A 115,343-nucleotide genomic window follows, 5' to 3' on the forward strand; every position below is an offset into this window, starting at 1 on the left:
CGCAGCACCACCTTCGCCACGTCAATGGACAAGTCGCCCATCCGCTCCAGGTCATTCGAGATGCGGAAGGCGACGAGGATGTGGCGCAAATCTTTCGCAACCGGCTGCTGCGTCAGTATCAGCCTTGAACCGAGGTCAATAATTTTCTCTTCGAGCCGGTTCAGTTCCGCATCTTCGGATATGATGCGCTTGGCGCGCTCCGCATCCATCGTCTTCAACGACTCAATCGACTCGGATAAGGCGCGTTCGACACGCTGTCCCATCTCTTCGAGCAGCCTGCCGAGCTCATCCAAAGCCAAGTCAAATTCCTTGCGCTTAATCATGCTTCATCCACTCCTTTTCATACATGTTCAAAAATCATCCTTTTCGATGCTAAGTGACATCTTGAGATGCTTCGTGATCAAAAGGAGGATTTTTGAACTGCCTCTTTTTATCCGAAACGTCCCGTAATGTAATCCTCCGTCCGCTTATCACTCGGATTGGAGAACAGGGTTTCCGTATTGTCGAATTCCACCACTTCACCGTTCAAGAAAAATACCGTCTGGTCAGACACGCGCGCAGCTTGGTGCATGTTGTGCGTAACCATGACAATCGTATAGCGATGTTTCAATTCTTGGACAAGCTCCTCGATTTTAAGCGTAGATATCGGATCGAGCGCGGATGTTGCTTCATCCATCAACAGGATGTCAGGATTCACCGCCAGGGCGCGCGCAATGCAGAGACGCTGCTGCTGGCCGCCGGATAAGCTGAACGCCGAGCGCTTCAAGTAATCCTTCACTTCGTCCCAAAGAACAGCCTGCTTCAAGCTTTGCTCCACAATTTCATCCAGCTGCGCTTTGCTGCGGGTGCCATGCAGACGCGGGCCATATGCGATATTATCGTAAATCGACTTTGGGAACGGATTCGGCTGCTGAAATACCATGCCGACCTTTTTGCGCAATGTTTCTACGTCCACCTCATTGCTGTATATATCCGTGCCTGAGATTTCGACCTTACCTTCGATGCGCGTGCCAATAATCATGTCATTCATGCGGTTCAGCGTGCGCAGAAGCGTTGATTTCCCGCAGCCCGAAGGCCCGATGAACGCCGTCACCGCTTTTTCCGGAATCGTCATCGATACTTTCTTCAAAGCATGGTAAGTGCCGTAATACAGATCTAAGTCGCGGATGTCGATTAATGTTTTCAAGGCAGTCGCTGTGCTCATGCGATCGTCTCCTTACACGTTTTTCTGATATTTATTGCGAAGCAGCACCGCTGAAATGTTCATAATGATTAGCAGCGCCAACAGAACGATAATGCCCGCAGCCGCCAATTCGTGGAATGCCAATTGCGGTCTCGACACCCAGTTGAAAATTTGAATCGGCATGACCGTGAACTGGTCCATGATGCTTTCCGGAAGGAAAGCGACGAACGTGAGCGCGCCTATCATAACGAGCGGCGCAGTCTCCCCGATAGCCCGCGAGAGCGCCAGGATGACACCGGTTAAGATGCTTGAGATCGCGGACGGCAGCACCGAGCGCGATACCGTCTGCCACTTCGTGGCGCCAAGCGCGAAGGATGCGTCTCTGCGCGCTTTCGGCACGGCTCGAATCGCCTCTTGCGCGGATACGATAATAATCGGCAGCACGAGCAGCGTCATCGTCAGCGCACCGGACAACAAGCTGCGCTCCAGAGCCAGCCCGCGCACGAAGATCGTCAATCCGAGAATCCCGTACACAATCGATGGCACGCCGGCCAATGTGCTGATATTCAATTGAATCAAGCGCGTGAACGCGCTCTTCTTCGCATATTCCTCCAGATAGATCGCCGCTCCTACGCCGAGTATGAAGGAGATGGGCGCCATAATGAGCACCATATAAATGGAACCGACAATGGCCGATTTCATCCCGGCTTTGGCAGCCATCCGGGACGGGTAATTGCTGAACAGATCCAGATTAAGACGGGATAAGCCGTCCATCATAATTTGAATGAGCAAGGCCATCAAAGCGATAATTCCGATGGATGTCGCAATGAGAAATAGGATATGAAGCGTCATATCGACTTTACGGCGGCTGCCGATTTGCTTGCGGTTGGCATCTTGTAAAATAGTCATCCGTTTAGTACTCCTCCCTGAACCGTCTTGCAACCCACTGAGCGATAATATTCAGCAAGAACGTAATGACAAAGAGCGTCATCCCGACGGCGAAGATCGTACCGTATTCTATCGAACCGTGCGGCGTGTCGCCCATGCTGACCTGAACAATGTAGGCCGTCATCGTCTGTATGCTCTCGAGCGGGTTGAGCGTCAATTGCGGCGTAGCCCCGGCTGCTACCGTCACAATCATCGTCTCCCCGATGGCACGGGAGAAGGCCAATACGGAAGAGGACACGATTCCGGAGAACGCGGCCGGAACGACAATTTTGAGCGCCACTTCAAACCGCGTCGCACCCAGTGCGTAGGCGCCATGACGCAAGCTCCGCGGCACCGCCATCATCGCATCCTCGGACAGCGACGACACCATCGGAATGATCATGATTCCGACGACAATCCCCGCACTTAATGCGTTGAACACGCCCACATCCGGGAAGATGCTCTTAATTAACGGCGTGACGAACGACAAGGCGAAGTATCCGTACACAATCGTCGGAATACCGGCCAGCACCTCGAGCACCGGCTTGACGATTTTGCGAACTCGCGCCGGCGCATATTCGCTTAAATAAATCGCACTCGCAAGGCCGATTGGAATAGCAACGAGGCAGGCGATGACCGTCACCATCAGCGTGCCGCCCAGCAGCGGCAAAATACCGAACGATTTCGGTTCAATAAGCGGACTCCACTTCGTGCCGAACAGGAATTCCGATATATTCACATTCCTAAAGAAAGAGAACGTTTCAGAAAAGAGGGTATAAACGATCCCGATCGTGGTCAGCACCGACAAGGCTGCACACATAAACAGCACTATCGGAACGATTTTATCCGATATGTGCGCTCTTTTGTTTTTAAAGGACATCGTTGTTTCATGTTGCGGGAGATTAACTTGCATTGTCTTAACCTCTCTTTGCATCTTTTACAATTCGTTAACATTATCTTCGCGAAAATGTGATGCCCCTAACCTTCCGTATGGAGAGACATCACATTTTGCTGCAGGTTGTATGATGCTGGTCTTACGTGTTTCCACATCCATTCAGATGATGAATCCAATTATTTCAGTTGGCTCAGTTGCTCGTCGTATTTCTCTTGCGGAAGCGCTACGTAACCGACTTCTTTGGCGATATTGCCTACATTCTGCAAGTAATATTCAACGAAAGCTTTCACTTCTGGCTTCTCCATATGATTCTTGTTCACGTAGATGAGCAATGGACGGGACAATGGCGAATAGCTGCCGTCTTTAATGGTGTCTTGGGAAGGCGCTACGGTCGCAGTCCCATTGTCAACCGGGATAAGCTTCAGCTTGTCTTGGTTCTCTTCGAAGTAGGAATATCCGAAATAACCGATAGAGTTCTTGTCGCCTGCGACCCCTTGCACAATGGCGTTCGTGTCAGCGCTGAACGTCACTTGCTTGTCATTGCGGCTTTCTTGCGCTTTGCCATTGATTTCTTCTGTAAAGTAGTCGAATGTTCCGTGGTTCGCATCCGGCGAGTAAATTTTAATTTCCTCATTCGGCCAGCCTGCGCGCACATCCGCCCACGTCTTCACTTTGGAGCTCGGTTCGTAAATTTTCTTTAATTCATCAATCGTAATTTTGTCGACCCAATCGTTGTCTTTATTGGCGACAATCGACAAACCGTCGTAAGCAACGGTCAATTCCAAGTACTCGATGCCTTTTTCCTTCGCAGATGCCGCTTCTTTATCCTTAATCGGACGGGAAGCGTTGCTGATAGCCGTTTCGCCATTGATGAAGCGCTTGAAGCCGCCGCCTGTGCCCGACGTTCCGACTGACACGCGCACTTCCCCATGCTCCTTGCCGAATTCCTCGGCCATTGCTTCCGTAATTGGATATACCGTGCTGGAGCCGTCTATATCAATCGTTCCGGACAACTTCTCGGGACTAGCCGTTTCCGAGGTCGAACCGTTCGCCGTATTTTCCGTTGCTGTCGTGTTGCTGCCAGAGTTGGCGCTCGTATCTTCTTTTTTGCCGCCGCATGCCGCCAGCACAACGGTTAACGCTGCAACAAGCGTTAGCAGCATGATTTGTTTTCCCCATTTTTTCAAGTGTACCCTCTCCTTTTGATTGGATTGCTTTTTAATCATTTCGATTTTTCGTTTTCGTCTTACACTTTGTATCTTAAAGCTTGTTTGTTAAGCCTGTTTTTGTATTTTGTAAACGCAGTGTAAAATATTATGGACTGTCTGACATTATCGTTAATTGGGTATGCGCATCGCGTGCGGCGGTCACCATGCGCTTCGCATACGCATCCACTTGCTCCAATCTGTTGCGGTTGTCCACGATAGCCCGGGACAGCTGCTCAAATTGCTTGACTGCGGTCGTAAGGCCCGACAGGGTCGTTTGCACTTCCGCATTCGTATAATCACTGGCCTGTAACGTTAGATTGATAGCGTCCGTCATCTGATTGAGCGTAGCTTCTATTTGTCCGGTCGCTGACTTCGTTAGCGCCGCCAGCTTTCGCACTTCCCCAGCCACCACTTGAAACCCTCTTCCGTGCTCACCGGCACGCGCCGCTTCTATAGAAGCATTTAACGCGAGCATATGGCAGGAATCAGACCAGCTCCGGATGACGCCGACCGCCTGGGCCACCGCTTCGGTATGCTCCTTCAGCAGCTTCGTCTGTTGAGCTTGTCCTTCCACCTCTACGACGACCTGATGAAAGGAAGCAGATACACTATCAAGCACTGTTTTTCCCGTCGTCGTTTCCTCTATCATCCGGTCGGCATGCCGATTCCCGTCTCCCGCCGCTTCCCGAACGCGTTCCGCCTCATGGCGGATTGCATCAAGCGCTTCAAGCGTCGAAGAGACCACTTCCTTTTCTTTGCGTTTGGAATTCATTCGGACTCGGCTGGATAATAGCGATAACTGCTTCGAGGACAGAATGCCGATATATTCTTGATGGCGGGTAACGACAATGCTGTCGTACATTCGTTCTTCCGGCCGCGCCGCTGCAAGATCCAACAATTCTCCCGTATCCATCCCCCACTCCACGATCACAGCATCGCCGTCCATAAGCCGCGTAATCGGCTTCTCATGGAATAGTGCCGGCGAGAAACGCTTGCTCATGATTTCATGGAATCGTTCGCGCATGACGATGCCGATCGGCTGCTTCCTTCCATTTCCTACGATGAGACACGCAAGAAAAGGATCGCGGCGAAACCGCCGCTCCGCTTCTTCAATCGTCGTGTCTGCCTGAATCATGGGCGCCGCTTGTATGAGATCGTCGTATACTCCTGTTATGAGCCGGTGCTGCGGTTCCTCTTGGTTTCGCCGGGTCGTGCCAACCTTCGTTATCATGAAGCTCACCCCTACTATAGTCCTGAAATCCGCCCTAAGTCCCAATTTAGCACGTAATTGTAAATGTTCTGTTTTGCAAAAGTTAAGTTATTGTAATAACGAAGACCAACTATAAAACGGCAACAGCCCTCGCGAAGATAATTCGCGAGGGCTGTATTATTATGAGGCTTCTATAGCTCCTGTTCAAGCGTTTCCTGCTGCCGCAAATGATGGCGGAGATGCATTTCAGTCAGCTGAAACCATTCCGGCGCGTTTAAATAGCCAAGCCTTGGATGCATGACTTTCCGAGTTCCGGGGATCTCGTGCAACTTAGTCGCCCACGATTGCGTCTTCTCCCATACCTCGTTCAATCCTTTTGCCAGTTGTTCCTTGCTCTCCGGCTGGGGCGGCGTATGCTGCGGCGAATCCGGAACTTTGATTTTGATTGGCGGAAAAGCGCCCATTTGAAAGATGCGCTGCCCATGTTCACTCATTCCTTCTGCAGTCTCCGTCGATTCTTCTTCAGCACACTTCGCTATCGCGCCAAGCTGCATGAACAGCGTCGAGCGAATGAGATGATTATACATTTGTCCGAGCGACCACTCATCATCCTTCGACTTATAACACAGCTGCTCGATCGTATATCGATCAAGGTTTTTTTGATAATGTTCCACGAGCGCTCCGATTTTCTCTAAATTTTCAAGCCATTTCTGATTTTCCTTCATGACGAATTCCCTCTTTCTTTTGGTTATATAGCCATCATAAGAGATCGCTCCTGACAACCTTATGTCAGGAGCTCGGAAGCCATGTATACTTTTTGGAGCGCGGCTATTTCCTCTTCGATTCGCTGCACCAAAGACGCCGGTTCCAGCACCTTCGCCCGATACCCCCAGCCAAGAATCCAGCTCAGCGCCTCATCCTCGCGGCGGACAAGCAAGTTCACGAGGAGCCTGTCTGCCTGCTCTTCATACGAATCGATATAGAAACATCGGGAAGCTCTCACCTGGGACGCAATATCAGGCGTAAAGCACACCTGAACCTTAACGGTTCGATCATTGTCCTTCTTATATGCGGGCAGAGAAAAGTCCGGATCTCGCAGAAACGTCTCTTTCGTCGGCTGCAGAGCTTCAATGCGGTCGAGACGAAAATGACGCATCGCCTGCCGAAGCTCGCAATACGCAACGAGCATCCATCTGCCTCCAACATGTATAAGCCCATACGGATGAATCTTCCTTCGGGTCGGTGACGAATCGCCTTCGCTGCCGTTATGCAGCCCATAGTATTCGATGTGCAGCACACAGTTCTCCTGAATGCCTTCACGAATCATACCGAACAGGCGCGTATCCATCTCTAAATCTTGATCGCGCAATGCCGAAGACTCTGCGTACGGGACAGGCAAAATCCGTACCTGTTGCCGCAGCTCGTCCACCTGCTCCCGCTGACTGCTGCTCAGCAGAGCCTCGATTTTGCGATGGGCAGAGCGGGCGTGCTCCTTCCATGGAGAATAGAAGATCGACTCCATCAGTTCCCCCCCGCAAAGCAATAGAATCGCTTCCTCGGGCAGCAACGACAACGGCGGCAAAAAATAGCCTTCCATCAAGGAGTAGCCTTGTCCCGGCACCGCGCATATCGGAATCCCCGCTTCCGACAGCGCCAGCATATCCCGATACACCGTTCTTACGCTAATTTCAAACTGCTCCGCCAAATCCTCCGCCCGGCACAGCTTCCTGCTGCGCAGTTCGAGAAGGATGGCAAGCAACCGATCCGTCCGATTCATCGGAATCACCTTTTTGCATCTGATATATTTTTATGATAACCTTTATCTTCTTAAAGTTCCAGCTTGTGGAATCACCCTCTTGCTCCATTCTCCCTTTCCATCAGAAAGCAGAAATTGGCCCCAAGGACGATTATAGTTCACTCACTAGCATGCAATTATACGCTTCAATACATCGATCTGTACGAGTTTGCATCATAAGCAAAAAAGGCTCCCTCGCAAAAGGGAGCCCGTTACTATTAACCTAAGCCATCAATAGACCTGACATTTTTACTTTTACACCGTCTGCTTCTTCTGGACCACCAGCTTGTAGCCAACTCCGCGTATCGAATCAATCTGCACGGATTGCTGATTCATTTCCAGCTTCTTGCGCAAAGAGCTGACATGCACATCCACCGTTCGCTGTCCGCCAATATAGTCAAATCCCCACACGGCATTCATCAAGTCATCCCGTGTGACGACCGTTCCTGGACGCTGGACAAGGTACAGCAGCACTTCGAATTCTTTCGGGCGCAGAGGAATCAAATCACGATGCAGCGTCACCTCGTATTTCTCCGGATAGATGCGCAAATCGCCGAGCACGATGACTTTATCATCGCCCTCTTCATCCATCGTATTGGCTGGAGCATCGTTAGAGGTGCGGCGGAGCACGGCTCCCACGCGCGCAAGCAGCTCGGCCACTCCAAACGGCTTCGTAATGTAGTCATCCGCTCCGTGCTTGAGTCCTTGCACCACTTCTTCCTCCGCATTGCGCGCGGTCAAAATGATAACCGGTGTGCGAACCCCTGCTTGTCTTGCCTTGGACAATACTTCAAAGCCGTTCATGCCGGGAAGCATAATGTCCAATATAATAAGATCGAATTTGCGGTGAAGCGCCATTTGCAATCCTTGCGTGCCATGGTCTACCACAGTCGTCTCATAGCCTTCCAATGTTAAGTTGTACGACAGCAGCCGTGCAAGCGTTGGTTCATCTTCAACGACTAATACTTTAAGCTCAGACATCACTATTCCTCCGAAAGTCGATTCACTTCATCGTTCTCGTCTTTCTTCATCGTATCTCAACATTATCCTAACATATTTTTAACGATGCCGACCAGTTTTTTATCCGGCTAATTCATCGGATTGGAAGACGGCATATCCTGCAGCACCGGAAGCTCGATCGTGAACGTCGTGCCTACGCCCAATTCGCTTTCTACGGAAATAGCCCCATGGTGTGAATCTACTAAGTGCTTCACGATGGACAAACCCAATCCCGTCCCCCCTGAACTGCGGGAGCGCGCTTTATCCACCCGGTAGAACCGTTCGAAGATGCGCGGCACATCTTTTTTAGGTATTCCGATTCCCGTATCGGCAATCGTGATCTGGATGCGTTCCGCTTCCCCCAGCTCGTTATTCTGGATAGAGGCTGCGGTTACCTTAACGTGCCCGCCTTCCGGGGTATAATTTATCGCATTGGACAGCAGATTGAGCACGATCTGGCGGAAACGGTCCTCATCCGCTTCCACGTACAGGTCTTGTTCTGCCTGCAGGTGAATATCAATCCGTTTCTTCTCCGCTTCCTTCTGCAGCATCTCCACAGTCTGCTCCAAGAAGCTGTCGACCTGCACCGGCGAGAACTGCAGCGGCACCCGCTTCGATTCAATCTTGGACAATTCCAGAATGTCTCCGATAAGACGGTTTAACCGTTCACTCTCATCATGAATGATCTGCAAAAATGTTTTCGCAATTTCGGGATCGTTCATTGCCCCGTTCAGCAACGTTTCCGCAAAGCCCTTCACTGCCGCAATCGGTGTCTTCAACTCGTGAGATACGTTGGCGACGAACTCGCTCCGCATTCGCTCCAAGCGGCGAATTTCGGATAAGTCCTGCATGACGAGAAGAATCCCCGCCCACTCGCCATCCGTGAAATGCACAGGCACAACGCTGACATCGAGCAGCCGCTCCTCGGGATAGTATATCGTAATTTCATCATGCCGCAGGAGCTTTCGCTCCAGCACTTCGGCCGTCATATTCAGCAGCTCGTGCGGCGCGCGCACGTCCTGGAACGAACGCCCCAGCCATTCGCTGCTCTTGACGCCGAGAATATGCTCTGCTTTCCGGTTCAACAGGGCGACTTGGCCTTCCGCATCCACCATGACGATGCCGTTGATCATATGCTCCATCACCGTTTGCAGCCGGCTTTCCTTTTCGCGAATTTGCGTCATCTGAATCTGAAGGCTGTCTGCCATTGCATTGATGGCGGATCCGAGCTGGCCGATCTCGTCTTTGCCGACGGCCTGAGCCCGGGCTTTATAGTCCATATGGGCGAAACGTAGGGCGACCCGCGTCATGTTCTCAATCGGACGCGTCAAATTATAAGCAATGCGATAGCTGACAAGCGCGGCGACGACGAATAAGGCAGCCAATCCGAGCGCTAAATAAGCCCACAGCTCACGAACGCTCTTCTCGACATCTTCAAGGCTCATCGCCAATCTAATATAGCCTTCGAAATTGGGCGTGTGCACCGGACTGGCCACATACAGCATGTTCTGCTTCAGTGTGTCGCTATAGCGTATTTTTGAACCCAAGCCTTCTTGGCGTGCAGCGGCGATCTCTTCACGGGTCAGATGGTTATCCATGTTGGCTGCCTTATGATCCGAATCTCCCACGACCGTTCCATCCGCCCAGATGAAGGTGACGCGGGCATCGGCGCTTTCGTGCAGCTTACGAGCCCAACCGCTGTAATATTCAACCACGTCGGCGGCGCCATTCCCGCGCTGCCATACAAGCGTCTGTTCAATGAGCTTAATTTCCCGGGACATATTTTGCTCCAATTGCCGGATATGGCTTTCTTTAAAGGAAGACGCCATATATATGCCCGCCGTCAATACGGAAATGCCGATTAGCAGCACAAAAATAAGGGTCAAACGCGTGCGAAAGCGTGACATGCTCATCTCTCCACTCCATCTGTCTAAGATTCTCATCTACCTATTCATCGTACTTATAGCGCTTCGGTTTGGCTAGACGGCAGTTTGTTAAGCTTTTGTAAAAGAGCATAATACACCGTGGCCCAGGCTGCTGAATGGGGATGGCCAGCACAACGGCAACCGCCGTTCCAGGTCCCAAATATTGCAGCGCCAACACCAGTCCAAGCGAAATATTGCGCATCCCCGATCCAAAGCCAAGCCTCCTCTTTCAGAGCATCTCCCCGCTTGCCAAATATATAACTGGCAGCCCAGCCAAGGTATGAGCCAGATGAAGGAGATCAGCATATCACTAAAAAGAACCCCCAGCACAAGACTGCCGGGGATAAGAATGAATATATAGCGTTCGAACCAATCATTTATTTGCAATCCAAGCGGGGTGCTGCGCTCATACGAATACAGGCTCCTTCAATTGAGCCAGCTTCTCGAAAGAACCGCGATCAACGTCCGCATGCAAGCTGTTGCCGTGCGCATCCATCGTTACGATCGCTGCGAAGCCTTCGACCTGCAAATGCCACATCGCTTCCGGTATGCCGAATTCCATGAAGTCCACGCCATTTACCTTCTTGATGCACTCCGCATAATATTGCGCCGCACCGCCAATCGCATTCAAATATACCGCGCCGTGTTCGCCGAGCGCAGCCAACGTCTTTGCGCCCATGCCGCCTTTGCCGATGACCGCGCGGATGCCGAACTTCTTGATGATGTCGCCTTGATAAGGCTCCTCCCGGATGCTGGTCGTCGGGCCAGCCGCTTTGACATGCCAGCCTTCCTCATCCTTAAGCATGACCGGACCGCAGTGATATATGACCGCTCCGTTCAAGTCCACCGGAGCATCGTGATCCATTAAGTGCTTGTGCAGCGCGTCGCGTCCGGTATGCATCTCGCCGTTAATAATTACGACGTCACCGACACGGAGCGAACGAATCGCCTCTTCCGTGATTGGCGTCGTCAGCACGATTTGCCGGCTTTCATTGCCTGTGTCAGCTGCCTTGGCTTGTCCGTTCACATCTGCAGCAGCCGGTTCCTGCATTTCTACTTCCGTGCCGCGCTCATACACCCATTCTTGAATCTCGCCGGTCGTGCTGTCGATGAGGACGCCTTGACGGCGGAATGCCCAGCAGTTATATGCTACCGATACGAAGAAGCTGGCCGGCAGCCGGTTCATGACGCCAATCTTGCAGCCCAGCAGCGTTACTTCACCACCGAAGCCCATCGTCCCAATGCCTAGCTGATTCGCTTTATCCATCACATAATCTTCCAAATTCTGCAATTCTGGAATCGGATTCGTATCCTCAACCTTGCGGAACAGTTGCTGCTTCGCCAATTCGTAGCCAGTCGTACGGTCGCCGCCGATGCCGACGCCGACAAACCCGGCGCTGCAGCCTTGGCCTTGCGCTTGATATACCGCATGCATGATGCATTTGCGGATGCCGTCCAAGTCGCGTCCGGCTTTGCCCAGCCCCTCCAGCTCCGCGGGAAGGCTATATTGGATATTTTTATTTTCGCAGCCGCCGCCCTTTAAGACAAGCCGCACCTCAATCATATCTTTGTCCCATTGCTCGAAATGGATGACCGGCGTTCCCGGTCCCAGGTTATCCCCGCTGTTCGACCCCGTAAGCGAATCTACCGAATTCGTGCGCAGCTTGCCCTCCTTCGTCGCGCGGCTAATCGCCTCGCGGATTTGCTCCTTCATCACGAGTTGGTTCGCGCCGACTGGCGTATGCACGATAAAGGTAGGCATGCCCGTATCTTGGCAGATAGGCGACACGTTGTTTTCCGCCATCTTAATGTTGCGCGCAATCGTGCTTAGCGACAGACCCGAACGGGTTGCGGCATCTTCACGCTCCTGCGCCCGTGCAATAGCCCGGCGAACATCCCCTGGCAGGTTCGTCGAAGTCTCTACAATCAGCTCATACACACTCTGTAAAAACGATTTCATAATTAGACGTAGCTCCTCTCATCGCATGTCATGTCCCGGAAAATGATTGATCATGATGCGAAGTCTGGTTGCGGCGGGAACGAAGCAATGCACGTATCATTTATCTATGACGCCAATCACATCTCAATAGTAATATAATAACATAAGAGCACAATTTCTTCGAAGCATTTCCAATCAGAGCGACCTTCGGCCCACTTTGGAGCACGTTATATTAGGTTGTTCAAGCACTTAATGAAAGGATGGAACTCAAATGCATCAATCAGACAACCAATCCGCGCTGCCCCATCACTTTTTTGCCTATATGTACCGGTTGAAGCATATCGAACGGTGGAGCCTGATGCGCAATACGAATAAAGAGAACGTCGCCGAGCATTCCTTTCACGTCGCGATGACGACACATATGCTCTGCACGATAGCCAATGAAGTATTCCATAAAGATATCGATACGGGCAAAGCGGTTACGTATGCGTTGTTCCATGACGCAACAGAAGTGTTCACCGGGGATATTCCAACGCCAGTGAAGCATCATAATGCCCGCATTTTGTCCAACTTCCGCGAGATCGAGCAGCTGGCAGCCGAACGGCTTATCCGCATGATTCCCGAGGAACTGCAATCCGTCTATGCCCCGCTCATCGATCCGAAGTCCGAACCTGATAAGGACGTGCGGTTATATGTCAAAGCGGCCGACTTATTGGATGCTTATTTCAAATGCGGCAGCGAGCTGGCTGCCGGAAACCGCGAATTTGAGGTAGCGAAACGGGAGACGGAAGAAAAGCTGAAGCAATTAGGTCTGTCCGAGGTCGATTACGTGCTGCAGAAGCTTGCCCCAAGCTTCGATATGACACTAGATGAAATGTCTCTTAAGGACTAATTCCGCGCATGCTTACCCGTCTATGGCTGTATCAATTGGGTTTCCCGAATCAATTCTGATAAAATAATGACAGTGCCATTCACAAAGGCAACAGCCATAAGTAAAAGAGTCATCACGAAAAGGAGAGCGATATGCCCATTTTCAACGTCACACTAGTTCACCGCATTTTTCGGGCTGCATGGGTCGCCATCGTTCTTGCAGCCGCCATCGCGCTATTCTATTACGGTTTTCCCATCATTTATCCATTTCTTGTCGCGTGGCTGCTCGCTTACATGATGAACCCGGTCGTCCGCTTTCTGGAGCGGAGCTGGAAGTTCCCGCGTTGGCTCGCCGTCACCGCGTCATTGCTGCTGTTTGCGGCCATCATTGCATGTGCGGTATTTGTGTTCGCTACGAAAATCATCGCGGAATCCTGGCATATTATGGGGATCGTGCAAGAACAAATTGTGGAGTGGAAAGATATGTTGATTGACTATTATCAATCCGCGGAATTTCAAAGCTTATTAATGGAGTTAAATAACACGCTCAGCTCGGTCGATATCCAGTCCTCGCTATCCAAATATACGAGTACGATTGCTGGCGCAGGGACGACGATCGTCACTTACTTATTCATGTTCTTGAAATCCACAATCTTGTTTTTGCCGAAATTCGCCGTTATTACTGTCATCATCATGGTTGCCACGTTCCTTATCAGCAAGCAATGGAACCAGATTGCGGCACGGGGCGCGGCAATCATTCCCGCGCAAGTGCATGCCTCGTTCGGCGTCGTCGTGCGCGATTTGCAGAACGCTATCTTTGGCTACATAAAGGGACATATTATTTTGTCAACCATTACCGCAATCGTGTTCTTTATCGGCCTGCTCATTCTGGGGGTCCAATATGCGTTCACCATTGCCATCATCGGCGGCATCGTCGATCTTATTCCGCTGATCGGCATCCCGGCTATCATCGTTCCTTGGGCGGTATTCGCTTATTTTGAAGGGAATATTTTCTTGGGTACGGGGCTGTTAATATTATGGCCGGTCATTCTCGTCACCCGGCATGCGTTCGAACCGAAAGTATACGGCTCCAGCATCGGATTGAATCCGCTCATGCTGCTCATCTTCCTGTTCGCGGGGCTGAAGCTGTTCGGCGTCATCGGTATATTCGTCGGCATCATCGCGCTCGTCGTCCTGACCGCGCTTCAGAAGGCGAACGTATTTCGTGATGTGTGGCGCTATGTCATGACAGGTAAATTCCAAAGTGAGTAAGTAACAAAAAGAGCTGATTACGCGCACCTGAATGGCGTAAGTTCAGCTCTTCTTTATTTTTATGTTATCTAAAAAACGAAGCCGAGAATGTCCCATACCCAGCGGTTGCTGTCAACCTGTCCCTCGCCGCAATCAATGACGTCCACGTGATGCTCCGCTTTGTCACAGAGCGTATCGATGAGCCGTTCAGGAACGAATGGCACCTTCTTCTTCAATTGCTCCAATAATGGAATGGCCATCGCATGCCCGACAATTTCAGCGGCCAACGAATCCCTGCTAATGTTAAGTGCTCTGCGCTCTCTAAGACAATGTTCCTCCAACACGCGGTCGGCTATCGCTTTCCCGGCTTCCATTAGACTGCCGTAGGATTGCAGCAAATCCATAAGCTCATCATTATTTACGATGCGGACAACCCGAGGCTCAGTCACCAGCAACACATTGCGGTTATTGATGTTGATCGTAACATGAGACATAAGAGCACCATTCCTTTGCATCTTGTGCTTGCGACAGTTCAGTCTTGCATGCCTCCATATCCCCTCGCAACGGTTCAATATACATACTGAATGGCCGCTCACCTGGAAGAAGCGTCTGGCTTGACTGTATAAGTCGAATGAATTTTTTTGTTCAACTTATATAACTTATGTCTTGATTGTACAAGGCTGGCGCTTCCGCAGCCATTCATCTCTCTTACAGTTCCAAGCCGCAAGCTTACACTATCGTAAGTGTTCGTGAGTACGCAGCAAAAATAGTCCTCAAGAGTTTACCTTCGTAATTCTTAAGATTTACTGATACTCTCTCTTAACTTTTCCTTTATCTTGTTGAAGAGTCCGGGAACGGCCGATATACTTGCTTTTTGAAACGAAAAGGAGGAGAACGGATTGAGAAAGAAATGGAAGGTTGCCATACTGCTGCTTACGGTAATCTCTTTGCTGGGAGGCTGCTTTGCCGAGAAGCCGGTGCTCGAAGATCTGGATCCGGAGGGCAAGGTGAAAATGAAAGTGCTCTATTATGACGAGGACAGTTTTTTTAAGGAATATGGCAACCCATTTAATTTGAAGTACCCCAATATTGAGTTGGAGGTTGTGAGCACCGCTCCAATTCGCCGGGAAATGCAGGCGAACGGCACGACCTACGAGGAAGAATATGTAAAATTTACGGAAAAACATAAGCCGGATGTCATTATTACCGACTCCGACAGCTTCGAGAAGCTGGCACAGGAAGGCAAACTGTATAATTTGGAGGCGATTATCGAACAGGAGAAGTTCGATCTTGGCGGATATTTGCCTGGGTTCGTCGATTTGCTGCGGGAACGCGGGGGCGGCTCGCTATATGGCCTGACACCGCACTTTACGACCAAGGTCATCTTCTATAACGCCGATCTGTTCCGGGAGCAGCATATTGAACTGCCGCGCAACAAGATGAGCTGGAAAGAACTGCTCGAATTGTCGAGCCGTTTTGCGGAATCCGGTTCCGAAGACGATCCAATCTACGGTTTGGTTGGTCAATACGGCCGAGCCGACAACATTTTTTTTGATGTGGCCGGCAGCTTGTCGTTGCGGCTGTTTGATGCGAAGGGGGAGAAGATCGCGTTCAATACGGACGGTTGGAAGGAAGCGATGGAGCTGACAGCCAACGCGATTCGCGGCAAAGCGGTTTTTTCGACGCTGTTGGAACCGCGATCCCGCTATGGTGAGGTTGATGTTGAACAGAGCGAGAATTTCTTCAAAGGCAAGGTCGCGATGGTTCTCGGATCGCCCATGTTCTTGCATGGGCTAAGAGAGTATCCGAAATATGATAAGGAAGCAAAGCCAATCGACTGGGGCATCGTGACCGCGCCTGTCGATCCGGCGAATCCGGATGAATCAAATTATGTGTTTCTTAGCAGTCAATTCGCGATCTTGGCCGATTCCCCGAATAAGCGGGCCGCCTGGGAATTCGTGAAGTACGTGAACGGTCCGGACAGGGCGAAGGCCGCTTCCCGTTCCTTGCAGGGCTTGTTCGACGAGCTGCCGACAAGGGGGGAGTACATGAAGGAGCTGGACGGCAAAAGCCTGGAGCCTCTCTTTATGCTGAGACCGAAGGCGTCGAGCGGGAATGTATGGGGCGGACCGAACGTGAAGATCCCGCCGGGATTCTACTGGCCCTTCGCGAACCTGATTAAGCAGGAATTGAGGGAAATGATCGAGAACAATAAACCGGCCGAAGCCGCCGTTGCCAAGATCGAGACCGAAGGCAACGTTATCCTCAAGCAAGAGCGGGAGAGAGAGAAGACCGAGGCAGAGAAGGCGCGGGAGAAGGCGCGGGAGAAGGCGCAGGAGAACGCCGCGAAGAAGTGAAGATGGAGAAGGCTGGATCCGAGGCCGCTGACACAAGTCGGCGGTCTTTTTTTCGGCAGATAGAGACACCCCAAGGGAGCGCTGGAATGAGTGGGATTTCTTAATATTCTTAACATTCACTTATCTATTCGCTTAACTTTTCCTTTATCTGGTTGAAGAGTCCGGGAACGGCCGATATACTTGCTTTTTTAAACGAAAAGGAGGAGAACGGATTGAGAAAGAAATGGAAGGTTGCCATTCTGCTGCTAACGGTAATCTCTTTGCTGGGAGGTTGCTTTGCCGAGAAGCCGGTGCTCGAAGAGCTGGATCCGGAGGGCAAGGTGAAAATTAAAGTAATGTACCACAACGAGGAAAGCTTTTACAGGGATTATGGCAATGGCTTTGATGCGAACTTTAATGACAAATATCCCAACATTGAGTTCGAAGTCATCAGCCTCATTAAAATGTACCGGGATATCGAGAAGAATGGGACGAGCTATGAGGAAGAGTATCTCAAGCTGATTGAGAACAACAAACCGGATATCCTGTTTGCCACCGAAACCGACCTGTTCGAGAAGCTGGCGCAGGAAGGCAAGCTGTACAATCTGGACCCGATCATCACACAGGAGAAATTCGATGTTGACAGTTACATGCCCGGACTTATCGATATGATGCGGGATTATGGGGACGGCTCGCTATACGGCTTGGCTCCGTCCTTTTATACGAGTAACCTTTACTATAACGCCGAGCTGTTCCGGGAATATCAGATTGATCCGCCGCGCAATCAGATGAGCTGGAAAGAGGTGTTGGAGTTATCGAAACGCTTCGCCGGCTTGGGTTCCGAGGATAAGCCCATTTATGGGCTGACGGAGGATTTCGGCCGGGTGGAAGAGCTTCTGTTCGGGATAGCGGCGACCTCGTCGCTGCGCGCGCTCGACGCGAAGGGAGAGAAGCTGGCATTTAACACGGAGGGCTGGAAGGAAGCGATGGAGCTGGTGGCCGATGCGGTTCGCAGCAGAGCGGTATTTGCGCCATTGGAAGAAGACGTGAGATATTTGCAGACTGAGCCGTTCCTCAGGGGCGAAGTCGCGATGGTGTTCGGATCAGGTATGTTCCGGGGTCAACTTTTGCAAGGTCCGATGCAGAATGATGGACAGGAGATGGAGTGGAACATGGTCACTGTTCCCGTCGATCCGGCATCACCGGACGAATCGCCATTCGTGGAATTGAACGGCATCTATGCAATTGCGGCTGATTCCGCGAACAAGCGGGCGGCGTGGGAATTCATGAAGTACGTGAACAGCCCGGAAATAGCGAAGGCCGTGTCCCGCTCTCCGCATGCAGGCCTGCAGACAAGATCCGGCTTCACCAAAGAAATCGCGGGCAAAAGCACGGAAAGCTTCTACCTGCTGCGGCCGAAGGCCGGGGGCGGTTCCATCTGGGGAGGCTCGAACGTGAACCGACCGGATGAGTTCAGATTTGGCTTCCCGAATCTGGTGGAAAAGCAATTGTACGAAATGATCGAGAACGGGAAGGCTGCCGAAGCGGCCGCGGCCGCCATTGAGAACGAGGGCAACGCGCTCCTCGAGCAGGCGCGGGCGGCACAGAAGACGAAGGCGAAGGCCGGCAAGAAGTAGCACACAGAAGCGCGGAGAGCCTGATTACAATGGTAGTCGTCAGTTGGATAAGGGTTCCCGTTGAACACAGAGTCTGCGGCCGCCGACGCAAGTTGTCGGCCGTTGCTTGCAGAGAGTCATTGCAAAGGGGAGTGGCCGATATACTTGCTCTGGAATGAAAGGGAGGAGAAGGAATTGAGACAGAAATGGAAAGCAGCCATTCTGCTGCTGATTGTGATTACTTTGCTCGGGGGCTGCTTTAGCGAGAAGCCCGCGCTTGAAGATCTGGGGCCGGAGGGCAAAGGGAAAATTACAGTGCTCTATTATGACGAGGGCAACTTTTATAGCGATTATGGAAACAACTTCAATGCGAAGTATCCCAATATTGAATTCGAGGTCATCAACACGGGCCAAATATCCGAGTATATGCAAGAAAACGGGACGACCTATGCGGAAGAATATCTCAAATTTGTGGAGAAACATAAGCCGGATATCATTATGACCGGTTCGGACAGCTTCGAGAAGCTGGCGCAGGAAGGCAAGCTGTACAATCTGGATCCGGTGATCGAACAGGAGAAGTTCGATCTTGACGGATATTTGCCCGGGCTCATCGATATGCTTCGGGAACGCGGCGGCGGCTCGCTATACGGCTTGGCTCCGAACTTTAATACCTCGGTCGTCTACTATAACGCCGATCTGTTCCGAGAGTATCATATTGAACCGCCGCGCAATAAGATGAGCTGGGACGAATTGCTCGAATTGTCGAGCCGCTTCGCGGGCATCGGTTCCGGGGACGATCGGATTTATGGTTTCTCAGATGCATACGGCTTTGCCGACGACTTGTTTTTTAAGTTGGCAGGCAGCTCATCGTTACGATTGCTGGACGCGAAGAGGGAGAAGATCATCTTCAATACGGAGAGCTGGAAGGAAGCGATGGAGATGACAGCCAACGCGATTCGTGGCAAAGCGGTCTATACGGCTCCTCTGGAGCCGGTCGCCTCAGGCACGATCATTCATTCGCAGACCGAGCAGTTCTTCCAAGGCAAACTGGCGATGATGATTGGATCGTCCTGGCTCATAGGCGATCTCCGGAATCAATCTAAGGATAAAAATGGAAAAGGAATCAACTGGGGCTTCGTTACGGCGCCCGTCGATCCGGCTGCGCCGGAGGAATCCGCTTTTACGGACGTGTACGATATTTATGCGATCGCGTCCGATTCTCCGAACAAGCGGGCGGCCTGGGAATTCGTGAAGTACATGAACGGTCCGGAAATGGCGAAGGCCAAGTCCCGCTCCTTCCGGGGCGAACTGCCGACAAGGGTAGACTACATGAAAGAGGTGGACGGCAGAAGCATGGAGCCTTTCTATATGCTGCGGCCGCAGGCTTTGAGCGGGTCCCTATGGTGGGGGCTCGAGCGCGAATTCCAGTACGGCTTCCGCATGGAATTCTCGAACCTGCTCCTTAAGGAATTGAAGGAGATGGTCGAGAACGGGAAGTCTGCGAAGGAAGCCGCGGCCGCTATCGAGAGCGAGGGCAACGCGATCCTCAAGCAGGCGCGGGAAGCGGAAAAGGCAGAGAAGGCGAAGACCGGGAAGAAGTAGGAACGATCAAGAACGGAGCGGAACGCTTCCAGGTTTCTTAATAGTTCTTAACATCCCCTATCGATTTAATTAAGATTCCCTTTATTTGGTTGAATGATGGGGGAACCGCCGATATACTTGCTTCTTGTAACGAAAAGGAGGAGAACGGAATGAAAAAGAAATGGAAGGTTTCCATACTGCTGCTTGCTGTGATTTCCTTGTTGGGGGGCTGCTTCGGAGGGAAGCCCGCGCTTGAAGAGCTGGGTCAAGAGGGCAAGGGGAAAATTAAAGTGCTCTATTATGACGAGGGCAGCTTTTATAGCGATTATGGAAACAATTTCAACGTGAAGTTTCCCGATATTGAATTCGAGGTCATCAATACGGATCAAATATACCAAGATATGCAAGAAAACGGAACGACCTATGAGGAAGAATATCTCAAATTTATTGGGAAACACAAGCCGGATGTCATTATGACCGGTTCGGACAGCTTCGAGAAGCTGGCGCAGGAAGGGAAGCTGTACAATCTGGATCCGGTGATCGAACAGGAGAAATTCGATCTTGACGGATATATGCCCGGGCTCATCGATATGCTTCGGGAACGCGGCGGCGGCTCGCTATACGGCTTGGCTCCGTACTTTAATGCCTCGGTCGTCTATTATAACGCCGATCTGTTCCGAGAACATCAGATTGAACCGCCGCGCAATAAGATGAGCTGGGCAGAACTGCTCGAATTGTCGAGCCGATTCTCGGGCCTCGGTTCCGGGGACGATCAGATTTATGGTTTGTCTGATGAACTCGGCCAAGCCGACGGCATGCTTTTTAATGTGGCAAGCAGCTCGTCGTTGCGAATGTTGGACGCGAAGGGGGAGAAGGTCACATTCAATACGGATGGTTGGAAGGATGCGATGGAGCTGACAGCCAACGCGATTCGCGGCAAAGCGGTCTATACGGCTTCTCTGGAGCCGCAAGGCGAAGGTTCGATGTATTTTTTGCAGAGCGAGCAGTTCTTCAAAGGCAAAGTCGCGATGATGTTCGGATCGGCCTGGCTCATGAGCGATCTTCGGAACCGGCCGAAGTATGATAGTGACATCAAAGAAATCAATTGGGAATTCGTTACGGCTCCCGTCGATACGGCTGCGCCGGAGGAATCTTCCTTTACGGTTTTGGACTCCATCTATGCGATCGCGGCCGATTCTCAGAACAAACGGGCGGCCTGGGAATTCGTGAAGTTCGTGAACGGTCCGGAAATGGCGAAGGCCACTTCCCGTTCCTTCCGGGGCCAACTGCCGACAAGGGTTGACTACATGAAAGAGGTGGACGGCAAAAGCATGGAGCCCTTCTATATGCTGCGGCCGAAGGCTTCGGGCGGGTCCATATGGGGCGGCACGAACGTGAACGTCCCGAACGGCTTCCGTATGGCCTTCTCCAACCTGCTCATTAAGGAATTGAAGGCGATGGTCGAGAACGGGAAGTCTGCGGAGGAAGCCGTTGCCGCCATCGAGACCGAAGGCAATGCGGCCCTCCAGCAGGCGCGCGAGGCGGCAAAAGCGAAGCAGCAGGCCGGGAAGAAATAAGCTGCCGATGGGCAGATGGTGAATGACAGAAGAGAGATGGCAAAGTGGCAAAAAAGTGGACGTCCGTCCTGCTGCTTGCGGTGATGGCTATGCGGGGACTGATTCTTGGCGGCACCGTTACGACCGCAGGAATGTATGTCATCGCCATCGTATCTGCTGCAATCAGCGTGTTGCTCCTTAGTGCCAGCCTTGCCGGGAAATCAGAAAGCTGAACGGCACTAGAACGTAAAGAGCCTTGCTCAGGCACATTCACCTGAACAAGGCTCTTATACAATTCGTTGTTATTTCGCAATAAATTGATAGCTGAATACCATCAGTAAAATCATGACAATGAACAGCACGAAAATCAAGAAGCTAAAGCTGCTGATCTTGCCGGCTGCCGCTTGATTCGCCTGTCCGGATTTTACCGCTTGAAGCGCTGCTTTCAACTGCTTGCCCATAATTCCGCTGAACGCCGCAATCGCCAAGAAGATGACTGTCGTCAGCACCATCCATAGCACATTATAGCTTCCCTTGCTCATCAAATAACCGCCGGTAATGAACTGAACGATCAAGAAATATTGCGCGATGCGGTTCGCCGTCACAATTCCGACAAGCAATCCTTCCTGTCCAGGTCCCGATACAGTCTTCATCTTGCCAACGATAAACGGGACGATCGCATAGAAGCCCATAAAGACGGCGCCTAAAATGTGTAATAGGTTAAAGGCACTGTACATAAGTATACATTCCCTCCATAGTCATGTTATGTATCTTATCGTTCTCTATTATACTAAATCCCCCCTCCAAAAACAAAGAAGAGATGCCCGCAAAAATGGCATCTCTTCGAACTTTGCAATGATATATATCACACATTATAAAAAATTATCCAGATACAACTTGAATGACATTGCGAACCGACTCAGCCGATCTATCCAGTGCAGTCTTCTCGTCCGCCGTCAAATCCACTTCAATAACCTTTTCGATTCCGTCTCCGCCGAGCACGGCCAACACGCCCATGAACAGCCGATCATAGCCGTATTCGCCTTCAAGGTATGCAATGACTGGCAGAATGCGCTTCTTATCCTTCAAGATGGCTTCCGCCATCTGCACGAGCGATGCCGCAGGCGCGTAATAGGCGCTGCCATTGCCGAGCAGATTGACGATCTCGCCGCCGCCGACACGCGTGCGCTGCACAATCGCTTCGATGCGCTCTTGCGGAATCAGCTTCTCAATCGGCACGCCGCCGACATTGCTATAGCGAACGAGAGGCACCATATCATCGCCATGACCGCCCAAGACGACTCCGCGCACGTCTTCGACGGATACGTTCAGCTCTTGCGCAATAAACGTGCAGTAACGAGCAGTATCCAGCACCCCGGATTGGCCAATGACGCGGTTTTTAGGGAAACCGAGCGTTTGGAAAGCCGCATACGTCATGGCATCAACTGGGTTGCTCAAAATAATCACATAGGCATTCGGGCAATATTTCTTTACATTCTCGCATACCGACTTCACAATGCCGGCATTGGTGTTCACCAAGTCATCCCGGCTCATGCCCGGCTTGCGCGCAACTCCTGCGGTAATAATGACAATATCGGAATCTTGCGTATCTTCATAGTTAGACGTCCCGGTAATGTGGCTGTCGAAGCCTTGAACCGGACTTGCCTCGAGCATGTCGAGCGCTTTCCCCTTCGTCGGATTCTCCAACTGGGGTATGTCAACTAATACGACATCACCAAGTTCTTTCTGAGCCAGCATTAATGCGGTTGTGGCGCCTGTGAAGCCCGCACCCACGACTGTAATCTTATTGCGTCGAATGGCCATTGTGATTCGACCCCCTAATTCATATGATTTATAATTTGGTCAGCAAATTGAGAGCATTTCACTTCAGTCGCATCTTCCATGAGTCGCGCGAAATCATAAGTTACAGTCTTGTTGTTGATGGCGGTTTCCATTCCTTTGTAAATCAGGTCGGCTGCTTCATTCCAGCCAAGATGTTCAAGCAGCATAACGCCGGACAAAATGACCGAACCCGGGTTAACGACATCCAGGTCGGCATATTTCGGTGCCGTGCCATGCGTCGCTTCGAAAATCGCATGGCCGGTTACGTAGTTGATATTGGCGCCCGGTGCGATACCGATGCCCCCTACTTGGGCAGCCAGCGCATCGGACAAGTAGTCGCCGTTCAAGTTCAGCGTCGCGATGACGTCGAAGTCCTTAGGACGCGTCAATACTTGCTGCAGCGCGATGTCGGCGATTGCATCTTTGATGATGATTTTGCCAGCCGCTTCCGCTTCGGCTTGCGCTTTGTTGGCTGCCTCTACGCCTTCCGCTTCCTTGATGCGGTCATATTGCCCCCAAGTGAACGTTTGCTCAGGGAATTCCTGCTCCGCAACTTCGTAGCCCCAATTTTTGAACGCGCCTTCGGTATACTTCATAATGTTGCCCTTGTGAACGAGCGTCACGCTCTTGCGCTTGTGTTGGATGGCATACTCGATCGCGGCGCGCGCCAAACGCTTGGAACCGTCGGACGACACCGGCTTGATGCCGATACCGGAAGTTTCCGGGAAGCGGATTTTCTTCACGCCCATTTCCTGCTGCAGGAAATCTATGACCTTCTTCACTTCTTCCGATCCGGACGCATATTCGATGCCCGCATAGATATCTTCCGTATTCTCGCGGAAAATGACCATATCAACCAGCTCCGGGCGCTTAACCGGCGAAGGCACGCCGTCGAAATAACGAACCGGACGCAAGCATACGTACAAATCAAGCTCTTGACGCAATGCGACGTTAAGCGAACGGATGCCGCCGCCTATCGGCGTAGTCAATGGACCTTTAATTGCAACAATATATTCGCGAATCGCCTCTAACGTATCATTAGGCAGCCATTCACCGTATTCATTGAACGCCTTCTCGCCGGCAAACACTTCATACCACGCGAGCTTGCGCTCACCTTTATACGCTTTTTCCACCGCCGCATCCAGGACGCGTTTGGAAGCGCGCCAGATGTCTCTTCCTGTTCCATCCCCTTCAATGAACGGGATAATGGGATGGTTGGGAACTTGAAGCTTGTCTCCCTGAATCGTAATTTTTTCGCCCTCGGTCGGCAATGCGAATTTCTCCAATTGAAGCATGGACGTTCCTCCTTAAATTGCGTGTTCAAAAAGTGAACTCGATGTTGAATTTGCTTGCGGTCACATTACGTGATCAAAAGGGCACTTTTTGAACATCCTCTTAAAGTTAATTCCCATAAGCCTAATATCAATAGACATGACGGGAGCTACAATTCTTATTGTAGCAACCCGCCTTTTCCAAAGACAACCTATTATCGCAATTGTTCATCTCATTCAAGGCTAAACAACCGCTTAACGCTCCTGAATCGGAATGAACAATTGGCTCGACGGCCCAGTATATTCGGCGCGCGGACGAATAATGCGGTTGTTCTCATACTGTTCCAATATGTGCGCCGTCCAGCCCGACACGCGGCTAATGGCAAAGATTGGCGTAAACAGATCGCGCGGAATACCCAACATGGTATATACCGACGCAGAGTAGAAATCTACGTTCGGCTTCAATCCTTTCTGTCCTGTTACCAATTCTTCAATGCGGGTGGACATTTCGTACAGTTCGAGGTTCCCCTTCATATTGCCGAGTTCGCGTGACATCTTCTGCAGGTGCTTCGCGCGCGGATCGCCATTCTTGTATACACGGTGTCCAAACCCCATAATTTTCTCTTTGTTGTCGAGCTTTTGCTGGATGTAGTCATCGACCCGGTTCAATGAGCCTATCTCTTCGAGCATGCGCATAACCGCCTCATTGGCTCCCCCATGCAGCGGCCCCTTGAGTGCGCCGACAGCCGATACGACGCCCGAATAAATGTCGGACAGCGTAGCCACCGTCACCCGCGCGGCGAATGTCGAAGCGTTCAGCTCATGATCGGCATGAAGCACAAGCGCTTTGTCCATGGCTACAACAGCGTTATTTTCCGGTTCCTCGCCGCTCAGCATGTACAAAAAATTGGAGGCGATGGAATATCCCGCCTTCGGTGAAATAGGCTCCTTCCCTTCACGGATACGCGCGAAGGCAGCGATGATTGTAGGGAGTTGAGCTTGCAACTTGATAGCTTTATCCACATTCGCTTCACGGCTCATGTCATTCGCCGTGCCGTCGTACAAAGCCAATGCGGAAATCGCAGAACGGAGAACAGCCATCGTATTGGCGTTCGATGGATACAACTTCATTTGTTCAATCACGGCAGAAGGTATCGCGGCAAATTCATCAATCCGCTCGCGCAACTCCGATAATTCGTCTTGATTCGGCAAATTTCCAAACCACAATAAATACACAACTTCTTCAAACGTTGCGTACTCGGCTAAATCGTCGATATTATAACCGCGATAGGTCAATACGCCATCGATAATCGAACTAATGGAAGAAGTCGTTGCAACTATGCCTTCCAAACCTTTCGTCGCTGTCATCTGTCCTCTCTCCTTTGCATATCTAACCTATAACATCCCAACTTTCTCTTTTCTCTGTCTTCACCTGGTGTATATTGTCTGCGCTGTAAATCGGCAGCTTATTCTTCCTCGATCATAAAGGATATTGTCGGAATTGTGAACGGTTTCAGTGCAAAATTTGGATAGAAATGCTTTATCACTGTCATAAAAAATACTGGTCAGTAATTAAATCGAGATACATAAACTGCATAATATGGATAATATAAAGATTTTATTTATTCATTACACTTCAGATATGCAGTATATCGCAAGTGTTAACATCCTCTATTAATACTTCTTTCTATATCTTGGTTATTACCGATAAATAAAAGACTAATTCTTAATTTAATCTACTATGAACTTTTAATAAAAAATCAAAATAGATCATATGTAATGTCTCTCCGCCATAAGAAATGTTACAAACATCAGTTCCCCCCTCTTCATAATCGTTCGTCCTATCTCCACGTATGAAGAGAGATCTCAGTCATCTCCCCAATTTTTATAATCTCGTAAGTGCTTATTTAAAAAGATCAGACCCATTGGCAAGAACACTATGGGTATCAAAAGCATAAAGTAAGCTTTTTTGATAAGAAAAAAAATAGCAGCACAAATGACTAATACAATAAACAATATGTCTGAAATTATTCTTCTTTTAATAACCTGTTTCTTCATGCTGCCCCTCCTTTTACACCTTATTACGGTTCCACGATAGCAATAATCACCTAAAAAGTGAACGAATAATATTTTTTCAAAATGCTATTCTCCCTTCTATGATGCTAGTACACAGAGTATCCTCATTATTTTTAGAGTGGAAAAAAGAACAGTTTTTGTGACATTGCGCATAGCTATATATAAAGGGGTCGTCCAGACGCGCGAAGAGTCATAACAGAATAACCCGCAATCCGTTGCAGTTGCTTACGCATAAGGAGGTGGCTCGTGGATCAATTAATAATTAAACGAATATGGCGCGGCGGTTGGGTGCTGCTTGCCACGGCAGCCGTGTTGTTCGCAAGCTGGATGCTGGTTCCTTTGATTTATCCGTTTCTGATCGCATGGGCGATTGCGCTTGCGCTCAATCCCGTCGTGCAATGGATGTCTCTGCAGCTCAAGTTTCCCAGGTGGCTCAGCGTCACTGTATCATTAATGATATTCATTATGGCAATGCTGACGGTGGCGGCCGCGGTCATTACCCGAATCGTGAAGGAAATATACAATTTGTCAATGACATTGGAGTACTTTCTAAATGTATGGCGGGATTTATTCCTGCAGTTGGTTGAAAATGAGAACGTGCAGAAGTTCATTCACTCCATCAGCTCGCTCTATAAAGACAATCCGAATATACAAGGTTCGATTAACAACAATCTATCCAGCACCGCGCAGACGATTACGGCAGCGATCACGAATCTCATCACACTGTTCCTCGACGGCATCGTCCGCTTGTTGTCCAGCTTGCCGAACGTGGCGACCATCTCCATGGTCATTCTGCTCGCGGCCTTTTTTATCGGCAAAGATTGGACGAGGTGGACACTGACGTTCACCCGGATAGTGCCGGAACGGGTCCGCAGGCCGACCCGCAACGTGTGGCAGGATTTGAAGCACGCGCTGTTCGGGTATTTGCGCGCGCAGTTCCTCCTTATCTCCATTACGGCCGTGGTCGTCATTATCGGGCTGCTCGTGCTGCATGTCGAATATGCGGTCACGATTGGGCTGCTCATCGGGCTGGTCGATTTTCTTCCGTATTTGGGAGTCGGCGCGGTCATGGTTCCGTGGATTATTTACAGCTTTGCGGCAGGGAGCTCATCGCTTGGCATCGGTCTGGCCGTGTTGTATTCCATCGTGCTGGTCGCAAGGCAAATCATGGAGCCCAAGGTGCTCGCATCAAGCGTAGGCTTGGATCCCCTGATTACGCTTGTGGCCATGTTCGCAGGGTTGAAATTGTTCGGGGTGATGGGGCTTATCATTGGTCCAGTTACGCTGGTGCTGATATCCGCAATGAACCGCGCATACGTGTTTCGAGATTTACGCAATTACATATTGACCGGCAGACGCTGAATGCTGAACGTGTGGCTGCCCGATCCGAAAAACGCCGCTGCAGGCGACTCCAACGGCGTTTGGGCTGTTATTGCTGCTTCCAGTAGAAAAACGGCCACCCGCTCGATAATCGTCTGCTCCGTCGCAGTCAACGCATACGCGGACCACATCGATTCAGGCTTCTTCGCGCGGGATGGAGCCTGGAGAAGCTGAGCCAGCTTGCGCGCCACATCCGGATCCATCAGGACGACATCAGCGCCGAGCTCCGTGACGGCCCGCTCCGCTTCCTTGCCGTTTCCGCATGTCCCGATAACGTCGATATCGGGGTGCATGCGGACGATAAGCTTCAAGCTCTCCCGAATAAAAGCATCGTCATCTGCTATCAACACTGAAATCATTGCGAGCATCCTTTCTCCGCAGCTTCTATCTGCTCTCCATTTATGGCGCATGGCGCAGCCGCACATCAGCGTGACGAAGAGCGGCTGGCGTTCTTCGCCGCCGGAATGGCGGTGCGCACCGTGAAACGCGGCTCGGCTGTCCATTCCACGCGCCCGCCGATCATCTTCGTCCGCTCCTCCATTCCTCTCAGTCCGATGCCCCGTTGCAACGGTAGATCCGGCTTGGAGCCGTTGCTGCTCACTTCAAGCACGACTTCCTCCGGGTCGTAAGAAACATGAATATCGACTGCCGTCGCCCCTCCGTGCCGAAGCGCATTCGTAATCGATTCCTGCGCATTTTGATAGATGACGACTTCGATACCAACTTTGTCCTTGTGGTTCCAACCTGCATGATAGGCGGTTGTTACTAGCCGGTTGAATTCATGAACGACAGCATGCAAAAGATTTCGTACTTCGTGCCTCAGCGGTGGGTGCTGGATGCGATGGAACAGTTGGCTGCAGGCGGTTCTTGGTCAGCTATCGCGCTGCAAGTCATAGTGCTGCTCCTGTTCGGCGTCGTCCTGCTTGGCATTGGCTCCACTGTGCTTCAACCGGCCAAACGGGAAGCGTTATAATAAATTTATGGAATCCTCCTCCTTTCAATCCGCTGCCATGCGGCAGGAAGGAGGTTTTTTCATGTGCTTCCCCCGGATCCGCTGATCAACATCGGAATCACAAGCCTGTAAGCCGTCAGAGCGGCCAAATTTAAAATTTACTGTATATTTTCCATTTGGCTCGCCTTCTTAAATGTTTCATAATCCATTTCAAAACCTTTGTTCCAACTGATTAAATCGCATTCATGCCCTTTTGAACAAAAATTTGTAATACCAGTTGCAATATTTGTCGAAGGAGTTCACAATTAGACATGAAGATTTTGGGTTATAAATGGAGAATCAACCCATTTCTCGCATGAATCCGTTAGGAGGTCATATTGCATGTCGGCTGATGTTACTTACTCGGGAGGGGTTTGGAAGTCGTATTACGGCCCCAATCTGGGTTACATTCAAGAGCAGTATGAGCGCTATGCGGTGGATCCCTCTTCCGTAGACGCCCATTATCGCGACCTATTCGCTCGTTACGGTGCTCCGCCCGGCACGAGCGGCACTGCTGCCGGAACGGCAACGACGGTGGAACCTAGCTTGATTACGGATGTACAACGGCTCCAGCAAGCGGTATCCGCTGTACGAATGGCGGAGGGCATTCGCGCCTATGGACATCTGGCTGCGAATCTTGATCCGCTCGGAGTGAATGCGCAGCCTGACACCCGCCGGTTTGAACCGGAGAAGTTCGGATTAACTGCGGACGATTTGCGTTCCTTGCCGGCCTCCCTCGTCTGGGAAGAAGCGCCGGATGAAATAGAAAGTGCATGGGACGCAGTGCAGCGCTTGCGCGAGCTGTACACCCAATCGATCGCTTTTGAATTCAGCCATGTTCACGATCTGGGCGAGCGGCTGTGGCTCAGACAAAAGGTCAGCTCCGGCCTCGTTCCACCGCCGATGACCGACGAAGCGCGAATCGCTCTATTGAAGCGGCTGATTGAAGTAGAGCAGTTCGAGACCTTTCTCCACCGCACCTTTGTAGGCCAGAAGCGATTCTCCATCGAAGGCACGGACGTCCTCGTTCCGATGCTGGATGAGATCGTGCAAGTATTTGCGCGTGGAGGCGCAGCACATATTTTGATGGGCATGGCTCATCGCGGGCGCTTGAACGTGCTTGCCCATGTACTGGGCAAGCCGTATGGCAGCATTTTTTCGGAGTTCCACCATTCGCCGAACAAAGACCTCTTCCCTTCGGAAGGGTCGATGGGGATTAACTACGGCTGGACGGGGGACGTCAAATATCACCTTGGCGCCGATCGCGCGCTGGAGGACGGCGATCGCATCCGAACCACGATTACGCTCGCGAACAATCCGAGCCATCTGGAATTCGTGAATCCGGTCGTCGAAGGCTTTACACGCGCCGCACAGGACAACCGCAGCCAGCCGGGCTATCCGGAACAGGATACGGGCCGGGCAGCGGCCGTGCTGATACATGGAGATGCCGCCTTCCCGGGTGAAGGCATCGTGTCGGAGACGCTCAACTTCAATAAGCTTAGAGGATACCAAAACGGAGGAACGGTCCATATCATCGTGAACAACCGGATCGGATTCACGACGGACAGTCACGATTCCCGTTCAACGCTCTATGCGAGCGATCTGGCCAAAGGCTTTGAAATTCCGATCGTGCACGTGAATGCGGACGATCCTGAGGCGTGCCTTGCGGCGATCCGCATGGCAGCCGAATATCGGGAGCAGTTCAAGAAGGATTTCCTAATCGACCTGATCGGCTATCGCCGGCACGGGCACAACGAGATGGACGATCCATCCGCGACCCAGTCGCTCGTATATGAGAAAGTATCCAAACATCCGACCGTGGCGACGCTGTATGCCGAGACATTGCAGCGGGAAGGCGTGTTGGACGACAGCCGCATCGAAGCGATGAAGCGGGAAGTCGACGAGACGCTTCAGCAAGCTTATGACCGTATGAAAGCACTGACCGATCGGCCGTATCATTACCATTCCGATTCGTTCCCGCGTTCCGATGCGGCGCCTTCCAATGAGACGTCCGTGCCATTGAAAAGGCTGCAGGATGTCAATCGGCAGCTGCTGGAGGTTCCGGAAGGCTTCCACGTCTATCCGAAGCTGGAACGAATTCTGCAGCGCCGGGTCGATGCGCTGAATGACGATGGAACGGTTGATTGGGCTTTGGCGGAAGCGCTCGCCTTCGCCACCATACTGGAAGACGGCCAGCCTATCCGACTGAGCGGCCAGGACTCGGAGCGCGGAACGTTCGCGCATCGCCACCTCGTGCTGCATGATTACAAGACCGGGAACACGTTCTGTCCGCTGCACCGCTTGCCGCAAGCGAAGGCGTCGTTCGGTGTGTATAACAGCCCGCTCTCGGAAGCGTCCGTGCTTGGCTTCGAATATGGATACAATGTATTCGCTCCGGAGACGCTCGTTCTCTGGGAAGCGCAGTTCGGAGATTTCGCCAATTGTGCACAAGTTATTTTTGACCAATTCATCTCTGCGGGCTTAGCCAAGTGGCATCAATATTCCAATCTCGTCATGCTGCTGCCGCACGGTTACGAAGGTCAAGGGCCTGAACATTCAAGCGCCCGGCTGGAGCGTTACTTGCAGTCTTGCGCAGAGCGGAATTGGACGGTCGCGAATTTGAGCAGCGCCGCCCAATACTTCCATCTGCTCCGGCGCCAGGCGGCGATCGGCAGAACGACAGAAGCGCGGCCGTTAGTGCTCATGACGCCGAAGAGCTTGCTGCGCAATCCGCGCAGCGCGGCTCCGGCCTCATCCCTGGCGGAAGGCAGCTTCCGCCCTATACTGGAAGAGCCTCTGCTTGGCGGCAAGCCGAAGAAGACGAAACGCCTAATTCTGTGCAGCGGCAAAGTCACGCTCGACTTGCAGGCTGGAATCGAAGCAGAACCGGAACGCAGCTGGGATTGGCTGCACATCGTCCGCATCGAGCAGTTGTATCCATTCCCGGACGAGGACATCGCTGCCATCCTGCAGCGCCTTCCTGCCTTGAAGGAGATCGTCTGGGTTCAGGAAGAGCCGAAAAACATGGGTGCTTGGACATACATGGAGCCGCGGCTCCGCGAGTTGACCTCAGGAAATATACCGGTCCGTTATATCGGCCGCGCCGAGCGTTCGAGCACGGCAAGCGGATATGCGGACGTGCACAACATTGAACAGCGCAATCTGATTGCGAATGCATTGAAACTTATCGATACCCTATAAGAGGTTGTTCAAAATTCCAATGACCGTTTTGAACACGTACTATAATGCTGGTCAATACACGAATGCTCAGGGAGGTAGCGGTTGTGGCGGAAATTAAAGTACCCGAATTGGGAGAATCCATCACGGAAGGCACATTGCACAAGTGGCACGTTCAAGAAGGCGAGGCAGTTCGCTTCGGCGATGTTCTTGCAGAATTGGAAACAGACAAAGTAAATCTTGAAATCAGCGCGGAGGAAGACGGAATTGTGGAACGCATCGCGCGGCAAGCAGGCGAGAATGTAGCCGTTGGCGAGGTCATCGGCATCATCGGCGCCCAATCGTCAGCCGCACACGGCGGAAATCCGCCAGCCGCGGATGAGAAGCCGGGCGACGGCAAACCAGCCGATGCGAATGCGGACAGCGCGGCCGCGATGAACGGCAGCACGGCTGCTGTGCCTGCAGTTGCGATGGAAGCGAGCGAGGAACGGGGCGGCGACTTTCATGCGACGCCGTCCGCCCGCAAGCTGGCAAGAGAGCAAGGAATCGACTTGCGGAATATCCGTCCGCAGGATCCGGTCGGCCGTATCCGCGAGGAAGACGTGCAGGCGCATGCCGCTTCCGGCGAGACGGTGGCGAAGGAAGCGGGAGGCCAGCGTTCCCCTGCGCCAGCAGCGCCTAAAGCCGCAGCTCCGGCGGCGCCGCCGGTTGCCGGAATGCAGGATACGATGGCCAAGCCAGCCGAACGAGTCCGGATGTCCCGGCGCCGCCAGACCATTGCCAAGCGCCTTGTGGAAGCGCAGCAGACGGCAGCAATGCTAACGACCTTCAACGAAGTTGACATGACGGCCATTATGGATATCCGCAAACGGCGCAAAACGTCGTTCCGCGAGAAGCATGACGTAGGGCTTGGCTTTATGTCGTTCTTCACGAAAGCGGTCGTCGGCGCGCTCAAGGCGTATCCGCTGCTGAACGCCGAAATCGATGGTGAAGACATCATCATGAAAAAATATTATGACATCGGCATTGCCGTAGCCGCCAAAGAAGGCTTGGTCGTACCGGTTGTCCGGGACGCGGATCGGCTCGGCTTCGCTGCAATCGAGAAGCAGATTGGCAATCTGGCGGAGAAAGCCCGCACCAATTCGCTGACACTGTCCGAGCTGCAGGGCGGGACATTTACGATAACGAACGGCGGTGTGTTCGGCTCGTTGCTGTCCACGCCGATTCTGAATTCGCCGCAGGTCGGTATTCTCGGCATGCATACGATACAGCTGCGCCCAGTCGCCATTGATGAAGAACGGACCGTGAACCGGCCGATGATGTATATCGCCCTCTCCTACGACCACCGCATCGTCGACGGAGCAGAAGCCGTTAGCTTTTTAAGAACGGTGAAAGAATTGCTCGAGGATCCGGAAAAGCTGCTCCTGGAAGGGTAAAAATGAGAAAAATAGGAAAGCCGCCGATCCAATCGGCGGCTTTCTGAACCTATCGAGAAGCTTGCGGGATTTCCGCTCCCGCCGTTGCCGGCTGCAAGTCATGTCAGTTACAGATGCTTGTCCGTATCTGGCCGCTCGTCAGGAACGGTGTCCTCGTTCGAGGTGCCTGCCTGTTCCAGCTTTTCCGTTCGCAGTGTATGGAGAATCCTCATCAGTTCTGTAATTTCACTCTGATTTTTATTGTTTTTTTGCATTAGAGTCAGCTTCTGTTCCAATCTGTCTAACTTGCTGTTCATTTCTATCCTCCCGGCATCTTTCCTATCATAGGATTATATGCGTTGGAGGCCTATCTGTTTCTGTATGAACGAAGGAAATAATACCCACCCCAACGATTCCCGTATCGCCTAGGCGCTCTACGCTGTGTCCGAGTGATGCCCCTTCTGAACGAGAGGGAGAATGGAGAGAAGGACTTGACAGCGTTACATTACTGGCTGGAAATAGCCTTTCGTTCAAATTATATAGCATTACGCATGCGCCTTAAATAGCGCGTGAAGCGCAGAAGCATGCCTGTCCTTCGGGATGATTAGCGCCATATTCTCTGCGAAGTAAACGAAAAACCGCTTCCGGCTTTCTGCCACCTTATATACCTCGCTCCACGCATAGCTGCTCTCCGTTCCATCTGTCTGCAGACGAATGCCTTCATCGGAGAGTTGGACATCATACTGATGCGCAGCGGCGTCTTGGCCAAATGACTTACCCATTACAATCCGCATCAACATAAAGTACAGCGCCCCCATTGCACCGTTTACCACAATGATGACAGGCACCATCCACTTCCACTCGTCCAGCCCCGCCCGAAATCCAGTAATGACGAACAAGATGACGAGAAGTACGATGTTCAATAAGCTTGCCATCTTGAGCAATGGCTTCTTGATGAATTGAAACTGATAGTCCATAAAATCTTGAATGGTTAGCCGATATTTGAGCCGTATGGTGCTATCCATATGTATCTCCTCTCTGACCGGCACCGCAATCTGATGAAGCTGAAACAGCCTATTCACGATTGTGCATAGGCTGCTGTGCTTCAATTGCAATACCGTCTTCTAGAAGCGGCGAAAATAAATGAAATTGCCGTCCTTCATTTTTTTCTCGATCCATTTCAACAAATAGTACCTGTATAATGGCCGGGTTAGAGGGAAGACGAGCGTAAAGCCGAGGATATCCGTGAAGAACCCCGGGGTTAAGAGCAGAATGCCCCCCGCCATAATGCATAAGCCGTCAATGACTGCGCGCCCTGGTATTTGCTTGGATTGGAGCTGCCTCTGGGCTTCGCCCCACACTTGGGCCGCTTCATGGCGCGCTATAATCGCTCCGATTACACTCGTCAGCAAAATAAGCAAAAACGTGTTCCAGCCCCCCACCCAGCCGCTTACCAAGACGAAACCATACACTTCCAATGCGGGTATTAATGTAAGGATGATAAGTATCCATACGATTGGATTCATCCTGCGTTCCCTCCTTCCCATAATTAAGCTATTTTATCATGCCCACGGTTGTTAACAGCCATGTGTATAGGGGCATGCATGGCGTATGGCGTATCGTATGACTTCATAGTCAGTCGTGTGTAACGGATTCAAGCAGTGTCCAGATATCCTTCGCTTCCCGTTCAATACGTACCGGACGCCAATTCGAATTCAGCCAGGCAAGAGTTGTCGCCCCTTCTACCAGCCGCTCGCCAATGGGCTCTGCATGCCAGCCTTGCTGTGCCGTCCGGTCTGCTTCCGCTTCGCCTACGCGGCATACAACCGACGCAAAGGTCATGCGCAATGGCGAACGTTGCTCCAGCCGGGTATAAACCATAATCACATCGTCATACAATGCCGGTCGCTTGAAGGCAACCTGCAAATCAACGACCGGAAGCATCAGCCCCCGTGCCTCCAATTCACGGTAGCTCAAGCCTAGCGCGCGAATCCATTCCGTACGTCCAACTTCAAACCAAGTGATATAATTACCGTGAAAGACCACTTTCATACTATCCGTCTCTTGATAGCGGACGCGAAGCGGAAACCCGTACCAAGAGCAGGCCGCAGACGGAGACGATGTTGGAGACATTGCTACACCCCCTATTTTAATGTATACGTATCATCCTTACAAATGTAACAGACTTCATTTTGGTACTTCAAATATCATGTAACAGGCTTATCAAATAACAGAAGCAATGGCATACCGCCATTGCTTCTGTCGTCGTGCATTCTATTATATAATCGGCCTGGCCTTAGCAGCTTTTACCGATTTGGCTTACTTTTACGAGGTTCGTGGAACCCGCGCAGCTAGTCGGAACACCAGCCGTAATCACAACCAAGTCTCCCTCGGAAACGATGCCTGTATTTACGCCGCCGCAAACCGCAACGTCGAACATTTCGTCCGTGGAGGAAGCCTGTTCCACTTTCACCGGCACGACACCCCATGTCAGGGACAATCCGCGCATCACTTGCTCGGATGGAGTCGCAGCAATGATTGGCGCTTTTGGACGATATTTCGATACCATGCGCGCCGTATATCCGGTTTGCGTGGAGCTGATGATCGCCTTTGCATTCAAGTCAAGCGCCGTATTTGCTACAGCTTGGCTGATTGCATCCGTAACCGTCATTTGTTGCTTCAAGCTTTGTTTAATTAAAATTTCACGATATTCCAATGCGGATTCTGCTTTTTCCGCGATGCGGGACATCGTCAGAACGGATTCAACCGGATATTTCCCTGCAGCCGTTTCACCGGACAGCATGATTGCGTCCGTGCCGTCGAAGATAGCGTTCGCCACGTCACTTGCTTCTGCGCGTGTTGGGCGAGGGTTGCGCTGCATGGAATCGAGCATTTGCGTCGCTGTAATAACCGGCTTGCCTACGAGGTTGCACTTTTCAATCATTCTCTTCTGCACAAGCGGCACTTCTTCCGCAGGAATCTCGACACCGAGGTCACCGCGAGCAACCATCAAGCCGTCAGAAGCTTCCAAGATTTCATCCAAGTTGTCAACGCCTTCTTGGTTTTCAATCTTCGAAATGATTTGGATATGTTTAGCGTTATGCTTGTCCAACAAATTGCGGATTTCCATAACGTCGCTTGCTTTACGTACGAAAGAGGCAGCAATGAAATCAACCCCTTGTTCAATACCGAAGATGATGTCATTTGCATCCTTCTCCGTAATGCCCGGAAGCGAGATTTTAACGCCTGGCACGTTTACGCCTTTACGGCTCTTGATTGTGCCGCCGTTAACGATCTTGCACTTGATTTCCGTGCCTTGAATGTCGACAACCGTCAGTCCGATGAGACCGTCATCGATAAGAATGGTCGAACCGACTTCCACATCTTGCGGCAACTCCTTATATGTAACCGAGATGCGATCCTTGTCCCCAAGAATTTCTTCAGTCGTCAATGTTACGAATTCATCTTGCACGAGGTCAATTGGCTCCACTGCCAATTTTCCTGTGCGGATTTCCGGGCCTTTTGTATCAAGAAGAATCGCAACCGTCTTGTTTAAATCTTTGCAAGCTTGACGAATGTTCTTGATCCGGTTGCCGTGCTCGTCAAAGTCACCATGCGAAAAGTTAAGGCGAGCGACGTTCATGCCTGCCATAATCAACTTCTTCGTGTTCTCCAAGGACTCGCTGGAAGGACCGATAGTACAAACAATTTTGGTTTTACGCATATGGGCTTCCTCCAATTGTGGGCTCTCTAATATCTCTAGTTTGTATTTTTAAACAAGGCTCTCATCTATCTAATTTACTATACTCAACAAAATTTGTATATGAAGATTATCATATTTATAAGCTTTACCAATAAACACCTTTTTTATGATGAAAATAAATCATACTCGTTCGCGCGTTGCGAACTTGCCGATTTTACGGAATTTGCCATAGCGATCTTCGCGGAGCTCGTCCGCAGAGAACTGCATAAGCTCCGAGAGATGACGCCACACCGCGTCTTTCACATTCACGGCCGCCGCTTCGACATCCTTGTGCGCGCCGCCCTGAGGCTCGGGAATAATTTCCTCAATGACATCCATCTCTTTCAGATCGGCTGCGGTAATCTTCATCGCTTCCGCGGCCTGCTCTGCCCTCGAAGCATCCTTCCACAGGATAGAGGCCGCGCCATTCGGCGAGATGGCGGCATAGATGGCATTCTCCAGCATAAGCACGCGGTTCCCAACGCCAAGCGCCAACGCGCCTCCGCTGCCGCCTTCACCGATCACGACACAGATGACGGGCACGCCCAGCAGCGTCATATCACGCAAATTGCGGGCAATTGCTTCCGATTGTCCGCGCTCTTCCGCCGTATTCCCTGGGTAAGCGCCTTTGGTGTCGATGAACGTAATAATCGGACGCTTGAACTTGTCCGCTTGCTGCATGAGCCGCAACGCTTTGCGGAACCCTTCCGGGTGCGGGCTGCCGAAGAAGCGCGCAATATTTTCCTTCGTATCCTTGCCGCGCTGGTGGCCGATAACGGTTACCGGGATCCCGTTTAACCGCGCCAGGCCGCCGACGATGGCCATGTCGTCACCGAATAGCCGATCACCGTGCAGCTCAATGAAATCGGTAAAAATATGCTGAATGAAATCAAGCGTGGTTGGACGCTGATGATGTCTCGCCAAGTGCATCTTTTGCGATGGGGAGATGTTGGTATAAATCTCTTCAGCCAACTTGGCGTAACGCTCCTCCAACCGGGCGATTTCTTCGGTAAAGTCAATATTTTTCTCCTCTCCGAATCGTTTCAATTCGGCAATTTTCTGCTTCAACTCCACCAAAGGCTGCTCGAACGGAAGCTCACCCGCCATGCGTCACATCTCCTTTCACCGTATGCAATTCAATAAGCTTGATCAAGGTTTGGCGCATGTCCTTGCGCGGCACCACCAAATCAATCTGCCCATGCTTCATGTTGAACTCCGCCGTTTGGAACTCGTCAGGCAGCTTCTGCCGTATGGTCTGCTCGATGACGATGCGTCCCGCAAACCCGACCAGGGCTCCCGGTTCCGCAAGGTTGATATCGCCGAGCATGCCGAAGCTGGCGGACACGCCGCCCGTCGTCGGATCGGTAAATACCGAAATATACAATCCGCCTGCCTCGTGCAGCTTGGCCAAGGCAGCGCTCGTCTTCGCCATTTGCATGAGGCTCAATATGCTTTCCTGCATACGCGCCCCGCCCGATGTCGAGAAGATAATGAGCGGATATTGCTTCTGCATGGCAGTTTCGATAGCCCGCGTTATTTTTTCGCCGACGACCGATCCCATGCTTCCGGTAAAGAAATTAAAGCTCATGACGGCGACTACGACAGGAAATCCGCCGATCGTGCCCTCGCCTGTAATGACCGCTTCGTCCAATCCCGATTTGGCTTGCTGTTGCTTCAGCTTCTTCATATAGTCCGGGAAGCCGAGCGGATCCTCGGAGACGATATCCGTGTCGTATTCAAAGAAACGGCCTTCGTCCAAGGTCATTTCAATGCGCTCAAGCGCGTTCAGACGCAAATGATGCCCACAGTGCGAGCATACCTTAAGGTTTTTTTCCAACTCTTTGTGATATTGAATCGTGCCGCATTTCGGGCATTTGTTCATCAAACCTTCGGGTATCTCGCGTTTGGGGCGATCATCATGCACAGATGCGGATGGCACCGTTGCGTACTTTTTCTTTTGAAATAAGTCTTTAAACACCCGTTACACCTCTTTAGGCGTGATTTCTCCATGCTACCGAGACATACTTAGGTCCACAGCCGGAGATTGTCCTAACCGTAAACAACAAAAATCGGCTGTTTGAACAACGTGACGTTCGTCAATCAGCCGCATCATGCATGCAAAATCGAATTGAGCACTTCCTGAACTTCTTCGATTTCTCCGGAAGGCACTAAAATTTCAAACTGTTGTTTGGAAAGATGGATGGGACGGATCTGAACAAGAAACCCTTCCTCCGTCAATCTGGTCTGAATCTTGTCTGCTAATTTGGCAGTCGGTGCGATGTAGATAACGGTCCACATGCGCGTGAGACCCCCCTAACGTTCCAATACGGCTCATATAATGCCATAATGATAACATAATTGACATTTTCACCGCAACCAAATCCATGACAATCATGCTATGAACAAATGCACAAATGAATAGAATAAGCAAATACGACGTTAAATTACATCTTTCGACAGCCCCTAAATGAAGTACGTGAGCGAAAAGGAGTTGTTTGAACAAGCTTTATACGTTCGCATCATAACTTTTGTGCGCGATGCGTGCCGAAGCCGCAGCTGCCAATCCGGCCACGAGATCATCCAAGAAGACGTGAATTTGCTGCTCATTCGCATTCAAATGTTGAATCACGCCGATTTTCGCCTTATCCAAATAGCCGAAGCTCGTCAGCCCAATCATACCATACACGCTCGTAATGCCCAGCGCCAGCGTTTCATCCACCCCGTACAGCGGCTCATCCGCCTCCATTACCGCCTGCAGCGGTTCCGGCAGAAGCTTCTGCTCCGCTAACCAGTCAAGCGCAATTCCCGTCATTAACGTATACTGGACTTCACGTTTTTGAATGACGGCCTTGACGCTGTCCATGCAATCCGCAAGCGTTAAGGAAGCATTATAAGGCAACTGCAGCTGAAGGACGATCTCCGCAATCGATTCAAGCTCGACTCCGCGCCGTTCCAGCCACTGTACCGCAATATCGGACGTCAACGAAATCCCCTCCCTTTACCCCGTCTCTCCGTGACTTGTCTCTTCATGAACAGGGCGTATCTAAAATGTATGCAAGCGGGAGGGGAAACGTTCATGCCATTAATATTATTTAACACGAACGGTGCCATCGCCGAATATGGCTTCGATCTGTTTGAACAGCTCCGGGGAAGGCTTTAAAGCGTATGCCTCGTTCAGCGCGATCAACTGCTGCTCGCGCTCATAGAACAGCACGGTCGGCAGCGGTCCGGGGCGCGTCTTCAGGAGCTGCTTCAGCTCCTGCAAGAGCTCCGGCCGTTCGCGATCGGCCGTTATCTTGATGTACACGCGCTGAGCCCCCGAACGCGCGCTCGGCGTGCGGCGCTCCGCCGGCGGCCCGGCGTCTCTGCGCAGAGCAGCGGCGCCGCGCGGCGTCTCCGCACGCGCATTGCCTGCCGGGCTGGCATCGGAATGGGCCGGGCCCGGAGAGGCGACGCCCGTGCGCTCCGCAGCGCCTGCGGCGGCAAGCCCCGCACCCGCTGCCGCCCGTGGCTTAACGGCGGCTTGCTTCTCGTGCGGACTTGGCGCGCCGGGCCCGCCCTGCGGCCCGCGGCGGCGCATCGAGCCGCGCTTCACAAGCGCGGCGACGGCACGCTGCTCCAGCGGTACCGCTTCGTTCGCCAGCAGCTTGTAATCGTCATCCTGCTGCTGCACCTTGGCTCGAACCGCGAGCAGAGCTCCCTTATGAACAAGCGGCTCCGCCCTCCGCCATACTTCGGGGAACAGCACCACTTCCGCGCGATCGATGCGGTCCTCCAGCTCGATGAACGCCATCGGCTTGCCCTTCTTCGTCATGATCGAGCGGATGGATACGACCATCCCGGCGACGATGCACTCGCTGTCATCCGGGGCGTCGTGCAGATCGACCAGCCGATCCGTTTCCACCTCGCGCAACAAATCCGTATAATCGTCCAACGGGTGCCCTGACAGATATAGTCCGAGCAGCTCCCGTTCCAGTTCCAGCTGTTCAGCCATCGTTAAAGCCGGAACGTTCGGATAATCTATCGTCCAATTGCTTACCTCGACGAACCCGAACAGCTGGATTTGCAAATCTTCCCGTTCCTTGCGCCACTTTGCCGCGGTGTCCAGCGTCTCGTCCAGCATCGTAAGCAATTGGGCGCGGTGTCCAGGCAGCATATCGAAGGCCCCCGCCTGTATAAGCGATTCGATAACCCGGCGGTTGCATACGCGCAGGTCTACCCGCTGGCAGAAATCGAGCAAATCCGCGTAGGGCTTCTCCTTGCGCTCTTGAATGATGCTCTCGATCGCGGTCGTGCCCACATTTTTAATCGCGCCGAGACCGAAGCGAATCGCCCCTTCAAGCGGCGTGAAGTGAACCATGCTTTCGTTCACGTCGGGCGGAAGCAGCTCGATGTGCAATCTTCGGCAATCCTCGATATATTCCGCAATTTTCCGGTGGCTGCCCATATTCGCCGTCAGCATGGACGCCATGAATTCCATGGGGTAATGCGCCTTCAAATATGACGTCTGAAACGCCAGCACGCCGTATGCGGCCGCATGCGCGCGCGGGAAGCCATAGTCCGCAAACCGCACGATCATATCGTAGACCCGATTCGCCTCTTCCTCCGTATAGCCTTGACCCCGGCTGCCTTCGACAAAATGCTGGCGCTCTTTGTCGAGCACTTCGCGTTTCTTCTTGGATACGGCGCGGCGCAGCAGATCCGCTTCACCCAAGGAGAACCCCGCCATCTTGGAGGCGATGTGCATAATTTGCTCCTGATAGACGATAATGCCGTACGTATCACGCAAAATCGCTTCCAAATCCGGGTGCGGGTATTCCACCGGCTTCAGCCCATGCTTGCTCTGAATATAATTCGGAATAAATTCCATCGGACCCGGGCGATAAAGCGCCAGCACCGATACGATGTCCTCGAATACGGAAGGCTTAAGCTCCCGCAGCACGCGGCGCATTCCGGCCGATTCCAGCTGGAACAGCCCTGTCGTATCACCGCGGGTGAGCAGCGCGTAGGTCGCTGCATCCGAATCGTCGAGCGCGCTCAGATCAAGCGCGGAGCCCGTGCGGCTCTTCACCCATTCCAACGTGCGCTCAATGATGGAGAGCGTGCGCAAGCCGAGAAAATCCATCTTCAGCATGCCGATCGCTTCGAGATGCTCCATCGAATACTGCGTGAGCGCAATCTCCTCCGTGCCCGCCTGCAGCGGAACGTAATGGGTCAAGGGCTCCTCGCTGATGACGACGCCAGCCGCATGCGTGGAAGCATGGCGCGGCGTACGCTCCACCTTCGATGCCATCGCCAGCAGCTCGCCAATACGCGTCTCCCGCTCCGACCATTCCCGCAGCTCGCAGCTCGTGCGCAGCGCTTTGTCCAACGTCATGCCGACCTGATTCGGAATGAGCTTGGCCACCCGGTCTGTCTCGTTGTACGGCACATTCAGCACGCGGCCGACGTCTCGCACCGCCGCGCGGGCAGCCATCGTGCCGAACGTTATGATCTGCGCTACACGGTCATGGCCATACTTATCCGCCACATAGGCAATGACTTCATCCCGGCGCTCGTCGTTGAAATCGATATCGATATCCGGCATCGTAATCCGCTCTGGATTCAAAAACCGCTCGAACAACAGCTTATATTTCAATGGATCGACATTCGTAATGCGGAGGCTGTAGGCAACGAGACTGCCCGCTGAAGAACCCCGGCCAGGCCCGGTCATGATGCCTTGCTCGTGGGCAAAGCGAATGAAATCCCAGACGATTAAGAAATAATCGGAAAACCCCATCTTCTCAATCGTGTCCAATTCATATTGCAGCCGCTCCTGAGCGCTGCGGCGGAACGCCTCCTGAGACCACTCCGTCTGGCCTGCGTAACGGCTCTGCAAGCCTTCCTCGCACAGCTGGCGCAAATATTCCGCAGCCGTCATCCCGTCCGGGATCGGTTCAAAGGCCGGCAGCACCGACGTCTCAAAGTCCAGCTCGACACGGCACTGCTCTGCGATGCGCGCCGTATTGGCGATCGCCTCGGGCACATGCCGGAACAGCGGGCCCATCTCTGCTTGAGATTTGAAATAGAGCTGGTCGGTACCCATGCGCAAACGGCTCTCGTCTTCAATCGTCTTGCCGGTGCCGATGCAGATGAGCACGTCTTGCACCGCCGCATCCTCCTGCTTCATATAATGGACGTCATTGGTCGCGGCAAGCGGAATTCCCGTCGCCTCGCTCAAGGCGATAAGTCCAATGTTGACCTTCTTCTGTTCGGGCAAGCCATGATCCTGAAGCTCCAAGTAAAATCCGTCCTTGAAGATGTCGCGATATCGCTCTGCGGCTTGCCGTGCTTCCTCGCTCCGGCCATGCAGCACATGCTGCGAGACTTCTCCCCCCAGACAGGCGCTGAGGCCGATAATTCCCTCTGAATGAGCCCGCAATGTGTCCATATCGACGCGCGGCTTGTAATGAAATCCTTCCAGATGCCCGATCGAGCAAATTTTCATTAAATTGCGATAGCCCTGCCCGTTCTTGGCGAGCAGAATCAAATGGTAAATCGGCTGGTCCTTGCGCGAGCCCTTCTCGCGCAGAGAGCCGGTCGTCACGTAAGCTTCCATGCCGATAATAGGCTTAATGCCATGCGCAACACATGCTTTGTAGAAGGCAATGGTGCCATACATAACCCCATGATCCGTGAGGGCGAGCGCCTTCATTCCGCATGCGGCCGCTCGGGCGGCAAGCGCTTCGATACGCGCCGCGCCGTCGAGCAGGCTGTATTCACTATGCACGTGCAAATGCACGAACTGGTCCATGCCCTTCACTCCTCATCCCAATGCATCATGCGAACATATTTTCGTCTCTTATTGTATCATATTTCCGGGAACGGATTCTATACATGTACAAGGGGGCTCTTGTCCTTGGCTGGCAGCCCGATATCCATCTATTCGAAAGGAGCGGCCATAATGGGCTCATTCATGTCCAAAGCGTTGCTCGACTTCTTCATCGCCTTCGGCGTGGTGCTCGGGGGCTCGATGCTGGCCGGCATCGGTGCCGTGATTGCGCTGCAGTCGCCGGTCGATACGATGAAGTATATCGCCGAGCATTTAAAAATATGGGCGGTCGTTGCCGCGGTCGGCGGCACGATCGATCCGATACGCGTCATTGAAAGCAACTTCTGGCTCGGTAATTTATCTCCCGTGTTCAAACAGCTGCTCTACATTTTTGTCTCCTTTGTCGGAGCGCATCTCGGTACGGAACTCATTCAATGGATTTGCCGCGGACGGTCGTAAGAGCAGCCTCAAGCGTATGTTCAGAAAGCCGCTTTTCAGCGCCGGGAGGCACAAGTTTTCGCAAGAAAACGGCTTCGGAAGCATAACCTCTTCACTTTGAAAGGAGACGATGCAGCATGCGACCCAATACAGTGCCGAGATGGTTAAGCGACACGGCGCTCGTCATCGTCGGCATCGTGATAGGTGCAGCGGTATACCATGCCGTATATTTGCATCAGTTCAATCAGCTGATGATGATGAATATGGATTTGAAGGACCGTTTGGTCCAATATCAGGCAAAGACGGAAGATTTGCTGCGGTACAAAAACCACAAGACGATCATTCGCAGCATCGATCTGCATATTTACAAGTCAAGCAGCGATGCCGACATTCCGCAAGCGGATGAAACCGAGATCCGCCGGCGTTTGCTGAAGGATTTGGCTGGATTGAAAGGAAGAGACGCATTCCAAATCGACGAGTACAGCAAGCTGGTGGAAGGACTGCTCGCGCGCAAAATTTACCCGGATATCAATGCGAAGGATTACACGGTGCAGATGCGCACGATGCTGTTGACAGAAGGGGTGCTTCACGTCTGGGTCGATGTCAAAACGTATCTGCCGACAAATTTGTCATTCCAATAGGACAGCCTCCCGAATTATGGTACTATTAAGGAAAAATGAACCACAAACCTCAATGTTCAAAAAGCTATTTTTTGAACGACCTCTACAACGAAGGAGAGTTGCTTCCATGATGGAATGGATTCAATGGGCTCTGCTGCTGCTTATCTGCCTCACATCGGCACTGTCCGTAATTTACAGCTTTCGCTCGCGGCGCCAAGCGGAACCCGTGCTGCGCGGCTTATACGCGGCACGCATGAACGTGTGCATGGGGCTGATGCTTATATTCATCGCTTCGATTCAAATGTTCCTGTATACCGGCTCGACGGTCCGTGTCATCGTCGGCGCCGTGCTGCTCGTTATCGGGCTGTTCAATCTGTTTGCGGGACTCCGCAATCACGGCCATTTTCAGAGACTTGCGTCACCGCAGAAATAAATGCGCAGAAGGGACAGCGAGCCATTGCGCCGTCCCTTCCTATCTGCTCCCATCTTCACGGGCTTAATCATGATCGATCGATTGCGCGGTCATCATCGCCTTGGCGACGAGATGCTCGCCATGTCGAATCTCCAGTTCGAGCTTGCAAAATTTCCGGCTCATCTCGATAAATTCGGGATGAAGCGTCACCACATCCTCAATCTGAAGCGGCCGCACGAAATACGTCGTCATATTTTCCATCACGTGATCGTAGCTTCTCTCGTCTTTGACGGCCCGCAGCGCGGCCTGAGTTATAACCGTTGTCAATATGCCTTCAGATACGGAGCCGAAGGCGTTGACCATCTGTGGCGTAATGACCCCGCGGAAGAACAATCGGCCCTGATCGTCACGTTCTTCTTCAAATCCGTTCCAAATCAAGTCGTCGAACGTTTCTCCGAGCTGAGGTTCCTTCCGCGCATCCCGCATCGCCTGCAGCACCTGACGTCTTGTAACGACGGCGATGAGCTTCCGGTTCCGGTCCACGATCGGAAGCAGCTCCACGCCTTCCCACACCATCGTATGGGCTGCCGAAGCAAGCGTCGTCTGCAAAGTGGCGGTAATCGGATTGCGCGTGTACAGCTTGTCGATCGTCTGATCGGAAGCCGCACCCAATATATCTTTGTACGTAATCATGCCGATAACCCGGTACCATTCGTCGACGATTGGAAAGCGGCTATGTCCCGTCTCCTCGCGCAGCTCCTCGAAATCCTGCACCGTGCTCGCCGGCCGCAGCACATATACCTTGGCCTTCAACGCCACGACATCCTCGATAATCATAATCTTCTTTTTGATGAGCCGGTCGAACAATGCCCGGTTAATCATCGATCCGACCGTAAACGTATCATACTTCGATGAAATAATGGGCAGATCCAGAGCATCCGCAAGCAGCTTCACTTCCCGGCTCGTGCCGAACCCGCCTGTAATCAGAACGCCCGCTCCGTGCTGCAGCGCGAGCCGGTGCGCATCCTCCCGGTTCCCGACGATGAGCAGGCTGCCGGCATCGATATAACGCGCCATCGCGTCGAGCTTCATCGCACCAATGACATACTTATTGAGCGTCTTGCTGAGCCCCCTGCTGCCGCCAAGCACATGCCCGCCCAGTATATCCACCACTTCGCCGAACGTCAGCTGCTCGGACATATTGCGCGGCTTTTTCTCCACCCGCACCGTGCCAATGCGTTCCTTCGTAATGACGATGCCGATGCTTTCCGCCTCTTTTACGGCCCGGTAGGCCGTACCTTCGCTCACCAACATTTCCTTTGCCAATTTACGCACGGAAATCTTCGTACCCGGCTTCAGACTTTCAATATGATGAAGCAGCTGCTCGTGCTTCGTTAACGTCGCATCATGTCCATCCATCTGTTGCACCCCTAATAACCGAACTGTTGTAATCTGTCTTTATATTACCATATATTTAAAGCCGGTTGCAAAAAAGACAAGAGACGCTGGAAACCTTCCAGCATCATCTTGTCTTTTGAGATCGTATGCGTCATCTAATCATTAACCGGCTGCCACTGTTCCCGCTTCCGCTTGCTCTTTCTTCACCAGCTTGCGATGGCTGATTCTGAAGAAGACGAAGCTTCCGATTAGCGAAAGCACAAGGAAGATTGACAATTTGCTCAAATTCATCCATACATAGCCCATATCTTCAAGCGCAATGACACCGCGGAAAGCGCGGATCGTGTACGTCATCGGGAACCAAGGATGCAGCATTTGGAAAAACTCAGGCGCCATTTCGATTGGGAACGATCCTGCTGTCGATGACAATTGAAGCACCAGCAGCACAACGATAACAAAACGCCCCACGTTTCCAAATGACGTTATGAAAAATTGTACCATAGCAAAGAAAGTCAAGCTCGCCATCACGCAGACGACAAAGAACATCGTCACGTTCATGACTGGCAATCCGATCACGTTCAAAACAACAAGACCCGAAATGAGAACCTGAAGGGAGCTCTCTACCATCATAAATCCGTATTTGCTCATCATCCATGCAAAACCGGAAGGCGGTCGTCCACTCGTCTCATACAATGGATAAATCATTGAGAACATTAATGCTCCAACGAAGAAGCCCAGTGACAGGAAATAAGGGGCCATGCCTACACCGTACGTTGTTACATCATGATTTTCCTGCTTGCTGCTGCTCACAGGGGACGTAATAAATTGATACGTTTTGTCGGTCGTATCCTGTGTTGCCTTCTCCGCGCCTTCCCTCAGCTTGTCGCGCAGCTCGCCGCCGCCGGCCAGCAACTTCTGCTGACCATCCAACAGTTGGGCGAATCCGTCATTAATCGCGTCTTGCGCCTTCTCTACCTGATTCAGCATATCGCTCATTTTCTCAAAAATAAGCGTCTGCACTTTCTTGGCAGCTTCATCCAGCTTCATTTCCGCCATTTCATGCATCATATCGCGTGCCATCGGCTCGAGACCGTTCACCTTGTCATCGGCTGCCTGATGGATCTTCGCGATCACTTCCGGCATAACCCGATCCAGCTCATCATTCACTTTATGATGAACGTTGTTGACCACTTTGGGCTCATATTCCGTCCATTTATCGTCGACGAGCTTATGCAGCTTGTCAGTCAACAGCTTCGATTTCTCCTGATACGTATCTTCCGCGAACATGTGCGCCTTGGCAAGCAACTTCGGCGCGAGTTCATTTGTTTTGGAAGTCGCGACCTGTTGAGCCATTGAACGGACCTTCGGATAAATTTCGTCAAATTTCGTATCGGCTGTTTGATGCAGTTTGCCCAGAATTATCTTGCTGGCCTTGTTCATTTCATTGTCAACCATGTTAGTCAAATCTTGTTTGACTTTCTTTTTCAGCTGTTCCAGATTATCAGGAGTCAAGCTTGCTTCTATTTTCGCACGAACCGCATCCAGCTGCTTCTTCATATCTTGCCATTGCTGCTGCAGCTCCGGAGGAAGCTGCTCTTCGATAGGCTTCAGCTTCTCTTCCAATTGATCGAGCTGGGCCTGTATTTGTTCAAGCTGTTCCTTCCCTTTTTGAATCGCCTCGTCGAACAGCTTGTCGACCTTCTCGTCAATGTACTTATGAATAGAGGCCCGAATAGAATCCTCGATCCTGCCATATTCGCGATCAATGATGCTATGCATCTTCGCGCGAGCTACCGGCCCCATATCTGTAATCGATTTGTCGAGCTCGCGGCTGATTGTGCCCATTACCTTGTTTATATTTTTTTCATAGGCATTATCAATTTCAGCATGCAATTTCTTGCGAATTTCCTCCCCGTATTTGACCGATTGCTTATCAATTTGCTCATGCAGCTTCTCTTTCGTCGGCAGCGAGTATTCATTGACAAGCTCATCAATTTTGACATGGACGGTATCATGTACGATACCCGTATATTTGTCTGCTTCCGTGTCGATTTCCTCATGGATTTTATCAACGAGCTTCGGCTTGTTTTTATCCATCGCTTCGTCAATTTCCTGATGTATCAATTCGTCCAGCTTCTCCTGGTTCTCATCCAGCATTCTTTCAACCAACGTATTGGCTTCCGAAGTTTTGGAATTCACTTGAGAATTGAGCTCGTCGCGGAATTTCTGTAACCCTTCGCCCAACTGGCCCAGACCATCCTCAATCATTCCGGCCCCGTCACTTGCCGTACCGAGCCCTTCCGCAACCGTCCCAATCGCATTGAACATCTGCTCCACGTAAGTCTCCGTCACTTTTTGCGATAATTCCGACTTGATGTTTTGAACCACCTTGTCTGAAATTTGCCCGGACAAGAAGTTAAAGCTGCTGTTCTCTGTATAAATGAGATTCATCGGTTCGGGATTGGCGTCCAGAATCGTCGTCGCGTTGTGCGACATCTCCTCCGGGATACGAATTAAGAGGTAAAATTTATTCTCGCTTAATCCGCGCTCCCCTTCCTTGCGCGTTACAAAGTGAAATTGGACTGCATCATTATCGTGCAGCTTATCGATAAGCTCGCGACCGATGGCAATTTCCTTTCCTTCGAACATAACCGGCCGGTCCTCATTGACGACAGCGACAGGTATGTTTTTAACATTGCTGTATGGATCCCAGTTAGCTACCAAATATACACCACTGTACATAAGGGGGATAACCAGGAGTCCAAGAACTGGAATCAAGGCGTCCTTGGACCGAACTATTGCCATCAATTCCGACCAAAAAAACCGAAGAGTTTTCATACTGTCACCTCCTTTAATGACCAAATGACCAATTTGTTAAATTAGTTCTGATTTAACAGATGCCAGTTATTATACTCCTTCGTTCTGAAAATTTCAAATATCATTTTCAAGGAATGCTGCAGCTTTAGCACCTGAAAAAACGTTAAAATTTAAAGTATCCTTCCCCAAACGCACACTTAATCCATTATCCATAACATTTAATAAAGTGCAATTATATTTCGAACATACGAAAAACCCGCTCCTTCATTCTATAGGGAGCGGGTTCAACTGATTCCTATTCAATTGTATTCTACAGCAGCTCCTAACCGGCAGCGCTAACGCTTCCCCGGTTCGTAAGGCTGGCCCAGCGCAGCCGGAGAACTGCCCTTTCCAACTGTAAAGATGAGCGCGACAAGCGTCAATACATACGGGAGCATATAGAATACTTCCGTCGGGATGGCCCTTGCAAAATCATACAGCTGCACCTGATCCTTAAGCGCCTGGGCGAAGCCGAAGAACAGCGCGGCGCCCATAGCTCCGACCGGATGCCAGCGGCCGAATATAACGGCGGCCAGCGCGATATAGCCTTGCCCTGAAATCGTATTGAACGAAAAGCTGCTGTTCGCCGTCAGTGCGATTGTAGCGCCGCCGAGCGCCGCAATCGAACCGCCCACCATAACGCTCCATCCGCGCAGACGGTTCACGTTGACCCCGGCCGTATCTGCCGCTCCCGGGTGTTCCCCCACCGCCCGCATCCGAAGACCGAGCGGTGTCTTGAACATGACGAGGTAGACAACAATGACCAGAATAAAAGCAATGTACGTCGTCGGATAAGTCTGAAACAGCGCTTTGCCAAGGAACGGAATATCGCTTAACCACGGAATGCGAACCCGATGGAATACATTCGTAATGACCGGCGTGTCAGCCGCGCCGTCAAACAGCAGCTTTACCAAGAAGAAGGTAGAGCTTGCGGCCAGCATATTGACGACGATGCCGCTAATGACTTGATTGGCCTTGAAGCGGACCGATGCGATGACATGGATGCCGGAGAAGATAACGGTAAACACGAGCGCGGCCAAGCAACCAAGCCATGGCGCCGCCGCTCCGAATCCGGCTTGCTCCGCATAATGCGCAGTAACCGCGGAAGAGAAGGCGCCTGATACCATAAAGCCTTCCAGTCCCAAGTTAATGACACCCGTTCGTTCGGCGATAAGGCCGCCCAGCGCAGCGAAAATTAGAGCCGTTGCAAATACGAGAGTGCCGTTGATCAAAAACCCTAGTATTTCCATCTGCTATCCCTCCCGATTCGCCTGTTTGGAACGTTTCGTCTTATTGAGCAGCCAACGGATCATGCCGGGAGCCGCAGCGAAGAAAATGATGATGCTAATGACCATCTTGATTACCTCACCCGGAACATCTGCGCCGAAGCTCATGCCTTGGGCGCCGTACATCAACGACCCGAACAGCGCCGCAGCCAGCATTACGCCCAATGCCCCGTTCATGCCGAGCAGCGCAACCGCAATGCCGTCGAAGCCCAGCCCCGATGTCGCGGAGGCAATCGCCATATATTTGAAGACGCCGAGCACTTCGAATGTCCCGACCATACCACCCAGCATGCCGGACAGGAAGAACGTGCGAATGACGACTCGCGACACATTCATTCCCGCATATCGGGCTGCATGATTGTTGTTCCCTACAGCGCGTATCTCATATCCCCACTTTGTCCGGTTCATATAGAAGTGGTAAGCGATTAACGCGACCACGGCCAGCGCGAAGCCCCAATGAATGCGCGCCCCGTCCAGCAGTTCGCTTAACCAGTTGATCTGAATGCTGGCCGATTCCTGGATGTTCTGCGAACGGGATGTTCCTTCTTCCGCCATGAACGCTTTGATGACCATATGGCTAAGGTACAGTGCCGTCCAGTTCAGCATGATGCAGGATATAACTTCATTAATGCCCCGCTTGGTCTTCAATACGGCGACCAAAGCGCCCCATAATCCGCCAAGCAGCGTCCCAGCAATAACAGCTGCAATCGCATGGATGATTGGAGGCAAAGAGAGCATATTGCCGACCATGAGAGCGCCGAGCGACCCCATTACGATCTGGCCGTCTACCCCGATGTTGAACATCCCGGCGCGGAATACAATGGCTACGGCAAGCCCGGTGAAGATAAGCGGCACAATCGCGCGCAGCGCCTCGGCCATATCGTAGGGGTTGCCGAAAATTTTATCCAGCATGGACTGATAGGCAAGCAGCGGGTTATATCCTCCGGCAATCATGACGACAGCGCCAAGCAGCAGTCCCAAGACGATCGATAATAACGAGATTTTGACGGATTCTCCAGCTAACAGCGCTTTGAGCTTGTTCATTCCCGCTCCCCTCCTTGATGCTTGCCCGCCATCAGCAGACCGAGCTCTTGATCCGATGTCGTCTCTGGTGTCGTCTCGCCGACGATCCTGCCGTTGAACATAACCAGAATCCGATCGGAAACGTTAATGATTTCATCCAGCTCGAACGACACGAGCAGAACCGCCTTTCCCTTATCGCGCTCGGCAATCAATTGCTTGTGCACGAACTCAATCGCCCCTACATCGAGGCCCCGCGTCGGCTGGGCCGCGACGAGCAGCTTGGGCTCTCTGGCGATTTCCCGCGCGATAATCACCTTCTGCTGGTTGCCGCCTGACATGGAACGAACCGGTGTATGAATGCCTGGCGTTCGGATGTCGAATTGCTCGACATACCGCTCCGCAACCGACGCTATCGCCTGCCGATCCAGCAGCCCTTTGTGGTTGAAGCGATCTTCATAATAAGACTTCAGCACCGCATTTTCGCTAACGTCGAAATCGAGCACGAGGCCATGCTTGTGGCGATCCTGCGGAATATACGAAATGCCCGCTTCGGACGCCGCGCGCGGCGAACCGTGTGTGACATCACGACCCTCAAGCCGAATCGAGCCAGACTCAACCGGCCGCATGCCGGTAATCGCTTCGACCAGCTCCGCTTGACCATTGCCATCCACGCCGGCGATGCCTACAATCTCGCCTGCGCGGATGGACAGAGAAATCCCGTCGACCGCCCGCTGCCCGTTCTCGGCTGATACGACGAGATCCGCAATGTCAAGCAGCGCCTCTTGCGGATTCGCCGGCCCCTTGTCGGTCTTGAATTGCACGCGGTGCCCGACCATCTTCTCCGCCAGCGTCTCCTGATTCGAGTCCGCCACCGTCACGGTTTCTATCATTTTTCCGCGGCGGATAATCGTGCACCGGTCGGCGACATCCATAATTTCCTTCAATTTATGCGTAATGAGCAGAATCGATTTCCCTTCATTCACGAGCCGCTTCATAATTTGAAGCAGCTCGGTGATTTCCTGCGGGGTAAGCACCGCGGTCGGTTCGTCGAAGATAATGATTTCCGCGCCCCGGTACAGTGTCTTCATAATTTCGACCCGCTGTTGCATGCCTACGGATATCGATTCAATCTTCGCTTCCGGATTGACATTCAGCCCGTATTGCGCAGACAAAGCGGAAATCCGGCTGGCGGCGCCCTTCAGGTCCGTGCCGAAGCCTCGCTTCGGTTCCATGCCAAGGATGATATTCTCCGTCACGGTAAACGGAGGAACCAACTTGAAATGCTGATGCACCATGCCGATACCGCACTCGATCGCTTTGTTCGGGCCATTCATCACGATGGGTTGTCCACCCAGTTCAATTGTCCCTTCATCTGGCTGGTACAAGCCGAACACAATATTCATTAGCGTGGATTTCCCCGCGCCGTTCTCTCCAAGCAGAGCATGAATTTCGCCTTTTCTTAGCTGCAGGCTGATTTGGTCGTTAGCAACGATGCCGGGAAAACGCTTCGTGATCCCTTTGAGCTCCAGCACGATTTCTCCGTTATGCATGGCGTTCCCCTCCGTAACGAGTTTCCCCGCCGCATACTGCAGGCGGGGAAACAATAAAATGGTTGATTACGTCGTTGGCACTTGAATTTTGCCTTCAATAATCTGTTGACGATATTGTTCGACCTTGTCGAGAATGTCTTGCGGCACGTTTTTGCTTGAAGTCGGCGCCACGTCTACCCCTTTTTCCTTCAAGCCCATATAAGTGATTTTGCCGTCAGGGAATTTCCCGTCAGCCAAATCCTTCGAGATTTGATATACGGCTTCATCCACTTTCTTAATCATCGACGTCAGCGTAATTTCATCTCCGAATTCAAGCGATTGATCCTTGTCGACGCCGATGACCCAGACCTGTTCACCGCGGGCTGCGCGCTCTTTCGCTTCATTGAATACGCCGTTGCCCGTCAAGCCGGATGCGTGGAAGATAATATCGACGCCCTCGTTATAAAGCGTGGAAGCTGCTGATTTCCCCATATCGACCCGGACGAACTGCCCGGTGTACAGCGGTTTGAATGTCGCATCCGGATTTACAGCCTTGATCCCTTCCCGGAATCCTGCCTCGAAACGCTTGATGACCGGAATCTCCATGCCGCCAACAAATCCGATTTTATTGGATTTCGTCATCAATCCAGCAATAACGCCCACTAAGAAGGCACCTTCATTTTCTTTGAACAAAACCGACGCTACGTTTGGAACCTCCACCCCTGCGTCAATGATGCCTAGCTTCGCATCCGGATTCTCGGAAGCGATCTGCTTTATTGCCGCATCGAGCGTTTCGGCCGTCGCCCACGTTAAGTCATATTTGTTCTTCACGAATTGGTTCAAGCTCGGAATGACCTCCGCGTCGTTCTTCGGCTCTAAATATTTCACTTCGTAGCCAAAATCCTTCTTCAGCTTCTGCAGGCCTTCCCATGCGCTTTGGTTGAACGACTTGTCGTTGACGCTTCCCATGTCGGTGACCATGCCGACCTTTAGCTTCTTGCCTCCGCTCTCTCCGGATGGCGCATCGCCGGATTGCACACCGCCAGATTCGGAGCCGCCAGACTTGCTTCCGCAGCCAGCCAAAGCAAACGAAAACAGCAAAATAGCGGATAATACGAGCAGCATTGATTTTTTCATGACCTTTTCCCCCTTGAGTGTCATTAATGTGTTGCTCATTTCTAACCCCTTTTGGACACTTCACTTCTATAGATAGAGCGCGTCACCTTACCTTGAGCAGCGGCAGAAAGCTGCTCCCGTGACCCGTGCTCGGGACGCCGAAGTTATCGGCCAGCGTCGCAGCCAAATCGGCAAAGGTGGAACGGATGCCTATGGAAGCGCCGCACTGTGCGAACCGCGGATTGTATAATAAAATCGGCACGTATTCACGCGTATGATCGGTGCCCGAATGAACCGGATCGTTCCCGTGATCCGCCGTAATGATGAGCAGATCACGCTCCCCGATGCGCTGCATCAACCCGGGAAGCGACTGATCGAACTCCTCGAGACAGCTCGCATAACCTGCAGGATCGCGCCGATGCCCATATAACGAATCAAAATCGACTAGATTCGTGAACAGCAAGCCGCGAAAACGGCTATCCAACTGCGCCAGTGTCATCTCGATGCCATGAGCGTTGCTCTTTGTCGGATAGGACTGCGTAATGCCGCTGCCCGAGAAAATATCGTTAATCTTGCCCACTGAGAGGACGTCATAGCCGTGCTCGGACAGATGATTGAGCAGCGTCTTCCCCGGCGGTGCAAGCGCATAGTCATGCCTGTTCGGGGTCCGGGTGAACTGCCCGGGGCTCCCGACGTAGGGTCTCGCTATAATCCGCCCGACGGCATATGGAGCTTCGAGCGTGAGCTCTCTGGCGATACGACAGGCGGCATACAGCTCTTCCAGCGGAATGATGTCCTCATGAGCCGCGATTTGAAATACGCTGTCCGCCGAGGTGTACACAATCCATGCCCCTGTGCGCATCTGCTCTTCCCCGTATTCGTCCAATACAGCCGTGCCGGAAGCCGGACGGTTGCAGATTACCTTCCGCCCGGTACGCTCTTCAAACAGGCGGATGAGCGGCTCAGGGAAGCCGGAAGGATACACTTGAAAAGGGATCGCCACATGCAAGCCCATCAGCTCCCAATGTCCCGTCATCGTATCCTTGCCGACCGACGTCTCCGCCATCTTGCCGTAGCAAGCCGATGGGGAAGGCACCGCTTCCATATGCGGCAGCGGGGCGATATTGCCGAGCCCGAGCTTCTGCAGATTCGGCAAGCGCATGGAAGGCACCCGCTCCGCAATATGACCGAGCGTGTGCGCACCTCGGTCTCCGAAGGCTTCCGCATCGGGCAGCTCCCCGATTCCCACGCTGTCCATAACGATGACACTTACTCTTTCAAACATTTGTAACCACTCCTCATCCATGTCCTTTTCTTGATGTGGCCGTTCTTGCCAAGACGTTCTATTGGATTAACTCGCCTCCGTCATGTAATATGTGGATAGAAGATAAATACAGTTCCGCGACAGGTTCTGCTGTCCGGCCATCCTGTCGGGATAGGAGGCACCCATGATTGATGATTTGCGCGATGTCTTCATGTTTCAAGATTTGACTGCTGCACAATGCGAAGCCATCATCCCCTTGCTGAAAGCTCGGAGCTATAAGAAGAGTCAGATACTGATTTATGAAGAAGATCAAGGCACAGACCTATATATTCTTCGTGAAGGACTGGTCAAGGTGTACCGCCTTCATCAAGACAAAGAAATTATTTTCAACTTTCAATTTCCAGGCGATGTCGTCGGAGAAATGGAAGCGATCGCAGACCATCAGCATCGCGTCGCCTCGATCGAGACAATGGAGCCTTCCCATTTCTGGGTCATCAGCCGACCCGATTTCCTGCGTGCGATGGACGAGCATCCTTCCATATTGCGCCGGGCGTATCAACGCATGCTCGATCATTTGCGCGTAATGAACCATAAAGTGCGCTACTTGTCCTATCTGGACGTCAGGCTGAAGGCAGCCAATTTGATTCTGGATTTGTACTACAATTTGGGAACTCTTCATGAATCCGCTTACAAAATTGAGTGTAAATTAACGCACCACCTGCTGGCCACTATGATCGGGGTTACACGCGAATCCATTTCCAAAGTGATGCGCGATTTCCATGAAGAAGGCATCTTGGTCATGCAGCAAAAATATATTTACATTACCGACTTGGAACGGCTGCAATCCATGTGCGACGACATGCAGGACGTTACGTCATCCCGCAAATGGCGTTCAGAATGCGGATCGGCATCAAAATTGCGTCAAATCTAGCTAGCCATGGGGTTTACCTTGATTATAAAGCTAAAATGAAAGCGTTTCAGTTAAATACCAATCATAAATTCGGTGAAATTGTTCACAGAATCCGGGGCGACTCTTTCACGGAAACAGGATTGAGATTCATGGTATCGTTAAGAATAGGCAGTAACCGCTTTCAATTAGGTCATGTTTAAAAGACTGTATTTTTTAGCATACTTTTCTAACTGCCTAATAATGAAGGTAAACGAATGGTTCACTATTAACGATGACATGGAGGGATTCAACGTGAGTGTTCACTTGGAAGCGAAAGCCGGAGACATTGCGCCCATCGTTTTGATGCCGGGAGATCCGTTGCGGGCGAAGTATATTGCAGAGACGTTCTTGACAGATTCCGTCTGTCATAACCAAGTCAGAGGCATGCTGGGGTATACCGGCACTTATAAAGGACAACCAGTGTCAGTGCAGGGATCTGGAATGGGGATTCCTTCATTTTCCATTTATGCTACGGAGCTCATTCAAGATTACGGCTGCAAGACGCTCATTCGCGTAGGCACGTGCGGTGCGATTCAACAAGACGTCAAGCTGCGCGACGTGCTGCTGGCACAAGCCGTATGCACGGACTCTTCCCTCAATCAGCATACGTTCCCGGGGTATGATTACTCGCCGATTGCGAGCTTCAGCCTGCTGCGGAGCGCCTATGAGATCGGTCTGGCAAAAGGATTGAACCTGCGCGTCGGCAACATTCTATCTTCTGATTTCTTCTACGGCGGCAATGAAGAAATGACGATGAAGCTGGGCCGGTATGGCGTGCTTGCGGTAGAGATGGAGGCAGCGGCGCTCTACACGCTGGCGGCAAAGCATCAGATTCAGGCACTTGCATTGCTGACTGTAAGCGATCATATTTTGACCGGAGAACAGACGACATCCCAGGAACGCCAGACCACCTTCAACGATATGATTGAAGTCGCTCTCGAAACCGCAATATCTCAATAAGGGTTATCCAAAAAAAAGGACCCTTTTTTGAGTACGCAGTGGCAGCAGCCGTGCCAAAGAGCCCTTGTCTCCGCACCCGCAGACAAGGGCTCTTTGTTATGTTACTTCATCCGCTCTATGCGCTGCGTCAACCGTGATTCCCACAGGCGCACCTTCTCCTGCTTAATTCGCTTCAACCGGCGCTCTGTCTCTTCATCCACCCGCAGCAAACGATGCAGATGGGCGGAGATGACCAGCAGAGCGAAGGCTGACCAGACAATGCCGAACCAGACTGCCGGCGTCAGGCCTTCCTTCAATGAAATGGTGGGCAGCACGACGAGCAGCATGGCCAGCACCAATGCAATATACACGGCATGCTTCCACCTGCGGCGCCCTCCAGAAGCCGAATTCATCCATTTATTCATCGTGTCTACGCTCCTTGCACTCGACACGGTGACGCCCTGCAGGCAGCCAGCCGTGTTCTTGTCCTATATTAGAGCGTATGCATGACATTCATGATTGATGACTGTTCTCCCTATTGATACAAATGACCCAGCGATTCGGAGACGATTTTGTTCACGTCTTGAATGATAAGCGCAAGGCGGCGTTCCGCGTCGAACAGACGGGCGATATCCGGATTCATGCTGATGACCTCGAACATTTTTTCCATCTTCTCCATCTCTTCCTGTTCCGGCATTTCCCCGGTCATCATCTTCTGCTGCATATCCATCTGGCGCGCGCGGAAATCGTCCAGCATGCGTTTGCTTTCCGCATCTCCTTCAATTGCTTTCATCGCTTCTTCGACAGCTTTTGCCTCCTCGCAGGCTTGCAAGGCACGTGCCAAATCATGAGCTTTGTCATATACATTCATTTCATCTCATCCTTTCGGAAAAAATACATTAGTCAGCATAACACAGTTCATTTTGCCGTTTCATTATCATTTATGACGTTTATCCGACAGCTAGAAGCACAAATGACTGGAACACGAAACACAATAAAAAGCCAATTGGGCATGTCTCTCCCCCCCTTTTCCTGATGCAGGTCAATCACCAAGGGAAATATGTCCTCATATGATGAATTAACGTATACGGTTTGCCTGTATTGACCCATGCGGGTATTACCGTATGAATGACTGCAAGTTGTTGTTGGAAGGAGATCCTTCATGTCTAAATCTAAAGTGACGCTCCAGGTGGTAAGCTCCGGCATCTTGCGAGAAGAAGTGCTCATGTTGGGCGAAGCTATCGTCAAACAATTGAAAATTCCCGTTAATCAGCCCCTTACCCTGCGTTTCGGCTCCTTCAAGCACCGTGTGTCGGTTGTACCGATTCCCCGCTTTGACGGGCTGCGAATGAATCATGCACTTGCACGCGGCATGGGACTCCTAACGGGCCACTCACTGAGAATCGTCTATAAGCCGTCCACTCAAACACTCTGTCTTGGCCCGCTCATCGGTGTGCTGATCAGCCGCGATCGCCCCGAGACCCCGGATAAACCGTTCGGGCAAATTACGATGTTCTGCAAGGAACTCGTAGACGCCTGCCAATCTCAAGGGGCATTGGTCTGTTTCTTTACTCCTGAACAAATTCAGGATCTGCACATCGAGCAAGCTTGGGTCTTTGCAAACGGAAGCTGGAAAAAGACAAACACGCCTGTTCCCGACGTAATCAACAACCGCTTGACTTCACGCAAACTGGAGAACAAACCTAGCGTACAGCATTTTATGAAAGAAGTAAAATCACGGTATCAGTCCCACATTTTCAATGAAAAATTTTTGGATAAAACCGAGGTATTCGATGCGCTGCAGCATGACGCGGAACTCGCCCGGTATTTGCCCGAATCGCATTTGTTGCGGAACTTCACGATGCTGAAGTCGATGTGTTCCCGTTACAATACGGTATTTCTCAAGCCCGCAAGAGGCAGTCTCGGGAAGGGCATCGTCCGCATAACCCGTATGCAGGAAAGCGGCTATTATCAGGCCATGTATTCCACCATCAGCGGCACGAAACGCCAACAATACGCCAGCCTGCTTAAGCTGTTTTCCAGTCTGTCGGGCAAAATGAAGAGCAATCGGTACCAAATTCAACAAGGGCTGACGTTAATCGATCATGGAAAACGCCCGGTTGACTTCCGCGCACTCGTACAGAAGAACGCCACGGGAAAATGGACGATCACCTCGATCGTCGCCCGCATCGCAAGCACCCAGCATTTCGTATCGAACCTGGCGCGCGGCGGCTCGCTCAGCACGGTGAAGGAAGCGGTCAACAAGGCGAACCTACCTTCCAACGTCAAGAACGACGTTCATGTCCGCCTGAAAAAAGCAGCTCTGGATATTGCGCGCGGCGTTGATACGCACATCCCCGCTCATTTCGGGGAATTGGGCATCGATCTTGCCGTGGATTCCTCTGGCAGAGTATGGCTTCTCGAAGTGAACTCCAAGCCTTCCAAAAATGACAATACGCCCCTGAATGACAATAAGATTCGGCCTTCCGTACGCAAGATAGTCGAGTATGCCCGTTTTCTTAGCGGCTTCTGAGGAGGTGGCATATATGAGTGAAGACCAGCCAAAGGAGTATGCGCTTGGCGTGCTAGAATTAGATTCGCAAGGTTCACCTCCATTTACCGAAGCGGCGTATTGCCGCAAGCTGTGCAAGATCGGCCGCAAGTACGGCGTGAGGGTCATTGTCTTCTCTCCGCGTTGGGTACATTGGCACGACCTTACCGTAAGCGGGTATGTCTACGGCGCACACGGATGGGCGCAACGCACTGTCCCATTGCCTTCACTCTTATATGACCGCTGCGCTTACTCCAACAGCAACCAATATCAAAGATCCCGGATAGCGATTGCCAGAATGATTCGTGATGCGAATGTCAGCTTGCTCGGTATCGGCTTGCGCGGAAAATGGGACGTATACCAATCATTATCCAAGGAACCGTCCTTGCTTGACATTTTGCCCCCCACCCGATTGTTTGCCGGAGCAGGCAGTTTAGCCGACCAGCTGAACGAGTACGGGGGAGATTTGTTTCTTAAACCCCATGGTGGAACACACGGCAAATCCACCATTCATGTACGCCGCCTGTTCAGCAATGATACGGCTGCCGGCAACGGGAGGGACGCTTCTTTCGTTGGAGCCTACTTGCAGCTTCGCGGCCGGGACGGACGCAATCGCCCTATCCATCGTACCTTTACGCATCCCGGTGAAGGATTGAAATGGATTGCCCGGTTCATCGGCAAGCGCAAATTTATAGTGCAGCCTTATTTAACCTTGGAGACGCAAGCAGGTGAGCCGTTCGATATACGTGTCCTGATGCAGAAAAATGAGAAGGGGCGTTGGAGCTTTACGGGGATGGCTGCCCGTGTCGGGCGGCAGCACAGCGTCACTTCAAACCTACATGGAGGCGGTCATGCCGTTCCGGTCGTTCCATTCTTGGAAAGCCAATTCGAACCAGAACACGTACAACGTCTCGCGCAGCAGCTTCACTCTTACAGCGATAGCATTCCACCGATTCTGGAAGCGCGCCACGGTCGCCTGACTGAGGTCGGTCTGGATTTCGGAATTGACCGTGAAGCCCGCCTATGGCTTCTTGAAGTCAACTCCAAGCCGGGCAGGTCGGTTTTCAGCCAGACGGGCGAGCAGCAAGCCGCCATAAAATCCGTGGAGAACCCCATATTGTATGCGCGCTATGTAATGGTTCGATATCTTAGGAGGGTTAGTCCATGAGTTTGACGGTATGCAACGTCCATTTGACGCCAAATTCTGAGAAGATCTTATACGTGTCCAACTCACTGTTGAAGCAGTTGAAGCTTGCCGGAAAAAAGTCCGTACGGCTCAGGTTGGGGAAAACCAGCATTCCCGCCACGGTCAAACCGATAAAAAAACCCGGCAAACATCTGTATGTTACGGCCGGCTTGCGAAGTTCGTTTCGAGTGCCTAAATCCGGCCTCGTCTATTTGCTGAATGAACACGAGGGTGACTTGCAGTTGGGCCCTCTAATCGGGGTCATGTCCGACACCTCTTCACGTTCAGTCACGAGCCCATTCGGCAGCCGCACCGGCTTTATTAAGCAAATTCTGCGCGCCGGCAACAAGAAGGCCTACGTGTTCGCCTTCAGTCCGCGCGACATCAATTGGCAGAACGACACGGTGCATGCTTTTTTCGTTACCGATTCAGGTGCGTGGGTGCGCAAGACGGTTCCGCTTCCGGATGTCGTATACAACCGCCTGCCCAGCCGCAGGGCGGAAACCTCAACGTCCATCAACGCGCTCCGCGAACGTTTTATAAAGAAGAAAATACCGTTTTTCAACTGGAGCTTTTTTAATAAATCCGACGTGTACGCTCTGTTGAAAGATGAATCGGATGCGAATCGGTACGTTCCCGAATCCATTATGAATCCGACACCCGACACCATCCGCGCCATGCTGGATCGGCATCAGTTCGTCTATTACAAACCATCCGCCGGCAGCTTGGGCATTGGCATTTACCGGCTCACTTATTTGCCGAAGAAAGGCTACTTCGCCAGATATACGAACAACGGCAAAAATGTGCTGCTGCGCTTTAAGCAGTTCTCGAGCTTAATCCGAATGCTTGAAGCAAGACATGGACGCTCCTTGCGGGGCTATGTCGTTCAGCAAGGGGTGCGCCTCATCGAAATCGACGGCTGTCCCATCGACTTCCGCTTCCACATGCATAAGAACGGGGAGGATAAATGGGTCGTCGTCGGGATTGGAGCCAAAAAGGCGGGGAGGGGCAGTGTGACCACGCATGTGAAGAACGGCGGGAGGCTCATGACGCCAGAGCAAGCGCTCCAGCGCGCGTTCGGCGCACGCGCAGAAGAGGTGTTGGATAATTCCAAGCAGGTCGCCATCGAATTGGCTGAAGCCATCGAACGCAATCACCCTCACTTATTGGGCGAACTCGGATTTGATTTAGGCATTGACCGAGATGAGCAGGTGTGGATGTTTGAGGCCAATGCGAAGCCGGGGCGCTCGATATTCAAGCATCCCTCATTAAAAAGCGAAGGACAATCGTCGATTGAGCACATTTTAGAACACTGCCTGTACCTGAGCAAATTTCGCAGGGGGGAATCGACGTGAGCACTTTGGATCAAGAGCAGCTTCCGATAGTAGCCATCCTAACGATAGATGATGACAAAGAAAAATTCCGCGGCAACCGGGACAATTTTATCGATATTTTGCGAACTGGCAAAGAACTTGGATTTATCGTATATATTGTAACGGCCAAAGATTTAAAGCTGCATGCACGGCGAGTAATTGGATATTCCTATCATTTCGAGAAAGAGGCATGGCAGCAGGAGTGGTTCCCGCTGCCTCAAGTGGTATATAACCGCATCCCGCATCGAGAGGATGAGAACCTGCCTTCCGTCAGCAGCAAAATCGAAGAAATTATCGCCCACCCGACCATTCGCATGTTCAACCCCTATTTCTTTAACAAATGGCATTTGTTCGAGTGGCTGAAAAAGTCACGCACCACCCGCAAGTACATTCCTTCCACAAAGCGGTTGAAGACATCCGTTTCTTTGGGCAAAATGCTGCATAAACATCCTTACCTCTATTTAAAGCCTGAGACGGGCAAAGCCGGAGTAGGCATCATGACGCTCCGTGTCAATCATACGAAAGCTTTGAAATTCCGCTTGCAGATACAAGATAAAAGGAAAAGCACCTCCTATAAATGCGCCACCATCTCCAAGTTATGGACCCGAATTCGCAAGCAAGCGGGGCACTATGATTACATCGTGCAGCAGGGCATTCCGCTTGCGACGATCAATCGCCGCCCTTTCGATCTGCGGGTATTGGTACAGAAGAACAGCAAAGGGCAGTGGGATATTACCGGTGTCGGCGCGCGGATAGCCGGTTCCACGAGCATTACGACACACGTGCCGCGCGGAGGAAGCATCGACGACCCAGAGAAGCTGCTCACAACCATATTCGGAGCGGAGCAATCGAGACGAATATTCGTACGGGCCAAAAATACCGCGCTTGTCATCGCGCGCCAAGTCGAACGCGGCTCCGGATTTACGCTGGGTGAAATGTCGATGGACTTGGGCGTAGACGCAGGCGGCGGCATCTGGTTCTTCGAAGCGAATGCCAAACCGATGAAATTTGATGAACCTCATATTCGCAAACGCTCGCTGGAGCGCATTTTTCAATACAGCACATTCCTCGCGAAACCAAGCGGATAACGAGAGGAAGGTGAACACGCTTGGCTCAACCGGTTCTTGGTATAATGACCCTTTACTTGAACGAACACAAACAGCTCGAAGAACGGCCCATTTATCAGAAGATGATTGCAGCGGGCAAAAAAATGGGGCTTGACGTATATGTATTCACGCCGCAGGACGTCGATGACCAACAGCACCGCATTTATGCGCTGTGCTATCATCCCGAGACCGGCCGATGGTCGCGAAAATGGTCCCGGTTTCCGAATATGATTTTTGACCGCTGCCGTATCCAAAAGAGCTACCGCTTTGAACAGTTGAAGCGATTTCGCAGCAAGTACAATCATCTGCTGTTCCTGAATCGGCCGCTGCGCAACAAATGGACGATTTATCAGGTGCTCTCCACGGTGTCCAGCGTCAGGAAGCACCTTCCCATCACTCGATTGTACACATCTTTGCAGGATGTACAGCTCTTGCTGAAGCAATTCCCTCTCGTGTTTTTGAAGCCGATAAATGGGACGGGTGGGCGCGGCATTTTGCGCATAGAGCGCATCCGCTCCAATACCCAGACCATATACGTGCAAGGACGCGACCATCAACGCCGCATCATCCGTCCCCAGAAGATGACGTTGTCCCAATTGTCAGCCAAATTATCATCTTGGAACGCCAAGGAGCGCTATTTGGTCCAACAGGGCATCTCCCTCAACCTTCCAAGCGGCAGAGTGCACGATTACCGCATGCTCGTGCAGAAGAATGGCTCCGGCAAGTGGGCGGTGACAGGCTGTGCCGGACGCGTGGGTGCGATAAAGAGCATTACGTCCAATCTGCACGGCGGCGGGGAAGCGGTTCGCATGGATGAACTGCTGCGTCAATGGATTGGCAAAAAAGACCGGATGGAAGAGGTCAAAAAAGAGGCAGAAGCGGCAAGCTTGGAGATCGCCCAATTCCTCGAGCAGAAATACGGAGCCTTGTGCGAGCTCGCGCTCGACTTGGCCATCGATCGCAGCGGGCATGTATGGCTGCTTGAAGTGAATCCAAAGCCGGCCCGAGAAGTATTCATCCGCGCTGGAGACCGGGAAACATATCGTCTGGCCATTACACGGCCGTTGGAGTATGCTTCCTGGCTCTATAAGCAGAAGAACGATCGAGCCAATCTCGCCAGTCTGCATGCTGACGACACTCATGCCGAGGAGGAAGCAGCAAATGACGTAATCGAGGAGGAGAATGTTGAATCCTCCTCAAGCTCTGTCTGATTCATGTTGGCGGAAGGCGCAGCCCATCGTGCGGGCTGCGCCTTCTCTTGCATAGCTTTGTAATTATCGAGCGGAAGTTCGGTACAGCTCCAGCAGTTCCTCGAATTGTTGCATGAAGAAGTCGGAGCCTTGCAGCTCTTCCTCTCTTCCGAAACCGGCATATTGGCAGCCGATGACGGTCAGTTCATTCCCTTTGCCTGCTTCCACATCCGAGGAGCGGTCACCGACCATCCAAGCGGAAGCGATATGATGTTCCTCCAGCAGCAGACGGACGAGCTCTACTTTCGTAGCGGTTCGTCTTCCGCCCGCGCTGTAAATTCCCGTAAATAATTCCGTTAAGCCATGCGCGTCTGCCACGCCTTGGACATAATCCTCCAGGCCGTTGCTCGCCACGAACAGCTTTACGCCCGCTTTATGAAGCTCCGCCAATGTCTCGCGGACTTGCGGATACAGTTCCGAGTGACCTTCCGTCAAGCCGGCAAGCTCGTATTCCAGCAACAAATCATCCGCACGCTGTCTTGCTTCATCGCTGGCATCCGGCATAACCCGCTTCCAGATCGTCTCGAGCAGCATGCCAAGAGAGCTTAGAATCAACTCCTCCGGCGGTGTGGGACCCTCGAACAGCCCTTCGCTTCGCAATTGATCGAACAAGCGGTGATACGCTGGGATAAGCAGCGTTTCCGTCCGGAACAGCGTTCCGTCCATATCGAAAATCATCGCCTCCGGCCGCGGCAGCGATTGGCCGAAGCGAGATGCAGCTGTGGAAGTTGTCATGAAATAGCCTCCGTCTTTTTATGTTATTCAATGAGTCAATGAGACCAATATAACATACTTCACACGGAAACTGGAGGATGAGAGCGATAAATATTGTAAACTTTATGTAAGTATGCGCCATGGAAATGGACTCCTTTTTCCGTTAACATGGAACTTGAAGCTATATCATATGAATCGCAACGCCACACAACATGTCACACGGAGGAGATTAGGTTGGAACAAGCCATAGTTATTGGCGCCGGTCCGTGCGGACTGTCTGCAGCCATCGAGTTACAACGGATAGGGCTTAAACCTTTAGTTATTGAAAAGCACTGCCTGGTCCATTCCATTTACCGCTATCCTACACATCTGCAGTTCTTCAGCACTCCGGAACTGCTTGAAATCGGGAGCGTTCCGTTCACAACGCCGCATGACAAGCCGTTTCGCCATGAGGCGCTAGTCTATTACCGCAAGGTAGCGGAACAATATCAGCTGCGTGTCTGTTCCTACGAGGAAGCAACCCATATTCAGAAAGAGGATGATGGGACATTCAAGCTGCATACGAAGCTGCGAAACGGCTCGGCGTTAACCCGCCAAGCGCGCTTCGTCGTTATCGCAACCGGATATTTTGATCATCCGAATCTGCTGGGGATTCCGGGTGAAAGCTTGCCGCACGTCACGCATTACTTTCAGGAAGCCCATCCGTATGCAGGGATGAATGTCATCATTATCGGGGGCAACAATTCAGCCGTTGACGCCTCGCTTGAACTATTGCGGGCAGGGGCCAACGTCACTGTCGTATATCGCGGCCATGAGCTGTCCGACAATATTAAACCGTGGGTTCGCCCGATTTTCGAAAGCATGATCGCCAAGGACCGCATACATATGCGTTTCTCCTCGCAGGTCGTAAGCATCGAGCAGGATCAGGTGCATATTCAAGATTCTGCAGGAAACGTAGACCATGTCACCTGCGATTTCGTGCTTGCCTTGACAGGCTTCCGTCCCGATCGCAAGCTGTTGACGGAAAGCGGCGTCGAGTTGCAAGACGATCGCGAGAAGCCCGTGTTCCACGAGAACACGATGGAGACGAATGTTCCCGGTTTATATGTCGCTGGAGTTATCGCTTCGGGGCGCAACGCGAACGAAGTATTTATCGAGACCGGAAGGCACCACGGCCGTCTAATCGCGGAACATATCGACGCAACGTTGGGACAATAAAACTGCTGTGTCTGTCCTGTTGTCAATTCTGGCCGCTGTCCAAGTTCACTGAGCCAAGAACCATGGCACACCTGACCCCTTTCATACCCAAAAAGGCGCCTCCCCTAGGGAGCGCCTTTACTATCTAAATTGCAAGCGTGCAGCAATGTTAATACGTTACAATACCGGGACCTTGCCGTTCATCGCTGCTTCCCGTTCTTTGAAGTCTACGCCTTTGTAGTACATTTCAGCGACGAGCAGGTTCGGTCCGCAGCAGGACGCTTGCGGACAGTAGCAATCCACTGTCTTGCAGAGCGGATGCTCATGCAGCCATGAATTGAATATATCGTCCAGCTTCGTGCCGTGAATGTTGCCAAAAGCAGGGATATCCGCAAAGTCGGTCACGAACACGTCCCCTGTAAAGAGATTGACGTTCAGTCGGTTGCGTCCGTCAGGGTCATTGCGCAGCGTCACCATCGGCTCCGATTTCAACCGGTTCAGCAGTTCCTGATCTTCTCTGTTGCTATTGCAGGAATAAAACGGCAATGTACCGAAGAGCATCCACATTTCCTTGTTGCGCGTATCCAAGAGACGATGAATCGATTGACGCAGATCCGATATTGGAAGCATCGGCAAATGCTCTGCGAAGGAGCTCGGATACATAGGATGAACCTCGTGGCGTTTGCAGCCCATTTCGTCAATCAGGCGGTGAATCTCGTTCATCTTGTCATGCGTCCGATAATTAACCATTGATTCAGCGGATATATACATGCCCGCTTCGCTCAGGCGGCGCGTATTCTCGATCATGTGCTCATACAGCCGGGCAGCCACGCCAGATTTAACTTCATGGCTCGTGTGCGTGAACCCGACCGCATGGAAATCCTCCATGCACGTATAGTTGAAGGAAATGTGCATGACGTCCAAATACGGCGCAATCCACTCATATCGGCGCATATCCAGCGTCAAGTTGGAGTTGATCTGGGAACGAATGCCGCGCTCGCGAGCATACTTGAGAATCGGGACGATATACTCTTTCACCGTCTTCTCATGGAACATCGGTTCACCGCCGGTAATGCTGATCGTCTCCAAATGCTCCACCTCATCCAGACGCTTCAGCATGAGATCAAGAGGCAGCTTCGGAGGCTCAATCATCGTGAGCGTATGTCCGACGGCACAGTGCTCACACCGCATATTGCATACATTCGCCACGGTCATCTCGACGCTGGTCAGCACATGACGGCCATAGGTTTGCATGGAGCGTATCGGATCCCATGGATCATAGTATGGGGAAATTTCCGGAAGCCCGCCCGCGGTGCGCTCCTGATTTACATTCGTTTCCTTCTCCACTTGCAGCTGTTTCATCTTTTATTCCACCTAACTTTCTAGTTGCCTCTTCATGTCAACTGTTCATTCTGCAATCTCTGGCCATGATTCACCGATGTTTGTCATTCATTCAAGCCGCATTGCGCTCCGACTTGCTCCGGAACATTCTCGGCGCCCACCAATTCAACTTACCCATCAGCTTCATCAGAGCCGGTACTAGAAACACACGAATGAGTGTCGCGTCCAGCAGCACGGATGTGGCCAAACCAAGTCCAATCGCCTTCATCATCTCGTTATCGGTAAATATGAACGCACCGACAACGACAATCAAGATAAATGCAGCACTCGTAATAATGCTGCCCGTCTTCTTCAAGCCTTCTGCCGTGCTATGTTCATTATTTTTGGTCCGGTCATATTCTTCCGCAATCCGCGAGAGCAAAAACACCTCGTAATCCATAGATATGCCGAATACGACGCAAAAAATGATGACCGGCAGCATCGCCACCACCATACCTGTAGAAGTGACTTGGAACAAGTCGGCCAAGTGCCCGTGCTGGAACACAAGCACTACGATGCCCAGGCTCGCCCCCAAGCTCAGTATGTTCATGAGCACCGCCTTCAATGGCAGCAGAACAGAGCGGAAGGCAATGAACAGAACGAAGTAGGTCACAAGCAGTATGAATCCGACGACGTACGGCAGGGCGTTCGTAATCCGGTCGATAATGTCCAATTGAACGGCCGGCCCGCCTGTAACATATTTCTCGTTCACGCCACTCCCCAGGTCCAATGCGCGCAGCTGACGGACTAGCTCGAAGGCTTCATCTCCGTCAGGCTGGACATCAGGGATGACCTGCATAATGATGAGCCGGTCTTTCACCAAGTGACTGCCTTCCAATTGCGCGCGCAGCCGTTCATTCTGCAGCGCTCCAGCCTTTGCTTCCGCCGTAGGGAGCTGGGCCAGCGCCGACACATAACTGTCTACACGGCGCACCCCTTCCACTTGGCGGATGCGGTCGGCCCATTTCTCTGCTGCTTGAATGGCAGCTAGCTCTGTGTAAGGCTTGTCTGCCAGCAGCACCAGTTGAACCGGGTTCAATTCGTGAGGATCATAGACCTCATTCATTAAGTCAGCGCCATATCTGGACTCGTATTTCGGCGGCAGCACCTCGGCATCCGGTATGCCAATCCTCATGCCTCCTACTGGCCAGGCGCACGCCATGAGGATAGCGCACAACAATAGTACGATTGCTATCGGCCGCTTCATGACTCCATGAGCAATCTTGCTCCAGAACCTGCTCTCTTCTCCGCCTGCGCTTCGCCGAAAACGCCGGGGAATGACCGGATAACGGTTAATTTTCTCACCGAATACCCCCAAAAGCGATAATAGCAGCGTATTGCCCACGATAACGGACATCGACACGACCATAACTCCGCCCAAGCTTAGCGAACGGAATAGGGACAAGTCGATAAATGCCATCGCGACCAACCCAATCAACACCGCAACACCCGAGAAGAAGATAGATTGCCCCGCCCTCTGTGCTGTCATTGCCACCGCTTGCTCTATCGAAGGCTGACTGCGCAGCTCCTCGCGGAAACGGCTGACCATGAACAAGGCGTAATCGATTCCCACAGCCAATCCCAGCATTGTAACGACATTCGGCAGGAAATTGCTTAGCGAGTCAGTCGACAGCGCAATAAAGTACAGTAATCCAAGTGTCACCGTGACGCTGAACAAGCCGACAATGAGCGGCAGCAGCCCGGCCAACAAGGTGCCGAACACGATGAGCAGCACAACGAGCGCGATCGGCAAGCCGATCATTTCCGACTTCACGATATCGCGCTTGCTCGCCTCCTGCATATCATAATAGACGGGAGTAGCGCCGCTGGCGTATATATTCATGCTTGGAATATCAGGGATAAGCTTGCGGATGTCCGGATATTGCTCCAAAGCATCGTTCGTATCCATATTGAAGATAACGTTCACCGAGGTGACGTCCTGACGATTCCCGATTCTGCCGTCTTGACGAATGTGCAGGTCCGTTACGTACGGCTGTTCTTGCAGCTTAGACAAGGACTGCCCGATTGACTGCTTTGCCTGATCCGTCAGCAGCGAAGAACCGTCTTTGCTTTCATAGACAATGTCCATCATCGTAGCTGAAATTCCCATCTCATCGCGCAGCACATTCAATCCGTTGTCGGATTCACTCCCAGCGGGAGTAAATCCATTGTCTTTGAGCATGGATGGCACTTGAAAAGCAAAGAAGGCCATAGCCAAAAATAGGACCGCCCACACGCTCCACACCCAATGCCGCCAACGGTACATCAGCTTGCCCCAATGCCAAAACAGACCGTGCTTATCTGTTTCCCGCACTACTTGTTCCCCCTGCTTATGTAATAGAGGTTATCGAAAAAATACCCTTTCGAACACGCGTTAACATGAACTCTAAGTCTCATTGTAAGCTTCGCGGGAACAAGGGTCAATTTTTTGCAGAACGATTATTTCTCGGTATCCGATCCTACAATCATCAAATGCAAGCTTTCAGCTAAATTAAGTTCTCGCGGAGCAGACAAGCGGTTGCCTTCGGAATCGTTCAATATGCGTACGACGGGGCGCTGCGGACAGTGCGCATTGATGGAAGCGACAACACCGGTTTCCCCGTTGCTTAATATGATGGGCATGCCTATCGGGTACACGGCAATTCGATCCCGGAACAAAGCAAGCATCGATTGATCATACAGAGTTCCCGAGCCCGTGTACAGAATCTCCAGCGCTTCGTGGGGCAGCATCGCTTGACGATAGACGCGGTGCGTCGTCATCGCATCATAGGAGTCGGTAATCCCAATCCACTTGGCGTATTCATGGATGTCCGGCGAGGTAATGCCCCGCGGATAGCCGCAGCCATTCAATCGTTCATGATGCTGATAAGCGCAATGAGCAGCCAAAAGCGGAATGCTCGGTTCATCCTTAAGGATGCGGTAGCCCAATACGGTATGCCGCTTAATATGATCGAATTCGGAAGCGGTCAGCTTGCCGGGCTTGGTCAATATTTGGAGGTCAATCTGCGTTTTTCCGATATCATGAAGAAGCGCCCCCATGCTCAACGTCTTCAATGCCTCTCGATCATAGCCGAAGTTCATGCCGAGCAGCATAGTATAGACACATACATTAAGCGAATGCCGAAACAAATAATGGTCGGTCGTTTGAATATCATTCAGCATGACCATCGCTTCTTCATGATTGGAAAGGTCGTCAATAATGGCATCCAGCACATGTACAAATGCGCCATTCATCGGCCGGAATACAGGGCGTTTGCGCGAGTTCTTATCGTTGATAAGCTGCTTGAACTGTTGCCGAATCGTCTTATTGGCCATTCGGCGCGTATCCTCGCTCAATAAATTCGGGGCTTCGATGCCTTCGGTCAACTCGTCTTCGATATAAACGTAGGATATTCCCATCGCCAGCAATCGTTGAATGAAGGGTTCGTTCAGTTCGACGTGCTCTTCCAGCAGGACAAAGCCTTCTTCATTAAATATTTTTTTTGCTAAACGCATGCCTGGCCGGCACGCTTGAACTGGTACCCATCGCACACAGAGTCAACCCCTGATGTCATGTTATTTACATTTTCGAAATGTATCCGTAAGCTTGTCATAATTCTATTTTATAATAACATATGTCAGATATTTAAAGTAACATAGAATGCATCCAAAATTTATAGTTATGGAAGTTTATGTATTGGTTAGCGCAAGATAAAAAACCAGAACAAGGCAGCCAGAACAAAGCGATATATTGCAAAATGCCGCAAGCGGATACGCTGAATATGATTCAAGAAGGTGACGACGACGATATAAGCGACAATGAAAGACACGATAAATCCGAGCGCAAAAAATCCGATAATATCCGGCGTGAACATCTTGTAGTTCTCCAGCAGCTCATAGCCGCTGGCCATCACCATAATCGGAATCGCGATCAAAAATGAAAAATCCGCCGCCGCGCGGTAGCTGACCCCGCTTAACATCCCGCCCGACATCGTAGAGCCAGAGCGCGAGAAGCCCGGCCAGACGACAGATAAGATCTGGTATAGACCGATAAGAAGCGCTTGCTTGTACGAGATATCTTCCATCGATTCCGCTGACGGTTTCTTTTTCGAGCCAATCCATTCAGCAAACCACATAAACGCCCCGCCGACCACGAGTGCCCAAAGCACCGTAGCCGTATTATCGAACTGGCTTTTAACATAGTCTTTGGCAAAAAACGCGACGAGCACAGCTGGACCAATGCCAAGAGCAACATGCAGCAAATTGAGCCGCTTCGCCGGCATGTTGCCTTGCTGCACAGTTTGGCTCCGCAGACCGAGCATTTCCATAATTCGATGCCAATAAACAACCGTAATAGCTAAAATGGCGCCGAGCTGAATAACGATTTCGAACGTCTTCAGCCAACCGGCCTGCTCCGTAATACCCATTAGCCGAGTCGTTAAAATCATATGGCCAGTGGAAGAAACCGGGATGAATTCCGTTAAGCCTTCAACGATACCTAATACAATCGCAATCATTACGTAAATCATGCTTCGGGCCCACTCCTTTCCCTCTAATCGAGGGTAGTCAATGTGAATCTGCTGTCACGGCAGCGTTCCAGTTCCCGTTCATTTTGAAGTTGAGATTTTAATATATCGCGTAAAAAATCCGGCAACAAAAACTGAATGTTCTCCCCTTGCTTCAAGCTTAAATATCCAGCACCGAAAACGAACATATCGATGCTCCCCACCGACAGCACATCCAAGTCTAAAATTTCCCGGCCGTCTTCACGCCATAAACGGATTCCCGTCTCGTCACCATAATCGATAACCTCCACCCGCAGCCCGTCAAAACATAACGTGCCAAGCTCTGTTCCGCGAAATCCGTATCCGCGAATCGCCTTGCGGATCCATTCGTCCTTCAAGCTTTCCTGCAAGGCTTGGCGCAATGCGGCCCCTCTCAATTGCATCCGAACCGGATTGATGGGAGAAGGGCATATCGCATGCAGCATGCCTTCCGTAACTTCCCCTGCCGGAATATGCCCGAGCAGTTGGCCCGCATTGACGATACCGATGTCCGCTTTAGCCGCGGAACGAAGTCCTTGGGCAAGAAGCTGTCCCAACGGAGAAGGCTTCGCGAGGTGTGCCGCAAGCGGCTCAGATAAAACCGCCACCGGTGCGGACAAATGCCGGGCCGCTTCTTGCCGCCAGCGCTCAAGCTCCTGGACGATAAGCTTATCCGGTTCCGTCCCGGCCGTCGGGATGCAATATGGCTTTATATGTATTTTCCCTGCACGGCGGCAATACTCTATGACGCCTAAATAGTCGCCGTGCTTTCCTGCCGCAAGCAGCCACGTATCCTTGATTCGCTTCCCTTCTTGCAGCAAGTGATGCGTATGCCCTCCCAGTATGAGGTCAATGCCATCGATTCGCTCTGCCATGCGCTCATCAACAGGCAGTCCGCAATGGGAAACGACGATAAGCAGATCGACGGCAGGACGCAATTCGGCAACCGCGCCAGCAACCGCATCTAGCGGGTCGGTTACATCCCATCCCAGCAGCTTATAATAATCAGGATACGATGCAGTCACGCCTACAATACCGATACGGTGTCCGTGCCGCTCAAGGCGTATCCATGGTCTAAGCCAGTCCGGACGTGCTCCGCTGTCCAGTTCGAACACATTAGCCGCCAACATCGGACACTGCCCCCACTTCCGGTATACGCCGCCTAATCGTTCGGGTTCAAAGGTTAACCCTTCATTATTTCCGATAACGCCGGCATCATAACGCAAAGCATTCATAAGGTTCAAATTTGCCGCTCCATAGGTTCCTTCCGTCTCCGAAAACGCCCTGTCCATATGATCGCCGCCATCCAACAACACCACCCGCTCCCCGAATCGGGCGCGGTAATGGCGAATGAGCGCAGCTAACCGGGTAACTCCTTCCCAGTGGCTATGCACATCATTCGTATACAATAAGATGATAGAATCGTCCGAATCACATTCTAACGCATGCAGCACCTTCATCCCTTCCTTTCCGCCCGCAATCCATGGCTGATAAACATCATCAAGCATAGCATGAAGCTCATCGCTTGACTATCGCCCTGCGTCAGAAGAGTGGGGAGACAAACTCGCCTCTATATCTATACGAGCTTGAAGGAAGATTCATCACCGCAAAATTTCAGTTTATTTGGAAAATGTTGTTGTCACAATTTGCCGAAGTTGATATGATAAATCATACATGTAGTCCAATTTAACTAGGATGGTGAAATACAACGTGCGGGTTCATGTTACGCAAATAAGAGATGGGGATAGATTATCGAAGGATATTTTCAACCATCATGGTCTCCTAGTCCTATCCGCAGGCACGGCCATCAAAGAACGGGATATTGCTTTGTTCCTAAGACACCATATGGATATGATTGATATTGAAACTCGTGAAGACAACACATTTATGATACCGCTTACTTCCGTGATGGATAAAGGATTGGATGAGGATAGCCATTCGGATATGCCGGACCAAACATCTCATTCCAGACCATCGATGCTCCATTATTACAAAGAGGCTCTATCTGGCGTCGAGACTCTTTTCTCCGATGCAGTCGCTCATGGCTTTGTGAAGGACAAGGAAGTGGAGCAGACGATAGTGCCGGTCATTCAACAAATCGAGAACGAGCGCGACGTCGTATCGCTGCTGCTGATGCTCGATTCTCAGGATGACTATACATGTCAGCATTCCGTACAGGTCGGCATGCTGGCCTTTTACCTAGCCAAGTGGCTTCATTATGACGAGGAGGATGCGCTGCGGATATGCAAAGCAGGCTTCCTGCACGACATCGGGAAAGCCCACATAGACAGCGCCATATTAAATAAGCCGGGGCGCTTGACCGCTGAAGAATTCGAAGCGATGAAGCGCCATACCATAGCCGGTTACGAGATCATTCGGCAATCATATGAGGATGAATGGCTCTCATTGGCCGCCCTGCAGCACCATGAGCGGCTCGACGGCTCCGGATATCCCTATGGGCTCATGGATGAGAACATTCATCCGGTCTCGCGAATCGTTGCCATTGTAGATATATATAGCGCGATGACCTCGAACCGAAGCTACCGCAAAAAACAGGATTTGTTCACCGTGCTGAAAGAACTGTATCATATGAGCTTCAGCGGACTGGATCCGACGATTACGCATACGTTTATCCGTAACATGCTGCCGAACTTTATACATAAGCAGGCTCGACTCAGCGACGGCCGTACGGGACTTATCGTCATGACGCATCAGACGGAATTTTTCCGCCCGCTCGTGCAAATCGATGATCAGTTTATCGATTTATCGTTGACGAGAGAACTTTGCATTGAACAGGTATACGTTTAAGCAAGTATAGAACCATTTGAATTCATGCTAGTGGTTCGTGTGCGCTTTTACGCGATGCGTCATGAGCTCCGAGACGGTGACAAAGGAATAGCCGCGTTTTTTTAATTCCGGCAAAATCTCTTTCAACGCTTCGACCGTCTGGGAGCTCCGATCGTTAAAATCGTGCATGAGCACGATATCGCCGTTTCTTGCATGATCCAACACTTTGTTCACAATACGGTGGACGCCTGGAGAGCTCCAATCCTTCGTATCCTGATGCCATGACCACATCACAACCCGATAGTCATTAGCCTGAGCAACCTTCACCAAGTTTTCATTGTAGTATCCGCCCGGCGGTCTGTACAATCGCGGCTCAATCCCGGACACTTCCTCTATGACGCGATGTGCCCGGATAATCTCGTCTTTTATTACGGCCGGTGACGTCCCGCGGCGAAGATATTTGTGGTGATAGGAATGGTTGCCGATTTCATGTCCCTCGGATACGGTGTGTTTTACTAATTGCGGATGCTTTTCTACGCGCCGTCCTACAAGGAAAAACGTTGCCTTCGCATCATACTGCTTAAGCAGCTCCAATATTTTCGGCGTATTCTTCGGATCGGGCCCGTCATCGAAGGTAAGGGCGATCCGCTTGCCTGCAGAAGGCACTTCCCATACGATATCTCCTCTTTGTTCATAATACGAACGATCTTTGCGAGCCGGCTCTTGCAGCTCTGTCATCGTTCGCAGTCCAGTTGGACTCTCCATCCGCGCATCTACAGGCGATCCCATATACGATAACATGAGCAGCATCGCCGCCGTTGCACATAAGGTACGCTGCCAGCGTTTGTTCTTCCCGTGTCGAGGTGAACGACTCATAACCTCTCCTCCATCCGTACATGAATTAAATGGGTATGCATCTATGAGCTTTTGCAATCCGATTACATATGCCCATTAGTGTGACCATGCAAGAGAAGTGTCATTCTTCAAAACCCGGTTCGATCGAATAACGCCCTCTTCCTCGCAGGGAACAAGGCGTTATCATGTATGGCATATGATCCGATGGAGCCTTCCGTTACTTTTATCTAATTGAAGAGAATTCTAATAAATTGAAGAGTGATGGGAACGTCTTTTTCCGGAACTTCATCTATCGTGAAGACTCCTTCGGATACTTTATACACAATAATTGGCTGTAATATGCCGTTTATAAATAGATTCATGTAAGATACAGCGGCCGGATTCAGTATACCTGAGCTCCCGAATTCAGTCAGCTCATCCTGATTCGAGTAAGTATTATTCACGCCATCTGAAACCGTAATGTATTGGAAGGTTTCGACCCTAAGAACCCCGGTCGGCGGCGGAGGCGGAGAGACGGGGAAGATGACGGAGCAATCCGGCGGAGGGAAAATTGAATTGCATGGCAGTGTGGAAGGCGTTTCAACATAACTGAAACTTTTGATTGCGATCCCACGGTCTCGCCGCAATCCGAATCACATTGCTTACTTCACTCACCTTAAGATTCATCTCCTAAATTGTTTATTGTTCAAATCAATTTCTCATATCACTTCAGGCTATGCGCGTTCATCTGTTCCCGCCTGTATACAGGAATAGACGTTTATACACAAAAAGGGATGACACTAGAGTTATTAGCCTATCTCTAGCGCAGCCCTTGTCCAACATTAATTCCACAGTAATTCAACAATCATGGGGATGCCACAGCTATTCCGGCAATAATTTCAAAACGATTACCACACTATTAATATAAAGATTGTAATAGGCTGGTGAGGCAGGAAATGCAGTTGCAGCCGCACCTGTGTCATCTGTACATGCTGTAGCTGCAATCGCAAATGTGGCCCCGGTTCCGGTACCGGCACCTATAGTGGATGCAAATCTTCTGCCCGCAATAAACGGTATAACAATTGGCATATCATAACATCTCCAATTCAATATTTAATTACAACTCATCAAATTAAACTTATCTGACGAATTGCATATTATATCAAATGCAAACACTTTAAGAGATTCACTATATTTTGCATGGTAGAAAGATTCTAATTACAAGATGATTTGGATTCCCTTTCAAGGATAACTGGCTTCATGTTGTTCCACCGATGTTTGAATTGTTCTTGAGTTGTACCAGAATACACTACGCTACTCTAATTCCGCATTCCGTATAATAAATAAAATACGTGTCCGAGCGACTTGGGCACGCAAGCGTGAAAGTCACAGCGGACACGTATTTACATGCTACAAAAAGATTATGGTTTATCCCTAAGGCTTAACCGATACTGCCTTCCATCTCGAACTTAAATAGTGGAGGTTTTCAAAGTGTTTTTTCTGGTGTACAAATCGTTGATATAACGCGGTTTTTCGCGTTTTGACTTTCAAAATGTTTCATTCTTTATTAATTTGAATCGGCACGAAATCGGCACGCCCTAAACCGTTAGGAGTCGATTAGATTTCGCTTTTTAAGTGTTTCACGATTTTTTTCGTGTCGAAGACACAAACATATTCTCGTCCACCATTACCTGCCCCGGAGTAATCCGGGGCTTTACTAATTTACTTTTCACGCTCATCTAAAGCTAGTGCCTTTCCAACGGCTCTTTTATTTCGTATAAAAGTAACATATAAATTTAGATCGTTTTATCTAAAAATTATTTACGTTTGCCGCCACCGCAATTGCAAGGTTTCTTTTTCACGCTGCTTTTACGGGAAGTGTTATTTCTCACTCTACAGTGCTCACACAGATCCCAGTGATCACCATACCAACAAGCTCTATATGACATCTATGACGTGGGGAATCATATATCTGCTTAATTAAACGTTTAGCTTTTGCCATTGGATTCACCTCCTCCATACCATTTAAGATGCTGAAGGATAATGAATTGCTTGTACTAATAATGGAAATATAAGATATATCATATTTGTTTTCATTAGTGAGGATATCGAAGAGGCAATATCGCAGAAGAATATAGAAGAAAAAGAGCCGTGGGATTTGTCCTGCGGTTTTTCTAATTACTCACAGATTTATTTTCAATGCTGTTGGTTTGCATCAATAAAACTCTAATGAAACAGAATGTTTTATTTGGGACGTTTTTCCGTCCCATCCGATTTTAGCACCGAGTGCTTCCCCGACCGTCCGGACCGGCGCGAATACGTAGCCGTTTTAGGTAATTATTACAAAACTTTAAATACATAAATCACCATTTTTGTTATACTCAAAAACGTCATTTTTTTACAAAACATATTCCATCCGTCATCCAGCCCATATAATAGAAAATTTTGCTGTATGACGAGATAAGGGGGGAAAGAAATGATTATTGTCTGTTTGCTTGATCTCAACCGGAGCATGGACATGAAGTTCATGGACGACAACATTCCGTAACTAATCATGAACGCAGTATCCGGTTAAATTTCTTTTATGAGAAGGAGAAGAACATGAAAAAATTAATTGCTTTGATGTTATTTTTTATCCTTTCATTCACCAGTATTCCTCTTGCTTCTGCTCAATCCATCGCTAATTGCAATTTGCATTGCTTCTCTGCCGGCACGCCGGTACAAACGAAGACAGGATTCAAGCCTATAGAACAAATCCGCATTGGTGATTTTGTTCTAACGAAGGATGAACTAACAGGAAAAACAGGATATAATACGGTTATTGAGTTATATCAGAGACAGGCCGCTGAGACGTATCAGATTACCGTCAAAGGAATGACGATAACGACAACGGAAGAGCATCCGTTCTGGGTGCCCGGCCAAGGTTGGGTGGAAGCACGGTATTTGAAGGTGGGAGACCTGCTTCAGAATCCAGAAGGCAAACTGTATCCGATTGATCGTATTAAAATCAAGAATGTTAAGACATCCGTATATAACTTCCGTGTCGAAGGAGTACATAACTATTTCGTAACGGAGTTGGAAATATGGACACATAATTGCGGAGCGGGCGCCAAACCAATCATGAGGGCCCCTACAGGCGGAGGTCAGTATAAGGTTAATAGAGAGTTACCAAGATATGAAAATGGAACTCCGAAACCAGATACTCAGAATCCCCATACTCAAATCGGCGAAAAACAAGGAAGAAACGGAAGTTATCGTCAAACAAGAGAATTCGGAAAAAATGGGGATTATATCAAGGACACAGATTGGACAAATCACGGTAGAAAAAACCATACAAATCCACATGACCATCATTATGTACCCAATTCAACGGGTGGAACAAAACAACGAGGTGGTCCTACTCCGTTTCAGTGGTGAGGTGAAAAATGAAAAAAACGGAATTTGTCTTAAGGATTGTAAAAACGGAAGAAACTCAACAATTTTCATGTCTTGGAGAACAACTTGCAGAAATTCTATCTGCTATATATGAAGAAACAAAAGCATGCAATTGGTATGTTTTTGATGTAGATTGTAACACTCATCATTCAGAAGAATTTTTTAAGTCACCATTTTGTAGGATTGACAGTACTGAGTGCTTGATTAATGAATCAAAAATGGTGGACCAATTTCTTTCCGGTGTATTTATAGCAATAAAAGGAGAAGTTGCCGAATGGAATTTAGAGCACCTGCCAACGACTGAAGAAAAGGAAGGACTTCAACATGAACAAGCTCTAGTGGAGATTCGTGCTTTTGATACATCTTATTTTGAGGTTTATGGGCTAGAATCGAAAGTAGAAGAAAAATTAAAGTTGGCTTTCTTGCCATTCTGTCAGTAAAATGGCCTTGACCTAGAGACTGGCTCCGTGCCTTTCAAGATTTTGTTTTTAAGAGATATGAATACACGCGCCAACAGAGCCGCAGGAATAATCCCGCGGCTCTTGTCGTCCAAAAGGGAGCAGACTCAGCCCCAGCCACTGTTCGTGAAAGCACTAGGAAAAAATCACCACTGACACATATCTTGATACAACAGAAAAAATAGAAGGAGACGAACTTGATAAATTCGCCTCCTACACTAAAAAACAAACCGAGTGGGCACAAAGTTGGCACGTGCCTGAATCTTAACTTTATAAACAGCTTACAAGCGTTGGTGCAACAACGTTTGAAGCGATTTAACCAATACTGCCTTCCATCTCGAACTTAATAAGCCGGTTCATTTCAACCGCGTATTCCATCGGCAATTCCTTCGTGAACGGTTCAATAAAGCCCATGACAATCATTTGCGTGGCTTCATCTTCAGTCAATCCACGGCTCATCAGATAGAACAATTGGTCTTCGGACACTTTCGATACCGTCGCCTCATGCTCCAACTGAATATTGTCGTTGCGGATCTCGTTGTACGGGATCGTATCCGATGTCGACTCGTTATCCAAGATGAGCGTATCGCACTTGACGTTCGACTTCGCTCCATCGGAATCCCGGCCGAATGATGCAAGACCACGGTACGTAACTTTGCCCCCATGCTTGGAAATGGACTTCGAGATAATTGTCGATGTCGTATCCGGAGCCAAGTGAATCATCTTCGCGCCCGCATCTTGGTGCTGACCTTTGCCTGCAACAGCGATGGACAATACGGAGCCTTTGGCGCCGCGTCCTTTCAAGATAACGGCAGGATACTTCATCGTCAGCTTGGAGCCGATGTTGCCGTCTACCCATTCCATGTTCGCGTTCTCTTCGCAGACCGCACGCTTTGTAACCAAATTATAGATGTTCGGCGCCCAGTTCTGGATCGTCGTATATCGAACGCGCGCGTTCTTCTTCACGATAATTTCCACGACTGCGCTATGCAGCGAGTTCGTGCTGTAGATCGGAGCCGTACAGCCCTCGACATAATGCACGAAGCTGTCTTCGTCAGCGATGATGAGCGTGCGTTCGAACTGCCCCATGTTCTCCGAGTTAATACGGAAGTATGCCTGCAGCGGAATTTCGCATTTGACACCCTTCGGTACGTAAATGAAGCTGCCTCCAGACCAGACGGCACTATTCAATGCAGCGAACTTGTTGTCTGACGGGGGAACGACTGTCCCGAAATATTCACGGAACAGCTCCGGGTGCTCGCGCAGCGCGGAATCGGTATCCATGAAGATAACGCCTTGATCTTCGAGATCTTTTTGCATGCTGTGATAGACGACTTCAGACTCATACTGAGCCGATACGCCGGCCAGAAATTTCTGTTCCGCTTCCGGAATGCCGAGCTTGTCGAACGTTTCCTTGATTTCAGCCGGAACCTCTTCCCATGTCTTCCCTTGCTTCTCGGAAGGTCGAACATAGTATTGAATATCGTTGAAGTCCAGCTCATCCAAGTCGCCGCCCCAACGCGGAATTGACATTTTGTTGAATTGCTCCAGCGATTTCATGCGGAAATCGAGCATCCAGTCATTCTCTTCCTTGATGCCGGAAATCTCTTTGACGATTTCCGGCGTCAGGCCCTTACCGGATTGGAAGACCGCTTGGTGGTTGTCGCGGAAGCCATATTTATACTCTTCCATTTCAGGCATTTTCTTCGCCATTGTAGTAAACCTCCTCCGTACGGTTTCCCGCACTTGCTAAGCCGAGCTAGCTCGGCTCTTCAATTCCTTTGCGCAGCGCGTTCCAAGCCAGCGTCGCACATTTGATGCGGGCCGGGAACTTGCATACGCCAGACAAAGCTTCGATATCTTCATATTCCTCAAACGTAACGTCCTCGCCCTTCACCATGGCGGAGAACCGATCAGCCAATTCCAACGCCTGCTCCAGCGTTCTGCCTTTTACCGCTTCGGTCATCATCGAGGCGCTCGACATGCTGATGGAGCAGCCTTCTCCGGTATAGCGGGCCGCTTCTACGATTCCATCGTTCACCTGCAGCTGAAGCGAGATACGATCGCCGCAAGTCGGGTTGTTCAAATCAATGGTTACGACGTCGGCGTCGAACGTACCGCGATTACGTGGTTTCTTGTAATGATCCATGATGACGCGGCGGTACAAATCATCCAATTGCATCGCTGAAATACTCCTTTGTCTCCCGCAACGCTTGCGCCAATCGGTCGATGTCTTCTTCCGTGTTGTACAGATAGAAGCTTGCGCGAGCCGTCGAGCTGACATTCAGCCAACGCATCAGCGGCTGGCAGCAGTGATGTCCGGCACGGACGGCAATTCCCTTGGCATCGAGCACGGTGGCGACATCGTGCGGATGAATGTCATCGAGGTTGAACGTGACTAGTCCGACACGCCCCTGATGAGGACCGTATATAGTCAACCCCTCGATCGCGCCCAGCTTGGCAACGGCTAAGCCAGCAAGCTGGTGCTCATGCTGCTGAATGTTATCCAGACCGACTTCCTCCAAGAAGTCGATGGCCGCCGCAAGTCCGACTGCACCCGCAATAATCGGCGTGCCGCCTTCGAAGCGCCAAGGCGCATCCTTCCAGGTCGATTCGTACAAATCGACGAAGTCGATCATTTCGCCGCCGAATTCAATCGGCTCCATAGCATTCAAAAGCTCTTTTCTGCCATAGAGTGCCCCGATTCCCGTGGGAGCGCACATCTTGTGACCGGATAACGTGTAGAAATCACAATCCAAATTCTGCACGTCGATACGCATATGCGGCGTGCTCTGCGCACCGTCAACCACTATGACGGCTCCATGCCGGTGCGCAATCTCGGCGATCTCCTTGACCGGGTTAACGAGTCCGAGCACATTCGAGACGTACATCACCGAGACAATCTTCGTCCGGTCCGTAATCGTCTTTTCCACGTCAGCGAGCGAAATCGTTCCATCCTCTTGCAGAGGAATATATTTTAACGTGGCTCCGGTCGCTTTTGCGACCTGCTGCCACGGAATGAGATTGCTGTGATGTTCCATCGGGGTAAGCACAATCTCGTCCCCTTCTTGGCATACCGCACGTCCATATGAAGCCGCCACCAGATTAATGGCCGTCGTTGTGCCGCGTGTGAACACAATCTCCTCGGCGCGCTTGGCATTGATGAAGCGGGCTACTTTCTCCCGCGCGCCTTCGTAAGCGTCCGTGGCCCGGGAGCCGAGCGTGTGCACACCGCGGTGTACGTTGGAATTATCCCACTCGTAATACCTCTTTACGGCATCAATAACGGACCTCGGCTTCTGTGAAGTCGCCGCATTGTCCAAATACACCAACGGATGTCCATTCACTTCCTGATTCAGAATCGGAAATTGCTCACGAAGCTCGCGTCCAATCATTGTCCCAGCTTCCTTTCGATGTAGCTCTTTAACAGCTGTTGCAAGTACTCGTTCGGCACCTCCGCGACGACTGGCGCCAAGAACCCGCGAATGATAAGGTTCTCCGCGTCCCCACGGGATATGCCGCGCGACATCATATAAAATACTTGCTCTTGATTCACCTGTCCGGCAGATGCTGCGTGGCCCGCCGTGACATCGTCCTCGTCGATGAGAAGAATCGGGTTCGCATCCCCGCGAGCCTTCGGACTCAACATGAGCACGCGCTCCGTTTGCTCTCCGTTCGCCTTCGTCGCACCCTTCTCGATTTTCGTAATGCCGTTAATAATCGAGGAAGCCGATTCCCGCATCACTGCGCGCGTAATCATCTGGCTATCCGAGCTCTTGCCGACGTGAACCGCTTTGGTCGTAATATTGAGCTTCTGCTCTCCATTACCTACACATATGATTTTAGCATCGGAAGTCGAACCATTTCCTTCAAGAATGGAATTCGTTTCCGAAGCGGCGTTGCCGTTATGCATCTCGCCGACGATCCATTCAATGCGGCCGTCATTCTCGACGACAGCGCGGCGGAACGTAACGTCTGTCGCCTGCTCGCCCAGATGGTGAATCGATGCATACGTAACCTTCGCGCCTGGCTTGACGAACACTTCAACGACGCCGTTATGAACGATCGGCGCTTGCAGCTGTCCGGAGACGTAGTTGTCCATGTACGACACGCGGCTGTTCGCTTCCGCGACAATCAGCACGTGAGGCGCGAAGGTCGCTTGCGCATTGTCCGTGTAGAATAACGCCTGCAGCGGAATATCCACCTCGACGTTCTTCGGAACGTACAGGAATGCGCCGCCGTTCCACAGCGCGGCATGAAGCGCCGCCATGCGGTGCTCATCCGCCTTGAGCGCTTGCATCAGGTAAGGCTTCACCAGCGCTTCGTGCTCGCGGACAGCCGTTTCCAAATCGGTAAAAATAATTCCCTTAGCCGCCAATTCCGCATTCAAGCGGCGATACACGACTCCGGAATTGTGCTGCACCAGCACGTTGTCCATATCTTGCGCGCCGTCTTCGTTCAAAAAGCCGCGCGCTTCAGCCGGCACATCGGCAAAGCTTTTCGCTTCTGCAGCGTCCGCATGCGTCCCATATGAATCTAAATTCCAGCGTTCTATTTTTGTTTTTTCTAATTTAGGGTAATCCAGTGTCGCTGCTTTCTCCAGTGCTTGCAAGCGGAATTCCGCCAACCAAGCGGGTTCGTTCTTGCGGCTGGAGAGGGCAGCGACCGTTTCACGGTCCACTGGCAGTATCGTTTGCGTGCTCATCGGTCTATCGCTCCTCCTGTCTATCTGTCGATTGCTGATTTTAAGCGTCTTGTCCTACCGTCTCATCGGTAATGCCCAATTCTTCTTTGACCCAATCGTATCCTTCCGCTTCCAGACGCTCTGCAAGCTCTGGACCGCCGGATTTCACGATGCGCCCTTGCATCATGACGTGAACGAAGTCTGGCTTGACGTAGTTCAGCAACCGCTGATAGTGAGTAATGATGAGGAATCCGCGGTCTTCGCTGCGCATGGCGTTGACACCGTTCGCCACGATTCTCAGCGCGTCGATGTCGAGACCGGAGTCGATTTCGTCCAAGACGACGATCTTCGGTTCCAGCATCATCATTTGCAAAATTTCGTTACGCTTCTTCTCGCCGCCGGAGAAACCTTCATTCAAATAGCGATGAGCGAATTCTTCATTCATTTCAAGTTCTTTCATTTTGCTTTCCATTTGGCGAATGAACTTGATAAGGGAGATCTCGTTGCCTTCTCCGCGGCGGGCGTTAATGGCGCTTCGCATGAAATCGGAGTTCGTAACGCCGGCGATTTCACTTGGATATTGCATCGCAAGGAACAGTCCCGCGCGCGCGCGCTCATCCACTTCCATTTCAAGCAGATCCTCGCCGTTGATCGTTACGCTGCCTTCGGTCACTTCATATTTTGGATGGCCCATAAGCGCGGAAGCGAGCGTACTCTTCCCCGTACCGTTCGGACCCATGATAGCGTGAATTTCGCCGCCCTTCATTTCCAGATCGATGCCTTTCAAGATTTCTTTACCTTCAATGGTTGCCTTCAAACCATTAATGACGAATTGAGTTGCCATGTGTGTGTTACCTCCAGATTGATGGTTTTGTGATAAGCATGTATACTGTAAAGAAAGATTGATCGCGGGAGATGAATCTTTTCTCTATAAAAAATATTATTTTATAATCATTATAAAATGATTATCATTGATTCTCAATATAATTTTAGAACAATGATTTGTATAAATCAACCAACGGCCCTGAGAACCCCTGTCCTATTCACCTTTTTTCGACTTTTCTCACCCGTAAATATTTTAAATTTTAAATTTATGCTACTCATACCCGCTAAAAAGCGCATCCTCTGCAGGATGCGCTTGTCGTATATGCAGCCCAAAGGCTAAGCCGCAAGTGTGTCAAATACGGTTGTCATGTTCCTTCATTCAGTTCTGCACCGCTTTAAGATGCGCGGCCTTGGATTCTTCTCCAATATATGCGCTCAGCATCCATACGTGTTTTGCCAGGTCGCCCTGCATGCCGATGAACAAGTCGTTGGACACTTCGTCGCCCGCTTTTTGGGCTTCTTCCTGAGCTTCGCCGAACTCCTTAATCAATTGGTTGAAGTCTTTAATCAATTGCTTCACCATCTCTTCGGATGTTTCGTTTCCGGCTCCTTCTTGCAGGGTTGTGTGCTGGGTATATTCTTTCAGCGTCGCATATGGCTTCCCGCCGATGGTAAGCAAGCGTTCAGCCACTTCATCCATCTTCTCTGTAATTTCGTTATATAATTCTTCAAATTTCTCATGCAGATTGAAGAACAGATGCCCTTTTACAAACCAGTGATAATTATGGAGTTTCACATACATAACATTCAAGTTCGCTACTTGCTGGTTCAAAAGGTTTTGGAGTTGCGCATTGTGTTGGTTGGCCATTATATTACTCCTCCTGAAATTTAATTATTTCTTGTTAAGAATTATTCTAATATAATAATTAGTTTTTAACAAGACATTGTCAGATTCTTTCGATTTGTAATTTTTTCCTTTGTTTGCCTTAGTGCATTTACCAGCCTTGCCTACTGATTATGTACCCATTTTTTCGCCTTTTTGAATCATTGCGCTCCTAAAAAGTTCCTTCAAAAATTATTGTTTCAATAGGCAATAAAATCCTATATACTAATTCGAAACAGAATTCGGCAAGGAACATGATTGTTCATGATTCAGGATTATTGTATCCCGGGAGGTGCTTGTCCACTATGACGAAATCCACAGCTTACCGTCCTTTGCATTTGGAAGATGCCATTCAGTTGGCACGCAGTGTTGAAGGAGTCTTCTCCCCAGCAGCCTCCCTGCGATGTGAGGAAATCGGAGACGGCAATTTAAATTTAGTGTTTCGCGTATATCAAACGACTGAAGATACGACCGATTCGGCTCTGTCTCCACGACGTATTATTATCAAGCAAGCGCTCCCTTATGCAAAAGTGGTGGGAGAGTCATGGCCGTTAACGTTGGAGCGCGCCCGCATCGAAAGCCAAGCGCTTATCGCCCAAGGGGAACTTGTGCCCCATTTGGTGCCCAAAGTATATTTGTACGATCCAGACCTCGCTTTGACGGTGATGGAGGATTTAAGCGATCATGCGATTATGCGCACAGGGTTGATGCAACGCAATCACTATCCTCTCTTTGCCGAACATATTGCTGAATTTTTGGCGAAGACACTGTTCTTCAGCTCCGATCTCGGTCTTGACCAGCAGGAGAAGAAACGAAATGTGGAACGGTATATCAATCCTGAATTGTGCAAAATTACGGAAGATCTCATCTTTGACGATCCGTACACTGCATCGCCGAACAATAATTGTGATGAAGCGATTGAAGACGAGCTGAAGAAGCTGGGGGAGGATCGTGGTCTGCAGCTGGAAGTGATGCTGCTGCGGGAAAAATTCCTTACACAGGCTCAAGCGCTGTTGCACGGGGATTTGCATACCGGCAGCATTTTCGTAACGCCTGTATCCACGAAAGTCATTGATCCGGAGTTCGCGTATTACGGGCCAATGGGCTTCGATATCGGGGCCGTCATCGCCAATCTGATCTTGAACGCGATATCTCAGGAGCATTGGAGTGCAGATGAAGAAGCGCGCCGCCAATATCGAACCGCCTTGCTGCAAATGGTGCGTGATATTTGGAACCGGTTCGAGGCGCGATTCCGGTCACTATGGGATAATCATGGAATAGACCGAATGGCACGGACTGACGGGTATCAAGACATTTATCTGATACGGGTGCTTCAAGACTCAGTCGGCTACGCTGGATGCAAAATGATTCGCCGTATCGTGGGGCTTGCTCACGTTGCCGATATCGACAGCATACCGGATTCCGCGGTCAAGGAACGCGCTCAACGCTCAGCCCTCTTTATTGGAAAAAAGCTGGTGAGCATGAATCGCCGCGTTCAGTCTATCGCTGAAGTAATTAAGGCTTGTGAACACGGCATCGCAGTTTGGGGGGGCGCGCGTAAATGACGCATCGTCACGTCAGGCGGTCATTTCAAGACAATGGTCAGATGGAGGCAAAGCGCTTCGTTCAGCTCGTGTCGGTAATGGGATTGAATATAATGAGCGTCAGTTCCTACATAAGGCGGAGCTTCGCATCTCTGAAAGGGGCCGTTCCGCCTGCTTGATTGTTTTCTTCCATTCACCGACACAAGCATCCGTTCATGTCAGATCATGCGCAGCAAAGCATCACTGCCTTTCATTCCGGGAAGAATGCCTAGCCCTTCAGCTTCATGCGTTACCGATTCAAGCGGGGCATCCATCAGCTGCTCCAGCGTGCGGACTCCGACGGCGCGGCCGGCAATAATGCCGCGATCTTTCAGCTTCGCGTTCAATAAACCTACATCAAGCGCTCCGCACATGATGTACCCTTTGCTTGTCGTTATCGCTAACAAGGTTGTCTTGGGAAGTTCCACTTCCACTCCGAGAACGGTATGGTCTTCAATCGTCATCGGCAGCAAACGTATCAATGAACTACCTCCTTTTTTACGTTGAAAGATAATGCACTATATGTTATGCAGCAGCAGCCTTTTTGCCTCATATGGGCATTTTTTATTCATTTTGGTACTTTAGGACTATAATTCTTTTATTGTCCCGTATTATAATGGTCTCATCTAGGCAAAATGTCCAGGTTGGAGGAATTTCACAATATGCTTTATCCAATTACACCAAAACAGTCCGTATATAAGTTCAATGTCGACATCCTGATTCAAGGCGAATCCAACGTGGCTGCGCTAGAGCAACTGTTACACATGCTGCAGACGAATCCTGAAATCTTAGATCTTCGGGTGCAGTCAGGAATCGAACTCGGTTCTTTGCTGGAAATGATGGAAACGATGCAGCAGCAAAAAATGAACTCGACCCCGTTCGGCAAGCTGACAGCAATGCGTATCGCCAATCAAAGCTCCGCCCCTCGTTCGAAGAGCCATGCTCCACATATGGCGTCTAACGCATCATCTGTTAACGCCTCAGTTGTTCGAACTGGCGCCAACCCCGAACATGCCGGGAACGCGCCTATGGAGAAGGGTAACATTGGCAGTATGAGGACGATGCAGCATGAGGCAGATCGGCCGTCGGCTGCCGCCGCGCCGTCACAATCGACAACTGATACTTACACAGAACGGCTCACTCAAATAGAGCGCAAAATCATGCAAAATATTGAACAGAACTGCTTAGTGCGATTGTCCGTCAACAAAGGAAAAGGGGTCCGGGTCAGCCTTCCTTGCCGCTTCCTCAACTACGATGCCACGAATCAATTGTTAAATGTCTATCATGTCGACCAAAAGCAAGTATACGCCTACCACTTGTCCGAGATAGAAGAAATGAATCAGCAATCATGAATAAAACAGCCACACAGAAAGTCTCCCGACTTACGATGTGGCTGTCTTTGTTTTTCTCAACATGTAAGAAGCTGCTCAAGTCCTCCTTGAATGCGCACTTTAAGTAACTTCTTGCTTGCAATGACGCCGGAACAGCTCCTCAAACCGCTGACATGATAATGGAGGACTGAAATAATACCCTTGAATTTCATCACAGCGGTGCTTCTGCAGGAACAGAAGCTGATCTTCGGTCTCTACGCCTTCGGCGATCACCTGCATGTTCATGTTATGCCCCAGAGCAATGATGGCCGATACGATTGCAGCGTCATTCGGATCATGCTCCAGATCGCGCACGAAGGAGCGATCGATCTTCAAGCGATGAATCGGGAAATTTTTGAGATAGTGAAGAGAGCTGTACCCCGTTCCAAAATCGTCAATGCTGATCGCGACTCCCATATCCTTCAGCTTTTTTAAAATATGAGAGGCTCTGGACACATCCAATGTCATGCTCTCCGTAATCTCAAGATCAAGGTAGCGGGGTTCAAGTCCGGTTCGAATGAGCACATCCCGCACGGTCTCCGCCAAGTTCTTCATCTCGAATTGCCTTACTGATAGATTGACGGATACAGGTATGGGCGGGAGGCCGATGCTTTGCCATTTCATGTTTTGCCGGCATGCCTCCTCCAATACCCACGTTCCCAATGCGACAATAAAGCCGTTCTCTTCCGCCAACGGGATGAAGTCTCCCGGTGAAATAAGCCCGCGGTCCGGATGATTCCAACGCACCAGCGCTTCCACGCCGACAATCTGTTGAGAGTTCATATCCACCTGCGGCTGATAATATAACTCAAACTCTTCCTTCGTCAACGCAATACGCATGTCATTCTCGAGCGTAATCCGTTCCAAGGGGCGGTCGTTCATTTCCGAAGTGTAGAATAAATATCCGTTCTTCCCTTGTTCCTTCACGCGGGATAGTGCCAAGTCTGCCTGCTTGATCGCCATGCCGGCTTTGACATGACGCTGTGTTTTGTCAATGATGGTGACCCCAATGCTCATCGTGACGTGCACCGGAATATCATTCAGATAGAATGGCTCTTCCATCGCGGCCAAGCATTGACGCACCCGCTCATGCACTTCTTGCTCTGATTCTATGTATGTAAGAAAACATGCAAACTCATCGCCTTCCATCCGGGCCACGACATCGTTCTCGGTCATGGAGCGCAGGAGCCGTTCGGCGCACTGCAGGAGCAGCATATCTCCAAAATCGGTTCCGAAGGTATCGTTAATCCGCTTAAACCGATCGAGGTCCATATACATGATCACGATGTTAAAAGAAGCGCTTGCCGCCATGTTCAACGCTTCCTCCAGACGCTGCATGAACATGCGCCGGTTCGGAAGTCCCGTCATGTCGTCGTAATACGACATATACCGAATCCGCTCTGCCATATGCCGGTCCGGACTGGCGTCCTGCAGGCAGACCGAGAAGAGCGGGCAGTCGGACGGCGGATTCGGATGCGCGCCGTCAGGCACACGGGCGATATGGGCGATCCAATCCTGCGGAAAGCCTTGATTGTGGTAACCGAGCAGCTCCATTTGAACCTCTGTGCCGTCCATTGCTTCGGACAGCGCATTCGACAGCTTTGTTTTATAGCGGTCATCTATCCATTGCCCGGCAGACAAAGCGGTATCGTCAAAATGCGTTTCTTCGTAAAACGACGCGTTCGCCCCTACGGCAAATCCATCTCGTCTAAGAAACAAAATGGGGACCGGAACATGACTATATAAATGCTTCAAACCTGGTTTGACGGATTCATCGTTGAAAGCATGGTCAGTCGGGGCTTGGCCGAGGCTTGGCTGCCGAAAGCGATTCATGACGACCTCAACGCAGACAACATGGACAATCATCCCCAGCAGCACTAGGGATATCGCCACACGCAGACCGCCTTCGGCTATCCACCATGCCCATCCTCCAGCTCCCATTGCAACGGCCGGAGCGAATCGAATGACGTTAGAAGCCAGTTGGGTCTTTTGCCCTCGCGATTCTAACTCCTGTTCTTTCGGATTGTTCACCATATCTCTTCCTTCCGGCCTTGAAGTCGAACTCGGCACAGTCTAACGACGTGCCGCCAAAGCTAGCATGAGCCACCCCGCAATGAACGCAACTCCCCCGATCGGCGTGATGGCGCCCAACATGCCGACTCCCGTGAAGCAGAGCAAGTACAAGCTGCCGGAAAAAATAATAATCCCTATCCAAATGAGTCTAGCCGCCCATAGCACTTTCTGTCGATCTGCAAATTTGTCCGCCAATATCGCAATAAGGATAAGACCTAAGGCGTGGGCCATATGGTACTGCACTGCCGTGTCATAAGTAGCCATCCGCTCTGCGGTCAAATACCCCTTCATAATGTGCGCGCCAAATGCCCCAAGCGCAACGGACAACAACGCATTCAAACTTCCTATCATCGTATATCGTCGCAACATGTTGTCAGCTCCTCTAAGAACGAATTTCGGCAATTTTTAACTATATTTTACGATTCTATCTTATCTGAATGTGCCGCGTTTTTCCACAAGGAATATTCGGAATATCCATATTATAGCGGAACTTTTTCAACGTGATGAATGGTTGTCCGTCTTTTTTACTTGTGCGGGGGACGCATTCCATCTATGGCATGTCTTATCGTTAGCAAAGGCTGCTTCCATACCATTCGAGGCCCGGCATAACGCATCACTTGCCGAATCCGGTCGCGCATTTCCGGCTTGTAGCATTGCACATGACATTTGCCGCAGGTCGTTTTCTGTTCACCGAATCGGCAGTAGGATAGTCTTTTTTGTGCATATAAATATAGCTGATTGCATTCTTCGCACATGTCAATCTTGTTTTGATCCGCATTTATCGCTATTCTTGGACGATCGGTATGCTTAGCACGGCAATAAACGGAAATCATCACGCTCACCGTTCTCTTTTCTCTGCGGATTCTTGGTCCGTCCTGTTGGGTGCGCATCTATTAGGTTCCCCTCTCTTATCCGTTTATCGAGCTGCGTCTCAAGCCTCTCTATACGTACCGTACCGAATTGCGGGACAGAGCGCTATGACTTCAATAACAAGGGAACGAAGGAACGATTCAATCCAAGACTGATTTCCACTCCAAAATAAAAAAGACGCCCATCGGCGTCGAGCATCATGTGTACATTTTTTAGGTTTCTTCTTTCAAAATAAGTTCGATCTCCTTCAAATCTTCTGGCGACAGCTTCACTCCAGACGCCTTGCTGTTCTCTATCACCTGCTCGGGACGTGTAGCTCCGATTATGCAGCTCGATATGATGCCATGGCGGAGTATCCAAGCGAGAGCTAGCTGCGGCATGGAAATGCCATTCCGATCCGCAATCGAATGCAAGCGCTTGACCTTGCGTAAATAATGATCCTGCATGAAGCTCTCCATGAACATATTCGTGCTCGCATCGGAAGCCCGGGTCCCTTCCGGGGCCGGAGCTCCCGGCTTGTATTTTCCCGTCAATACTCCTTGTGCAAGCGGACAATAGACGACTTGACCGATGCCTTCCTGTTCACATAGCGGAAACACATCCTTCTCTATGGAGCGGTCCAGCATATTGTAGTGCGGTTGGTTGGATACGATGCGGTCCAAGTTGCACTGTCTGGCAGTATGGACGGCATCCGCAATGTGGTTCGCCTCCCACGAGCTGACCCCGACGTACAGCACCTTTCCTTGCGTGACAAGGTCGTCGAGCGCGCGCAGCGTCTCTTCAAGCGGAGCTTCGGAATCGTAGCGATGGCATTGATACAGGTCAATGTAATCCGTGCCGAGCCGCTTCAAGCTGGCCTCGCATTGCTCGATTATGTGCTTGCGTGACAGACCGCGATCATTCGGTCCTTCGCCCATCTCGAAGTACACCTTCGTCGCCAGCACGTAAGAAGAACGCTCATATTTGGCCAAAGCTTTGCCAACGATCTCCTCAGCCGCGCCCTCATGGTACACATTTGCCGTGTCAAAAAAATTAATGCCCAGCTCATAAGCTTGATCGATGATGGCTTCCGCTTGATCTTGATCGATCGAACCTCCATAAGTCAGCCAACTGCCGAGGCTGATCTCGCTCACCTTCAATCCGCATGTTCCGAGTCGGCGGTACTGCATCACTTGCTCATCCTCCTGTCACTTTATTTCATCATGAATATTCCGCGCATCCGATGAACGTAGTCAGTCATATGGATGATATAGGAGTGAATCGAATCCTGCCATAACAGAACCTCACGGCTTTTTGACCGATATTCACATCCTATGCGCACAAGGTGAAAAGCTTCCTGAAAAGAACCGGAAAGGTGGAATGAAGTGGACATGTATAGCAATATTGTCCCCCTTCCGTCTTGTAATGGAGGCCAGCAGACGCTTTTCATCGGCACAAAGCACCATACGCGGCGTATTGTTATTTTAAGCGGCAACGATTAAAATAATATATATGAAACTATAAAGTAATAAACATGATACTTATCTTCAATTAAAGGAGGTGAATCTATGGCTTCCGCACCTGGATTAAGCAGCGGACTCCGCATCATCGAGTTAGTATCCGAATCCGAGACGGGAATCGGCTTCAATCAATTGAAAGCGGCCTTGGAATTGAGCTCAGCCAGCCTTAACCGTTATTTGCAGGTGCTGCTGGAACGGCAATTTGTGGGCAAGAACGAGAACCAGCAGTATGTGCCGGGCGCGAAATTGTCAGCCATGATAAAGTGTGCCGATGGCCTCCACGATGTCAGCGGCATGACCGGCCCTATACTGGATCGCATTTGCAGAGAGACTGGCTGCACCTCATTGTGGATCGACTTTCGGAACGGTCGGATGATTTGCCGGGATAAAGCGGTTCATCCCGAAGGGGTAGTCATGCAGCAAATAGGCGAAGTGCGCACGGATTATCTGCTGCACCCTTGGGGGTTTTTGCTGCTTGCCCACGCAAATGACGAAAAAAGGCGCTTTTACATTGAATATGCGAATCTGGGCGGCCTCGCCGGCCGCTGTCCCGACGAGTCTTCCGTCCAGCGCTTCATTGAGGAGGCATCGGTTAACGGCCTGTCCGACGATAACGGGCTAATTTTGCAGAACATACGACGCATCGCCGTTCCAATCCGCGCCGATTCACGCCTTGCTGCAGCCATCGCGATAGGCATGCCGGGCGTATCCTTCGAGGAACGATTCATTGAACGCATATACGGGATTTTGCAAGCAGAGGCGGTGCGTGCCGAACGGCTGCTGAGCGCGTCCACATTATAACATTGAGGGAGTGGCGTGTGATGATGAAGAGACAACCGAACATGATTTACATTTTAGCTGACGATATGGGCTACGGTGATATTTCTTGCTTGAATGACAATTCTAAAATCAATACGCCCAATCTGGATCGTCTCGGAAAAGAAGGGATTATATTCACCGATGCGCACTCCTCCTCTGCCGTGTGCACTCCCTCGCGTTACAGCATCTTGACGGGAAGATACAATTGGAGATCGGCATTGAAAGAAGGCGTTTTGGGCGGATATTCGCGGAGTATAATCGAACAAGGGCGGATGACGGTTGCTGATCTGCTTAAGCAGGCGGGCTACTATACGGCTTGCTTCGGCAAATGGCACCTCGGCTTGGATTGGCAAAAAAGCGGAGACACCCCTGCGGAGGTCGATTTTTCCAAGCCGATACAAAACGGTCCGTCCGATTTGGGGTTTGATGAATTTTACGGGATCAGCGCATCCCTTGATATGCCGCCTTACGTCTATATCGAGAATGACAAGGCTACCCAACTGCCTGATCAGGTGACCCGCAACGATGATAAGAAAGGTTTTTGGCGCGAAGGTCCGACGGCTCCGGATTTCCGGCACGAAGAGGTGCTGCCGCGATTGACGCAGAAGGTGCTAGATCGGATTGAACAATTCGGAGCCAGTTCCGGTTCCGAACCGTTCTTCATTTATTACCCGCTGCCCGCTCCGCATACGCCGATACTGCCGACCGCTGATTTCAAGGGAAAATCGGGAACGAACCTGTATGGTGACTTTGTGCTCATGTGCGATGATGTTATCGGTCTCATTATGAGCAAGCTGGAAAGCTGCGGACTCGCAGACAATACTATCCTGGTATTCACCAGTGATAACGGCTGCTCTCCGAGCGCCGATTACGGGGAGCTGGCCCGAGTCGGCCACAACCCCAGCTATGTGTTCAGAGGGCATAAGGCAGATATTTATGAAGGAGGACATCGCATTCCGCTGCTGGTCAGATGGCCCGCACAGATTGCCGCGGGGACGATAATCGAAGAGCCGGTGTGCTTGGTGGATTTCATGGCGACGGCTGCTGATATCGCAGGCTTGCCTCTCCCTGATAATGCGGGCGAAGATAGCGTAAGCCAGCTTCCTCTGTGGCTGGGCCAAGCCCGTGAACAGCCGCTGCGCGAGGCCATCGTGCATCACTCAATCGACGGCTCCTTCTCGATCCGCAAGGGCGAATGGAAGCTTGAGCTGTGCCCCGGCTCGGGCGGATGGAGCGATCCGATGCCGGGAGCGGAACCCGAAGGTACGCCTTCGTTCCAGCTGTACCGGTTGAGCGAGGACATCGGCGAGCGGCACAATCTGGCGGAGCGGCATCCTGAAGTCGTTCTGGAACTGAAGGAGCTTCTGACCCGGTATATCAAGGATGGCAGAAGCACACCGGGTAAGCCGCAGCCTAATACAGGAGCTCCGCGATGGGGGCAATTGCATTGGATGCAATGATGAGTGAAAGATTATTCAATCCGGCCATTTAGCGATTCATGGCATTCATCTATTCTACTAACGCTGCGCAAGAAAGAAGTTCCCGCGTTCGCGGGAACTTCTTTTAAGTAGCCTGATCTTTTTATACGGAGCTCGGTTACTGTTGCGATTTTCAGCATGGACGATGCCAGAAAGACCGGCCGCTCGCTATCGTCGGGATTTAGCCGTCGCTTGTTTTTTGACCCAGCTTATTAATGGCTTGTCCCATTGCCACACAGGCAGAGCGTAATAGATGTAGTTCATGGCCTCATCTTCGTCACCGAACCCGTAAAAGTCAGGCAATTCCTCTGCAAGCCGCTTGCGGCCGACAATGTAACCAGGCACATAAGGATTGCTTGCCCGAGCTTTCTTCCACTGCTTCTGCAGCACAGGCTCGGGTTGCTTCGTATAATATGCCAGCAAGAAACGGGTATAGCTCAAATGCGCCCCTTCGTCATCCTCAAATTGAGCGAGAAGCTCCGCCAACTCTTTGAATTGGCTCAGCAAAATGAGACCATTGACATACAAATACCGCACGCCCTGGTTGTCGTTCGGATTGAGCGCGAGCATGTCGGCGAAATGCGCTCCAGCTTCCGCGTAGTCCCCGAGAAGATAGCTCGTCTCGGCATAGCCGGACTTGCTCCGCATGAACGGTCTCGTTTCGGCCAATCCCCAGAAATACCCTTTATGCTTGCGGAAGTACGTTGGACCTAATTGTGCCTTCCCCGCCTCAATGCCAAGGCGATAATAATCGCGCGCTTCCTCAAGCGTCTTCGCTTTGGTCACAGCCAACTCGTTATAATAATCAGGGGTGCCTTGTTCATTCACGGATGAAGTTCCGAGCATCTCGTTGACGATCGCATCGAGGGCGCGTTCCCGCTCTCCGACATCGACGTCATCTTCCTGAACTTTCAGCAATTCCATCGCATATTCATCCATCTGTTGAACGCGAGTAGCGATCGAGCTGACGGACACCTTATACCGCTCGGCCACTTCTGCCTGTGTGACGTAATCCTCATGCATGCCGCGCACGACGTATTCCAATGCCGCCCAGAACACGCCCATCTTGCGGAAAATTGGCTCTTGGTCGTCTGAATAGTAATGCCAGAGCATAATCCCGAATTCCACATATTGTTCGGGCAGGCGTCCGCTCCAATGCTTGATAATGCCTCTGGCCAGTATCCGGTAGAGTTCGTTCCTCCAAGACAATCTCTCGATAAACGCTAACAACTCCTGTTCCGAGTTGGACTTGCGTTTCGTTGCCGCGCCGCCGAATTGCTTGCTCCCCGCTTCTGATTTTACAATCGGCACTACGTTGGACTGCTTGTCATTCTCTAAGCAGCAATGCTTGTATTTCTTCCCGCTTCCGCAATGGCAGCGATCATTTCTGCCCAGTTTCTTCATATTATCCCTCCAGTGCGCCGTATCGGTATAAATAATTGACAATGGGACCGCTTTCTTCTGATGCTTATATCGATCATGGATTGTCAAAGCGTTACGAATATTCAACATTCCATCTGTTCCTGCTATATCCTCTATTATATCATGGTGAGAATAACGTAAACAGATACCGAAGCAGCATACATCCATCACATAACCCTCTGCATTCTGAATATATTTGAATAACACGCAACTCTTTTCCCATAAGAGAAAGCGACCTTTAGAACATAATCCTTAAGTAATGCCAATGCACTGTTGCAGCAGGTTGGAAAATACATCCATCAGGAGGTGTCTGCCATTGGATGCACGAACGTTTATCGTCTCCCGTGAAGATTGGTCTCTCCACCGCAAAGGGTATCAGGACCAAGCGCGCCATCAGCAGAAAGTCCGCGAAGCGATCAAACAAAATCTTCCCGACCTCGTGACGGAAGAAAATATTATTATGTCAGACGGCAAGCAGATTATTAAAGTTCCCATCCGCAGCTTGGATGAGTTCCGATTCGTGTATAACTTCAATAAGAAGAAACACGTCGGGCAAGGCGACGGAGACAGCCAAGTGGGGGACGTGCTCGGCACCGACAGCACTCAGGGGCAAAGCAAAGGCCAGAAAGCCGGCGACCAGCCCGGCTCGGATGTCATCGAAGCTGAAGTAAGCATCGCCGATCTGGAGAACATGCTGTTCGATGAGTTGGAACTGCCGCATCTGAAGCAGTTAGACAATGATCAATTGGAAACGAAGGAGATCCGGTTCAACGATATCCGGAAAAAAGGCATCATATCGAACATCGACAAGAAGCGGACGATACTGGAAAATTTGCGCCGCAATGCATTGGCCGGCCAGCCGGGCATTCATGGCATCAATCCGGACGATCTGCGGTTCAAGACGTGGGAGGAAATCGTCAAGCCCCATTCCAATGCGGTCATTATCGCCATGATGGACACGTCGGGGTCGATGGGTTCGTTCGAGAAATATTGCGCCCGCAGCTTCTTCTTCTGGATGACCCGCTTCCTGCGCCGTCAATATGAAAAGGTCGAGCTCGTATTTATCGCTCATCATACCGAGGCGAAGGAGGTAACGGAAGAAGAGTTCTTCACCCGCGGCGAGAGCGGCGGCACGATCTGCTCTTCCGCCTATATTAAGGCGCTCGAAATTATCGACAGCCGCTATCCGGCGTCCAGCTATAATATTTATCCGTTCCATTTCTCCGACGGCGATAATTTAACGAGCGACAACGAACGCTGCGTCAAGCTTATTTCCCAGCTGCTCAAGCGCTCCAACATGTTCGGTTATGGCGAGGTTAACCAGTACAACCGCAGCAGCACGCTGATGTCCGCTTACCGCAATATCAATCTTCCCCATTTCATGTACTACGTCATTAAGGAGAAGACTGAGGTGTACAAAGCGCTCAAGCATTTTTTCAAAAAACAGCCGGGAGGGGTGCGCCATGACGTCCGATGACAACCGCGAGCTGGAATACGCAATTGCCGAAATTACGGAAATCGCAGAAGGCTTCGGGCTGGACTTCTATCCGATGCGCTACGAAATCTGCCCCGCCGACATCATTTACACGTTCGGCGCATATGGCATGCCGACCCGCTTCAGCCATTGGAGCTTCGGCAAAACCTTTCACCGCATGAAAATGCAATACGACTTCGGTCTCAGCAAAATATACGAGCTCGTTATTAATTCGAACCCCTGCTACGCATTTCTGCTCGAGGGGAACTCGCTCATCCAGAACAAGCTCATCGTGGCGCACGTGCTGGCTCACTGCGATTTCTTCAAAAACAATGCCCGCTTCTCCACCTCGAACCGCAACATGGTCGAGAGCATGTCCGCGACCGCCGAACGAGTCTCGCAGTACGAAATGGAATATGGCACACAAGCGGTCGAAAGCTTCATCGATGCGGTGCTGGGCATTCAAGAGCATATCGATCCGCAGGTCGTGCGGCCGCAAAAGCTGGATAAGCAACGCTACATGGAGCTTAAAATGCGGGAACAGCGGGAGCAAGAAGGGCAGCCCGCCAAAAAACAAGGAGACTACGACGATCTATGGGCGCTCGACGAGATGAAGCTGGCCCTCAAATCGGGCATGGCAGCGCTGCAGGAGATGCCAGAACGCCGCTTCCCGCCAGAGCCGGAGAAAGATATCGTCTGGTTCATACAGGAATTCTCCCCAGTGCTGGAGGATTGGCAGCGGGACATCATGTCGATGCTGCGGGACGAGATGCTCTACTTCTGGCCGCAGCTGGAGACGAAAATCATGAACGAAGGCTGGGCTTCGTATTGGCATCAGCGCATCGTGCGCGAGCTCGATCTGACGACCGACGAGACGTTCGAGTACGCGAAGCTGAACAGCTCCGTCGTGCAGCCGTCCCGCCAGAGCCTGAACCCTTACTATCTCGGCGTGAAGATTTTCGAGGACATTGAGAAAAGGTGGGATCAGCCATCCCGCGAGGAACGGGACACCTATGGACGCCAGCCGGGACAGGGACGCGCCAAAATATTCGAGGTGCGCGAGCTCGACTCCGATCTCTCCTTCATTCGCAATTATTTGACAAAGCAGCTGACGGATGAGCTTGACCTGTACATTTTTGAGAAAAAAGGGCCGGAATGGAAGATTACCGACAAGTCATGGGAAAATATCCGCGATCAGCTCGTCTATTCGCGCGTCAACGGCGGATTCCCGTATCTGGTCGTGCAGGACGGGGATTATCAGCGTAACGGCGAGCTGTATTTGAATCATCAGTACGAAGGCATGGAGCTCGATCTGAAATATTTGGAGCGCACGCTGCCGTACGTATATACGCTGTGGGGCAAACCGGTCCATCTGGAAACGAAAGTTGAAGAGAAAACGGTTATGTTCACCTATGACGGCAAAAAGGTATCCCGAAAATTCGTCGGGTAATCGACAATTCAGATGTAAAAAAATCCGCCGCTCGAACATGTCGACCGGCGGATCCGCTTAATGAATCAATCTATTGAAGCGAAATGGGAACCGAGTTGCCCAACCAGACTCGAACGGTATACCCCCCTGGAGCCAAGCCCGCTGTAGGGATGATAACATCCTGATTCGCCTGTTGTTTGTCAACGATGACTTTCACGGCGCGCTTGGCCACCACTTCATTCTCCATATCGAATAATGTATTGAAGCGCGCATCGATGGACGCGAGATAGACCGTTGTCGGTTGATTCACGCGCACCGCAATATCCTCTCCAGCAGCATATGTCCTCTTGTCCGACGCCAAGCGGACGTTCATGCCTGCCTTGATGTTATAGGTGGCAACCTCTTGGCCGTACACATTGCCGTACATATCTTGGATGACGCTTGCATTAAGATGAAGCTTGTTCGATTCACCCGTATAAGGCACGGCGAACACAACCTCCAGCTTATTCGCATACAGGCGTACTTCATCTTCTGCCCGCAAAGGCCGGAAAGGTCCGTTATTGGCCGAGAAGGTAATCGCCGCTTTCAGAGCCTCCATGTCGGATAAATGATTTTGAATTTCTTTGTTGAAATTCAAAATAATGTTATCGTTCGTTTGTGGCGAGTCTGCAGTATGACTATATTCAAATGCATCCTCTTTGCCTGCGTACAGTTGAATAAATTCAGGGGAAGAGGCCTTTCCTGCTGCACTGAGCGCCACCACGATAAAAGTAACCCTTTTCTTGCTCAAGCCTGTCGTGTCGATTTGGACGCGTTCGTTGGCCTTGACTGCCGCTTTCTTACCGCTGCCGCCCCGCACCGCTTCTTCCAAGCCGATCTCGCTGCGTGTCGTGCCGCTCTCTACGATATATACCCAACCGTCCATATTGCTGACGGCATATACACTTTCGGTAACCGTTGCTTTTTTGGTTACGGACGACAGTACCGGCACATCACCTGTCGGCAAGGGATGAACAGCGATGCCGCCCCCTGATTGTTCGCCGCCTGTCGCTCCGCTACCCCTCGATCCGTTGTCCGAACTGCTGTCTGAGCTGCTGCTGTCATTCGACGAAGAGCCGCCGGCGTCTGTTGTCGAAGCAGGTTGTTTGGCATCTTTCGCCGCAGCGTCTTTACCGCCAACTTTCATTATCACGTCTTGCGCAACGTCGCTGCCCACTTTCACGTTGCCCGCAGGCTTCTCCATCGAGATTCCTTCGGCATTGACCGTTGCGTTCTGAACCGAGCCTTGACCCGCTACGTTAATCGCCGCATTCATAATCAAAGTGATGATAGACGCTTCGCGGCCAAGCTCCAGCTTCGTTCCAGCAGCCGCCGAATCAATGTTCAAATCTTTAATCGAGCCTTTAGGGATATCAACGACAATGCTTTGCGCAACGACATTGACCGTCTCGAACGAACCGACCAACTGTACATTCGAATGTTGCGGCAGCGCCTCGGATAAGGTCACCTTATTGATGTCCGCGCCGGATTGCGCTTCGATTTTCGCATTCGACTGCACGCTCACATCGGCGATATGTGTAGAACCGTTCACAACAATCCGCACTTTCCCATCCGCTTTGTCTACGACTACCGTCACCATAACGGAGTCCTCGAAGTGGATGCTGTTTTCCCCTCCGCCTTGCACAGTTGCCGTGCCATGAACCTTGACACGTTTGAGCGTGACGTCGCCTTCACCGACCCCGCGTCCAATGAGCAGGTCACCTTGGATATCCATGTTTTGGAGCGTAACGCCAGGGACGTTGATGACGACGTTTTGTTTCACCTTCTCCACGCCGGTTTCGGGTCCATAAACGCCAGCTTTGTCATATGTGACATTTGCGGTTTGATAGGCTCTATCCAGTATGGTCATAGCTTCGGCACGCGTTACAGGCGCTGCTGGCTTGAACATGTTCCCTTTATATCCTGTCATGATGCCAGCCTCTGCCACGGCTCCGATAGCCCCCTTGCTCCATTCAGGACTATTAGCCGTATCGGTAAATGCTGTGCCGGAATCGGCTGTGTTGAGCTTAAGCAAATGGGAAATCATTACTGCCGCTTCCTGGCGGGTTATCGGCTGTCCCGGCTTGAACGTGCCATCGGCATAGCCTGTTATGTATCCTGCTCCCAACGCTTTTCCAACTTCTGTATGGAACCAATCATTTGGCGTAACATCGGCCGCCGGCACGGATCCAATCTCTTGGAATCCAAAAAGCTGATTAATGACCTTCACCAGCTCAGCCCGCTTCATTGCGCCATTTGGCTGGAAAGCGCCATTCTCAAACCCCTGAATCATTCCTTCAGCGGCCATATTCTCGATCGTCTTCTCCGCCCAATGACCGGAAATATCGGTAAAAGACGCCTTTTGCGATGTCGGATCCGAAGCCTCGCCAAACGCCGCATTCGCGTTCGAGACACTTGCGCTCACCACCATCACCAACACCAAGAACTTGCTTACCCATGTTTTCATTGTCTGCTGCATCTCCTTGCTGATTTGCTTCCTCTATGTCGTGAAATGGGTCTTCTGTCACAATAGAAAAAGATACTACAAATTTAAGCCGAGTGCCAGGGCGAATCTTGCTTTTTACGGTAACATTTTACTAGGTAATCCCAGTTCTTTCTTCCTATTTACATACAAAAAAGAGTCACTATCGTGACTCCCGTTCATAACGAAGCCTATCTTTCTACGCCAACTCATCCACAGCCGCCGCATCGCCGGAATGATACGCTTTCTGCTGCCGTTTTAATCTTGTTTTCCATTCCTTCATTTCTTGCTCGGTCATTGCGTTATACGTATTCATTTTCAACTGGGAACCATCCGTCAATTGCAAGCTGAATTTAGGAAAAATCGGCCGAAAACAAAATACCTACGCGTGCGCCGTCCGTCGCAATGTCGCTCACCTCATCCCAGCCAATCTTCCAATTCCGTCCATTCCATAACGATGTCTCGTCATAGTAAAACAGAGCGTTGTCCGGTCTAAGAAGCGTGATGAATAAACATGCCATACTGCTTCCGAAATAACTTTATCCAATCATGGCTGCGGCCAGAGCGCCGAAGCGGACAGATGCCGGCATGGCCACGGTGAAGGCCGCGTATGTCAAGGCTGCGATTCCCGCCACAACTAGCAAGGACACAACAAATCGGGCTGCTACAACTTGTCTCCGGTAATATACGCGCTGCATGATGTTGAGCACCCTTATCGCGAGGTTTGTCGAATGGTTACAACTTCGACACTTTTCGCCCTGTCCCTGCTTGCAAAATCGACAAAATGATACTATTTGCGCAATATCAAACGTTCGCCATATTGAACCAGCTTCTCGTGTATGTACAGAAGCATCTGACGAAGCTCATCCTGCGGCGCTTGTATGGCGACGACAATGAGCTCGTCAAGCTTGCGCTGAAACAACCAATACGGGTCTTGCTTATCCTCCGTCATGCGGCTGGCGTGCAGAGAAGGCGTTAGCAGCGGAAGCTCCCTAATCCATTTGAGCTGCCTGTTCACCTGATGCTCTGCAGCACACAGGGAATCACTCTCCGTCACGTCCATTTGGATCTGTTGGACCTCGATGACAGTCTGTGCCTCCTCCCGTTGACCCTTGCCTTCCAGCATCAATTCGCATTGGGCAATCGTCCACTTGCCGGGAATGTCCCAACTTCCGGAGCTTTCGCATTCGATAACGAGCAGCTTCATATCGTCCGGCACAGGCGGACCCAGCACGATCAGCCGGCGATCGCCCTGCACAGCGCTCTCATAACCATATATCGCGCGCACCTCGATTCCATCCGCCGGAATAAACGACAAAGTTAAAGCGCTTTTACTTAAGGAATCTGCACTTTTTTCAATTACATCCAAGCCCATCGAATCCGCATGATACATGACAATGATAAAAAAGCGATAAGCTTTTCCCATCGGCACGTGTGTCCCGCTGCGCACAATGTGCATATAACGGTTGACTGACAAGACGCATTCCCTCTTTTCCGCTATGATCATACTTTAAACTTAAATAAAGGTTGAATCATTGTTCATATTTTTCTATTATGGATCAATCCCCCTCTCTCGTCATCCTTTTATATCAAATTGGGAACGTTTAGAGGCAGGTTTATCGCCATCAGAATTGTTTTGTTATCAAAAAACCGAGAGCTGCCGCTCCCGGTCGAAACAGCTATAATTTTAGCCTAACTTGCCTTCGACTGCCTGGATCGCATGCGCTGCGCCAATGACAGCTGCGGCAGACAAATACCCGCAAAAATGATGATAATGCCTGTCCATTGCAGCCAAGTCACCTGCTCGTTCAGAACGGCGACGGACATGATCACTGCGGCTGGAAGCTCGGCGGCTCCCAAGATCGTGCCGATCCCCGAACCAACCTTCGGAACACCGATGCCGAAGAAGACGACAGGGATAATAATGCCGAGCAGCCCCATCGTAATCCCATATTTCCATAGCCCCGCGCCAAGCGTTCCATCCACGATAAAAGCGGGAGGAAACATCATGAAGACGATCATCATTGCTCCGGTAGTCATTGTCAAGCTTTTGTTCAATACGGGAACCTCAGTCGCCACCCGGCCGCTGACAAAAATATAAAGGGCGAATGATAACGCCGAAATGATACCGAACGCCGCTCCCTTCCAAGTCAAGCCGGACAAGCCGTGATCGGCGAGTCCGCCAGCAAAAACGGTGCCGATGAGGAGGAACAAGACGGACACGAGCTTCGTCCGTTCCGGAAACGTGCGGGTTACGAGCGCCTCAAGCAATACGCCAATCCACGTAAATTGGAATAAGAAGACGACCGCGATGGAAGCCGGCAATTCTCCAACCGTGATGCCGTACGTAATAGACGTGCAGCTAAGTGACAAGCCGCAGGCGAGCAGCACCACAATATGACGCAAGCTTACCTTATGCCGGGAGAATAACACCGTCGCCATAACGAGCAGCGACCAGCCGAAGAAATATTGCGCGCCGATAATTTGCGGGACGGTGAAGCCCTCCCCAATCGCGAGCTTCATAATGGTAGACAGCGTTCCATAGCTGCATGCTCCGATGAATACGAGCAGTGCGTAGCGAAAAAGGTTCATGATAGAAAAACTCTCCCTTCCTGTGTCTCTAGCTGAGCATGCCTATAAACACACAAAAAACCCCCTGTCTGCAAGACAGGGGGCGAACGAAACCAAAGACCGCCGCACAGGACGCCTTTGCAAAATTCCGCCGCTCAATCCGCTCCGAGCGCGAATTGAGTTTGGTAACGATCCGAACGGTTCTGTAACGTTCATTGTATAAAGGGAGGAGGTTAATGTCAATGTATTTTACTGACTGCAAAATAGATCTGAAGGAATAGTGGTTCAATCCGACCGAATCTTTCCGTCTTTTATAAAGTATGTTTCTTCGCAAGCATCAGCCACTTGCCGATCATGGGTTACGATAATGATCGTTTTGCCTTTTCGATAAAGCTGTTTAAATATAGACAATATCGTCTGCTCCGTCTGTTCATCGAGCGAGCCTGTCGGTTCATCAGCCAGAATGACCTCGGGATTGTGAATGAGCGCTCTAGCTATCGCCACCCGCTGCAATTCCCCTCCAGACAACATGCCAACGGTCTTATGATGAATTCCGGTCAACTCCATGTCTTCAAGCGCTTGTTCTACCCTGTTCTGTATCTCTGTCTCTTTATGCTTGCCATATCGCAAGGGCAGCGCTACATTATCGAAAACATTTTTAGTATCGCACATCGCGCAGTTTTGCAATACAAATCCGATATGCCTTCTTCTGAATTCAGCTAATTCATTTAATGATTTATCACTAATATTTTGATCGTTGAATGTATAACGACCTTTCCCTTTTTCCAATCCAGAAATGATATTCAATAGAGTCGATTTGCCCGAACCGCTCCTGCCCATAATAGCGACCATAGAGCCTTGTTCGATTTCCAAGTCAATCCCTTTCAATACCTTTACTTCTTCGGTTCCAACTAGGTACGATTTGTGCAGATCAACCATCTTTATCATCCACTTACCCCGCCCTCTTAAGAAACATGCTAATTTCCAGCTTTTTAAGCTTGGAAAATACCGGAATTATGGTAAACAACACGATAGCGATCATACATCCTGTCATAAGAATGAGATACCATGCAAAATGAACATCGATTAATAGTTTGTAAAACACAATTGCGGCCATCCCTGGAAAACCGACCATAACAACGATTTCGGCTAAAAAATAGGTGAATATATGCTTCACATTCGCTCCAGAAATAAAATGCACCGAGAAGTTTTTAAAGTTCTCCTCTGCTTTATCTGCCATGAGGATGAAGATGCTTATTGCGCACACGATGAAGACCGCTGCCGCAATTAGCGATAACAAGCCCGTATGTTCATTAATTGCAGCAAACACTAAATCATAAGAAGGATTATTGGCTCCGAGCAGCTGCGTATCAAAAAAACCAGACTCTTTTTTAATCGCTTCAAATTTGTTCCTTACGACATAGCCATTGTTCGAACTATGTATTTCACCGTTAATCAACTGCAAATAGTGCTTTTGTTGGAATTTGAACGATGCATTGTCCGCGGGAAATTGGATAAAATGCTGCGCAGGCATAATAATATATCTATCTAAATAAAGATCGGAACGTCTGGCGGTCGCGACCAATGAATTTTCTCTAACAAATCCTTTGACATGAAAATTGAAGTCCTCAAAAAGGTACTTCCCCTTTATCACGTCACCAGCCTGATACATATTTTTATATTCATAACCTAGCAGCACAGGAATGTTCTTGCTATTTACATTTTTAAAATCTTCGATATCGAATGGCTGGCCATCTATAACTTTGATTTGAAAATGATCGAAAGCTTGTTTGTTCATTTGTATGGCCTTTATGGAATAATAAGGACCTATATTATCAATCATTGAAGGCTTTATCCTCTTACCCTCTTCATAATATGACCTAAAAATTTCTTTGTTCGCATCTTCATAGTTTAATAACTTAGCGGGTTGAGTAAATGCATAAATGTATTTTTCATCCATATTTTCTTCTAAATTAGTATAGAATCTTTTTAATATGGTTAAAAAGCTCGGTTGACTCATGAGCTTTCTCAATTCACCGTCATTGTACAGTGTGTCGGACAATTGATACCTGTTCAGCGAGCTCAGCGTTTGGGCTTGATTTGTCTTTCGATCTAGAGAAGCGTAGTTAAGAAACAGGATGGTAACCAGAAAGAATAACAGGATGATTTGAAACAAGATAAAATAAGAAGCCGTCCTGCTTCTCCGTATACTTTCGCCTACCTCCGTAAAAATCATGTTCATTTAGCGACCATTCCTTTCCATGGCCAATTGTCCATACATCTGTTTTGTAGCCAAAAGTATAGATAAGAATGACGTTATGAACATAACCACGCCGCCCATTATCAGGTAGGTTGCAAATGACTTGATCACTTCAGATAATGAGTAACGATACATCATGATCAAGAAACCAATCCCGCCGATAATCCCATAACACAATGCGGTCAGAGCCAAAAATCGCAACGTATACCGTTTAAAAGGGTGTCTGTGCCGAATGCCGGCAATCCAAAGCACGTGAAGTTCCTGCTGCTTTCTCTTCATCCAATGAAAAGCAAATAAAATACTTGAACCTATTAAGAGCACAGTTATGGCAAGAACAATCATGTTGCTGTACATGTCTGTCCCCAAAAATCTTTGCGATCCGCTGTCACCCCGTTTGAATATGCGCACTTTCATTTCCGCACCCCCAATGGATAGCAAACCATCATTTATCAATGAATTTCCAGCTTGTGCGTTGATTGCATATATCGAGGAATCGTGATGTTGCTGATCTACCGCATCTAAATTCAGCAATATCATATGATCTATAAAGGACGGATACGAGGCCCCCATCTTACCGATAATTTCGAATTGGTCTCCTTGGTAGGTTAAATATGACTTGCCTTGCTTGTCTACTATGTTAGCGCGTTCAATTTCTTTACCTACGACAGCCACACGCTTTCCTGAATAGAAATCATGTTTGTTGAAATATCTCCCTGACCGGATGGGAGGTTGATAAGTATCATGATTGTAATATATAGCTCTAATCGTCTCTTTACCCGTTTGCAGTTCTTTGAAAATGGTATATGGATAGGCTGCGGAAAGGTTATTCCAAGGAATGTCCGTTAAATCCGTATTCTCTATTACAAAAAATAGATTGTCATCAGCATACAATCCTCTTGACAATAAATTTAACTCTTCTTGCTTAGCGATATAATAACTTGCCGTAACGATAATTATGCTCATTAAGGAATACAGTATGACGAGATACAAACTGCCTTCTCTATGATAGGTTGATAATTTCATTTTCATCGATTACCTCGTAGAAGGATGAGACCTCAAGCTCAACTTAAGGATCTCACCCTTGTTATTTAGTTACTCTTCATTGCCCATATTTATACCATATATTCCATGATATATATATACTATTGTCTCATTTGTTTTTCATAAGGTTTGCGCGCTGTTTTCTGCTAATCCACATGCTCCAACTGCAATTGTACATTTGCTCGCTCTCCATTATTCTCTCTTCATGGTGCTGGACTGCAAAAGTACATTTCATTTTCGCCAAACCTCATAAATAATGGATAAACGTTCGATTCCAACTGCACATTTGCAGTAAAAGGGCCGAAATTGCCCGGTTTCCGCAAACATAACTGCACAATTGCAGTACGCGCCCTTCACCTGCCCTTCTTGCCTGTCACCTGCTGCAGCCTTCTCCTTAAAGAGCGGACAGGATTGCACCTTCCCCTGTTTCCGCTAATGCATCCAAGTAGTTCCTTCCAACCTTTCTCTCAACTTATGTTAAAATAATAGAATAAAGAATAAATAGAATAGGAGCAGCTGCATGTTAGCCATTATCTATGATTTGGAAATGACCGTGAAGCGCAAAAAAGGGGAATTCGCGGAAATCATCGAGATCGGAGCGGTTAAAGTGGCGGAAGAGGAAGGCAGCACGGTCATCGTGGACACCTTTCAATCATTCGTCAAACCCGTGCTCTCCCCTAAACTAACGTCAGATACGGTCAAATTTACAGGCATTACGCAGGATGACGTCAATCAAGCCAACCAGCTGCAGGACGCGCTGGACCACTTTGTAGCCTGGATCGACACAGAGGATTACGCGCTATGCTCATGGGGCCCGGACGATAAAGCCCAATTTCTGAAAGAATGCCGCCAAAAGCGCATTCCGATGCATTGGCTGCGCAATCACAACAATTTGCAGAAGCAGGTGTCTCTCGCCATGAAACGGGAGAATAATCAACAGGTCGGCCTCAAAGCCGCGCTTGAAGCGCTTCAGGTTCCTTTTGTCGGCAACCACCATCGTGCGCTCGATGATGCTTATAATACGGCGCTTATCTATATCCGCATGAAAGACCACATCCAATTGCAGCGCAACGAGGTGAAGGAGCATCCGAACTACGAGAGTGAAGTCGTCTATCGCGACGCGCAAGAGGATGAACCGGCCAATCCGTTCGCCGCGCTCGCCAATTGGAATATGAATACCGATAAATAAACACGGTTTTCCCTATTTGCAGGGCAAACCGTGTTTTTTATTGTTGAGTATGTTATTACGTAACCGCGAATTCGTCCGGATTCGGACCGACACGCTTGTCTTCATTCAGCGCGTTGATGCCTGCTAATTCGTCGTCACTCAGTTGGAAATCGAACACGTCGAAATTCTCTTTAATGCGCGATGCCGTAATTGATTTCGGAATGACGATATTTCCTTTTTGCAAATGCCAACGAATAACGACTTGCGCCGGAGTCTTGCCGTGATTAGCCGCAATCGAAGCAATCGTCTCATGAGTCAAGATGTCTCCGCCCTGCATTAACGGGCTCCAAGCTTCCAAATAAATATCGTTCTGCTTGCAGAACTCACGCAGCTCGTTCTGTGCAAGGCGCGGGTGGCATTCGACCTGGTTGACGGCCGGCTTCACGGTGCACTCCTGCAAGATTCGCTCCAAGTGAGGGATGTGGAAGTTCGAGACGCCGATGGCGCGGACCCGGCCGTCTTGAGCCAATTTTTCAAGCGCCTTGTACGTGTCCACATACAGATCCTGCGAAGGAACCGGCCAATGAATCAAATATAAATCAATGTAATCTGTCCCTAATTTATGTAAGCTTTCATCAAAAGCTTTTAACGTAGCGTCATAGCCTTGATCGGAGTTCCATACTTTTGTTGTTAAAAAGATGTCCTCGCGTTTCACGCCCGATTCACGGATGGCTTCACCTACGCCCGCTTCATTTTTATAAATTGCGGCCGTATCAATCAGACGATAACCAGTGTCCAGTGCCGTCTTCACCGCATCCTTGATCTGCTGACCTTCTTCGACCCGCCATACACCGAGCCCAAGCTGCGGCATGCTTACGCCATTGTTCAAAGTAATGAGCATTGTGAATACCTCCTTCATATCATGAGAAAAAGCGTCCCACCAACTGCCGCGGTTCCCCGGGCCATTCTATTTCAGTATAGTATTAACGGCAGCCTGAACGCAAATCATTCCCTTTGAACAGCACTCTATTGCAGCGCACGCACACGTTCCGCCGCCATTCTGTGCATAACGTCATCCGCAATGAGCTCTGCAGCACGGGGCCGCGCCATGTCGGACATACGCGCCCGCATGGCCGACAACCGTTCGGGGCTGGAATAGGCTTCCATGAGCTGCACAGCTAATTCCGACTCATGCCGGGCAACAATAGCAGCCCCTTGCTTCGCAAAGTAACGCGCATTCTCCCGCTCTTGGCCAGGCTGGGGACGGACAAGGAAGAGCGGGACACGCAGCACGAGCGCCTCGGTCAACGTAAGCCCTCCAGCCTTCGTAACGACCGCATCGGAACAAGCCATCAACTCATGAACCCGCTCGACATAACCATAAATGTGCACGTTGGGGCTTTCTGCATGCTTTTTCTTCAGCAAAGCTTGCCAACGCCCATTGCGCCCGCACACTATCGCGCACTGATGGTCGGGAATGGCCATCAGACGCTCGACAAATCGCTTGGATATGACTTGTGCTCCGAATCCGCCCGACATGATCAATGTTGTCCGCTTCGATGCGTCCAAGCCGTACGTCTGGCGAAGCGCGGCCTGCCGCAGATCTTTTCCTTCCCCGGCATGCGTCCCGAGTTCGAGCAGACGCGCCGCTTCGGTGAATCCCGTCCGCACCGGAATGCCGCTCACGTGAATCAGCCGAGGATCAATGCCCCCGGCCTGCATCAGCTGAGCCAAGCTCTCTGTGGCCACATAATACTCATCTTGGGTTGATTGAATCCAGCGATGATGCAAATCATAGTCCGTCATCACCGTAGAAGTCGGTATATGCATCCCCATTCTGCGCACGACAGCAGCGACATCGAAGAACGGAAAGGTGCTGATGACTCCGCTCGGACGGTGCAGGGCCAGCAATTGCTTCAGCTTGCGGGTGCCGAGCGCAAACCCCGTCTTCACAAGCGGATGATTCCGCTCCATGCGCCGGGTGCCGTAATAACTCCAGCCATAATAGTTGAAGCCGTATAAAGACATCGTTGAGCTATGCAAAAATAAAAATCGGATGAAAGCATCCCATTTCGGATATGCCTCCGCCATTAAGTCTACGATTAGCACCTCGGCACCATGCCGTTCCAGCTGCTGCTTTAAAGCCTGTGCCACCTGCCAGTGCCCTTCTCCATACCGAGCCGTAAGAATGATCACTTTGCCTTCCGAACGCGGCATTCCTTCGCCCCCCCCGATCGAATCCCTCCTGTTTTCTGTAGTATACCCACCTATTCTCAACACAGCTTTATGCAGGTTTAAAGTTTTTTTTAAGAAAGAAGAAAAGCCGCTTTCCTCCGGCGAGGCTGCGGCTTGCTTAGCTGATGGCTATGGAATGATGCTACTCGTCCGTGCGGGCGGGTAAGCCGTATGGATATTGATAATTCAGCGGCTCGTCGAATGTCGCGTAATCGAAGTTCACCATCAACAGCATAATGCGCTGCCCGGTCATTGGGTCGCTAATAATGATGTGATCGCGGCCGGCCGCTTCCAGCATGCCGCGGAACACTTTCGCATTCCATTCCGAGTTGTTCTCGTATGTGAAGTAGAACGTTCCGACTTTGCCCAGATTCAGACGCAAAATATTTTCGATATAGGACTGTTCACCAAGGCCGGGGATAACCATCCCTGCAGGAGTCATCACATTGCCGCTCGCTACTGGCGGCGGAGTTACTACGGGCGGCAGAGTTACTACTGGCGGCGGAGTTACTACGGGCTGCGCGGTCTGGGGAGCTTGCGGAACCATATAATGCATTGGGTTCACATTGGATGCTCCATAATAAGCACCGCCTTTAGGCTGCGCGCTCATCGGCGCCGCAGAATACATCGGTTGATTCTGATGACAATAAGTCATATAAGACATCTTACGCTCTCTCCTTTACAGTCTCTTATCGGACTGATTATTTGAATGGGAACCGCCTAAGTGTTACCTGTAGACGTCAGGACATGCATCCCCTGACGGCGCAAAGAAACAGTGAGCTTTGTAACGGCCGGAGTTTTGTTGATTGTACCATGTGCCCGGACACTCGCCTGCCGGACGGAAAAACCACAGCGCATAGCTTGCCGGCCACGTGCGCTCACCATTGATGACCCGTCTGGCCAGCCGAACGTCCCTGTCGCGAGCCCTTTGATAAAAATAACTTTTTTGAACCGCTTCGAATCCGCCCGGACTTTGGAACACCATGTCATTCATCGAGCGGATATCGACAAAGTCCAAACAGTTCACCAACACCCGGTTTACGCCCACGTTGCCGACCATGAGCATGCCAAGCTCGCTTTCACCTTCAGCTTCGGCCCGCATCAAACGCGCGAGCAAATTTACGTCCCCGGAATTCGTCTTAATAACCGCCATGCCGTTCACTTCCCTCCCTTCACACGATACCATCATATGTGCGATAGCCTATTTGGTGACAATAGCGCAAAAAAAACCGGCCCATTACGGACCGGTCTTTCAATCTAATGAATCGATATCTTATACTTGCGCGAACATGCGTTTAACACTGGCTTCCGCACGCTGCTTCGCTTCTTCAAGCAATGCTTCCGCACGATCAGGCACTGCGTTCATGCCTTCGACGACAACGTTCTCGTATTCAGTAATGCCGATAAATGCCATCACGGCGCTCAGGTAGGAATCCGTAAAGCGCATTGCCTGCGCAGGACCTTCCGAGTAGAAGCCGCCACGCGCTTCAATGTGCACGACTTTTTTACCGTTCAACAAGCCTTGAGGGCCTTCTGCTGTATATTTGAATGTGCGGCCCGCGATAATTACGTTGTCGATGTACGCTTTAAGAAGCGGCGGGTAGCTCAAGTTCCACATTGGCGTAATGAAGACGACAACATCTGCGGCAATGAATTGTTCCAAAATTTCGTTCATGCGGCCCATTGTTTGAAGCTGCTGCTCGGACAATGTCTCGCCTGCTGCCGCTTTGCCCCAACCATCCAATACGCTGCCATCGATCAGAGGAATGTTTTCTTCGTACAGATTGACGCGTTCGATTTGAACATCGGCCGCTGCTTGCAGCGAAGCAAGATAGTGCTCGCCCAGGCGCAAGCCGAAGGAGATTTCATTTGGTTTCGGATTGGAATTGACGACAAGAACTTTTTTCATTATGATTCCACCTCGTACATAAATTTTGTAGTAATGAAGAAAGCATGCCAAGATAGTCGACGTTGACTCAGACCACTTGCTTATTTAATAACACATGCTTACTTTATGTAAGTATAATAACATAATCATACGCACTTTTGTCAAGCAAAATTTATTTCGAAGTCGAGAAAATATCTATCGAGTGACTTTTCTTTTTGCCTTACCGTAAAAAGCGGCTCGTAAAATACGAACCGCTCACACATCCATTACGAATTATACGTTTGTCCTGTAATACTTTGCGCTTGTCCAGATGGCTGAAAGCTGCCTGGCACTACATTTTGCTGCGCTCCATGCGTTTGCGCCGTAATGCTTTGCACTTGACCGGATGGCTGGAAGCTGCTTGGCACTACGTTTTGCTGCGCTCCATGCGTCTGCGCCGTAATGCTTTGCACTTGGCCGGATGGCTGGAAGCTGCTTGGCACTACGTTTTGCTGCGCTCCATGCGTTTGCGCCGTAATGCTTTGCACTTGGCCGGATGGCTGGAAGCTGCTTGGCACTACGTTTTGCTGCGCTCCATGCGTCTGCGCCGTAATGCTTTGCACTTGGCCGGATGGCTGGAAGTTGCTTGGC

105 protein-coding genes and 3 pseudogenes (2 of these 108 running past the window's edge) are annotated in these 115,343 nt (G+C 50.7%); 32 read left to right on the forward strand and 76 right to left on the reverse strand.

The features are described from left to right. The 11 genes from phoU to JSQ80_RS03300 form a co-directional block, all read right to left on the reverse strand. Positions 1–323: the beginning of a phosphate signaling complex protein PhoU gene (gene phoU / locus JSQ80_RS03250; protein WP_087435173.1), read on the reverse strand. Its footprint begins 337 nt before the window's first position; only the first 323 of its 660 coding nucleotides appear in the window; its start codon is at positions 321–323; its stop codon lies beyond the left edge, outside the window. Positions 324–430: 107 nt separating this feature from the next. Continuing rightward, positions 431–1,204 (reverse strand): phosphate ABC transporter ATP-binding protein PstB, encoded by a 774-nt coding sequence (gene pstB, locus JSQ80_RS03255; RefSeq protein ID WP_206094322.1) that lies wholly within the window; start codon positions 1,202–1,204, stop codon positions 431–433. A gap of 12 nt (positions 1,205–1,216) precedes the next feature. Beyond that, a complete protein-coding gene (gene pstA, locus JSQ80_RS03260; protein ID WP_206094323.1) occupies positions 1,217–2,092 on the reverse strand; it encodes a phosphate ABC transporter permease PstA in 876 nt (291 codons plus the stop codon). 4 nt (positions 2,093–2,096) lie between these two features. Continuing rightward, positions 2,097–3,023, reverse strand: a complete 927-nt coding sequence (gene pstC, locus JSQ80_RS03265) for a phosphate ABC transporter permease subunit PstC (protein WP_087435176.1) — start codon at positions 3,021–3,023, stop codon at positions 2,097–2,099. Between the two features lie 158 nt (positions 3,024–3,181). Then, positions 3,182–4,192 carry a PstS family phosphate ABC transporter substrate-binding protein gene (locus tag JSQ80_RS03270; RefSeq protein WP_206094324.1) on the reverse strand — a complete coding sequence of 337 codons (1,011 nt, stop codon included), beginning with the start codon at positions 4,190–4,192 and terminating at the stop codon, positions 3,182–3,184. A 127-nt stretch (positions 4,193–4,319) separates the two neighbouring features. Next, positions 4,320–5,444, reverse strand: a complete 1,125-nt coding sequence (locus JSQ80_RS03275; protein ID WP_206094325.1) for a methyl-accepting chemotaxis protein — start codon at positions 5,442–5,444, stop codon at positions 4,320–4,322. Between the two features lie 170 nt (positions 5,445–5,614). Continuing rightward, positions 5,615–6,148 (reverse strand): DinB family protein, encoded by a 534-nt coding sequence (locus tag JSQ80_RS03280; RefSeq protein WP_206094326.1) that lies wholly within the window; start codon positions 6,146–6,148, stop codon positions 5,615–5,617. 59 nt (positions 6,149–6,207) lie between these two features. Then, positions 6,208–7,200 (reverse strand): helix-turn-helix transcriptional regulator, encoded by a 993-nt coding sequence (locus JSQ80_RS03285; protein WP_206094327.1) that lies wholly within the window; start codon positions 7,198–7,200, stop codon positions 6,208–6,210. A 273-nt stretch (positions 7,201–7,473) separates the two neighbouring features. Beyond that, entirely contained in the window at positions 7,474–8,199 is a 726-nt protein-coding gene (locus tag JSQ80_RS03290; RefSeq protein ID WP_206094328.1) for a response regulator transcription factor, read from the reverse strand. Positions 8,200–8,306: 107 nt separating this feature from the next. Then, on the reverse strand, positions 8,307–10,124 hold the full coding sequence (gene pnpS, locus JSQ80_RS03295) for a two-component system histidine kinase PnpS (RefSeq protein ID WP_206094329.1): 1,818 nt from the start codon (positions 10,122–10,124) through the stop codon (positions 8,307–8,309). A gap of 424 nt (positions 10,125–10,548) precedes the next feature. Continuing rightward, a complete protein-coding gene (locus JSQ80_RS03300) occupies positions 10,549–12,102 on the reverse strand; it encodes a fumarate hydratase (RefSeq protein WP_206094330.1) in 1,554 nt (517 codons plus the stop codon). A gap of 250 nt (positions 12,103–12,352) precedes the next feature. Here JSQ80_RS03300 and yfbR point away from each other — a divergent pair, with 250 nt between their 5' ends. After that, complete coding sequence (gene yfbR, locus JSQ80_RS03305) at positions 12,353–12,973, forward strand: 5'-deoxynucleotidase (protein WP_206094331.1); 621 nt, start codon at positions 12,353–12,355, stop codon at positions 12,971–12,973. A 131-nt stretch (positions 12,974–13,104) separates the two neighbouring features. Further along, the gene (gene ytvI / locus JSQ80_RS03310; RefSeq protein ID WP_087435185.1) at positions 13,105–14,223 is read left to right on the forward strand and encodes a sporulation integral membrane protein YtvI; all 1,119 of its coding nucleotides are present in this window, start codon (positions 13,105–13,107) and stop codon (positions 14,221–14,223) included. Positions 14,224–14,291: 68 nt separating this feature from the next. Here ytvI (JSQ80_RS03310) and JSQ80_RS03315 read toward each other — a convergent pair whose 3' ends face one another. Next, positions 14,292–14,696 (reverse strand): hypothetical protein, encoded by a 405-nt coding sequence (locus tag JSQ80_RS03315; protein ID WP_206094332.1) that lies wholly within the window; start codon positions 14,694–14,696, stop codon positions 14,292–14,294. 405 nt (positions 14,697–15,101) lie between these two features. Here JSQ80_RS03315 and JSQ80_RS03320 point away from each other — a divergent pair, with 405 nt between their 5' ends. The 5 genes from JSQ80_RS03320 to JSQ80_RS03340 all read left to right on the forward strand — a co-directional run bounded on the left by JSQ80_RS03320 (position 15,102) and on the right by JSQ80_RS03340 (position 21,524). Further along, positions 15,102–16,559 (forward strand): ABC transporter substrate-binding protein, encoded by a 1,458-nt coding sequence (locus JSQ80_RS03320; RefSeq protein ID WP_206094333.1) that lies wholly within the window; start codon positions 15,102–15,104, stop codon positions 16,557–16,559. Positions 16,560–16,771: 212 nt separating this feature from the next. Beyond that, on the forward strand, positions 16,772–18,175 hold the full coding sequence (locus JSQ80_RS03325) for an ABC transporter substrate-binding protein (protein WP_206094334.1): 1,404 nt from the start codon (positions 16,772–16,774) through the stop codon (positions 18,173–18,175). A 174-nt stretch (positions 18,176–18,349) separates the two neighbouring features. After that, a complete protein-coding gene (locus JSQ80_RS03330) occupies positions 18,350–19,756 on the forward strand; it encodes an ABC transporter substrate-binding protein (protein WP_206094335.1) in 1,407 nt (468 codons plus the stop codon). Between the two features lie 149 nt (positions 19,757–19,905). Beyond that, positions 19,906–21,312 carry an ABC transporter substrate-binding protein gene (locus tag JSQ80_RS03335; protein ID WP_206094336.1) on the forward strand — a complete coding sequence of 469 codons (1,407 nt, stop codon included), beginning with the start codon at positions 19,906–19,908 and terminating at the stop codon, positions 21,310–21,312. Between the two features lie 44 nt (positions 21,313–21,356). Then, a complete protein-coding gene (locus JSQ80_RS03340; RefSeq protein WP_206094337.1) occupies positions 21,357–21,524 on the forward strand; it encodes a hypothetical protein in 168 nt (55 codons plus the stop codon). A 69-nt stretch (positions 21,525–21,593) separates the two neighbouring features. Here the strand turns inward: JSQ80_RS03340 and JSQ80_RS03345 are convergent, their stop codons facing one another. The 5 genes from JSQ80_RS03345 to JSQ80_RS03365 all read right to left on the reverse strand — a co-directional run bounded on the left by JSQ80_RS03345 (position 21,594) and on the right by JSQ80_RS03365 (position 26,462). Continuing rightward, positions 21,594–22,028 carry a hypothetical protein gene (locus JSQ80_RS03345; protein WP_206094338.1) on the reverse strand — a complete coding sequence of 145 codons (435 nt, stop codon included), beginning with the start codon at positions 22,026–22,028 and terminating at the stop codon, positions 21,594–21,596. Positions 22,029–22,173: 145 nt separating this feature from the next. Beyond that, entirely contained in the window at positions 22,174–23,115 is a 942-nt protein-coding gene (mdh, locus tag JSQ80_RS03350; RefSeq protein ID WP_206094339.1) for a malate dehydrogenase, read from the reverse strand. A gap of 14 nt (positions 23,116–23,129) precedes the next feature. After that, a complete protein-coding gene (gene icd, locus JSQ80_RS03355; RefSeq protein ID WP_087435193.1) occupies positions 23,130–24,428 on the reverse strand; it encodes an NADP-dependent isocitrate dehydrogenase in 1,299 nt (432 codons plus the stop codon). Positions 24,429–24,659: 231 nt separating this feature from the next. Beyond that, complete coding sequence (gene citZ, locus JSQ80_RS03360; RefSeq protein ID WP_206094340.1) at positions 24,660–25,772, reverse strand: citrate synthase; 1,113 nt, start codon at positions 25,770–25,772, stop codon at positions 24,660–24,662. A gap of 498 nt (positions 25,773–26,270) precedes the next feature. Beyond that, a complete protein-coding gene (locus tag JSQ80_RS03365; protein WP_087435195.1) occupies positions 26,271–26,462 on the reverse strand; it encodes a hypothetical protein in 192 nt (63 codons plus the stop codon). Positions 26,463–26,726: 264 nt separating this feature from the next. Here JSQ80_RS03365 and ytvI (JSQ80_RS03370) point away from each other — a divergent pair, with 264 nt between their 5' ends. Further along, entirely contained in the window at positions 26,727–27,842 is a 1,116-nt protein-coding gene (ytvI, locus tag JSQ80_RS03370; protein WP_206094341.1) for a sporulation integral membrane protein YtvI, read from the forward strand. Here ytvI (JSQ80_RS03370) and JSQ80_RS03375 read toward each other — a convergent pair. Continuing rightward, entirely contained in the window at positions 27,818–28,363 is a 546-nt protein-coding gene (locus tag JSQ80_RS03375; protein WP_206094342.1) for a response regulator transcription factor, read from the reverse strand. The two genes, ytvI (JSQ80_RS03370) and JSQ80_RS03375, sit on opposite strands and share 25 nt — an antisense overlap. Beyond that, positions 28,285–28,659: a sensor histidine kinase gene (locus JSQ80_RS03380; RefSeq protein WP_206094343.1), complete on the reverse strand. Its 375-nt coding sequence runs from the start codon at positions 28,657–28,659 to the stop codon at positions 28,285–28,287. The genes JSQ80_RS03375 and JSQ80_RS03380 overlap by 79 nt, the downstream gene beginning before the upstream one ends. Here JSQ80_RS03380 and JSQ80_RS03385 point away from each other — a divergent pair. From JSQ80_RS03385 to odhB, 3 genes are all read left to right on the forward strand, one after another. Beyond that, positions 28,642–28,833, forward strand: a complete 192-nt coding sequence (locus JSQ80_RS03385; RefSeq protein WP_206094344.1) for a hypothetical protein — start codon at positions 28,642–28,644, stop codon at positions 28,831–28,833. The genes JSQ80_RS03380 and JSQ80_RS03385 overlap by 18 nt on opposite strands. A 360-nt stretch (positions 28,834–29,193) precedes the next feature. Beyond that, the gene (locus JSQ80_RS03390) at positions 29,194–32,052 is read left to right on the forward strand and encodes a 2-oxoglutarate dehydrogenase E1 component (protein ID WP_206094345.1); all 2,859 of its coding nucleotides are present in this window, start codon (positions 29,194–29,196) and stop codon (positions 32,050–32,052) included. A gap of 83 nt (positions 32,053–32,135) precedes the next feature. Then, positions 32,136–33,464, forward strand: a complete 1,329-nt coding sequence (odhB, locus tag JSQ80_RS03395; protein WP_206094346.1) for a 2-oxoglutarate dehydrogenase complex dihydrolipoyllysine-residue succinyltransferase — start codon at positions 32,136–32,138, stop codon at positions 33,462–33,464. Between the two features lie 107 nt (positions 33,465–33,571). Here odhB and JSQ80_RS03400 read toward each other — a convergent pair whose 3' ends face one another. From JSQ80_RS03400 to JSQ80_RS03445, 10 genes are all read right to left on the reverse strand, one after another. Continuing rightward, positions 33,572–33,760 carry a hypothetical protein gene (locus JSQ80_RS03400; RefSeq protein WP_087435202.1) on the reverse strand — a complete coding sequence of 63 codons (189 nt, stop codon included), beginning with the start codon at positions 33,758–33,760 and terminating at the stop codon, positions 33,572–33,574. Positions 33,761–33,988: 228 nt separating this feature from the next. Then, on the reverse strand, positions 33,989–34,468 hold the full coding sequence (locus JSQ80_RS03405; protein ID WP_087435203.1) for a YcxB family protein: 480 nt from the start codon (positions 34,466–34,468) through the stop codon (positions 33,989–33,991). Positions 34,469–34,567: 99 nt separating this feature from the next. Beyond that, complete coding sequence (locus JSQ80_RS03410; RefSeq protein WP_087435204.1) at positions 34,568–34,969, reverse strand: FxsA family protein; 402 nt, start codon at positions 34,967–34,969, stop codon at positions 34,568–34,570. A 109-nt stretch (positions 34,970–35,078) separates the two neighbouring features. Beyond that, complete coding sequence (locus JSQ80_RS03415; RefSeq protein ID WP_087435205.1) at positions 35,079–35,576, reverse strand: acyl-CoA thioesterase; 498 nt, start codon at positions 35,574–35,576, stop codon at positions 35,079–35,081. 163 nt (positions 35,577–35,739) lie between these two features. Then, positions 35,740–37,167: a pyruvate kinase gene (pyk, locus tag JSQ80_RS03420; RefSeq protein WP_206094347.1), complete on the reverse strand. Its 1,428-nt coding sequence runs from the start codon at positions 37,165–37,167 to the stop codon at positions 35,740–35,742. A gap of 159 nt (positions 37,168–37,326) precedes the next feature. Further along, positions 37,327–38,292, reverse strand: a complete 966-nt coding sequence (locus tag JSQ80_RS03425; protein WP_206094348.1) for an acetyl-CoA carboxylase carboxyltransferase subunit alpha — start codon at positions 38,290–38,292, stop codon at positions 37,327–37,329. Further along, a complete protein-coding gene (accD, locus tag JSQ80_RS03430; protein WP_087435208.1) occupies positions 38,282–39,163 on the reverse strand; it encodes an acetyl-CoA carboxylase, carboxyltransferase subunit beta in 882 nt (293 codons plus the stop codon). Before accD ends, JSQ80_RS03425 begins: the two co-directional genes overlap by 11 nt. Positions 39,164–39,294: 131 nt before the next feature. After that, complete coding sequence (locus tag JSQ80_RS03435) at positions 39,295–39,483, reverse strand: glutamate decarboxylase (RefSeq protein ID WP_206094349.1); 189 nt, start codon at positions 39,481–39,483, stop codon at positions 39,295–39,297. Positions 39,484–39,691: 208 nt separating this feature from the next. Then, positions 39,692–40,168, reverse strand: coding sequence for a phosphatidylglycerophosphatase A (locus JSQ80_RS03440; protein ID WP_206094350.1), 477 nt, complete (start codon positions 40,166–40,168; stop codon positions 39,692–39,694). A 105-nt stretch (positions 40,169–40,273) separates the two neighbouring features. Beyond that, complete coding sequence (locus JSQ80_RS03445) at positions 40,274–43,978, reverse strand: DNA polymerase III subunit alpha (protein ID WP_206094351.1); 3,705 nt, start codon at positions 43,976–43,978, stop codon at positions 40,274–40,276. A gap of 150 nt (positions 43,979–44,128) precedes the next feature. On the opposite strand from JSQ80_RS03445, the gene JSQ80_RS03450 reads away from it, so the two are divergent. From JSQ80_RS03450 to JSQ80_RS03460, 3 genes are all read left to right on the forward strand, one after another. Then, positions 44,129–44,455: a YtrH family sporulation protein gene (locus tag JSQ80_RS03450; protein ID WP_087435300.1), complete on the forward strand. Its 327-nt coding sequence runs from the start codon at positions 44,129–44,131 to the stop codon at positions 44,453–44,455. 116 nt (positions 44,456–44,571) lie between these two features. Then, positions 44,572–45,075 (forward strand): sporulation membrane protein YtrI, encoded by a 504-nt coding sequence (locus tag JSQ80_RS03455; protein WP_206094352.1) that lies wholly within the window; start codon positions 44,572–44,574, stop codon positions 45,073–45,075. Between the two features lie 109 nt (positions 45,076–45,184). After that, positions 45,185–45,487: a YtpI family protein gene (locus JSQ80_RS03460; RefSeq protein WP_176392923.1), complete on the forward strand. Its 303-nt coding sequence runs from the start codon at positions 45,185–45,187 to the stop codon at positions 45,485–45,487. Positions 45,488–45,550: 63 nt separating this feature from the next. Here the strand turns inward: JSQ80_RS03460 and JSQ80_RS03465 are convergent, their stop codons facing one another. The 7 genes from JSQ80_RS03465 to deoB all read right to left on the reverse strand — a co-directional run bounded on the left by JSQ80_RS03465 (position 45,551) and on the right by deoB (position 55,959). Continuing rightward, positions 45,551–46,885 (reverse strand): DRTGG domain-containing protein, encoded by a 1,335-nt coding sequence (locus JSQ80_RS03465; protein WP_087435214.1) that lies wholly within the window; start codon positions 46,883–46,885, stop codon positions 45,551–45,553. 141 nt (positions 46,886–47,026) lie between these two features. Beyond that, on the reverse strand, positions 47,027–49,702 hold the full coding sequence (locus JSQ80_RS03470) for a YhgE/Pip domain-containing protein (protein WP_206094353.1): 2,676 nt from the start codon (positions 49,700–49,702) through the stop codon (positions 47,027–47,029). Positions 49,703–50,016: 314 nt separating this feature from the next. Further along, positions 50,017–50,970 carry an ABC transporter permease gene (locus tag JSQ80_RS03475; protein ID WP_087435216.1) on the reverse strand — a complete coding sequence of 318 codons (954 nt, stop codon included), beginning with the start codon at positions 50,968–50,970 and terminating at the stop codon, positions 50,017–50,019. A 3-nt stretch (positions 50,971–50,973) separates the two neighbouring features. Beyond that, positions 50,974–52,050 (reverse strand): ABC transporter permease, encoded by a 1,077-nt coding sequence (locus JSQ80_RS03480; RefSeq protein WP_087435217.1) that lies wholly within the window; start codon positions 52,048–52,050, stop codon positions 50,974–50,976. Then, complete coding sequence (locus JSQ80_RS03485) at positions 52,047–53,579, reverse strand: ABC transporter ATP-binding protein (protein ID WP_206094354.1); 1,533 nt, start codon at positions 53,577–53,579, stop codon at positions 52,047–52,049. The genes JSQ80_RS03480 and JSQ80_RS03485 overlap by 4 nt, the downstream gene beginning before the upstream one ends. A gap of 66 nt (positions 53,580–53,645) precedes the next feature. After that, entirely contained in the window at positions 53,646–54,695 is a 1,050-nt protein-coding gene (locus tag JSQ80_RS03490) for a BMP family lipoprotein (RefSeq protein ID WP_087435219.1), read from the reverse strand. Positions 54,696–54,777: 82 nt separating this feature from the next. After that, complete coding sequence (deoB, locus tag JSQ80_RS03495; protein ID WP_206094355.1) at positions 54,778–55,959, reverse strand: phosphopentomutase; 1,182 nt, start codon at positions 55,957–55,959, stop codon at positions 54,778–54,780. Between the two features lie 163 nt (positions 55,960–56,122). On the opposite strand from deoB, the gene JSQ80_RS03500 reads away from it, so the two are divergent. Together JSQ80_RS03500 and deoD are read left to right on the forward strand one after the other, a co-directional pair. Then, entirely contained in the window at positions 56,123–56,869 is a 747-nt protein-coding gene (locus tag JSQ80_RS03500; RefSeq protein ID WP_206094356.1) for a Crp/Fnr family transcriptional regulator, read from the forward strand. Positions 56,870–57,139: 270 nt separating this feature from the next. Continuing rightward, positions 57,140–57,847, forward strand: coding sequence for a purine-nucleoside phosphorylase (gene deoD / locus JSQ80_RS03505; protein ID WP_206094357.1), 708 nt, complete (start codon positions 57,140–57,142; stop codon positions 57,845–57,847). 101 nt (positions 57,848–57,948) lie between these two features. Here the strand turns inward: deoD and JSQ80_RS03510 are convergent, their stop codons facing one another. Next, complete coding sequence (locus JSQ80_RS03510) at positions 57,949–58,251, reverse strand: hypothetical protein (protein WP_087435223.1); 303 nt, start codon at positions 58,249–58,251, stop codon at positions 57,949–57,951. A 110-nt stretch (positions 58,252–58,361) separates the two neighbouring features. Continuing rightward, the gene (locus tag JSQ80_RS03515) at positions 58,362–58,697 is read right to left on the reverse strand and encodes a YlbF family regulator (protein WP_087435224.1); all 336 of its coding nucleotides are present in this window, start codon (positions 58,695–58,697) and stop codon (positions 58,362–58,364) included. Positions 58,698–58,988: 291 nt separating this feature from the next. Between JSQ80_RS03515 and JSQ80_RS03520 the strand changes: the two genes are divergently transcribed. Genes JSQ80_RS03520 through JSQ80_RS03540 form a run of 5 tightly spaced genes read left to right on the forward strand, consistent with a single transcriptional unit; the run spans position 58,989 to position 65,253 of the window. Further along, the gene (locus JSQ80_RS03520; protein ID WP_206094358.1) at positions 58,989–60,359 is read left to right on the forward strand and encodes a YheC/YheD family endospore coat-associated protein; all 1,371 of its coding nucleotides are present in this window, start codon (positions 58,989–58,991) and stop codon (positions 60,357–60,359) included. Between the two features lie 13 nt (positions 60,360–60,372). After that, positions 60,373–61,545 carry a YheC/YheD family endospore coat-associated protein gene (locus JSQ80_RS03525; protein ID WP_206094359.1) on the forward strand — a complete coding sequence of 391 codons (1,173 nt, stop codon included), beginning with the start codon at positions 60,373–60,375 and terminating at the stop codon, positions 61,543–61,545. Beyond that, positions 61,542–62,918 carry a YheC/YheD family endospore coat-associated protein gene (locus JSQ80_RS03530; protein WP_087435227.1) on the forward strand — a complete coding sequence of 459 codons (1,377 nt, stop codon included), beginning with the start codon at positions 61,542–61,544 and terminating at the stop codon, positions 62,916–62,918. The genes JSQ80_RS03525 and JSQ80_RS03530 overlap by 4 nt, the downstream gene beginning before the upstream one ends. Beyond that, positions 62,915–64,024: a YheC/YheD family protein gene (locus tag JSQ80_RS03535; protein ID WP_206094360.1), complete on the forward strand. Its 1,110-nt coding sequence runs from the start codon at positions 62,915–62,917 to the stop codon at positions 64,022–64,024. The genes JSQ80_RS03530 and JSQ80_RS03535 overlap by 4 nt, the downstream gene beginning before the upstream one ends. A gap of 20 nt (positions 64,025–64,044) precedes the next feature. Then, on the forward strand, positions 64,045–65,253 hold the full coding sequence (locus tag JSQ80_RS03540) for a YheC/YheD family endospore coat-associated protein (RefSeq protein WP_206094361.1): 1,209 nt from the start codon (positions 64,045–64,047) through the stop codon (positions 65,251–65,253). Between the two features lie 63 nt (positions 65,254–65,316). Here the strand turns inward: JSQ80_RS03540 and JSQ80_RS03545 are convergent, their stop codons facing one another. Then, positions 65,317–66,027, reverse strand: a complete 711-nt coding sequence (locus JSQ80_RS03545) for an HAD family hydrolase (RefSeq protein ID WP_206094362.1) — start codon at positions 66,025–66,027, stop codon at positions 65,317–65,319. A gap of 213 nt (positions 66,028–66,240) precedes the next feature. Between JSQ80_RS03545 and JSQ80_RS03550 the strand changes: the two genes are divergently transcribed. Further along, positions 66,241–67,224, forward strand: coding sequence for a YpdA family putative bacillithiol disulfide reductase (locus JSQ80_RS03550; RefSeq protein WP_206094363.1), 984 nt, complete (start codon positions 66,241–66,243; stop codon positions 67,222–67,224). 156 nt (positions 67,225–67,380) lie between these two features. Here the strand turns inward: JSQ80_RS03550 and yfkAB are convergent, their stop codons facing one another. The 5 genes from yfkAB to JSQ80_RS03575 all read right to left on the reverse strand — a co-directional run bounded on the left by yfkAB (position 67,381) and on the right by JSQ80_RS03575 (position 74,614). Continuing rightward, positions 67,381–68,565 (reverse strand): radical SAM/CxCxxxxC motif protein YfkAB, encoded by a 1,185-nt coding sequence (gene yfkAB / locus JSQ80_RS03555; protein ID WP_206094364.1) that lies wholly within the window; start codon positions 68,563–68,565, stop codon positions 67,381–67,383. A gap of 91 nt (positions 68,566–68,656) precedes the next feature. Next, positions 68,657–70,897 (reverse strand): MMPL family transporter, encoded by a 2,241-nt coding sequence (locus tag JSQ80_RS03560; protein WP_087435233.1) that lies wholly within the window; start codon positions 70,895–70,897, stop codon positions 68,657–68,659. 125 nt (positions 70,898–71,022) lie between these two features. Continuing rightward, on the reverse strand, positions 71,023–72,114 hold the full coding sequence (locus tag JSQ80_RS03565) for an HD domain-containing phosphohydrolase (RefSeq protein ID WP_206094365.1): 1,092 nt from the start codon (positions 72,112–72,114) through the stop codon (positions 71,023–71,025). 149 nt (positions 72,115–72,263) lie between these two features. Next, on the reverse strand, positions 72,264–73,091 hold the full coding sequence (locus JSQ80_RS03570) for an undecaprenyl-diphosphate phosphatase (protein ID WP_206094366.1): 828 nt from the start codon (positions 73,089–73,091) through the stop codon (positions 72,264–72,266). A gap of 23 nt (positions 73,092–73,114) precedes the next feature. Next, positions 73,115–74,614: a bifunctional metallophosphatase/5'-nucleotidase gene (locus tag JSQ80_RS03575; RefSeq protein ID WP_206094367.1), complete on the reverse strand. Its 1,500-nt coding sequence runs from the start codon at positions 74,612–74,614 to the stop codon at positions 73,115–73,117. A gap of 202 nt (positions 74,615–74,816) precedes the next feature. On the opposite strand from JSQ80_RS03575, the gene JSQ80_RS03580 reads away from it, so the two are divergent. Then, entirely contained in the window at positions 74,817–75,914 is a 1,098-nt protein-coding gene (locus tag JSQ80_RS03580; protein WP_336245701.1) for an HD-GYP domain-containing protein, read from the forward strand. A 27-nt stretch (positions 75,915–75,941) separates the two neighbouring features. Here the strand turns inward: JSQ80_RS03580 and JSQ80_RS03585 are convergent, their stop codons facing one another. From JSQ80_RS03585 to JSQ80_RS29925, 4 genes and pseudogenes are all read right to left on the reverse strand, one after another. Beyond that, positions 75,942–76,769 carry a polysaccharide deacetylase family protein gene (locus JSQ80_RS03585; RefSeq protein ID WP_206094369.1) on the reverse strand — a complete coding sequence of 276 codons (828 nt, stop codon included), beginning with the start codon at positions 76,767–76,769 and terminating at the stop codon, positions 75,942–75,944. 206 nt (positions 76,770–76,975) lie between these two features. Beyond that, the gene (locus tag JSQ80_RS29690; protein ID WP_336245702.1) at positions 76,976–77,191 is read right to left on the reverse strand and encodes a DUF4183 domain-containing protein; all 216 of its coding nucleotides are present in this window, start codon (positions 77,189–77,191) and stop codon (positions 76,976–76,978) included. Positions 77,192–77,636: 445 nt separating this feature from the next. Next, a pseudogene (locus JSQ80_RS03595) lies at positions 77,637–77,816 on the reverse strand (DUF4183 domain-containing protein); the annotation flags it as partial. A 1,126-nt stretch (positions 77,817–78,942) separates the two neighbouring features. Continuing rightward, positions 78,943–79,044, reverse strand: a pseudogene (locus tag JSQ80_RS29925) (stalk domain-containing protein); the annotation flags it as partial. A gap of 284 nt (positions 79,045–79,328) precedes the next feature. Between JSQ80_RS29925 and JSQ80_RS03605 the strand changes: the two are divergent. Next, positions 79,329–80,144 (forward strand): polymorphic toxin-type HINT domain-containing protein, encoded by an 816-nt coding sequence (locus tag JSQ80_RS03605; RefSeq protein WP_206094371.1) that lies wholly within the window; start codon positions 79,329–79,331, stop codon positions 80,142–80,144. Between the two features lie 8 nt (positions 80,145–80,152). Further along, a complete protein-coding gene (locus tag JSQ80_RS03610; RefSeq protein WP_206094372.1) occupies positions 80,153–80,602 on the forward strand; it encodes a hypothetical protein in 450 nt (149 codons plus the stop codon). Between the two features lie 333 nt (positions 80,603–80,935). On the opposite strand, the gene sufB is transcribed toward JSQ80_RS03610, so the two are convergent. The 6 genes from sufB to JSQ80_RS03640 form a co-directional block, all read right to left on the reverse strand. Beyond that, positions 80,936–82,333 carry a Fe-S cluster assembly protein SufB gene (gene sufB, locus JSQ80_RS03615; protein ID WP_087435237.1) on the reverse strand — a complete coding sequence of 466 codons (1,398 nt, stop codon included), beginning with the start codon at positions 82,331–82,333 and terminating at the stop codon, positions 80,936–80,938. A 46-nt stretch (positions 82,334–82,379) separates the two neighbouring features. Continuing rightward, on the reverse strand, positions 82,380–82,802 hold the full coding sequence (gene sufU, locus JSQ80_RS03620; RefSeq protein ID WP_206094373.1) for a Fe-S cluster assembly sulfur transfer protein SufU: 423 nt from the start codon (positions 82,800–82,802) through the stop codon (positions 82,380–82,382). Then, positions 82,789–84,015 (reverse strand): cysteine desulfurase, encoded by a 1,227-nt coding sequence (locus tag JSQ80_RS03625; protein ID WP_087435239.1) that lies wholly within the window; start codon positions 84,013–84,015, stop codon positions 82,789–82,791. Before JSQ80_RS03625 ends, sufU begins: the two co-directional genes overlap by 14 nt. After that, positions 84,012–85,325 carry a Fe-S cluster assembly protein SufD gene (gene sufD / locus JSQ80_RS03630; protein ID WP_206094374.1) on the reverse strand — a complete coding sequence of 438 codons (1,314 nt, stop codon included), beginning with the start codon at positions 85,323–85,325 and terminating at the stop codon, positions 84,012–84,014. Before sufD ends, JSQ80_RS03625 begins: the two co-directional genes overlap by 4 nt. Positions 85,326–85,365: 40 nt before the next feature. Beyond that, entirely contained in the window at positions 85,366–86,148 is a 783-nt protein-coding gene (sufC, locus tag JSQ80_RS03635; protein WP_206094375.1) for a Fe-S cluster assembly ATPase SufC, read from the reverse strand. Between the two features lie 360 nt (positions 86,149–86,508). Next, entirely contained in the window at positions 86,509–86,997 is a 489-nt protein-coding gene (locus JSQ80_RS03640; protein ID WP_087435242.1) for a Dps family protein, read from the reverse strand. 320 nt (positions 86,998–87,317) lie between these two features. Here JSQ80_RS03640 and mtnK point away from each other — a divergent pair, with 320 nt between their 5' ends. Next, positions 87,318–88,577 carry an S-methyl-5-thioribose kinase gene (gene mtnK / locus JSQ80_RS03645; protein ID WP_206094376.1) on the forward strand — a complete coding sequence of 420 codons (1,260 nt, stop codon included), beginning with the start codon at positions 87,318–87,320 and terminating at the stop codon, positions 88,575–88,577. Between the two features lie 197 nt (positions 88,578–88,774). Here the strand turns inward: mtnK and JSQ80_RS03650 are convergent, their stop codons facing one another. Further along, positions 88,775–89,077, reverse strand: coding sequence for a YunC family protein (locus JSQ80_RS03650; protein ID WP_087435244.1), 303 nt, complete (start codon positions 89,075–89,077; stop codon positions 88,775–88,777). Positions 89,078–89,257: 180 nt separating this feature from the next. Here JSQ80_RS03650 and JSQ80_RS03655 point away from each other — a divergent pair, with 180 nt between their 5' ends. Then, a complete protein-coding gene (locus JSQ80_RS03655; protein ID WP_206094377.1) occupies positions 89,258–89,947 on the forward strand; it encodes a hypothetical protein in 690 nt (229 codons plus the stop codon). Between the two features lie 99 nt (positions 89,948–90,046). Here the strand turns inward: JSQ80_RS03655 and JSQ80_RS03660 are convergent, their stop codons facing one another. The 5 genes and pseudogenes from JSQ80_RS03660 to JSQ80_RS29930 form a co-directional block, all read right to left on the reverse strand. Further along, positions 90,047–91,999 (reverse strand): putative bifunctional diguanylate cyclase/phosphodiesterase, encoded by a 1,953-nt coding sequence (locus JSQ80_RS03660; protein WP_240463516.1) that lies wholly within the window; start codon positions 91,997–91,999, stop codon positions 90,047–90,049. Positions 92,000–92,038: 39 nt separating this feature from the next. After that, on the reverse strand, positions 92,039–92,407 hold the full coding sequence (locus JSQ80_RS03665) for a DUF423 domain-containing protein (protein WP_206094378.1): 369 nt from the start codon (positions 92,405–92,407) through the stop codon (positions 92,039–92,041). A gap of 155 nt (positions 92,408–92,562) precedes the next feature. Beyond that, on the reverse strand, positions 92,563–92,928 hold the full coding sequence (locus JSQ80_RS03670; protein WP_206094379.1) for a nitrous oxide-stimulated promoter family protein: 366 nt from the start codon (positions 92,926–92,928) through the stop codon (positions 92,563–92,565). Positions 92,929–93,120: 192 nt separating this feature from the next. Continuing rightward, positions 93,121–94,077, reverse strand: a complete 957-nt coding sequence (locus tag JSQ80_RS03675; protein WP_206097461.1) for an aldo/keto reductase family protein — start codon at positions 94,075–94,077, stop codon at positions 93,121–93,123. A gap of 142 nt (positions 94,078–94,219) precedes the next feature. Further along, positions 94,220–94,318 (reverse strand): annotated as a pseudogene (locus JSQ80_RS29930) ((2Fe-2S)-binding protein); the annotation flags it as partial. A 137-nt stretch (positions 94,319–94,455) separates the two neighbouring features. Between JSQ80_RS29930 and JSQ80_RS03685 the strand changes: the two are divergent. Together JSQ80_RS03685 and JSQ80_RS03690 are read left to right on the forward strand one after the other, a co-directional pair. Next, the gene (locus JSQ80_RS03685; protein ID WP_206094380.1) at positions 94,456–95,208 is read left to right on the forward strand and encodes a helix-turn-helix domain-containing protein; all 753 of its coding nucleotides are present in this window, start codon (positions 94,456–94,458) and stop codon (positions 95,206–95,208) included. A gap of 20 nt (positions 95,209–95,228) precedes the next feature. Continuing rightward, positions 95,229–96,686 carry a sulfatase family protein gene (locus JSQ80_RS03690; RefSeq protein WP_206094381.1) on the forward strand — a complete coding sequence of 486 codons (1,458 nt, stop codon included), beginning with the start codon at positions 95,229–95,231 and terminating at the stop codon, positions 96,684–96,686. A gap of 186 nt (positions 96,687–96,872) precedes the next feature. On the opposite strand, the gene JSQ80_RS03695 is transcribed toward JSQ80_RS03690, so the two are convergent. Then, positions 96,873–98,108 (reverse strand): YecA family protein, encoded by a 1,236-nt coding sequence (locus JSQ80_RS03695; protein ID WP_206094382.1) that lies wholly within the window; start codon positions 98,106–98,108, stop codon positions 96,873–96,875. A gap of 334 nt (positions 98,109–98,442) precedes the next feature. On the opposite strand from JSQ80_RS03695, the gene yhbH reads away from it, so the two are divergent. Next, positions 98,443–99,603 (forward strand): sporulation protein YhbH, encoded by a 1,161-nt coding sequence (gene yhbH / locus JSQ80_RS03700; RefSeq protein ID WP_206094383.1) that lies wholly within the window; start codon positions 98,443–98,445, stop codon positions 99,601–99,603. Beyond that, the gene (locus JSQ80_RS03705) at positions 99,590–101,050 is read left to right on the forward strand and encodes a SpoVR family protein (protein ID WP_206094384.1); all 1,461 of its coding nucleotides are present in this window, start codon (positions 99,590–99,592) and stop codon (positions 101,048–101,050) included. The genes yhbH and JSQ80_RS03705 overlap by 14 nt, the downstream gene beginning before the upstream one ends. A gap of 70 nt (positions 101,051–101,120) precedes the next feature. Here the strand turns inward: JSQ80_RS03705 and JSQ80_RS03710 are convergent, their stop codons facing one another. The 9 genes from JSQ80_RS03710 to JSQ80_RS03745 all read right to left on the reverse strand — a co-directional run bounded on the left by JSQ80_RS03710 (position 101,121) and on the right by JSQ80_RS03745 (position 109,410). Further along, positions 101,121–103,535 (reverse strand): S-layer homology domain-containing protein, encoded by a 2,415-nt coding sequence (locus tag JSQ80_RS03710; RefSeq protein ID WP_206094385.1) that lies wholly within the window; start codon positions 103,533–103,535, stop codon positions 101,121–101,123. A 214-nt stretch (positions 103,536–103,749) separates the two neighbouring features. Next, the gene (locus JSQ80_RS29410) at positions 103,750–103,872 is read right to left on the reverse strand and encodes a hypothetical protein (protein ID WP_272491068.1); all 123 of its coding nucleotides are present in this window, start codon (positions 103,870–103,872) and stop codon (positions 103,750–103,752) included. A gap of 31 nt (positions 103,873–103,903) precedes the next feature. Beyond that, positions 103,904–104,071, reverse strand: a complete 168-nt coding sequence (locus JSQ80_RS03715; RefSeq protein WP_206094386.1) for a hypothetical protein — start codon at positions 104,069–104,071, stop codon at positions 103,904–103,906. Between the two features lie 18 nt (positions 104,072–104,089). Next, complete coding sequence (locus tag JSQ80_RS03720) at positions 104,090–104,248, reverse strand: hypothetical protein (protein ID WP_206094387.1); 159 nt, start codon at positions 104,246–104,248, stop codon at positions 104,090–104,092. Between the two features lie 92 nt (positions 104,249–104,340). Further along, complete coding sequence (locus JSQ80_RS03725) at positions 104,341–105,027, reverse strand: hypothetical protein (protein WP_206094388.1); 687 nt, start codon at positions 105,025–105,027, stop codon at positions 104,341–104,343. A 215-nt stretch (positions 105,028–105,242) separates the two neighbouring features. Next, the gene (locus JSQ80_RS03730; protein ID WP_206094389.1) at positions 105,243–106,142 is read right to left on the reverse strand and encodes an EamA family transporter; all 900 of its coding nucleotides are present in this window, start codon (positions 106,140–106,142) and stop codon (positions 105,243–105,245) included. A gap of 264 nt (positions 106,143–106,406) precedes the next feature. Beyond that, positions 106,407–107,069 carry an ABC transporter ATP-binding protein gene (locus tag JSQ80_RS03735; protein WP_206094390.1) on the reverse strand — a complete coding sequence of 221 codons (663 nt, stop codon included), beginning with the start codon at positions 107,067–107,069 and terminating at the stop codon, positions 106,407–106,409. 4 nt (positions 107,070–107,073) lie between these two features. After that, positions 107,074–108,141, reverse strand: a complete 1,068-nt coding sequence (locus tag JSQ80_RS03740) for an ABC transporter (RefSeq protein ID WP_240463518.1) — start codon at positions 108,139–108,141, stop codon at positions 107,074–107,076. 222 nt (positions 108,142–108,363) lie between these two features. Then, positions 108,364–109,410, reverse strand: a complete 1,047-nt coding sequence (locus tag JSQ80_RS03745; RefSeq protein WP_206094392.1) for an ABC transporter permease — start codon at positions 109,408–109,410, stop codon at positions 108,364–108,366. A gap of 532 nt (positions 109,411–109,942) precedes the next feature. Here JSQ80_RS03745 and JSQ80_RS03750 point away from each other — a divergent pair. Further along, entirely contained in the window at positions 109,943–110,611 is a 669-nt protein-coding gene (locus tag JSQ80_RS03750) for a 3'-5' exonuclease (RefSeq protein ID WP_206094393.1), read from the forward strand. 55 nt (positions 110,612–110,666) lie between these two features. Here the strand turns inward: JSQ80_RS03750 and JSQ80_RS03755 are convergent, their stop codons facing one another. The 6 genes from JSQ80_RS03755 to JSQ80_RS03780 form a co-directional block, all read right to left on the reverse strand. Beyond that, positions 110,667–111,491, reverse strand: a complete 825-nt coding sequence (locus JSQ80_RS03755) for an aldo/keto reductase (protein ID WP_087435261.1) — start codon at positions 111,489–111,491, stop codon at positions 110,667–110,669. 125 nt (positions 111,492–111,616) lie between these two features. Next, positions 111,617–112,807, reverse strand: a complete 1,191-nt coding sequence (locus JSQ80_RS03760) for an MGDG synthase family glycosyltransferase (protein ID WP_206094394.1) — start codon at positions 112,805–112,807, stop codon at positions 111,617–111,619. 160 nt (positions 112,808–112,967) lie between these two features. After that, entirely contained in the window at positions 112,968–113,381 is a 414-nt protein-coding gene (gene gerQ / locus JSQ80_RS03765) for a spore coat protein GerQ (RefSeq protein ID WP_206097462.1), read from the reverse strand. A 171-nt stretch (positions 113,382–113,552) separates the two neighbouring features. Then, positions 113,553–113,978: a cell wall hydrolase gene (locus tag JSQ80_RS03770; RefSeq protein ID WP_206094395.1), complete on the reverse strand. Its 426-nt coding sequence runs from the start codon at positions 113,976–113,978 to the stop codon at positions 113,553–113,555. A 120-nt stretch (positions 113,979–114,098) separates the two neighbouring features. Continuing rightward, on the reverse strand, positions 114,099–114,734 hold the full coding sequence (locus JSQ80_RS03775; protein WP_206094396.1) for an FMN-dependent NADH-azoreductase: 636 nt from the start codon (positions 114,732–114,734) through the stop codon (positions 114,099–114,101). A gap of 245 nt (positions 114,735–114,979) precedes the next feature. Further along, positions 114,980–115,343, reverse strand: partial view of a hypothetical protein gene (locus JSQ80_RS03780; RefSeq protein ID WP_206094397.1) — the final stretch only. The gene runs 1,037 nt beyond the window's last position; only the last 364 of its 1,401 coding nucleotides appear in the window; the start codon falls outside the window, past its right edge — the gene reads right to left on this strand; its stop codon occupies positions 114,980–114,982.

Origin of the sequence: Paenibacillus apiarius (assembly GCF_017052585.1) — a bacterium.
Classification (GTDB): domain Bacteria; phylum Bacillota; class Bacilli; order Paenibacillales; family Paenibacillaceae; genus Paenibacillus_B; species Paenibacillus_B apiarius.

Coding starts and splice junctions, on each gene's coding strand:
- JSQ80_RS03470 (WP_206094353.1), bottom strand. CDS start 49,702: ATGAAAACTCTTCGGTTTTTTTGGTCGGAATTGATGGCAATAGTTCGG.
- JSQ80_RS03290 (WP_206094328.1), bottom strand. CDS start 8,199: ATGTCTGAGCTTAAAGTATTAGTCGTTGAAGATGAACCAACGCTTGCA.
- JSQ80_RS03545 (WP_206094362.1), bottom strand. CDS start 66,027: ATGACAACTTCCACAGCTGCATCTCGCTTCGGCCAATCGCTGCCGCGG.
- JSQ80_RS03530 (WP_087435227.1), top strand. CDS start 61,542: ATGAGTTTGACGGTATGCAACGTCCATTTGACGCCAAATTCTGAGAAG.
- JSQ80_RS03625 (WP_087435239.1), bottom strand. CDS start 84,015: ATGATTGGACGCGAGCTTCGTGAGCAATTTCCGATTCTGAATCAGGAA.
- JSQ80_RS03525 (WP_206094359.1), top strand. CDS start 60,373: ATGAGTGAAGACCAGCCAAAGGAGTATGCGCTTGGCGTGCTAGAATTA.
- JSQ80_RS03480 (WP_087435217.1), bottom strand. CDS start 52,050: ATGAACAAGCTCAAAGCGCTGTTAGCTGGAGAATCCGTCAAAATCTCG.
- mdh (WP_206094339.1), bottom strand. CDS start 23,115: ATGGCCATTCGACGCAATAAGATTACAGTCGTGGGTGCGGGCTTCACA.
- JSQ80_RS03770 (WP_206094395.1), bottom strand. CDS start 113,978: ATGGCGGTTATTAAGACGAATTCCGGGGACGTAAATTTGCTCGCGCGT.
- JSQ80_RS03515 (WP_087435224.1), bottom strand. CDS start 58,697: ATGAATGTATATGACAAAGCTCATGATTTGGCACGTGCCTTGCAAGCC.
- JSQ80_RS03450 (WP_087435300.1), top strand. CDS start 44,129: ATGGGCTCATTCATGTCCAAAGCGTTGCTCGACTTCTTCATCGCCTTC.
- JSQ80_RS03490 (WP_087435219.1), bottom strand. CDS start 54,695: ATGAAAAAATCAATGCTGCTCGTATTATCCGCTATTTTGCTGTTTTCG.
- JSQ80_RS03445 (WP_206094351.1), bottom strand. CDS start 43,978: ATGGACCAGTTCGTGCATTTGCACGTGCATAGTGAATACAGCCTGCTC.
- JSQ80_RS03670 (WP_206094379.1), bottom strand. CDS start 92,928: ATGCGCACCCAACAGGACGGACCAAGAATCCGCAGAGAAAAGAGAACG.
- JSQ80_RS03710 (WP_206094385.1), bottom strand. CDS start 103,535: ATGAAAACATGGGTAAGCAAGTTCTTGGTGTTGGTGATGGTGGTGAGC.
- JSQ80_RS03570 (WP_206094366.1), bottom strand. CDS start 73,091: ATGATTTACGTAATGATTGCGATTGTATTAGGTATCGTTGAAGGCTTA.
- citZ (WP_206094340.1), bottom strand. CDS start 25,772: ATGACAGCGACGAAAGGTTTGGAAGGCATAGTTGCAACGACTTCTTCC.
- mtnK (WP_206094376.1), top strand. CDS start 87,318: ATGACGAAATCCACAGCTTACCGTCCTTTGCATTTGGAAGATGCCATT.
- JSQ80_RS03365 (WP_087435195.1), bottom strand. CDS start 26,462: ATGAAGAAACAGGTTATTAAAAGAAGAATAATTTCAGACATATTGTTT.
- JSQ80_RS03695 (WP_206094382.1), bottom strand. CDS start 98,108: ATGAAGAAACTGGGCAGAAATGATCGCTGCCATTGCGGAAGCGGGAAG.
- yfkAB (WP_206094364.1), bottom strand. CDS start 68,565: ATGAAACAGCTGCAAGTGGAGAAGGAAACGAATGTAAATCAGGAGCGC.
- JSQ80_RS03715 (WP_206094386.1), bottom strand. CDS start 104,071: ATGGCATGTTTATTCATCACGCTTCTTAGACCGGACAACGCTCTGTTT.
- JSQ80_RS03690 (WP_206094381.1), top strand. CDS start 95,229: ATGATGAAGAGACAACCGAACATGATTTACATTTTAGCTGACGATATG.
- JSQ80_RS03705 (WP_206094384.1), top strand. CDS start 99,590: ATGACGTCCGATGACAACCGCGAGCTGGAATACGCAATTGCCGAAATT.
- JSQ80_RS03415 (WP_087435205.1), bottom strand. CDS start 35,576: ATGTCTCCAACATCGTCTCCGTCTGCGGCCTGCTCTTGGTACGGGTTT.
- sufD (WP_206094374.1), bottom strand. CDS start 85,325: ATGAGCACGCAAACGATACTGCCAGTGGACCGTGAAACGGTCGCTGCC.
- sufB (WP_087435237.1), bottom strand. CDS start 82,333: ATGGCGAAGAAAATGCCTGAAATGGAAGAGTATAAATATGGCTTCCGC.
- JSQ80_RS03280 (WP_206094326.1), bottom strand. CDS start 6,148: ATGAAGGAAAATCAGAAATGGCTTGAAAATTTAGAGAAAATCGGAGCG.
- JSQ80_RS03385 (WP_206094344.1), top strand. CDS start 28,642: ATGAACGACAGCATGCAAAAGATTTCGTACTTCGTGCCTCAGCGGTGG.
- JSQ80_RS03475 (WP_087435216.1), bottom strand. CDS start 50,970: ATGGAAATACTAGGGTTTTTGATCAACGGCACTCTCGTATTTGCAACG.
- JSQ80_RS03410 (WP_087435204.1), bottom strand. CDS start 34,969: ATGAATCCAATCGTATGGATACTTATCATCCTTACATTAATACCCGCA.
- JSQ80_RS03775 (WP_206094396.1), bottom strand. CDS start 114,734: ATGAAAAAAGTTCTTGTCGTCAATTCCAATCCGAAACCAAATGAAATC.
- JSQ80_RS03500 (WP_206094356.1), top strand. CDS start 56,123: ATGATTGATGATTTGCGCGATGTCTTCATGTTTCAAGATTTGACTGCT.
- sufU (WP_206094373.1), bottom strand. CDS start 82,802: ATGCAATTGGATGATTTGTACCGCCGCGTCATCATGGATCATTACAAG.
- JSQ80_RS03730 (WP_206094389.1), bottom strand. CDS start 106,142: ATGAACCTTTTTCGCTACGCACTGCTCGTATTCATCGGAGCATGCAGC.
- JSQ80_RS03300 (WP_206094330.1), bottom strand. CDS start 12,102: ATGAAATCGTTTTTACAGAGTGTGTATGAGCTGATTGTAGAGACTTCG.
- JSQ80_RS03400 (WP_087435202.1), bottom strand. CDS start 33,760: ATGAACAGCAAGTTAGACAGATTGGAACAGAAGCTGACTCTAATGCAA.
- JSQ80_RS03285 (WP_206094327.1), bottom strand. CDS start 7,200: ATGAATCGGACGGATCGGTTGCTTGCCATCCTTCTCGAACTGCGCAGC.
- gerQ (WP_206097462.1), bottom strand. CDS start 113,381: ATGCATTATATGGTTCCGCAAGCTCCCCAGACCGCGCAGCCCGTAGTA.
- JSQ80_RS03740 (WP_240463518.1), bottom strand. CDS start 108,141: ATGAGTCAACCGAGCTTTTTAACCATATTAAAAAGATTCTATACTAAT.
- pstA (WP_206094323.1), bottom strand. CDS start 2,092: ATGACTATTTTACAAGATGCCAACCGCAAGCAAATCGGCAGCCGCCGT.
- icd (WP_087435193.1), bottom strand. CDS start 24,428: ATGCTTCAATTGGAGAAATTCGCATTGCCGACCGAGGGCGAAAAAATT.
- JSQ80_RS03275 (WP_206094325.1), bottom strand. CDS start 5,444: ATGATAACGAAGGTTGGCACGACCCGGCGAAACCAAGAGGAACCGCAG.
- pstC (WP_087435176.1), bottom strand. CDS start 3,023: ATGCAAGTTAATCTCCCGCAACATGAAACAACGATGTCCTTTAAAAAC.
- deoB (WP_206094355.1), bottom strand. CDS start 55,959: ATGTTTGAAAGAGTAAGTGTCATCGTTATGGACAGCGTGGGAATCGGG.
- JSQ80_RS03435 (WP_206094349.1), bottom strand. CDS start 39,483: ATGTGGACCGTTATCTACATCGCACCGACTGCCAAATTAGCAGACAAG.
- pstB (WP_206094322.1), bottom strand. CDS start 1,204: ATGAGCACAGCGACTGCCTTGAAAACATTAATCGACATCCGCGACTTA.
- JSQ80_RS03345 (WP_206094338.1), bottom strand. CDS start 22,028: ATGTACAGTGCCTTTAACCTATTACACATTTTAGGCGCCGTCTTTATG.
- JSQ80_RS03375 (WP_206094342.1), bottom strand. CDS start 28,363: ATGGACAGCCGAGCCGCGTTTCACGGTGCGCACCGCCATTCCGGCGGC.
- JSQ80_RS03510 (WP_087435223.1), bottom strand. CDS start 58,251: ATGAATAAATGGATGAATTCGGCTTCTGGAGGGCGCCGCAGGTGGAAG.
- JSQ80_RS03465 (WP_087435214.1), bottom strand. CDS start 46,885: ATGGATGGACATGATGCGACGTTAACGAAGCACGAGCAGCTGCTTCAT.
- ytvI (WP_087435185.1), top strand. CDS start 13,105: ATGCCCATTTTCAACGTCACACTAGTTCACCGCATTTTTCGGGCTGCA.
- JSQ80_RS03610 (WP_206094372.1), top strand. CDS start 80,153: ATGAAAAAAACGGAATTTGTCTTAAGGATTGTAAAAACGGAAGAAACT.
- JSQ80_RS03425 (WP_206094348.1), bottom strand. CDS start 38,292: ATGGCGGGTGAGCTTCCGTTCGAGCAGCCTTTGGTGGAGTTGAAGCAG.
- yfbR (WP_206094331.1), top strand. CDS start 12,353: ATGCATCAATCAGACAACCAATCCGCGCTGCCCCATCACTTTTTTGCC.
- JSQ80_RS03605 (WP_206094371.1), top strand. CDS start 79,329: ATGAAAAAATTAATTGCTTTGATGTTATTTTTTATCCTTTCATTCACC.
- JSQ80_RS03460 (WP_176392923.1), top strand. CDS start 45,185: ATGGAATGGATTCAATGGGCTCTGCTGCTGCTTATCTGCCTCACATCG.
- JSQ80_RS03760 (WP_206094394.1), bottom strand. CDS start 112,807: ATGCCGCGTTCGGAAGGCAAAGTGATCATTCTTACGGCTCGGTATGGA.
- JSQ80_RS03485 (WP_206094354.1), bottom strand. CDS start 53,579: ATGCATAACGGAGAAATCGTGCTGGAGCTCAAAGGGATCACGAAGCGT.
- pnpS (WP_206094329.1), bottom strand. CDS start 10,124: ATGTCACGCTTTCGCACGCGTTTGACCCTTATTTTTGTGCTGCTAATC.
- JSQ80_RS03750 (WP_206094393.1), top strand. CDS start 109,943: ATGTTAGCCATTATCTATGATTTGGAAATGACCGTGAAGCGCAAAAAA.
- JSQ80_RS03655 (WP_206094377.1), top strand. CDS start 89,258: ATGCTTTATCCAATTACACCAAAACAGTCCGTATATAAGTTCAATGTC.
- JSQ80_RS03660 (WP_240463516.1), bottom strand. CDS start 91,999: ATGGTGAACAATCCGAAAGAACAGGAGTTAGAATCGCGAGGGCAAAAG.
- JSQ80_RS03720 (WP_206094387.1), bottom strand. CDS start 104,248: ATGCAGCGCGTATATTACCGGAGACAAGTTGTAGCAGCCCGATTTGTT.
- JSQ80_RS03575 (WP_206094367.1), bottom strand. CDS start 74,614: ATGCTTGATGATGTTTATCAGCCATGGATTGCGGGCGGAAAGGAAGGG.
- JSQ80_RS03755 (WP_087435261.1), bottom strand. CDS start 111,491: ATGCTCATTACTTTGAACAATGGCGTAAGCATGCCGCAGCTTGGGCTC.
- sufC (WP_206094375.1), bottom strand. CDS start 86,148: ATGGCAACTCAATTCGTCATTAATGGTTTGAAGGCAACCATTGAAGGT.
- JSQ80_RS03675 (WP_206097461.1), bottom strand. CDS start 94,077: ATGCAGTACCGCCGACTCGGAACATGCGGATTGAAGGTGAGCGAGATC.
- JSQ80_RS03585 (WP_206094369.1), bottom strand. CDS start 76,769: ATGAGTCGTTCACCTCGACACGGGAAGAACAAACGCTGGCAGCGTACC.
- pyk (WP_206094347.1), bottom strand. CDS start 37,167: ATGCGTAAAACCAAAATTGTTTGTACTATCGGTCCTTCCAGCGAGTCC.
- JSQ80_RS03315 (WP_206094332.1), bottom strand. CDS start 14,696: ATGTCTCATGTTACGATCAACATCAATAACCGCAATGTGTTGCTGGTG.
- JSQ80_RS03390 (WP_206094345.1), top strand. CDS start 29,194: ATGTCGGCTGATGTTACTTACTCGGGAGGGGTTTGGAAGTCGTATTAC.
- JSQ80_RS03735 (WP_206094390.1), bottom strand. CDS start 107,069: ATGATAAAGATGGTTGATCTGCACAAATCGTACCTAGTTGGAACCGAA.
- JSQ80_RS03745 (WP_206094392.1), bottom strand. CDS start 109,410: ATGAAAATGAAATTATCAACCTATCATAGAGAAGGCAGTTTGTATCTC.
- JSQ80_RS03335 (WP_206094336.1), top strand. CDS start 19,906: ATGAAAAAGAAATGGAAGGTTTCCATACTGCTGCTTGCTGTGATTTCC.
- JSQ80_RS03405 (WP_087435203.1), bottom strand. CDS start 34,468: ATGGATAGCACCATACGGCTCAAATATCGGCTAACCATTCAAGATTTT.
- JSQ80_RS03685 (WP_206094380.1), top strand. CDS start 94,456: ATGGCTTCCGCACCTGGATTAAGCAGCGGACTCCGCATCATCGAGTTA.
- JSQ80_RS03665 (WP_206094378.1), bottom strand. CDS start 92,407: ATGTTGCGACGATATACGATGATAGGAAGTTTGAATGCGTTGTTGTCC.
- JSQ80_RS03640 (WP_087435242.1), bottom strand. CDS start 86,997: ATGGCCAACCAACACAATGCGCAACTCCAAAACCTTTTGAACCAGCAA.
- JSQ80_RS03455 (WP_206094352.1), top strand. CDS start 44,572: ATGCGACCCAATACAGTGCCGAGATGGTTAAGCGACACGGCGCTCGTC.
- JSQ80_RS03520 (WP_206094358.1), top strand. CDS start 58,989: ATGTCTAAATCTAAAGTGACGCTCCAGGTGGTAAGCTCCGGCATCTTG.